This window comes from Variovorax paradoxus (assembly GCF_030815855.1).
Taxonomy (GTDB): domain Bacteria; phylum Pseudomonadota; class Gammaproteobacteria; order Burkholderiales; family Burkholderiaceae_C; genus Variovorax; species Variovorax paradoxus_M.
Genome location: NZ_JAUSXG010000001.1, coordinates 2,470,792 through 2,583,942, shown reverse-complemented (window position 1 = coordinate 2,583,942; position 113,151 = coordinate 2,470,792). Strand labels below are relative to the sequence as shown.

Annotated in this window: 101 protein-coding genes and 3 pseudogenes (2 of these 104 cut by a window edge); 58 read left to right on the top strand and 46 right to left on the bottom strand. The window is 67.2% G+C overall.

What is annotated here, in order from left to right:
- The 5 genes and pseudogenes from QFZ42_RS12060 to QFZ42_RS12040 form a co-directional block, all read right to left on the bottom strand.
- Positions 1-2,383, bottom strand: the 5' portion of a protein-coding gene (locus tag QFZ42_RS12060; protein ID WP_307704334.1) for an ATP-binding protein. The gene continues 89 nt to the left of window position 1, outside the view; only the first 2,383 of its 2,472 coding nucleotides appear in the window; its start codon is at positions 2,381-2,383; the stop codon falls past the left edge of the window.
- A 181-nt stretch (positions 2,384-2,564) separates the two neighbouring features.
- Positions 2,565-2,912 (bottom strand): annotated as a pseudogene (locus QFZ42_RS12055) (winged helix-turn-helix domain-containing protein); the annotation flags it as partial.
- Between the two features lie 371 nt (positions 2,913-3,283).
- The gene (locus QFZ42_RS12050) at positions 3,284-3,763 is read right to left on the bottom strand and encodes a carboxymuconolactone decarboxylase family protein (protein WP_307701176.1); all 480 of its coding nucleotides are present in this window, start codon (positions 3,761-3,763) and stop codon (positions 3,284-3,286) included.
- Positions 3,764-3,892: 129 nt separating this feature from the next.
- Positions 3,893-4,810 (bottom strand): MBL fold metallo-hydrolase, encoded by a 918-nt coding sequence (locus QFZ42_RS12045; protein WP_307701175.1) that lies wholly within the window; start codon positions 4,808-4,810, stop codon positions 3,893-3,895.
- A gap of 613 nt (positions 4,811-5,423) precedes the next feature.
- A complete protein-coding gene (locus QFZ42_RS12040) occupies positions 5,424-6,362 on the bottom strand; it encodes a LysR family transcriptional regulator (RefSeq protein WP_307701174.1) in 939 nt (312 codons plus the stop codon).
- A gap of 111 nt (positions 6,363-6,473) precedes the next feature.
- Here QFZ42_RS12040 and QFZ42_RS12035 point away from each other — a divergent pair, with 111 nt between their 5' ends.
- The 31 genes from QFZ42_RS12035 (at position 6,474) to QFZ42_RS11885 (ending at position 47,700) form a co-directional block, all read left to right on the top strand.
- Positions 6,474-7,427: an MBL fold metallo-hydrolase gene (locus QFZ42_RS12035; RefSeq protein WP_307701173.1), complete on the top strand. Its 954-nt coding sequence runs from the start codon at positions 6,474-6,476 to the stop codon at positions 7,425-7,427.
- A 70-nt stretch (positions 7,428-7,497) separates the two neighbouring features.
- Positions 7,498-8,286: an alpha/beta fold hydrolase gene (locus tag QFZ42_RS12030; protein WP_307701172.1), complete on the top strand. Its 789-nt coding sequence runs from the start codon at positions 7,498-7,500 to the stop codon at positions 8,284-8,286.
- Between the two features lie 227 nt (positions 8,287-8,513).
- On the top strand, positions 8,514-11,186 hold the full coding sequence (aceE, locus tag QFZ42_RS12025) for a pyruvate dehydrogenase (acetyl-transferring), homodimeric type (RefSeq protein ID WP_307701171.1): 2,673 nt from the start codon (positions 8,514-8,516) through the stop codon (positions 11,184-11,186).
- Between the two features lie 13 nt (positions 11,187-11,199).
- The gene (gene aceF / locus QFZ42_RS12020; protein WP_307701170.1) at positions 11,200-12,810 is read left to right on the top strand and encodes a dihydrolipoyllysine-residue acetyltransferase; all 1,611 of its coding nucleotides are present in this window, start codon (positions 11,200-11,202) and stop codon (positions 12,808-12,810) included.
- 13 nt (positions 12,811-12,823) lie between these two features.
- Positions 12,824-14,602, top strand: a complete 1,779-nt coding sequence (lpdA, locus tag QFZ42_RS12015) for a dihydrolipoyl dehydrogenase (RefSeq protein ID WP_307701169.1) — start codon at positions 12,824-12,826, stop codon at positions 14,600-14,602.
- A gap of 9 nt (positions 14,603-14,611) precedes the next feature.
- Entirely contained in the window at positions 14,612-15,406 is a 795-nt protein-coding gene (locus QFZ42_RS12010) for an alpha/beta fold hydrolase (protein WP_307701168.1), read from the top strand.
- A 19-nt stretch (positions 15,407-15,425) separates the two neighbouring features.
- Positions 15,426-17,711 carry an NADP-dependent malic enzyme gene (locus QFZ42_RS12005; protein ID WP_307701167.1) on the top strand — a complete coding sequence of 762 codons (2,286 nt, stop codon included), beginning with the start codon at positions 15,426-15,428 and terminating at the stop codon, positions 17,709-17,711.
- A 13-nt stretch (positions 17,712-17,724) separates the two neighbouring features.
- Positions 17,725-18,672: a lipoyl synthase gene (gene lipA, locus QFZ42_RS12000; RefSeq protein ID WP_307701166.1), complete on the top strand. Its 948-nt coding sequence runs from the start codon at positions 17,725-17,727 to the stop codon at positions 18,670-18,672.
- Between the two features lie 19 nt (positions 18,673-18,691).
- The gene (locus QFZ42_RS11995) at positions 18,692-20,038 is read left to right on the top strand and encodes a dicarboxylate/amino acid:cation symporter (protein WP_307701165.1); all 1,347 of its coding nucleotides are present in this window, start codon (positions 18,692-18,694) and stop codon (positions 20,036-20,038) included.
- Between the two features lie 32 nt (positions 20,039-20,070).
- The gene (locus QFZ42_RS11990) at positions 20,071-21,405 is read left to right on the top strand and encodes an NAD(P)/FAD-dependent oxidoreductase (RefSeq protein WP_307701164.1); all 1,335 of its coding nucleotides are present in this window, start codon (positions 20,071-20,073) and stop codon (positions 21,403-21,405) included.
- An 11-nt stretch (positions 21,406-21,416) separates the two neighbouring features.
- Positions 21,417-22,886 (top strand): PHA/PHB synthase family protein, encoded by a 1,470-nt coding sequence (locus QFZ42_RS11985; protein ID WP_307701163.1) that lies wholly within the window; start codon positions 21,417-21,419, stop codon positions 22,884-22,886.
- Between the two features lie 54 nt (positions 22,887-22,940).
- Entirely contained in the window at positions 22,941-24,125 is a 1,185-nt protein-coding gene (locus tag QFZ42_RS11980; RefSeq protein ID WP_307701162.1) for an acetyl-CoA C-acetyltransferase, read from the top strand.
- Between the two features lie 40 nt (positions 24,126-24,165).
- A complete protein-coding gene (phbB, locus tag QFZ42_RS11975) occupies positions 24,166-24,921 on the top strand; it encodes an acetoacetyl-CoA reductase (RefSeq protein WP_307701161.1) in 756 nt (251 codons plus the stop codon).
- A 10-nt stretch (positions 24,922-24,931) separates the two neighbouring features.
- Positions 24,932-25,585: a DUF6781 family protein gene (locus QFZ42_RS11970; RefSeq protein WP_307701160.1), complete on the top strand. Its 654-nt coding sequence runs from the start codon at positions 24,932-24,934 to the stop codon at positions 25,583-25,585.
- A 46-nt stretch (positions 25,586-25,631) separates the two neighbouring features.
- Positions 25,632-27,041 carry a cytochrome ubiquinol oxidase subunit I gene (locus tag QFZ42_RS11965; protein ID WP_307701159.1) on the top strand — a complete coding sequence of 470 codons (1,410 nt, stop codon included), beginning with the start codon at positions 25,632-25,634 and terminating at the stop codon, positions 27,039-27,041.
- 58 nt (positions 27,042-27,099) lie between these two features.
- On the top strand, positions 27,100-28,107 hold the full coding sequence (locus QFZ42_RS11960) for a cytochrome d ubiquinol oxidase subunit II (RefSeq protein WP_307701158.1): 1,008 nt from the start codon (positions 27,100-27,102) through the stop codon (positions 28,105-28,107).
- A 91-nt stretch (positions 28,108-28,198) separates the two neighbouring features.
- Positions 28,199-30,040 carry a sensor histidine kinase gene (locus QFZ42_RS11955; protein WP_307701157.1) on the top strand — a complete coding sequence of 614 codons (1,842 nt, stop codon included), beginning with the start codon at positions 28,199-28,201 and terminating at the stop codon, positions 30,038-30,040.
- Positions 30,037-31,401, top strand: coding sequence for a sigma-54-dependent transcriptional regulator (locus QFZ42_RS11950; protein ID WP_307701156.1), 1,365 nt, complete (start codon positions 30,037-30,039; stop codon positions 31,399-31,401). The genes QFZ42_RS11955 and QFZ42_RS11950 overlap by 4 nt, the downstream gene beginning before the upstream one ends.
- Before the next feature lie 124 nt (positions 31,402-31,525).
- Complete coding sequence (locus tag QFZ42_RS11945) at positions 31,526-34,546, top strand: PAS domain-containing protein (protein WP_307701155.1); 3,021 nt, start codon at positions 31,526-31,528, stop codon at positions 34,544-34,546.
- 105 nt (positions 34,547-34,651) lie between these two features.
- Positions 34,652-35,380: an RNA polymerase sigma factor gene (locus QFZ42_RS11940; protein WP_307701154.1), complete on the top strand. Its 729-nt coding sequence runs from the start codon at positions 34,652-34,654 to the stop codon at positions 35,378-35,380.
- A 24-nt stretch (positions 35,381-35,404) separates the two neighbouring features.
- Complete coding sequence (locus tag QFZ42_RS11935) at positions 35,405-35,974, top strand: ferritin-like domain-containing protein (RefSeq protein ID WP_307701153.1); 570 nt, start codon at positions 35,405-35,407, stop codon at positions 35,972-35,974.
- Positions 35,975-35,991: 17 nt separating this feature from the next.
- Positions 35,992-36,369 (top strand): c-type cytochrome, encoded by a 378-nt coding sequence (locus QFZ42_RS11930; RefSeq protein ID WP_307704221.1) that lies wholly within the window; start codon positions 35,992-35,994, stop codon positions 36,367-36,369.
- Positions 36,370-36,645: 276 nt separating this feature from the next.
- The gene (locus QFZ42_RS11925; protein WP_307701152.1) at positions 36,646-40,677 is read left to right on the top strand and encodes a TOMM system kinase/cyclase fusion protein; all 4,032 of its coding nucleotides are present in this window, start codon (positions 36,646-36,648) and stop codon (positions 40,675-40,677) included.
- A 17-nt stretch (positions 40,678-40,694) separates the two neighbouring features.
- Positions 40,695-41,483, top strand: a complete 789-nt coding sequence (locus tag QFZ42_RS11920) for a BMA_0021/BMA_0022 family TOMM bacteriocin (protein WP_307701151.1) — start codon at positions 40,695-40,697, stop codon at positions 41,481-41,483.
- A gap of 16 nt (positions 41,484-41,499) precedes the next feature.
- On the top strand, positions 41,500-42,318 hold the full coding sequence (locus QFZ42_RS11915; protein ID WP_307701150.1) for a class I SAM-dependent methyltransferase: 819 nt from the start codon (positions 41,500-41,502) through the stop codon (positions 42,316-42,318).
- Between the two features lie 10 nt (positions 42,319-42,328).
- On the top strand, positions 42,329-44,482 hold the full coding sequence (locus tag QFZ42_RS11910) for a TOMM precursor leader peptide-binding protein (RefSeq protein ID WP_307701149.1): 2,154 nt from the start codon (positions 42,329-42,331) through the stop codon (positions 44,480-44,482).
- A gap of 23 nt (positions 44,483-44,505) precedes the next feature.
- Positions 44,506-45,441 (top strand): FHA domain-containing protein, encoded by a 936-nt coding sequence (locus QFZ42_RS11905; RefSeq protein WP_307701148.1) that lies wholly within the window; start codon positions 44,506-44,508, stop codon positions 45,439-45,441.
- Positions 45,442-45,579: 138 nt separating this feature from the next.
- Positions 45,580-46,236, top strand: coding sequence for a hypothetical protein (locus QFZ42_RS11900; protein ID WP_307701147.1), 657 nt, complete (start codon positions 45,580-45,582; stop codon positions 46,234-46,236).
- Between the two features lie 99 nt (positions 46,237-46,335).
- Positions 46,336-46,914, top strand: coding sequence for a phage tail protein (locus QFZ42_RS11895; RefSeq protein ID WP_307701146.1), 579 nt, complete (start codon positions 46,336-46,338; stop codon positions 46,912-46,914).
- 11 nt (positions 46,915-46,925) lie between these two features.
- Positions 46,926-47,354, top strand: coding sequence for a hypothetical protein (locus tag QFZ42_RS11890; RefSeq protein ID WP_307701145.1), 429 nt, complete (start codon positions 46,926-46,928; stop codon positions 47,352-47,354).
- Between the two features lie 10 nt (positions 47,355-47,364).
- Positions 47,365-47,700, top strand: a complete 336-nt coding sequence (locus QFZ42_RS11885) for a hypothetical protein (protein ID WP_307701144.1) — start codon at positions 47,365-47,367, stop codon at positions 47,698-47,700.
- Positions 47,701-47,713: 13 nt separating this feature from the next.
- On the opposite strand, the gene QFZ42_RS11880 is transcribed toward QFZ42_RS11885, so the two are convergent.
- The 18 genes from QFZ42_RS11880 to QFZ42_RS11795 form a co-directional block, all read right to left on the bottom strand.
- Positions 47,714-47,920 carry a dodecin gene (locus QFZ42_RS11880; protein WP_307701143.1) on the bottom strand — a complete coding sequence of 69 codons (207 nt, stop codon included), beginning with the start codon at positions 47,918-47,920 and terminating at the stop codon, positions 47,714-47,716.
- Between the two features lie 37 nt (positions 47,921-47,957).
- Positions 47,958-48,362, bottom strand: a complete 405-nt coding sequence (locus QFZ42_RS11875) for a DUF971 domain-containing protein (RefSeq protein WP_307701142.1) — start codon at positions 48,360-48,362, stop codon at positions 47,958-47,960.
- A complete protein-coding gene (locus QFZ42_RS11870; protein ID WP_307701141.1) occupies positions 48,352-49,350 on the bottom strand; it encodes a HEAT repeat domain-containing protein in 999 nt (332 codons plus the stop codon). The genes QFZ42_RS11875 and QFZ42_RS11870 overlap by 11 nt, the downstream gene beginning before the upstream one ends.
- A 7-nt stretch (positions 49,351-49,357) precedes the next feature.
- On the bottom strand, positions 49,358-50,218 hold the full coding sequence (locus QFZ42_RS11865) for an ABC transporter ATP-binding protein (RefSeq protein ID WP_307701140.1): 861 nt from the start codon (positions 50,216-50,218) through the stop codon (positions 49,358-49,360).
- Positions 50,215-51,012 (bottom strand): ABC transporter permease, encoded by a 798-nt coding sequence (locus QFZ42_RS11860; protein WP_307701139.1) that lies wholly within the window; start codon positions 51,010-51,012, stop codon positions 50,215-50,217. The genes QFZ42_RS11865 and QFZ42_RS11860 overlap by 4 nt, the downstream gene beginning before the upstream one ends.
- Positions 51,013-51,051: 39 nt before the next feature.
- Positions 51,052-52,464: an ABC transporter substrate-binding protein gene (locus QFZ42_RS11855; protein WP_307701138.1), complete on the bottom strand. Its 1,413-nt coding sequence runs from the start codon at positions 52,462-52,464 to the stop codon at positions 51,052-51,054.
- 37 nt (positions 52,465-52,501) lie between these two features.
- Complete coding sequence (locus QFZ42_RS11850; protein WP_307701137.1) at positions 52,502-52,735, bottom strand: 4Fe-4S dicluster domain-containing protein; 234 nt, start codon at positions 52,733-52,735, stop codon at positions 52,502-52,504.
- Positions 52,736-52,767: 32 nt separating this feature from the next.
- Positions 52,768-54,504 (bottom strand): fumarate reductase/succinate dehydrogenase flavoprotein subunit, encoded by a 1,737-nt coding sequence (locus tag QFZ42_RS11845; RefSeq protein ID WP_307701136.1) that lies wholly within the window; start codon positions 54,502-54,504, stop codon positions 52,768-52,770.
- Entirely contained in the window at positions 54,501-55,271 is a 771-nt protein-coding gene (locus QFZ42_RS11840; RefSeq protein WP_307701135.1) for a GntR family transcriptional regulator, read from the bottom strand. Before QFZ42_RS11840 ends, QFZ42_RS11845 begins: the two co-directional genes overlap by 4 nt.
- A gap of 161 nt (positions 55,272-55,432) precedes the next feature.
- Positions 55,433-56,650, bottom strand: coding sequence for an acyl-CoA dehydrogenase family protein (locus QFZ42_RS11835; RefSeq protein ID WP_307701134.1), 1,218 nt, complete (start codon positions 56,648-56,650; stop codon positions 55,433-55,435).
- 52 nt (positions 56,651-56,702) lie between these two features.
- Positions 56,703-58,067, bottom strand: coding sequence for an LLM class flavin-dependent oxidoreductase (locus QFZ42_RS11830; protein ID WP_307701133.1), 1,365 nt, complete (start codon positions 58,065-58,067; stop codon positions 56,703-56,705).
- Positions 58,068-58,113: 46 nt separating this feature from the next.
- A complete protein-coding gene (locus QFZ42_RS11825; protein WP_307701132.1) occupies positions 58,114-58,974 on the bottom strand; it encodes an ABC transporter ATP-binding protein in 861 nt (286 codons plus the stop codon).
- Positions 58,975-59,000: 26 nt separating this feature from the next.
- The gene (locus tag QFZ42_RS11820) at positions 59,001-59,813 is read right to left on the bottom strand and encodes an ABC transporter permease (RefSeq protein WP_307701131.1); all 813 of its coding nucleotides are present in this window, start codon (positions 59,811-59,813) and stop codon (positions 59,001-59,003) included.
- Positions 59,810-60,661 carry an ABC transporter permease gene (locus QFZ42_RS11815; RefSeq protein WP_307701130.1) on the bottom strand — a complete coding sequence of 284 codons (852 nt, stop codon included), beginning with the start codon at positions 60,659-60,661 and terminating at the stop codon, positions 59,810-59,812. Before QFZ42_RS11815 ends, QFZ42_RS11820 begins: the two co-directional genes overlap by 4 nt.
- A 46-nt stretch (positions 60,662-60,707) precedes the next feature.
- Positions 60,708-61,748 (bottom strand): ABC transporter substrate-binding protein, encoded by a 1,041-nt coding sequence (locus QFZ42_RS11810; RefSeq protein ID WP_307704220.1) that lies wholly within the window; start codon positions 61,746-61,748, stop codon positions 60,708-60,710.
- A gap of 59 nt (positions 61,749-61,807) precedes the next feature.
- Complete coding sequence (locus tag QFZ42_RS11805; RefSeq protein ID WP_307701129.1) at positions 61,808-63,325, bottom strand: amidohydrolase family protein; 1,518 nt, start codon at positions 63,323-63,325, stop codon at positions 61,808-61,810.
- Positions 63,326-63,460: 135 nt separating this feature from the next.
- Positions 63,461-64,114, bottom strand: coding sequence for an alpha/beta fold hydrolase (locus tag QFZ42_RS11800; protein WP_307701128.1), 654 nt, complete (start codon positions 64,112-64,114; stop codon positions 63,461-63,463).
- A 23-nt stretch (positions 64,115-64,137) separates the two neighbouring features.
- Complete coding sequence (locus QFZ42_RS11795; protein WP_307701127.1) at positions 64,138-64,803, bottom strand: Crp/Fnr family transcriptional regulator; 666 nt, start codon at positions 64,801-64,803, stop codon at positions 64,138-64,140.
- Positions 64,804-64,996: 193 nt separating this feature from the next.
- Here QFZ42_RS11795 and QFZ42_RS11790 point away from each other — a divergent pair, with 193 nt between their 5' ends.
- Entirely contained in the window at positions 64,997-66,631 is a 1,635-nt protein-coding gene (locus tag QFZ42_RS11790; RefSeq protein WP_307701126.1) for a tannase/feruloyl esterase family alpha/beta hydrolase, read from the top strand.
- Between the two features lie 24 nt (positions 66,632-66,655).
- On the opposite strand, the gene QFZ42_RS11785 is transcribed toward QFZ42_RS11790, so the two are convergent.
- Together QFZ42_RS11785 and QFZ42_RS11780 are read right to left on the bottom strand one after the other, a co-directional pair.
- Positions 66,656-67,297: a dioxygenase family protein gene (locus tag QFZ42_RS11785; RefSeq protein WP_444875731.1), complete on the bottom strand. Its 642-nt coding sequence runs from the start codon at positions 67,295-67,297 to the stop codon at positions 66,656-66,658.
- A gap of 137 nt (positions 67,298-67,434) precedes the next feature.
- The gene (locus QFZ42_RS11780) at positions 67,435-68,055 is read right to left on the bottom strand and encodes a DNA-3-methyladenine glycosylase I (RefSeq protein ID WP_307704218.1); all 621 of its coding nucleotides are present in this window, start codon (positions 68,053-68,055) and stop codon (positions 67,435-67,437) included.
- Between the two features lie 170 nt (positions 68,056-68,225).
- Here QFZ42_RS11780 and QFZ42_RS11775 point away from each other — a divergent pair, with 170 nt between their 5' ends.
- On the top strand, positions 68,226-68,867 hold the full coding sequence (locus QFZ42_RS11775; RefSeq protein ID WP_307701125.1) for a 2'-5' RNA ligase family protein: 642 nt from the start codon (positions 68,226-68,228) through the stop codon (positions 68,865-68,867).
- A gap of 19 nt (positions 68,868-68,886) precedes the next feature.
- Here the strand turns inward: QFZ42_RS11775 and QFZ42_RS11770 are convergent, their stop codons facing one another.
- Positions 68,887-69,801 carry a LysR family transcriptional regulator gene (locus QFZ42_RS11770; RefSeq protein WP_307701124.1) on the bottom strand — a complete coding sequence of 305 codons (915 nt, stop codon included), beginning with the start codon at positions 69,799-69,801 and terminating at the stop codon, positions 68,887-68,889.
- Between the two features lie 127 nt (positions 69,802-69,928).
- Here QFZ42_RS11770 and QFZ42_RS11765 point away from each other — a divergent pair, with 127 nt between their 5' ends.
- From QFZ42_RS11765 to QFZ42_RS11745, 5 genes are all read left to right on the top strand, one after another.
- Positions 69,929-70,918 (top strand): 2Fe-2S iron-sulfur cluster-binding protein, encoded by a 990-nt coding sequence (locus tag QFZ42_RS11765; RefSeq protein ID WP_307701123.1) that lies wholly within the window; start codon positions 69,929-69,931, stop codon positions 70,916-70,918.
- A 33-nt stretch (positions 70,919-70,951) separates the two neighbouring features.
- Positions 70,952-72,211 carry an aromatic ring-hydroxylating dioxygenase subunit alpha gene (locus QFZ42_RS11760; protein ID WP_307701122.1) on the top strand — a complete coding sequence of 420 codons (1,260 nt, stop codon included), beginning with the start codon at positions 70,952-70,954 and terminating at the stop codon, positions 72,209-72,211.
- A complete protein-coding gene (locus QFZ42_RS11755) occupies positions 72,208-72,693 on the top strand; it encodes an aromatic-ring-hydroxylating dioxygenase subunit beta (RefSeq protein WP_307701121.1) in 486 nt (161 codons plus the stop codon). Before QFZ42_RS11760 ends, QFZ42_RS11755 begins: the two co-directional genes overlap by 4 nt.
- Positions 72,694-72,723: 30 nt before the next feature.
- Complete coding sequence (locus tag QFZ42_RS11750; protein WP_307701120.1) at positions 72,724-73,044, top strand: non-heme iron oxygenase ferredoxin subunit; 321 nt, start codon at positions 72,724-72,726, stop codon at positions 73,042-73,044.
- Between the two features lie 92 nt (positions 73,045-73,136).
- Positions 73,137-73,631 (top strand): RidA family protein, encoded by a 495-nt coding sequence (locus QFZ42_RS11745; protein ID WP_307701119.1) that lies wholly within the window; start codon positions 73,137-73,139, stop codon positions 73,629-73,631.
- Positions 73,632-73,636: 5 nt separating this feature from the next.
- On the opposite strand, the gene QFZ42_RS11740 is transcribed toward QFZ42_RS11745, so the two are convergent.
- Positions 73,637-74,713, bottom strand: coding sequence for a DUF72 domain-containing protein (locus QFZ42_RS11740; RefSeq protein WP_307701118.1), 1,077 nt, complete (start codon positions 74,711-74,713; stop codon positions 73,637-73,639).
- Positions 74,714-74,775: 62 nt separating this feature from the next.
- Between QFZ42_RS11740 and QFZ42_RS11735 the strand changes: the two genes are divergently transcribed.
- The 8 genes from QFZ42_RS11735 (at position 74,776) to QFZ42_RS11700 (ending at position 81,269) form a co-directional block, all read left to right on the top strand.
- A complete protein-coding gene (locus QFZ42_RS11735) occupies positions 74,776-76,275 on the top strand; it encodes a sensor histidine kinase (RefSeq protein WP_307701117.1) in 1,500 nt (499 codons plus the stop codon).
- Positions 76,272-76,928 carry a response regulator transcription factor gene (locus tag QFZ42_RS11730; RefSeq protein ID WP_307701116.1) on the top strand — a complete coding sequence of 219 codons (657 nt, stop codon included), beginning with the start codon at positions 76,272-76,274 and terminating at the stop codon, positions 76,926-76,928. The genes QFZ42_RS11735 and QFZ42_RS11730 overlap by 4 nt, the downstream gene beginning before the upstream one ends.
- Before the next feature lie 137 nt (positions 76,929-77,065).
- Positions 77,066-77,569 carry a GlcG/HbpS family heme-binding protein gene (locus QFZ42_RS11725; RefSeq protein ID WP_307701115.1) on the top strand — a complete coding sequence of 168 codons (504 nt, stop codon included), beginning with the start codon at positions 77,066-77,068 and terminating at the stop codon, positions 77,567-77,569.
- The gene (locus QFZ42_RS11720; RefSeq protein WP_307701114.1) at positions 77,569-78,267 is read left to right on the top strand and encodes an ankyrin repeat domain-containing protein; all 699 of its coding nucleotides are present in this window, start codon (positions 77,569-77,571) and stop codon (positions 78,265-78,267) included. The genes QFZ42_RS11725 and QFZ42_RS11720 overlap by 1 nt, the downstream gene beginning before the upstream one ends.
- Before the next feature lie 46 nt (positions 78,268-78,313).
- Entirely contained in the window at positions 78,314-78,958 is a 645-nt protein-coding gene (locus tag QFZ42_RS11715; protein WP_307701113.1) for an FMN-binding negative transcriptional regulator, read from the top strand.
- 1 nt (position 78,959) lies between these two features.
- A complete protein-coding gene (locus tag QFZ42_RS11710) occupies positions 78,960-79,202 on the top strand; it encodes a hypothetical protein (RefSeq protein WP_307701112.1) in 243 nt (80 codons plus the stop codon).
- Entirely contained in the window at positions 79,192-80,304 is a 1,113-nt protein-coding gene (gene tadA / locus QFZ42_RS11705; RefSeq protein ID WP_307701111.1) for a tRNA adenosine(34) deaminase TadA, read from the top strand. The genes QFZ42_RS11710 and tadA overlap by 11 nt, the downstream gene beginning before the upstream one ends.
- Complete coding sequence (locus QFZ42_RS11700; RefSeq protein WP_307701110.1) at positions 80,301-81,269, top strand: LD-carboxypeptidase; 969 nt, start codon at positions 80,301-80,303, stop codon at positions 81,267-81,269. Before tadA ends, QFZ42_RS11700 begins: the two co-directional genes overlap by 4 nt.
- A gap of 74 nt (positions 81,270-81,343) precedes the next feature.
- Here QFZ42_RS11700 and QFZ42_RS11695 read toward each other — a convergent pair whose 3' ends face one another.
- Complete coding sequence (locus QFZ42_RS11695; protein WP_307701109.1) at positions 81,344-81,706, bottom strand: hypothetical protein; 363 nt, start codon at positions 81,704-81,706, stop codon at positions 81,344-81,346.
- A 270-nt stretch (positions 81,707-81,976) separates the two neighbouring features.
- Here QFZ42_RS11695 and QFZ42_RS11690 point away from each other — a divergent pair, with 270 nt between their 5' ends.
- Positions 81,977-82,924 (top strand): adenylate/guanylate cyclase domain-containing protein, encoded by a 948-nt coding sequence (locus tag QFZ42_RS11690; protein WP_307701108.1) that lies wholly within the window; start codon positions 81,977-81,979, stop codon positions 82,922-82,924.
- A gap of 53 nt (positions 82,925-82,977) precedes the next feature.
- Here the strand turns inward: QFZ42_RS11690 and QFZ42_RS11685 are convergent, their stop codons facing one another.
- From QFZ42_RS11685 to QFZ42_RS11665, 5 genes are all read right to left on the bottom strand, one after another.
- A complete protein-coding gene (locus QFZ42_RS11685) occupies positions 82,978-83,340 on the bottom strand; it encodes a response regulator (RefSeq protein ID WP_307701107.1) in 363 nt (120 codons plus the stop codon).
- Positions 83,341-83,416: 76 nt separating this feature from the next.
- The gene (locus tag QFZ42_RS11680) at positions 83,417-84,637 is read right to left on the bottom strand and encodes a hybrid sensor histidine kinase/response regulator (RefSeq protein ID WP_307701106.1); all 1,221 of its coding nucleotides are present in this window, start codon (positions 84,635-84,637) and stop codon (positions 83,417-83,419) included.
- On the bottom strand, positions 84,627-85,232 hold the full coding sequence (locus QFZ42_RS11675; RefSeq protein ID WP_307701105.1) for a chemotaxis protein CheB: 606 nt from the start codon (positions 85,230-85,232) through the stop codon (positions 84,627-84,629). Before QFZ42_RS11675 ends, QFZ42_RS11680 begins: the two co-directional genes overlap by 11 nt.
- Positions 85,229-86,086: a CheR family methyltransferase gene (locus QFZ42_RS11670; protein ID WP_307701104.1), complete on the bottom strand. Its 858-nt coding sequence runs from the start codon at positions 86,084-86,086 to the stop codon at positions 85,229-85,231. The genes QFZ42_RS11675 and QFZ42_RS11670 overlap by 4 nt, the downstream gene beginning before the upstream one ends.
- The gene (locus tag QFZ42_RS11665) at positions 86,083-89,583 is read right to left on the bottom strand and encodes a response regulator (RefSeq protein ID WP_307701103.1); all 3,501 of its coding nucleotides are present in this window, start codon (positions 89,581-89,583) and stop codon (positions 86,083-86,085) included. The genes QFZ42_RS11670 and QFZ42_RS11665 overlap by 4 nt, the downstream gene beginning before the upstream one ends.
- Positions 89,584-89,817: 234 nt before the next feature.
- Between QFZ42_RS11665 and QFZ42_RS11660 the strand changes: the two are divergent.
- Positions 89,818-92,104, top strand: a pseudogene (locus QFZ42_RS11660) (helicase C-terminal domain-containing protein).
- Positions 92,091-92,699, top strand: coding sequence for an alpha-ketoglutarate-dependent dioxygenase AlkB (locus QFZ42_RS11655; protein WP_307701102.1), 609 nt, complete (start codon positions 92,091-92,093; stop codon positions 92,697-92,699). Before QFZ42_RS11660 ends, QFZ42_RS11655 begins: the two are co-directional and overlap by 14 nt.
- Before the next feature lie 15 nt (positions 92,700-92,714).
- Here QFZ42_RS11655 and QFZ42_RS11650 read toward each other — a convergent pair.
- Positions 92,715-93,458: pseudogene (locus QFZ42_RS11650) on the bottom strand (UdgX family uracil-DNA binding protein); the annotation flags it as partial.
- A 13-nt stretch (positions 93,459-93,471) separates the two neighbouring features.
- The gene (locus QFZ42_RS11645) at positions 93,472-93,663 is read right to left on the bottom strand and encodes a hypothetical protein (RefSeq protein ID WP_307701101.1); all 192 of its coding nucleotides are present in this window, start codon (positions 93,661-93,663) and stop codon (positions 93,472-93,474) included.
- A gap of 179 nt (positions 93,664-93,842) precedes the next feature.
- Here QFZ42_RS11645 and QFZ42_RS11640 point away from each other — a divergent pair, with 179 nt between their 5' ends.
- The 4 genes from QFZ42_RS11640 (at position 93,843) to bioD (ending at position 98,413) form a co-directional block, all read left to right on the top strand.
- Positions 93,843-94,703 carry an NmrA family NAD(P)-binding protein gene (locus QFZ42_RS11640; RefSeq protein ID WP_307701100.1) on the top strand — a complete coding sequence of 287 codons (861 nt, stop codon included), beginning with the start codon at positions 93,843-93,845 and terminating at the stop codon, positions 94,701-94,703.
- Positions 94,704-95,023: 320 nt separating this feature from the next.
- The gene (bioA, locus tag QFZ42_RS11635) at positions 95,024-96,418 is read left to right on the top strand and encodes an adenosylmethionine--8-amino-7-oxononanoate transaminase (RefSeq protein ID WP_307701099.1); all 1,395 of its coding nucleotides are present in this window, start codon (positions 95,024-95,026) and stop codon (positions 96,416-96,418) included.
- Complete coding sequence (gene bioF, locus QFZ42_RS11630) at positions 96,402-97,634, top strand: 8-amino-7-oxononanoate synthase (RefSeq protein WP_307701098.1); 1,233 nt, start codon at positions 96,402-96,404, stop codon at positions 97,632-97,634. The genes bioA and bioF overlap by 17 nt, the downstream gene beginning before the upstream one ends.
- Complete coding sequence (bioD, locus tag QFZ42_RS11625; protein ID WP_307701097.1) at positions 97,631-98,413, top strand: dethiobiotin synthase; 783 nt, start codon at positions 97,631-97,633, stop codon at positions 98,411-98,413. The genes bioF and bioD overlap by 4 nt, the downstream gene beginning before the upstream one ends.
- On the opposite strand, the gene QFZ42_RS11620 is transcribed toward bioD, so the two are convergent.
- Positions 98,396-99,454, bottom strand: a complete 1,059-nt coding sequence (locus QFZ42_RS11620; RefSeq protein WP_307701096.1) for an aldo/keto reductase — start codon at positions 99,452-99,454, stop codon at positions 98,396-98,398. The two genes, bioD and QFZ42_RS11620, sit on opposite strands and share 18 nt — an antisense overlap.
- 247 nt (positions 99,455-99,701) lie before the next feature.
- Here QFZ42_RS11620 and QFZ42_RS11615 point away from each other — a divergent pair, with 247 nt between their 5' ends.
- Positions 99,702-100,694 (top strand): AraC family transcriptional regulator, encoded by a 993-nt coding sequence (locus QFZ42_RS11615; RefSeq protein WP_307701095.1) that lies wholly within the window; start codon positions 99,702-99,704, stop codon positions 100,692-100,694.
- Between the two features lie 20 nt (positions 100,695-100,714).
- Here QFZ42_RS11615 and QFZ42_RS11610 read toward each other — a convergent pair whose 3' ends face one another.
- The 9 genes from QFZ42_RS11610 to QFZ42_RS11570 all read right to left on the bottom strand — a co-directional run bounded on the left by QFZ42_RS11610 (position 100,715) and on the right by QFZ42_RS11570 (position 109,948).
- Positions 100,715-100,945, bottom strand: a complete 231-nt coding sequence (locus QFZ42_RS11610; protein ID WP_307701094.1) for a BON domain-containing protein — start codon at positions 100,943-100,945, stop codon at positions 100,715-100,717.
- 238 nt (positions 100,946-101,183) lie between these two features.
- Complete coding sequence (locus tag QFZ42_RS11605; protein WP_307701093.1) at positions 101,184-102,599, bottom strand: DUF5666 domain-containing protein; 1,416 nt, start codon at positions 102,597-102,599, stop codon at positions 101,184-101,186.
- Positions 102,596-103,438 carry a DUF6502 family protein gene (locus tag QFZ42_RS11600; protein WP_307701092.1) on the bottom strand — a complete coding sequence of 281 codons (843 nt, stop codon included), beginning with the start codon at positions 103,436-103,438 and terminating at the stop codon, positions 102,596-102,598. The genes QFZ42_RS11605 and QFZ42_RS11600 overlap by 4 nt, the downstream gene beginning before the upstream one ends.
- Positions 103,439-103,559: 121 nt before the next feature.
- A complete protein-coding gene (locus tag QFZ42_RS11595) occupies positions 103,560-104,054 on the bottom strand; it encodes a GspH/FimT family pseudopilin (protein ID WP_307701091.1) in 495 nt (164 codons plus the stop codon).
- Between the two features lie 28 nt (positions 104,055-104,082).
- Positions 104,083-107,193: a pilus assembly protein gene (locus QFZ42_RS11590; RefSeq protein WP_307701090.1), complete on the bottom strand. Its 3,111-nt coding sequence runs from the start codon at positions 107,191-107,193 to the stop codon at positions 104,083-104,085.
- 46 nt (positions 107,194-107,239) lie between these two features.
- Positions 107,240-107,794 (bottom strand): pilus assembly PilX family protein, encoded by a 555-nt coding sequence (locus QFZ42_RS11585; RefSeq protein WP_307704217.1) that lies wholly within the window; start codon positions 107,792-107,794, stop codon positions 107,240-107,242.
- 2 nt (positions 107,795-107,796) lie between these two features.
- A complete protein-coding gene (locus QFZ42_RS11580) occupies positions 107,797-108,960 on the bottom strand; it encodes a PilW family protein (protein ID WP_307701089.1) in 1,164 nt (387 codons plus the stop codon).
- Positions 108,957-109,511 carry a pilus assembly protein gene (locus tag QFZ42_RS11575; protein ID WP_307701088.1) on the bottom strand — a complete coding sequence of 185 codons (555 nt, stop codon included), beginning with the start codon at positions 109,509-109,511 and terminating at the stop codon, positions 108,957-108,959. Before QFZ42_RS11575 ends, QFZ42_RS11580 begins: the two co-directional genes overlap by 4 nt.
- Positions 109,512-109,540: 29 nt before the next feature.
- On the bottom strand, positions 109,541-109,948 hold the full coding sequence (locus QFZ42_RS11570) for a type IV pilin protein (RefSeq protein WP_307701087.1): 408 nt from the start codon (positions 109,946-109,948) through the stop codon (positions 109,541-109,543).
- Between the two features lie 293 nt (positions 109,949-110,241).
- Here QFZ42_RS11570 and QFZ42_RS11565 point away from each other — a divergent pair, with 293 nt between their 5' ends.
- On the top strand, positions 110,242-110,502 hold the full coding sequence (locus QFZ42_RS11565) for a hypothetical protein (RefSeq protein WP_307701086.1): 261 nt from the start codon (positions 110,242-110,244) through the stop codon (positions 110,500-110,502).
- A 26-nt stretch (positions 110,503-110,528) separates the two neighbouring features.
- Complete coding sequence (locus tag QFZ42_RS11560; protein WP_307701085.1) at positions 110,529-110,774, top strand: hypothetical protein; 246 nt, start codon at positions 110,529-110,531, stop codon at positions 110,772-110,774.
- A gap of 151 nt (positions 110,775-110,925) precedes the next feature.
- On the opposite strand, the gene QFZ42_RS11555 is transcribed toward QFZ42_RS11560, so the two are convergent.
- Positions 110,926-111,882 carry an alpha/beta fold hydrolase gene (locus tag QFZ42_RS11555; protein WP_307701084.1) on the bottom strand — a complete coding sequence of 319 codons (957 nt, stop codon included), beginning with the start codon at positions 111,880-111,882 and terminating at the stop codon, positions 110,926-110,928.
- A 116-nt stretch (positions 111,883-111,998) separates the two neighbouring features.
- Here QFZ42_RS11555 and QFZ42_RS11550 point away from each other — a divergent pair, with 116 nt between their 5' ends.
- Positions 111,999-112,820: an AraC family transcriptional regulator gene (locus QFZ42_RS11550; RefSeq protein ID WP_307701083.1), complete on the top strand. Its 822-nt coding sequence runs from the start codon at positions 111,999-112,001 to the stop codon at positions 112,818-112,820.
- Positions 112,821-112,895: 75 nt separating this feature from the next.
- On the top strand, positions 112,896-113,151 hold the 5' portion of the coding sequence (locus QFZ42_RS11545) for a hypothetical protein (RefSeq protein ID WP_307701082.1). Its footprint extends 164 nt past the window's final position; the window shows 256 of its 420 coding nt (coding positions 1-256); it begins with the start codon at positions 112,896-112,898; its stop codon lies beyond the right edge, outside the window.

Here is a 113,151-nt window from a genome sequence, read left to right as displayed (position 1 = left end):
GCGCGCGCCCGGGCCCGTCATCGAGCTGCGAGCGCAGCAGATGAAGCTGCGCCAGGGCGGCGTTCCTGCCGTCGCGGGGCGCCCGGGCGCTGGTCTCGTCCAGCAGTCTGGCGGCTTGCGACGATTGCCCCAGCTTCACCCACATGCCTGCAAGGCTCAGCGCGGCGCGCAACTCCCATGCAATGGCGCCCTGTTGCCTCGCGAGCTCGATGGCATGAAGGTAGGCGTCGGTCGCCTCGTCGGTGGCTGCTCGCTGCTCGGCGCGCCAGCCTGCGGCGCGCCGGACTTCGGCTTCGACCCAAGGGCATTCGCCACGCGAGGCACGGGAGACGAGTCCGTCGTCGACCCAGTCGATGCAGAAGGTCGCGAGCATTTCCCTGTGAGGGGCGTCGTAGCTTGCAAGCCGGCCGGCCACTTCGCGGATGTAGGGTCCGCTGTCCTCGGCGGTGAGCAGCGGGAGGGTCTCGGAAAACCATTCGGCGTAGCGCTGCCACCCGACCAGGCCCTTGCGCTGCGCCTCGACCATCATGAGCTGCACCCATTCGGCGGCAAGCTCGGACTCTCCTGACCAGATGGCGACCGGGCAAGCGCCATAGAGCGCCGAGCACAGCGAGACCGACCTGCCGGCCGCTTGTGCACGCGCCACCGCATCGCTGGCTTCCTCCAGCGCCTTTTCTGTTTCGCCCTGGATCCAGAGGGTGCGGCAGAGCACGGCCTTCGCAGCGACGATGGCGTTCACGCCCACCATGTTGGCTCGGGCATGGCCCAGGCCGCCGCCGATGCGCACCGACGCTTCGCTGTGCTGCCGCGACACAGCGAAGAGACCGGAAAAATGGCTTGCCATGGCCATCACCCGGTGGGCGAGATTGAGCGCAGCGGGATCGGACCAGGACTGCGCCGCCGTCATGAGCGTGTGCGCCTGCGCCAACGCGGGCGAATACTCGCCCCGGAACATGTCGTGCGTGCATCGCCCCCAGCGGGCCTGCAGCTCCAGCACCGGAACCTTGACCGCGAGCGCTCCGGCAAGGGCCTGGTCCGCAGCGATGTTCAGCTCGGGGGTCGACCTGCCGGTGTGAAGCAGGGCGCTCACAAGGGCGGTGTTCAGCCAGGTCGCGGTTTCCGTGTCTGGCGTCGGTTGCCCGCGGACGAGATCGAGAGCCGCGGAGACGCGGTCGCGGTATTCGACGACATGGGCCAGATGGAACCACAACGGTGCGGACGCCGTCACCAGCGAGGCGGCCATCTTCGCGTCGGGCTGCTGCGTCAGGCAGATTTCGAGTGCGAAGCGCACGTCGTCCAGCCGGTGCGCGTAGCGGTCGGCCCATGCCTGCTCGGTCAGGTCGGAAAGCTCCGCGGCCGCTGCCTTCATGAGATCGCGCATGAGCACCGCATGACGCCTCAGCAGCGTTGCGCGTTCCTCGCTCTTCGCCAGCAGTGCGGCTGCATAGCTTCGCGTCGTGTCGAGCAGCCGATACGGCGCGACGGAGTCGCTGCTGTCGAAGAAGACCAGCGACTTGTTGACCAGCGAGATCAGCGCGTCGAAGGCGATGTCGGTGTTCATGCCGCCGGCGCTCACGCCGAGCGCGGATTCGACATCGAAGCGGCCACGGAACACCGACAGCCAGCGGAACAGCCGAAGCTCCGGCTCGCTCAGGAGTGCGATGCTCCAGTCCAGTGCCGCCGCGAGCGTCCTGTGCCGCGCGAGCGCGGCCCGGCTGAAGGCATAGAGACGCATGTGGTCGTCCAGCCTTCGCGCGAGATCGTCCACCGGCTGGACGCCCAGGCGGGCGGCCACCAGCTCGATGGCAAGAGGGATGCCGTCGACCTGCCGGGCGATCTGCGCCAGAAGCGGTGCGTGCGATTCATCGAACACGCCTGCTCCGGCGGCCTTGGCCCGCTCGACCAGGAGTTCGACCGAAGGGCAATGAAGTGCCTGCGCCAGCGAGATCTGCCCGAGCTCGGGGACCGCGAGCGCGGGTAGCCGGAGAATGCATTCACCGTTCTCGCGGAGCGCTTCACGGCTGGTTGCGAGAACGCGCAGGCCGGGCAGTGCGGAAAGCAACCGGTTGATCGGCAACGCGAGCGAATCCACGACGTGCTCGCAATTGTCGATCAGCAGGAGAACATCGCGCCCCGCCAGGCGCTCGGTGATGGCGCCGACCACGTCGGGCACATCGGCGGGTACGCCTACCGAACGCGCCAGCGTACCGAGCACGTGATCGGGAGAGATCAGCGGCGCCAGATCGACAAAGGCGGCCTCCACCGCATGCACGCGTTGCAGCCTCTCCGCGGCGTGGATTGCCAAGCGGGTCTTGCCGATACCGCCCGTGCCGACGATCGTGACCAGCCGGTGAGCCTGCAGTGATTCGAGCACGCGAAGCACGTCGGATTCTCGGCCGACGAGCTCGGTCAACCGAACCGGCAGCGGGCTGAAGCCGGTTGTCGGGCGACACGGCCACGAGCCTGGGCGCGGCCTCGATCACCTCGCGCCGGACCCGTCCGTTGAACCGGTACCCGCGCAGCGGCATGGTGGAGATCCACTCCTTGCAGTTGTCGGCCTGCCCCGGCGCACCGAGCGCCTTGCGAAGCGTCGACATGTGGACGCGCACGCTGGCTTCCTCGACCACGACCCCGACCCAAACCGCCGAGAGCAGATCGTCCTTGCTGACGAACTCGCCGGCCCGCTTGATCAGCTGCAGCAACAGGTCGAAGGAGCGTGGCCCCACCCGCACTGTGTCGCCGGCCCGTTCGAGCCGGCGTTGCGCTTCCCATAGGACGAAAGCCCCGAAGTGCCAGCGGATCTCGGCGGCTGCCGGGCCGCCCTGCGCCTCGGAATGCGCCGGCGAGACAGGGATGCCATCGGCAACGGCGGTCGTACGGGTGCGGCGCTGCGGGGGCGCGACGTCTTTCATCTCTGTCTTTCTGTTTGGGTCCGCACTCTCGGGATTATTGATGGCCGGGCATCCGCGAGCTCCTTCGGCCGGACGGATTGGACGATCGTATTTTGAATACGAAACGAAGCGGATCGTCAATTTCGCCGAAAGACCCCGCATGCGCGCCCGTGGATTGGTCCGGTTCTAAACGCCATGCAGCGGCGCCGCGCGAGGCGCATTGAGGAATGGGGGGAGGGCGCGCGGCCCTGCGTGACGCGGCCGGTGCACAGAATGGCCGGGCGGCGGCCGGCCGGCCTGCGATCCGCGCCGCGGTGCAGCGCGAAGAAGACGATCGAGAGGAAGCGCAGCGAAGGAGCGCCGCCCGAAGAGGCGGCGCTCCCGCGGAGACATCAGGAGAGATTCGCCTTGTCGAGGCCGAATGCCTTGTCGGACGAGCCAGGAACCGTCTGGAACGCGACGTTGACGCGGTTCCATGCGTTGATGGCCATCACGGCGAACGTCAGGTCCGAGAGTTCCTTCTCCGACAGCTGCGTGCGCACGCGCTCGTAGATGTCGTCGGGCACGCCGTGCTCCGGCAACTTCGTCAGCACTTCGGTCCACGCCAGCGCGGCGCGTTCGCGCGGGACGAACAGCGTCGACTCGCGCCACGCGGCGAGATGGTGCACGCGCAGTTCGCGCTCGCCGTGGATCCTGGCTTCCTTGATGTGCATGTCGAGGCAGAACGCGCAGCCGTTGAGCTGTGATGCGCGGATCGCGACCAAGTCGCGGATCGACTGCTCGATGGCACCGCCGTCGACGAGGTTGCCGAATTCGATCAGCTTTTTGAAGAGCTCGGGCGATTGCTTGATGTAGTTGAGGCGATGAGTCATGGGATCTCCGACCTCAGTGCGGCTGAGGTACCCGTTCGCGATTTTGCGAAGAGGGGAAAGGAATCGAAGGCATGGGCGACCGGCGCAGCGCGCCGGCACGCTTCGGTCGCCCGGCGCGTCGGCGAGCGATCAGTAGTCCCAGATGATCGGCACCCAGCGGAAGGCCTCGCCGTCGACGGCCACCCGGCCGATGGAGGGAAACGGAAGGTGCGCGGCCACCAGCAACCCGCGGGTCTTCGCCAGTTCCTGGAAAAGGCCGATGCGCACGCGGGTCGATTCCTCGGGATCGTGCTCGAAGCCGTTTTGCCAATCGGGGTGATCGAATCCGACCGGGAATATGGCGTCGCCCGCGAACATCAGCCGCTCGCCGCCCGACACAAGGTCGACGACGCTGTGGCCAGGGGTGTGGCCGCCGGTGAGACGGACGACCACGCCGGGCGCGACCTCGCGCCTGTCCTGGAAGGTGTGCAGGCGGTCGCGGTATTGCTCGTGAAAGCTTTTGGCGGTCGAGCGGAGTACGTCGGGGACCGGCTTCGGCATGACCGTGTGGGAGAAATCCGGCGAAGTCCAGAAATCGACTTCGGCCGCGGCGACGTGAATGCGGACGTCGGGGCGCAGCCGTTCCTTGATCCCCGGTACGAGCAGTCCGCCCACGTGGTCCATGTGCATGTGGGTGATGATCACGTCGGTGACGGACTCGAGTTCGATGCCGGCCGCAGCCAATCGCTGAGGGAATTGCCCGGCCCTCGGGAAGCCCGAGAACTGGCCGCCCAGGCCGGCGTCGATGAGGATGGTCTGGTCGCCGCTGCGGGCCACCATCACGTTCAGCGGCCAGTCGTACTTGTCGGGCGGCATGAACATCTGGTCCAGCCAGCTCGCCAGGTCGGCCGGATCGACGTTGGTGGCCATCGTCGAAGTCGGCAACGGAAGCACGCCATCGCTGACCACCAGCGCCTCGATGTCGCCGATGCGCAGCGCGTATCTGGACGGGACGGGGTCAATGGGTTTCTGGCTGGGCGGGCGCAAAGTTTCATCTGCGTAAAGCATGGCGGAATCTCCAAGAGTGCGGCCCGGTTTGCGCGGGCCAAAGCCAGCCGGGGCGACTGGCAGCATTTGCCCTTCAACACCGAAGTCGTCGGGCACCGATCACGGCGTAAGGCCGTATGCAGTCGATCGTAGGGAGGGAGAAGCGGAGTCGGTAGGCCCGTGGACGGACTCACGGTGGTGCCTGATACGCACCAAAGACCCGCGCCGCGCCGCAAGGTCGCCGAACCCTGGCACGCGACGGATTACGAAGGGGCTGCTGCTGCCCATTCTGAAGAGGAGGATGTCGCCGACGCCGTGTGCGGGGCCGGCTTTGGTTGAAACGGTGTCGCCGGTCTTGCTGGCGAGCAGTGCCTTGAAGGCCGTGGGCAGCCTCTTCTGTTCGGGCGCTTGTTTTTTGCCGTTTCGGCGGAGGTGTCCTGACGACCCGCCGCTCGCCGACGAAATTCTGGATGTCTGCCGTGCGGCAATCCTGTCGAGGCTGTCGGCTTCGGTTGATGCGTAGCTGACGTACTTCGTGCAGCCGCCGCTTCCCGCTGTGCATAGGCGCAATCTCGCCGTTCGATAGCCATCCATGCCGCGACGGCATGTCCGTCACCGTGCCGTCGACCAGGTGTCACGGCACAGGCGCCGGATCACCCCGCCGCCTTACCGAGGGAGTCGCGGCGAACAGGGCCACCATCCAATCGACGAACACCCGCACGCGCCGGCTCTGGTAGCGGGTGGGCGGATACACGATCTGGATCGGCAGCGGCTCGATGAACCAGTCGCTCAGCAACGGCGTCAAGCGGCCGTCGTCGAGCGCCTGCTGGACAAGGTAGAGCGGGGCCCGCATCGCGCCGAGCCCGGTCAGGCATGCGGCCAGGGCGACGTTCGCGTCGTTGGCGGCCAGCTGTGAATGTCCATGGATGTCGAGGCGCTGGCCCTCCTGGCGGAAACTGAAGGTCGGGGTGCCGGTCGCGCGGGCGTTGAAGTACGAGATCACCGAATGGCCAGAGCGGTCCAGGTCCGACGGGTGCGCCGGCGTGCCGCGGCGCGCCAGGTAGGCGGGCGACGCGCAGCAGACATAGTGCAGCTCGCCGATCTGCCGCGCCACCAGCGACGGGTCGGTGATGCGTCCAGTGCGTACCGCGCAGTCCACATGTTCGGCCACGAGGTCGACCAGCCGGTCGCTGCCGCCCAGGTCGATGCTGATGTCCGGATAGCGAGCGACGAAGTCCGGCAGCGCGGGCACGATGACGAGGCGCGCGAGTGCGGAGCCGATGTCCACGCGGATGCGCCCGCGCGGCGACGCCCCGGCATCGGCCATCTCGCCTTCGATCTCGTCCAGATCGTTCAGCAGCTGTCGCGCACGCTGCGCATAGTCCGTCCCGGCGGGCGTGAGCGATACGCGCCTTGTGGTGCGCGTCAGCAGCTGGGTCTTCAGTTCGGTCTCCAGCGCCTGCACGAGCCGTGTCACGGTCGGCACGGGCACGTCGAGCAGCGCCGCCGCCCTGGTGAACGTGCCGGCATCCACCACGCGGAGAAAAGCGCGCATCGCAACGAGTTTGTCCATGGCCGGATTATTATTGCGAATATGACAAAACCGATTTGGCGAGAGGCCGATTGAACGCTTGATGCGTCCTCCGTATCGTTGGGACATTCCAACTTTCGACGGATTGCAACAATGAAGCTCAAGCCTCTACTCGCCGCATCGCTTCTGGCCGCTGCACTCGCCCATGCCGCTCCGCCCCAGGCCAACACCCAGGTGCCAGGCGTCTATCGCATGCCGCTCGGCGGGTTCCAGGTCACTGCCTTGTCCGACGGTACGGTGACGATTCCCCTCGATGAGCTGCTGACCCACACCACGCCCGGCCATGTCCGCCAGGTCCTGGCTCGCGATTTCCTGAAGCCCAAGACCGAAACCTCGATCAACGCCTTCCTCGTGCATACCGGCTCGAACCTCGTGCTGATCGACACCGGGGCCGGCGGGCTGTTCGGCCCGACCGGCGGCGATCTCGCCGCGAGCCTGAAGCTGGCCGGGTACACGCCCGAGGACATCGATACGGTGCTGTTGACCCACATCCACCGCGATCACTCCGGAGGGCTGACGGTCGGCGGAAAACCGGCGTTTCCGAACGCGACGATCTGGGTCGACCAGCACGAGGCCGCCCACTGGCTCGATGCGGCAGCACGCGACCGCGCGGCCGCAGCCGATCACGGCAGCTTCGACGAAGCGGCCGCCAGCCTCAAGCCCTATCTGGACCGCGGACGCGTGAAGACCTTCGACGCGCCGGCGCAACTGGTGCCAGGTATCCGCGCCGAGGCGGCGCGTGGCCACACGCCGGGCCACAGCCTCTTCGTGGCGGAGAGCCGCGGCCAGCGCATGGTGTTCTGGGGCGACTTGCTCCATGCGGCCAACGTGCAGATGGCCGAGCCGCAGGTCACGATCAAGTTCGATCTGGATTCGCCTGCTGCAGCGAAGCAGCGCTGGGCATGGTTTGCCGACGCCGCGCGGCGCGGCGACCTGGTCGCCGCGGCCCATATCTCGTTCCCCGGCATCGGGCGCCTGCGAGCGGCCGCGCACGGCTACCGCTGGGTGCCGGTGAACTACGGCACGGCGGTCCAGCAGCAGCCATGAAACACCCACGCGCGGTGCGGCCGATCCGGCGAAATTCCCCTGACTCATCACCACCCACAGAAAGACTCACATGAACGCAAAGCAAGTGATCGCAGCCGGCGCCGCCGCCGTTTCACTCGGCCTCGGTGCCGGTGCGGCGCAAGCGGCGAGCGCATCCAAACCCACCGTCGTGCTGGTGCACGGCGCATTCGCCGGCTCCGACAGCTGGAACGGAGTTGCGGCTGAACTGAACGCGAAGGGCTACACCGTCATCGCGGCGGCCAACCCGCTGCGCAGCGTGCGGGGAGACGCGGCCTATGTCCGTTCCCTCACATCGAGCATCGCCGGCCCGGTGGTGCTGGTCGGGCACTCCTATGGCGGCACCGTCATCGCCAATGCGGCAACAGGCCAACAGAACGTCAAGGCCCTGGTCTTCGTCGGCGCTTTTGCACCCGACAAGGGCGAGACGGTGATCGAACTGTCGGGGCGCTATCCCGGCGGCACGCTCGGCGCAGCCCTGGCTCCCCCCGTGCGGCTGGCCGATGGAGGAAAGGACCTGTACATCGATCAGTCCAGGTTTCATGCGCAGTTCGCGGCCGATGTCCCGGCGCAGAGCGCGCGCCTGATGGCGGCGACGCAGCGTCCGGTCGCCGAAGCGGCGCTGACCGAAGCGTCCGGCGAACCGGCATGGAAGTCGATTCCGTCCTGGTTCATCTACGGCACGGCCGACAAGAACATTCCCCCGGAAGCACTGAAGTTCATGGCCGTGCGCGCGGGTGCCCGCAAGACCGTGGAGCTGGCGAACGCGTCTCATGTTCCGAACGTCAGCCATCCGGCCGAGATCGCAAATCTCATCGACGAAGCAGCGACCGCCCGGTAGCGCCAAGGGTTTCCCCCAATCATCGAGTCCGGCGATTCGGACGGGCTCATCGCCCCGCATCCGGATCGTCGGCGCAGCGCCCGGCGGGTTCTCATCTCCTCCCTCATGAAATCAACGACTTAGCGTGGTTTGCGGGCCGCGCGCCGCGTGGCATATCGATTGCTCTGTAGCAAAGGCCGGCCGCGTCGCCCGACGCAGGTCCAGGCCATGACACAGGAGACAAACCGATGAGCACCATGGGTGACCTTGACCCCACGGAAACTGGCGAGTGGGTCGACGCGCTCGGCGCGGTTCAACAACACCGCGGCAGCGAACGTACGAATTTTCTGTTGAACCGCCTGGTCGACGAGGGCCGCCGCGACGGCGTGTACGTGCCCCGTTCGCTGAACACGGCCTACAAGAACACCATCCCGCCGGAGAAAGAAGAAAAATCCACCGGCAACCGCGAGATCGAGCACCGCCTGCGCTCGATCATCCGCTGGAACGCGATGGCGATCATCCTGCGGGCCAACAAGGACTCGTCGGAGCTTGGCGGCCACATCGCGAGCTTCCAGTCGGCGGCCACGCTCTACGACATCGGCTTCGGCCATTTCTGGCACGCGGCCACCGACACGCACGGCGGCGACCTGCTGTTCATCCAGGGCCACAGTTCGCCCGGCATCTACGCGCGCGCTTTTCTCGAAGGCCGTCTGAGCGAGCAGCAGCTGCTCAACTACCGCCAGGAGTCCGAGGGCAACGGCATCCCGTCGTACCCGCATCCGTGGCTCATGCCCGACTTCTGGCAGTTCCCCACCGTCTCGATGGGCCTGGGCCCTCTGATGGCGATCTACCAGGCGCGCTTTCTCAAGTATCTGCATGGCCGCGGCTTGGCCGACACGGCGCCGCGCAAGGTCTGGGCCTTCATGGGCGACGGCGAAATGGACGAACCCGAATCGCTCGGCGCCATCTCGCTCGCGGGCCGCGAGAGCCTGGACAACCTCGTGTTCGTCATCAACTGCAACCTGCAGCGCCTCGACGGCCCGGTGCGCGGCAACGGCAAGATCGTGCAGGAGCTCGAGAGCGTGTTCCGCGGGGCAGGATGGAACGTCATCAAGGTGCTCTGGGGCAGCGGCTGGGACAAGCTGCTCGCCAAGGACAAGAGCGGCAAGCTGCTGCAGCGCATGGAAGAGTGCGTGGACGGTGAATATCAGGACTTCAAGAGCAAGAGCGGCGCCTACGTGCGCGAGCATTTCTTCGGCAAGTACGACGAGACCAAAGCCCTGGTCGCCGACATGAGCGACGACGAGATCTGGGGCCTCACACGCGGCGGCCACGACCCCGAGAAGGTCTTCGCCGCCTACGCTGCCGCGGTCAAGCACAAGGGTCAGCCCACGCTGATCCTGCCCAAGACGGTGAAGGGCTACGGCATGGGCGAATCGGGCGAGGGCCAGATGATCGCGCACCAGGCCAAGAAGATGACGCAGGACGCGCTGCGCGGTTTCCGCGACCGCTTCCAGATCCCGGTGTCCGATGAAGAGCTGCCCAATGTTCCCTTCATCCAACTGGCCGAGGACAGCCCCGAGATGAAGTACCTGCGCGAGCGCCGCGCGGCACTCGGCGGCTACCTGCCGCAGCGCCGGCGCAAGTCGACCGCGCTCGAGATTCCGCCGCTGGCCACCTTCGAGCGCCTGCTGAAAGACACCGGCGAGCGCGAGATCTCCACCACCATGGCCTTCGTGCAGATGCTCGGCACGCTGGTGCGCGACAAGCAGATCGGCAAGCACGTGGTGCCCATCGTGCCCGACGAGTCGCGCACCTTCGGCATGGAGGGCATGTTCCGCCAGCTCGGCATCTGGTCGTCGCTCGGCCAGCTCTACAAGCCGCAGGATGCCGACCAGCTCATGTACTACCGCGAGTCGAAAGACGGGCAGGTACTGCAGGAAGGCATCAACGAGGGCGGCGCGATGTCCAGCTGGATCGTCGCGGCCACCTCGTACAGCACGAACAACGTGCCGATGATTCCGTTCTACATCTACTACTCGATGTTCGGCCTGCAGCGCGTGGGCGACCTGGCCTGGCTGGCCGGCGACATGCGTGCGCGCGGTTTCCTGCTCGGCGGCACCGCGGGGCGCACCACGCTCAACGGCGAAGGCCTGCAGCACGAAGACGGCCACAGCCATATCCTGGCCGGCACCATCCCCAATTGCGTTTCGTACGACCCGACCTTCGCCTATGAGGTGGTGGCCATCGTGCGCGACGGCATGCGCCGCATGTACGCCGAGCAGGAGGACGTGTATTACTACATCACCCTCATGAACGAGAACTACGCCCACCCCGGCATGCCCGAAGGCAGCGAGGCGGGGATTCTCAAGGGGCTCTACCAGCTCAGCGACGGCGGCAAGACACCCAAGAAGGGCCTGCGCGTGCAGCTCATGGGCAGCGGCACCATCCTGCGCGAAGTGATGTTCGCGGCCGAGCTGCTCAAGAGCGACTTCGGCATCGCATCGGACGTGTGGAGCGCCACCAGCTACAACGAACTGCGCCGCGACGGCATGGCGGCCGAGCGCTGGAGCCGGCTGCACCCGACCGAGCCCGCGCGCAAGAGCCATGTCGAGCAATGCCTCGAAGGACACGAAGGCCCGGTCATCGCGGCCACCGACTACATGCGCAACTACGCCGACCAGGTGCGCGAATACGTGCAGGCCGCGGGCCGGCGCTACACGGTGCTGGGCACCGACGGGTTCGGGCGCAGCGACTACCGCCGCAAGCTGCGCCGCTTCTTCGAGGTCGACCGCTGGCACGTGGCGGTGGCCGCGCTCAAGGCGCTGGCCGACGACGGCGCGATCAAGCACACGGTGGTGGCCGAGGCCATCGCGAAGTATGGGCTCGACGCCGAGCGCGCCGCTCCCTGGACCGTCTGAGGCAGTACCGACCATGAGCAATGCAATCGACATCAAGGTTCCGGACATCGGCGATTTCAGCGATGTGCCGGTCATCGAAATCTTCGTGAAGCCCGGCGACACGGTGAAAGCCGAAGACCCGCTGGTTTCGCTCGAATCCGACAAGGCCACGATGGACGTGCCCGCGCCGCGCGGCGGCGTGGTCGAGTCCATCCTGGTGAAGCTGGGCGACAAGGTCGGCGAAGGCAGCGTCATCATGACGTTCAAGGGGGAGGGTGGTGCTGCCGCCGCTCCCGCGCCCGCCGAAGCCGCCAAGCCCAGCGTGAGCGCCGCGCCTTCCGCCACCAGCGCGCCGGCCGGCATCGCCGAAGTGCGCGTGCCCGACATCGGCGACTTCAAGGACGTGCCCGTCATCGAGATCTTCGTGAAGGTCGGCGACACGGTGAAGGCCGAAGACCCGATCGTCTCGCTCGAATCCGACAAGGCCACGATGGACGTGCCTGCGCCGCTCTCGGGGGTTGTGACGGCAATCGGCATCAAGATCGGGGACAAGGTCAGCGAAGGGTCGGTGATTCTTTCGCTGGCTACGGGGGATGCGCCTGTGGTGGGGGCAGCACCCTCACCCCAACCCTCTCCCGCGGGCGGGAGAGGGAGTGATACGGCAGCGGTGGTGGCGCTGCCTGCGGGCAACGCGGAGATCGAAGCGGGCTTCGCACTCGCCTACGCCGGCCCGGCGGTGCGCAAGCTCGCACGCGAACTCGGTGTGGACCTCGGCAAGGTCAAGGGCACCGGTGACCATGGCCGCATCGTGCGTACCGACGTCGAGGCCTTCGCGAAGGGCGGCGGCGCATCTGCCGCACCGGCCATGTCCAAGGCCGCGTCAGCCCCCGCAGGCGGTGGCGTCGGCGGCATCGACCTCTTGCCCTGGCCCAAGGTCGATTTCGCCAAGTTCGGCCCGACCGAGCGAAAAGAACTGTCACGCATCAAGAAGATCAGTGCCGCGAACCTGCACCGCAACTGGGTCGTCATTCCGCATGTGACGACGCACGACGAGGCCGACATCACCGACCTCGAGCCCTTCCGCGTGCAGATGAACAAGGAGCTGGAGAAGTCGGGCGTCAAGATCAGCATGCTGCCCTTCATGATGAAGGCGGCCGTGGCCGCGCTGAAGAAGTTCCCGGAGTTCAACGCGAGCCTCGACGGCGACGCCCTGGTGCTCAAGAACTACTGGCACATCGGCTTCGCGGCCGACACGCCCAACGGGCTCATGGTGCCGGTGATCCGCGATGTTGACAAAAAGAGCGTGCCCGACATCGCCAAGGAGATGGGCGAGCTCGCCAAGCTCGCACGCGACGGCAAGCTCAAGCCCGACCAGATGTCGGGCGGCACCTTCACCATCAGCTCGCTGGGCGGCATTGGCGGCATCTATTTCACCCCCATCATCAATGCGCCGGAGGTCGCCATCATGGGCGTGTGCAAGAGCTACTGGAAGCAGCACTCAGCCGACGGCAAGACCTACACCTCGCGGCTCACGCTGCCGCTGTCGCTGTCGTGGGACCACCGCGTGATCGACGGCGCCGCCGCCGCGCGCTTCAACGTCTATTTCGCCAACGTGCTCGCCGACCTGCGGCGCGTGCTGTTCTGAAGGAAGCTCTCAAATGGCACACACGGTGGAAGTCAAGGTTCCCGACATCGGTGAGTTCAAGGATGTCGCGATCATCGAACTGCTGGTCAAGCCCGGGGAGGTCATTGCCGTCGATACCGGGTTGATCATGGTGGAGTCGGACAAGGCGTCGATGGAGATTCCGTCGAGCCATGCGGGGACGGTGAAGGAGCTGAAGGTTGCGCTCGGCGACAAAGTGAGTGAAGGCTCGGTGATCCTGGTGATCGAGGCCGTCTCTGCCTCCCCTCTACCGCCTGCGGGAGAGGGGCCGGGGGTGAGGGCGACGGCCGCCGCACCCTCACCCCAGCCCTCTCCCGCAAGCGGGAGAGGGAGTGAAGCGGCCGGCTACGCCGGCAAAGCAGATCTGGAGTGCGAAGTGCTCGTGCTCGGCGCCGGCCCCGGCGGCTACTCGGCCGCCTTCCGCAGCGCCGACCTCGGCGTGAAAACCGTGCTGGTCGAACGCTACGCCACGCTCGGGGGGGTGTGCCTCAACGTGGGCTGCATCCCGTCGAAGGCGCTGCTGCACACGGTCGGCGTGATGGACGAGGTGAAGCTGCTCGCCAAGCACGGCATCAGGTACACCGCGCCCGAAGTCGACATCGACGCGCTGCGCGGCTTCAAGGACGGCGTGATCAAGAAGCTCACCGGCGGCCTCGCCGGCATGGCGAAGGCGCGCAAGGTCGAGGTTGTCACCGGCGTCGGCAGCTTCCTCGACGCGCACCACGTCGAGGTGGTGGGCGAGGGCGGTGCGAAGAAGGTCGTGAAGTTCGCCAAGGCCATCATCGCCGCGGGCTCGCAGGCCGTGAAGCTGCCGTTCATGCCCGAGGACGACCGCGTGGTCGACTCCACCGGCGCGCTGCTGCTCAAGGGCATTCCCAAACGCATGCTGGTGATCGGCGGCGGCATCATCGGCCTGGAGATGGCCACCGTGTACTCCACGCTGGGCACGCGCATCGACGTGGTCGAAATGCTCGACGGCCTGATGCAGGGCGCCGACCGCGACTTGGTGAAGGTGTGGGAGAAGGTCAACGCGCCGCGCTTCGACAACGTGATGCTCAAGACCAAGACGGTTGGTGCGAAGGCCACCCAGGCCGGCATCGAGGTCAGCTTCGAAGGCGAGAAGGCGCCGAAGGAACCGCAGGTCTACGACCTGGTGCTCGTCGCCGTGGGCCGCAGCCCCAACGGCAAGAAGCTCGCCGCCGACAAGGCCGGCGTTGCCGTCACCGACCGCGGCTTCATCGAGGTCGACAAGCAGATGCGCACCAACGTGCCGCACATCTTCGCCATCGGCGACATCGTGGGCCAGCCCATGCTCGCGCACAAGGCGGTGCACGAGGCGCATGTGGCGGCCGAGGTGGCGCACGGCGAGGCCTCGTACTTCGACGCGCGGCAGATTCCCTCGGTGGCCTACACGGACCCTGAGGTGGCCTGGGCCGGCAAGACCGAGGAGCAGTGCAAGGCCGAGGGCCTGAAGATCGGCAAGGCGGTGTTCCCGTGGGCCGCATCGGGCCGCGCCATCGCCAATGGGCGCGACGAAGGCTTCACCAAGCTGCTGTTCGACGAGGCCACGCACCGCATCGTCGGTGGCGGCATCGTCGGCACGCATGCGGGCGACCTGATCAGCGAGGTGTGCCTGGCCATCGAGATGGGCTGCGAGCCCTCGGACATCGGCAAGACCATCCATCCGCATCCGACGCTCGGCGAATCCATCGGCATGGCGGCCGAAGTGTTCGAGGGGCATTGCACCGACCTGCCCCCGGTGAAGAAGAAGTAGGCCACTGCCATGCCGCTCGCACTGGCTTTCGAGGCGCTGGGATCGGGGCCTCCGGTGGTGATCCTGCACGGCCTGTTCGGCGCGGGACGCAACTGGACGCACATCGCCGGGGCGCTGGCCCGGGACCACCGCGTCTACCTGCCCGACGCCCGCAACCATGGTGCCTCGCCCTGGGCCGAGTCCATGTCGTACGCCGAAATGGCGGACGACGTGCTGGCGCTGCTCGAGCGCGAGCAGTTGCAGCGGCCCTTCGTGATCGGCCACAGCATGGGCGGCAAGACCGCAATGGCGCTCGCGCTGTCGCACCCGCAGACCGTCGGCGGCGTGGCGGTGATCGACATCGCGCCCCAGAGCTACGCCGACCAGTTCTCGTCCTACGTGTCGACCATGCGCAGCTTCGACGCAGCCCACGCGGCCGGGCAGCACGAAATCAGCCAGGCGCTGGCCGAGGGTCTCGGCGCGAAGGCTCCGGCCGACTTCGTGATGCAGAACCTGCGCCGGCAGTACGACCGCTTCGACTGGCGGCTCAACCTGCTCGCCACCGGGCTGTGCATGCACGATCTCTGCGGCTTTCCGGATGCGCTGCGCAACGCGCGCTACGAAGGCCCGGCGCTCTTCGTCCACGGCGCGGAGTCCGGTTACGTGCCGCCTTCGTCGCTCGCCGGCATCCGCGCGCTGTTCCCGCACGCCGAGACCGAGCGCATCGCCGCCGCCGGCCACTGGGTGCATGCCGACCAGCCCGCGGCGCTGCTGTGCGGCCTGCGCGACTGGCTGGCCGATGCGGCCGCGGCCGCCCCTCATTGACATCCCTCACGGAGACACCATGTCCGACGAAAAACTGCGCGAAGCCGCCCTCGACTACCACCGCCATCCCACGCCCGGCAAGATCTCGGTGAACCCGACCAAGCCGATGGCCACGCAGCGCGACCTCGCGCTCGCGTACTCGCCCGGCGTGGCCGAGGCCTGCATGGAGATCGCGCGCGACCCGGCCGAGGCCATGAACCTGACCTCGCGCGCCAACCTCGTGGCGGTCATCACCAACGGCACGGCCGTGCTGGGCCTGGGCAACATCGGCGCGCTGGCCGGCAAGCCGGTGATGGAAGGCAAGGCCTGCCTGTTCAAGAAATTCGCGGGCATCGACGTGTTCGACATCGAGCTCGACGAGAGCGACCCCGATGCGCTCATCGACACCATCGCGCGCATGGAGCCCACCTTCGGCGGCATCAACCTCGAGGACATCAAGGCGCCCGAGTGCTTCTACATCGAGAAGAAGCTGCGCGAGCGCATGAAGATTCCGGTGTTCCACGACGACCAGCACGGCACCGCGATCGTCGCGGCCGCTGCCATTCTCAACGCGCTGAGGCATGTGAAGAAGGACATCCGCGAAGTGAAGCTGGTGGCTTCGGGCGCCGGCGCGGCGGCGCTGGCCTGCCTCGATCTGATCGTGAGCCTGGGGCTGCCGCAGCAGAACATCTTCGTGTCCGACAGCGCGGGCGTGGTCTACACCGGCCGCAAGGAGCAGATGGACCCGAACAAGGCCCGCTATGCGCAGGAGACCCCGGCGCGCAAGCTGGCCGACATCATCGGCGGCGCCGACATCTTCCTGGGCCTTTCGGCGGGTGGCGTGCTCAAGCCCGAGATGGTCAAGGAGATGGCGCGCGATCCGATCATCCTGGCCATGGCCAACCCGACGCCCGAGATCCTGCCGGAAGACGCGCTGGCCGTGCGCCCCGACGCGATCCTCGGCACCGGCCGCTCGGACTATCCGAACCAGGTCAACAACGTGCTGTGTTTCCCGTTCATCTTCCGCGGCGCGCTCGACGTGGGTGCGACCACGATCAACGAGGAGATGAAACTCGCCGCCGTGCGCGCCATCGCCGAGCTCGCGCATGCCGAGATTCCCGAGGTGGTGGCGCAGGCCTATGGCGCGGTCGGCCTGCGCTTCGGCCGCGACTACCTGATTCCCAAGCCCTTCGACCCGCGCCTGATCGAGTTCGTCGCGCCCGCGGTGGCGCAGGCCGCGGTCGACAGCGGCGTCGCGACGCGGCCCATCGCCGACATGAAGGCCTACCGCCAGCGCCTGTCGCAATTCGTCTACCAGTCGGGCAGCAGCATGCAGCCGCTGTTCGCCGCCGCCAAGCAGTCGCCCAAGCGCGTGGTCTACGCCGAGGGCGAGGACGAGCGTGTATTGCGCGCTGCGCAGGTGGTGGTCGACGAAGGCCTGGCGCGTCCGCTGCTGCTGGGCCGTCCCGAGGTGATCGCCGAGCGCATCGCGCAGTACGGCCTGCGCCTCGTGCTGGGCACCGACTGCGAGGTCGTCGACCTGCTCGAAGCGGCCGTGTACGGCGACGCGGCCGAGGCCTACTACCAGCTCAAGCGCCGCGACGGCGTCTCGCGCCTGGTGGCACAGACCGAGATGCGCAGCCGCGGCACGCTGCTCGCGGCCATGCTGGTGCGCCAGGGCAAGGCGGACGCCATGCTGTGCGGCACGCTCGGCGGCTACGGCGACCACTTGCGCCATGTGCGCGATGTGATCGGCCTGCGCCCCGGCGCGAAGACCATGGCCGCCATGCAGATGCTGATGCTGCCGGGGCGCCAGCTCTTCATCTGCGACACCCACGTCAACCGCGACCCCGACGCTGCGCAGATCGCCGAGATCGCGCTACTCGCGGCCGAAGAGGTGCGCCGCTTCGGCGTGACGCCGGCCGTGGCGCTGCTGTCGCACTCCAACTTCGGCGGATCGGACGCGGCCTCGGCTGTGAAGATGCGCGAGGCGCTCGCGCTCATCAAGAAGGCCGATCCGCAACTGGCAGTCGAAGGCGAGATGCGCGGTGACGCGGCACTGTCGAAGACCATCCTCGACCACGAGTTTCCGGACTCGGCGCTGGAGACCGAGGCCAATGTGCTCGTCATGCCCAACGTCGATGCGGCCAACATCTCGTACAACCTGCTGCGCATGGCGGCCGGCAGCGGCATCACGGTGGGCGGCATCCTGCTGGGCGCGGCGCGCTCGGTGCACATCCTCACGCCGTCGTCCACGGTGCGCCGCATCGTCAACATGACGGCGCTCGCGGTGGTCGATGCCAACTCGCATCGCAACGTGGCCTGACAGCGGCACGGCCATGAACGACACCGCGACGCTCCACGGCCCGCAGCGCGGCGTCGACAAGACCCGCCGGATTCCGATCCGCGTCGTCGAAGCGAGGCCGGCGCTGCCAAAGCCCGACTGGATCCGCGTGCGCGTCTCGCAGAGCGAGAGCTTCCGCGAAGTGAAGCGCACGCTGCGCGAGGCCAGCCTGCACACCGTGTGCGAGGAGGCCTCGTGCCCCAACATCGGTGAGTGCTTCAGCAAGGGCACGGCCACCTTCATGGTGCTGGGCGACCTGTGCACGCGCCGCTGTCCGTTCTGCGACGTGGCGCATGGCCGGCCGCAGCCGCCCGATCCCGACGAGGCTCGGCACCTGGCGGAAACGGTCGCGCGGCTGAAGCTGAAGTACGTGGTGATCACGAGCGTCGACCGCGACGACCTGCGCGACGGCGGGGCGGCGCACTTTGCCGCGTGCATCCGCGCGGTGCGGGCGCAGTCGCCCGGCACGCAGATCGAAGTGCTCGTGCCCGACTTCAGGGGACGCGCCGAAGTGGCGCTGGACATCCTTGCGGCCGATCCGCCGGACGTGATGAACCACAACCTGGAGACCGTGCCGCGCTTGTACCGCCAGGCGCGCCCCGGCGCCGACTACCTGCACTCGCTGCAACTGCTGCAATCGTTCCACGCGCGCTGCCCCCAGGTGCCCACCAAGTCCGGCCTGATGCTGGGCCTGGGCGAAACCGACGACGAAGTGCTGGCCGTGATGCGTGACATGCGCAGCCACGGCGTGAGCATGCTCACCGTCGGCCAGTACCTGCAGCCGCGCCCCGGCAACCTGCCCGTGGCGCGCTACGTCGCTCCCGCTCAGTTCGAAACCCTTGCGCAGCAGGCCCAAGCCATGGGCTTCGCCCATGCCGCCTGCGGACCGCTCGTGCGGTCCAGCTACCACGCCGACCGGCAGGCCCATGCCGCCGGTGTCTGAAATTTTCTAGGAGACCCCCGTGGACCAACCATCCGTAGCCCCCAAGGCGTTCTACAAATCCCTCTATTTCCAGGTCATTACCGCCATCGTGCTCGGAGTGCTGCTGGGGCACTTCTGGCCCGACACCGGCGCGTCGATGAAGCCGCTGGGCGATGGTTTCATCAAGCTCATCAAGATGATCATCGCGCCGATCATCTTCTGCACGGTGGTGGTGGGCATCGCCGGCATGGAAGACATGAAGAAGGTCGGGAAGACCGGCGGCCTGGCGCTCCTGTACTTCGAGATCGTGAGCTCGATCGCGCTGGTGGTGGGCCTCGTCATCATCAACATCGTGCGGCCCGGCGCCGGCATGAACGTGGACGTGAGCCAGCTCGACGCCAAGAGCGTGGCGGCCTACACCGGCCCCGGCAAGATGCAGAGCACCACCGACTTCCTGCTCAACGTGATCCCGAGCACGGTGGTCGATGCCTTCGCCAAGGGCGAGATCCTGCAGGTGCTGCTGATTGCCGTGATGTTCGGCTTTGCGCTGCACAAGTTCGGCGGCCGCGGCACGCTGGTGTTCGATGTGATCGAGAAGGGCTCGCACGTGCTCTTCGTGATCGTGGGCTACATCATGAAGGTCGCGCCCATCGGTGCCTTCGGCGCCATGGCTTTCACCATCGGCAAGTATGGCGTGAGCTCGCTGCTGCAGCTCGGCCAGCTGATGGCCACCTTCTACCTGACCTGCCTGCTGTTCATCTTCGTGGTGCTGGGGGGAATCGCGCGCTTCCACGGCTTCAGCATCTGGAAGTTCATCAAGTACATCAAGGAAGAGCTGCTGATCGTGCTGGGCACGTCCTCCAGCGAATCGGTGCTGCCGCGCATGATGGCCAAGCTGGAAAACCTGGGCGCCAAGAAGTCGGTGGTCGGCCTGGTGGTGCCCACGGGCTATTCGTTCAATCTCGACGGCACCTCGATCTACCTGACGATGGCGGCCGTGTTCATCGCGCAGGCGACCAACACCGACATGACGCTCACCCAGCAATTCACGCTGCTGGCGGTGCTGCTGCTCACCTCGAAGGGCGCGGCCGGTGTCACGGGCAGCGGCTTCATCGTGCTGGCGGCGACGCTCTCGGCCGTGGGCCATGTGCCGGTGGCCGGATTGGCGCTCATCCTGGGCATCGACCGCTTCATGTCGGAAGCCCGCGCGCTGACCAATCTGATCGGCAACGGCGTCGCGACGGTTGTCGTTGCCAAGTGGACCGACGACCTGGATACGGTGCGGATGAACCGCATCCTGAACCAGGAAACCGCCATCGAGTCCGACGAGCCCGAGCGCGTACTCGACGCGACCGAGGCACACATGCCGGCCAGCCCGGCGCGCTGAGCCGCCGACCTTCCTCAGCCACACGCCGCACCATGAGCACCCCTGATTCGAAGCACCGCATCGTGATCGTCGGTGGCGGGGCGGGCGGGCTGGAGCTGGCCACGCGCCTGGGCGATTCGCTGGGCAAGCGCGGCGTGGCGGACATCACGCTCGTCGACAAGCACCGCACCCACGTGTGGAAGCCCAAGCTGCACGAGATCGCCTCGGGCAGCATGGACATGAGCGCGCACGAGGTCGACTACCTCGCCCAGGCGCATTGGCACAGGTTCCGCTTCCGGCTCGGCGAGCTGACCGGCATCGACCGCGAGCGGCGCGAGGTGCGGGTCGCGCCCTACCTGGACGATGAAGGCCGCCTGGTGACCCCCGCGCGCAGTTTCGGTTACGACACGCTGGTGGTCGCCATCGGCAGCCTCAGCAACGACTTCGGCACGCCCGGCGTGCGCGAGCATGCGCTGCGGCTCGAATCGAAGGCCGATGCCCAGCGCTTTCACCAGCGCATGGTCAACGCCTGCATCCGCGCGCATGCGCAAACCACGCCGCTGCGCCCCGAGCAGCTGCATGTGGCGATCATCGGTGCGGGCGCCACCGGTGTGGAGCTGGCGGCCGAGCTGCACCGCACCACGCGCGAAGTGGTGGCGTACGGGCTGGACCGCGTGGATGCCGAGAAAGACATCCAGGTCAGCGTGATCGAAGCCGCCGACCGCGTGCTGCCTGCGCTGCCGGTGCGCATGTCGGCCGCCACCGAGGCGTTGTTGCGCAAGCTCGGTGTCGATGTGCACACCTCGGCCAAGGTGGCCGAGGTGCTGCCCGAAGGGGTGCGCCTGGCTGACGGCCGCGTGCTGCCGGCCGAGCTGGTCGTGTGGGCGGCGGGCGTGAAGGCCGCCGATTTCATGAAGGACATTGCGGGCCTGGAGACCAACCGCAGCAACCAGCTCGCGGTGCTGCCCACGCTGCAGACCACGCGCGATGCGGACATCTTCGCCATCGGGGACTGCGCGGCCTGCGACTGGCCCGAGGCCAACGAGGGGAAGGGCGGGCTGGTGCCGCCGCGCGCGCAGGCGGCGCACCAGCAGGCCTCGCACGTCGCGGCGCAGATCCGCCGGCGCCTCGGCGGACAGGCGCTCAAGCCATACCGCTACCGCGACTTCGGCTCGCTGGTGTCGCTCGGAGAATTCAGCACCGTCGGCAACATGATGGGCGGCCCGGTGGGCGGCAGCCTGATGATCGAAGGCCGCTTCGCGCGGCTCATGTACGTGTCGCTCTACAAGATGCACGAGCTGGCGCTGCACGGCATCGTCAAGGTCTCGCTCGACACGCTCGCCCGCCTCATCACGCGGCGCACCGAACCCCACGTCAAGCTGCACTGAGCAGCCAGGCCATGACCACACCTTCATCCCCCTTCGACGCGGCCTCCTGGTTACAGGCCTGGCAGCAAGGGCTGTCGCAAAGCCACGCGCAGTTCGGCGCGCTGATGCGCAATGCGCTGGAGGCGGCGCCGGTCGATGCGCGGGGCAAAGCGCAGATCGACTTCGCATTGCGCCAGGTGATCGACGCGATGAACCCGGCCAACAGCTTCGCGACCAACCCCGAAGCGATGCAAGCTGCGCTCGACTCGGGCGGCGGCAGCCTGCTCGAAGGCGCGCGGCTCTTTCTCGCGGACGTGGCCAAGGGCCGCATCTCGATGTCGGACGACGAGGCCTTCGAGGTCGGCCGCGACGTCGCGACCAGCCCGGGCAGCGTGGTGTTCGAGAACGAGCTGATGCAGCTCGTGCAGTACACGCCGTCCACGGCCAAGGTGCACATGCGGCCGCTGTTGATCGTGCCGCCCTGCATCAACAAGTTCTACATCCTCGACCTGCAGCCCGCGAACTCGCTGGTGGCGTATGCGGTGGCAGAGGGACACACGGTGTTCCTGGTGTCGTGGCGCAATGTGTCCGAAGAACAGGGTCACCTGGGCTGGGACGATTACGTGGAGAACGGCGTGTTGCAGGCGCTCGATGTTGCACGCAGCATCGCCCGCTTCGACAAGGTCAACACGCTGGGCTTCTGTATCGGCGGCACGCTGCTCGGCAGCGCGCTGGCGGTAGCCGCCGCGCGCGGCGAGAAGCCTGCCGCCAGCGTCACGCTGCTGACCGCGATGCTCGACTTCTCCGACACCGGCGAACTGGGCCTGATGGTCGACGAGAACATGGTCGCCACGCGCGAGGCCGGCATCGGCCGCGGCGGGCTCATGAAAGGCCGCGAGCTTGCGACCGTGTTCGCCGCGCTGCGCGCCAACGACCTGATCTGGCCCTACGTGGTCAACGGCTATCTCAAGGGCAAGGCGCCCGCAGCCTTCGACCTTTTGTTCTGGAATGGTGACGACACCAACCTGCCGGGGCCGATGTACTGCTGGTACCTGCGCAACACCTACCTCGAGAACAAGCTGCGCGAGCCCGGAGGCACGGTGCAGTGCGGCGTGCCGGTGGATCTGTCGCGCATCGATGCGCCGGCTTTCGTCTACGCCTCGCGCGACGACCACATCGTGCCGTGGAAGACAGCCTATGCGGGTACGCAGCTGCTCGGCGGCGAGACGCGCTTCGTGCTCGGCGCCAGCGGTCACATCGCGGGTGTGATCAATCCGCCTGCGAAGAAAAAGCGCAACCACTGGGTCGGCGACCTCGCGGCCGATGCGGGTGCCTGGCTCGACGGCGCTCAGAGCATCGACGGCAGCTGGTGGCCCGCGTGGAGCGAGTGGCTCGCCACGCATGCCGGCGCGAAGGTCGCCGCGCGCCGCGTGCTGGGCAGCGCCGAGTTTTCCGTCATCGAGCCCGCCCCCGGGCGCTATGTCAAAGCCAAGGCGGCCTGAGTCCGGGCCGCTGCCATTCCTTCTTTCCCTCGCATCAACCTCAAGGAGACTCTCATGTCAGACGATATCGTGATCGTGGCCGCGCAACGCACGGCGGTCGGCAAGTTCGGCGGCGCGCTCGCCGGCACGGCGGCGCCCGACCTGGGCGCGCATGTGGTGAAGGGCCTGCTCGCCAAGGCCGGTGTACCGGGCGATGCGGTGTCCGAGGTGATCATGGGCCAGGTGCTCGCGGCCGGCGCGGGGCAGAACCCCGCGCGGCAGACGGTCATCAAGGCGGGCCTGCCGATCGGCGTGCCGGGCCTCACCATCAACAAGGTCTGCGGTTCGGGCCTGAAGGCCGTGATGCTGGCGGCGCAGGCCGTGAAGTGCGGCGATGCCGAGATCGTGGTGGCCGGCGGCCAGGAGAACATGAGCGCTGCGCCGCATGTGCTGCCCAATTCGCGCAACGGCCAGCGCATGGGCGACTGGAAATTGGTCGACACCATGATCACGGACGGCCTGTGGGACGTCTTCAACCAATACCACATGGGCACCACGGCCGAGAACGTGGCCAAGAAGTACGGCATCACGCGCGAAATGCAGGACGCGCTCGCGCTGGCCTCGCAGCAGAAGGCCGCCGCCGCGCAGGATGCCGGTCGCTTCGACGACGAGATCCTTCCGTTCAGCATCGCGCAGAAGAAGGGCGACCCCGTCGTCTTCTCGGCCGACGAGTTCGTGAACCGCAAGACCAACGCCGACGCGCTCGCGGGCCTGCGCCCCGCGTTCGACAAGGCCGGCTCGGTGACGGCCGGCAACGCCTCGGGCCTCAACGATGGCGCGGCCGCGGTGCTGGTGATGTCGGCTTCGCGCGCAGCCGCACTCGGCCTCCAGCCGCTGGCCGTGATCCGTGCCTATGCGAGCGCGGGCCTCGACCCCTCGCTCATGGGCATGGGCCCGGTGCCGGCCTCGCAGCTCGCGCTCAAGAAGGCCGGCTGGAAGGCGCAGGACCTCGACCTGATGGAGATCAACGAAGCCTTCGCGGCGCAGGCCTGCGCGGTCAACCAGCAGATGGAATGGGACACGAGCCGCATCAACGTGAACGGCGGCGCCATTGCCATCGGCCACCCCATCGGCGCCTCGGGCTGCCGCGTGCTGGTGACGCTGCTGCACGAGATGCGCCGCCGCGGCGCCAACAAGGGCCTCGCGTCGCTGTGCATCGGCGGCGGCATGGGCGTGGCGCTCGCGGTCGAACGCGCCTGACCGGATTTCTTTGTCACACAACGCACCAAGGAGAAAGCAGATGAGCGAAAGCAAGCAGCAACACGTGGTCCTGGTCACAGGCGGCATGGGCGGCCTGGGCGAGACGATCTCCACCAAGATGGTCGATGCGGGCTACAAGCTCGCGGTGACCTATTCGCCCGGCAACAAGTCGCACGCCGAGTGGGTGGCGCAGATGGCGTCGCGCGGCTACCAGATCCTGGCCGTGCCCTGCGACGTGGCCGACTACGACTCCTGCGCGCAGGCGGTAAGCCAGGTGCAGGAGGCGCTGGGCCCGGTCGACGTGCTGGTCAACAACGCCGGCATCACGCGCGACATGACCTTCAAGAAGATGGACCAGATCAACTGGAACGCCGTGCTGCGCACCAACCTCGACAGCCTGTTCAACATGAGCAAGCAGGTGGCCGACGGCATGGTCGAACGGGGCTGGGGCCGCATCATCAACGTGTCGTCGGTGAACGGCTCCAAGGGTGCGTTCGGCCAGACCAACTACTCGGCCGCCAAGGCCGGCGTGCACGGCTTCACGAAGGCGCTGGCGCTCGAAGTGGCGAAGAAGGGCGTGACGGTGAACACCATCTCGCCCGGCTACATCGGCACCAAGATGGTCACGGCCATTCCGAAGGAAGTGCTCGACAGCAAGATCCTGCCGCACATTCCCGTGGGCCGCCTGGGCAAACCCGAAGAAGTCGCGGGCCTGATCATCTATCTCGCCTCGGAGGAGGCGGCCTTCGTGACTGGCGCCAACATCGCCATCAACGGCGGCCAGCACATGCAATGAACGCACGACCATGATCCTCAAAAACGGCATCGATCAGGCCGCGCTGATCAACAAGTTCACCGACGCCTCGGCCAAGCAGGGCGAGACCATCCGCAAGGCCGTGCACGAGGCCACGCTCAAGGCGCTGCAGGGCCGCGAGCTCACGCTCGCCAACATCAAGCAGGTGCTGGGCACGGTCACCAAGGCGGCCTCGGCCGGCGCGGCTGGCAGCAAGCTTCCCGCGCCTGACGTGGAGGCGCTGCTGGGGAAGGCCTTTTCGGGCATGGACGGTGCGCTGGAGCAGGCGGTGCTGGCCAACCAGCGCGCGCTGCAGCAGCTGGTCGACCAGGGCGTGAGCCTGCGCGAGACGCAGCTCAAGAAGGCACTGGCCGACATCGAGAAGATGGAAGACACGCTGTTCGCCAGCGTGCGCAAGGCGGCACCGATGGACGGTCCGTGGAGCGGCGTCTTCCAGGCGATGCAGGGCAAGAAGACCGACACCGGCGCGCGCGCCACGGTGGCGCTCGAGCAGCTCATGGAAGACACGCACAAGACCCTGCGCGACGGCCGCGCGCTGAGCCTGCGCGCCTCGCAGGCAATGCTCGACAGCTACGCCACGCTCGTGAGCGGCGTGCTGATCGGCATGTCCGAAGCCCTGAAGCAGGGCGGCACGGCGAAGCGATGACCCTCGCCGGTGGCGGCCACACCGCCGCCGGCGCCAAAGGAACCCGATGGACGCCCTGATTCTCGCCCGCATGCAGTTCGCGGCCAACATCACCTTTCACATCCTGTTTCCCACCATCAGCATCGCGCTGGGCTGGTTGCTGCTGTTCTTCCGCTGGCGCTGGCTGCGCACGCGCGGCGGCGGCGAGGCGATGCAGGCGCAGGGCTGGCTCGATGCCTACCGCTTCTGGACCAAGGTGTTCGCGCTGACCTTCGCGCTGGGCGTGGTGAGCGGTATCACCATGAGCTTCCAGTTCGGCACCAACTGGCCGGGCTTCATGGAGCGCGTGGGCAATGTGGCGGGGCCGTTGCTGGGCTACGAGGTGCTCACCGCGTTCTTCCTGGAGGCGGGCTTTCTCGGCGTGATGCTGTTCGGGCACGGCAAGGTCAGCGAGCGCGTGCACCTGATGTCGACCTTCATGGTGGCCTTCGGCACCACGCTCTCGGCGTTCTGGATATTGGCGCTCAACTCGTGGATGCAGACGCCCGCTGGCCACGAGATCGTGAACGGCGAATTCCATGTCGCAAGCTGGCTGGCCGTCATCTTCAATCCGTCGTTTCCTTACCGCTTCACCCACATGTTGCTGGCCTCGGCGCTGACCTGCGCGTTCCTCCTGATCGGGCTGTCGGCCTGGCAGGTGCTGCGCGGCGTGGGGCAGCGCAGCGCGGCGCGCGTGATGCGCGTGGGGCTAACGCTGGCGGCGGTGCTGATTCCGGTGCAGATCGTGGTGGGCGACATGCACGGCCTCAACACGCTCGAGCACCAGCCCGCCAAGATCGCGGCGATGGAAGGCGTGTGGGAGACCGGGCGCGGCGTGCCGCTGCTGCTGTTCGCCATTCCCGATGCCGACGCGCGCGGCAACCGCTTCGAGATCGCGGTGCCGAACGCCGCGAGCCTGATCCTCACGCACAAGGCCGACGGCGAGATCCGCGGGCTCAACGACTTTCCCGGCGCGCACCCGCCGCCGCTGCCGATGTTCTTCGCGTTCCGTGTCATGGTCGGCATGGGCATGCTGATGCTCGCCACGAGCTGGTTCGGATGGTGGCTGTACCGCCGCGCGAAGTGGCAGCCGGCGCTGCTGCCGCGCGCGCTGCTGTGGCTGTTCGCGGGCATGACCTTCTCGGGCTGGGTGGCCACGGTGGCGGGCTGGTATGTGACCGAGATCGGCCGCCAGCCTTTCATCGTCTACGGGCTGGTGCGCACGGCCGACGTGGTGTCGAAGGTGCCTTCCGCGATGATCGGTCTCACGCTGGCGCTCTACGTCGCGCTGTACCTCGCGCTCATCGTGGCGTACGTGACGGTGCTGAAGTACATGGCCGAGAAGCCCGACGAGGTGCTGGCCACCGAATCCGCCGAGCGCGCCGCCACGCCGCCGGGCGCGATCACTTCGCCGATCGCCGAGGGAGGCCGAGCATGAGACGCCGGGCCGCTCCCAAGTCGAATGGCACCGCAGCGCGCAGCGCGGAGGTTGCCTGATGAATCCAACGATGAGCTTCGACGCCGCGCTGCCGGTGATCTTCATGGTGCTGATGGGCGTGTCGATGCTGATCTATGTGGTCAGCGACGGCTACGACCTCGGCGTGGGCATGCTCATGCACCGCGCCACCGATGCCGAGAAAGACGTGATGGTCGCCTCCATCGGCCCGTTCTGGGACGCCAACGAAACCTGGCTGGTGCTGGGCGTGGGCGTCCTGCTGATCGCCTTTCCGAAGGCGCACGGCTTGGTGCTGGGCGAGCTCTACCTGCCGGTAGCGCTGATGCTCGTCGGCCTCACGCTGCGCGGCGTGGCCTTCGACTTCCGCGTGAAGGCGCGCGATAGTCACAAGCGCACCTGGGACCGGCTCTTCTTCGCGGGCTCCACGTTGGCCTCGGTGGCGCAGGGCTGGATGCTGGGCCGCTACATCAGCGGCTTCGGCACCGGCTGGAACTACCCGGTTTTCGCGGCCGCCATCGCGGTGGCGCTGCCCATGGCCTACGTGCTGATGGGGGCGGCCTGGCTCATCATGAAGACCGAAGGCGAGTTGCAGGAGCGTGCCGTGCAGTGGGCGCGCACCGCCTGGGCGCCGATGGTCGGCGGCATGGTGCTGATCTCGATGGCCACGCCCTGGATCAGCCCCGAGGTGCGCGCGCGCTGGTTCGCGCTGCCCGAAATCCTGGCGCTGGCCGCCATTCCGCTCATGACCGGCGTGGCGCTGCTTGCGGTGCGGGGCCTCTTGAACACGCGCATGGTGCGTGGGCCGGTGTGCTGGCTGCCGTTCGTTCTGCTGATCATGGTGTTCGTGCTCGGCTTTCTCGGGCTGGCCTACAGCATCTACCCCTATGTGGTGATCGGCCAGCTGACGATCTGGCAGGCCGCGAGCAGCGCGCCGGCGCTCAAGGTCATTCTGGTCGGCGTCTGTATTTCGGTGCCGGCCATCGTGGGCTACACAGTGTTCTCCTACCGGGTCTTCCGGGGCAAGACCGGCGAACTGCGCTATGCCTGAGCGAATGCCGAGCTTCGAAGAAATGTTGCAGGATGCGCGCCATCGGGCTGCCACTGATGCGGCCTTCGGGGCCTTGTGCAATAACGGGTTCATGACTTCACGGCAGCCGGTAGCGCACTTCGATTTACCTTCTCGCACCCCCAAACGCTGGCGCGGCCTGCCGCGCTGGCTCGGCGCATTGGCGCTGGTGGCCATGGCCGCCTTTGCCGGCCATCACCTGGCCATGCAGAACGGCTTGGCGCGGCTGCGCGACGCGGCCGACCACCGGCTCGACATGCTTGCGACCGGGCTCGATGCCGACCTGGCCCGCTTCGAATACCTGCCCGCACTGCTGGAAATGACGCCCATCGTGCCTGCGCTGCTCGGCACGCCCTCGGACATGCCGCTGCGCGATGCGGTCAACCGCTATCTCGACGGCGTCAACGCCACGGCAGGCGCCGAGATGCTCTACGTGCTGGACGCCGCCGGCACCTCGCTGGCGGCCTCCGACTGGGACCGGCCCGGCACCACTGTCGGCCAGGACCTGTCGTTCCGGCCCTACGTGATCGACGCACTGGGGAGCGGCCGGGGCCGCTTCTACGGCGTGGGCATCACCAGCCGCAAGCCGGGCTACTACCTCTCGTACGCGCTGCGCCGCGACCAGCCCACGCGCGGCGTGGTGGCTGTCAAGGTCAACCTCGAGGAGGCCGAGCGCGCCTGGCGCAAGCTGCCGGGCGACGTGGTGCTGATCGACCAGCGCGGCGTGGTGATCCTGGCCACCCGCGAAGACCTCAAGTTCCGGCCGATGCTGCCGCTCGACGGCCTGCAGCGTGCCGAGGTGCAACGCTCGCGGCCCTACGGCGAGGCCGGCCTGCGGCCGTTGCAGTGGGCGCAGAAGGAGGTGCTGGCGCGCGACGTGCAGGTCATCGCGCTCGACGGCGTGGACCAGCTCGCCTCCACGCGCAAGCTGCGCGGCGCGCCTTGGCAGCTGGTGGTGCTCGACGACCTGGCGCCGCTGCGCGTGGACGCGCGCAACGCGGCCATCACGGCGAGCCTCGCGATGGCGGTGCTGTTGCTGATGGCCGTCACGCTGTGGCAGCGCCGCCGCGCCGTGCGGCAGAAGCTGGCCAACCAGGCCGCGCTGCAGCTGGCGCACGACACCCTCGAATCGACCGTGGTGGCCCGCACCGCGCAGCTGCACGCCGCCCAGGGCGAACTGGTGCACGCCGGCAAGATGGCGGCGCTGGGCCAGATGTCGGCCGGCGTGGTGCACGAACTCAACCAGCCGCTCACCGCGATGCGCACGCTCTCGGAGAGCGCCGCCATCCTGCTCGACAAGAACCGCCTGGACGACGTGCGCGGCAACCTGCAGCGCATCCGCGGCATGGTCGACCGGCTGGCGCGCCTGACCTCGCAGCTCAAGACCTTCGCGCACAAGAGCGAACTGCCGCTCGCGGCGGTGCCGGTGGCACGGGCCGTGGCCGACGCGCAGGTCATCGTCGCCGAGGCCACGAAGAAGAACGGCGTCGCCATCGAGGTCGACGTGCAGCCCGCCACCCTGAGCGTCATGGCCGAGGAGGCTGCGCTGGGCAGCGTGCTCGTCAACCTGGTGCGCAACGCCATCGACGCCATGCAGGACTCGCCGTCGCCGCACCGTACGCTGCGGCTCGAGGCGCGGCCGCAGGAGGGGCGGGTGATCCTGCGCGTGAGCGACACCGGGCCGGGCATTCCGCCCCATATCCTGCCGCGCCTGTTCGAGCCCTTTGTCAGCAGCAAGCCGGCGGGCACGGGCCTCGGTCTCGGGCTCGCGATCTCGGCACAATTGGCGCGGGCCATGGACGGCACGCTGCGTGCCGCCAACCTGCCCGACGGCGGTGCCTGTTTTGTCGTCGACCTGCCGGCCGCCGTCGAGGCCATTCTTATTCCCACCCCCACAGGAGTGATCAACAAGTGAGCGAAGCCCCTGCCATCCGGGTGATGCTGGTCGAGGACGACGAAGACGTCCGCATCAGCACGGCCCAGGTGCTGACCCTGGCCGGATTCGAGGTCGAAGCCTTCGCGAGCGCCGAACGCGCGCGCGCCCACATCAGCTTCGGCATGCCGGCCATCGTGATCAGCGACGTGCGCCTGCCCGGCCTGAGCGGCACCGAATGGCTGCTCGAACTGCGCAACGCCGACGCCGAGCTGCCCGTCATCCTGATCACCGGCCACGGCCACATCGCCATGGCGGTGCAGGCCATGCGAGAGGGGGCCTACGACTTCATAGAGAAGCCTTTCAGCTCCGAGCGGCTGGTCGCAATCGTGCGCCACGCCGTCGAGCGCCGGCAGCTGTCGCTGCAGGTGCGCGCGCTGCGCGATGCGCTGGAGAACTGGCATGGCATCCAGGCGGTGCTGATCGGTCACTCGGCGCAGATGCAGCAGGTGCGGCGCACCGTGATGACCTTGGCTGAAACTTCGGCCGATGTGCTGGTCTATGGCGAGACCGGCACCGGCAAGGAGCTGGTCGCGCGCTGCCTGCACGAACACAGCGAACGCCGGCGCCAGCATTTCGTGCCGCTCAACTGCGGCGGGCTGCCCGAGGCGCTGGCCGAAAGCGAACTCTTCGGCCACGAAGCCGGTGCCTTCACCAGCGCCAACCGCGTGCGCGTGGGCAAGTTCGAGTACGCCAACGGCGGCACGCTCTTTCTCGACGAGATCGAGAGCATGCCGATGGCGGTGCAAATCAAGCTGCTGCGCGCGCTGCAGGAGCGCAGCATCGAGCGCATCGGCTCCAACAAGGCCATTCCCTTCGACTGCCGCGTGGTGGCCGCGAGCAAGGACGACCTCAAGGAGATGAGCGACCAGCACAAGTTCAGGGCCGACCTGTACTACCGCCTCGGCGTTGCCTTCATCGAGCTGCCGCCGCTGCGCGAGCGGCGCGAGGACATCCCGCTGCTGTTCGAGCACTTCACGCTGCTCGCGGCTGCGCGCTATGAGCGCGTCGCGCCGATCCTGAGCGGCGCGCAGGTGGCCGACCTGATGGCCTACGCCTGGCCCGGCAACGTGCGCGAGCTGCGCAATGTGGCCGACCGCTTCGTGCTCGGCCTGCTGGGCGAGCGCCTGACGCAGGTGCGCGGCAACGCCGAAGGCACGCCCGCGTTGCCGCGGGGGTTGCCGCAGCAGGTCGAATCTTTCGAGCGGGCCGTGATCGTCGAGGCGCTGCGCAAGCACCAGGGTGACCAGCCGGCCACCGCCACCGCGCTGGCGATCGCGCGGCAGACGCTGCACGACAAGCTGCGCAAGCTCGGCATCACGGCGGAAGAGTTCAAGTCGTAGCTGCTCGCGCGCGCCGCCGACCGGTACCCGGTACAGGTTGGCTGCTGCAATCGAAGCCGTTGCTATCATCGAAAAGTGCAGCCGGGAACCACTGTACAACCGACCTACTAGCGAAAGACACCACGTGCGGCTCAAGCTGAGAACGAAGACAGCGCTGCTGATCACCTCGCTCGTGCTCGCGCTGGTGGGGGCAACCGGCTGGTGGCAGTACCGAAGTCTTTCCAGCGAGTACGTCGACCTGATGCGCGAGCAGCAGCAGGCGCTGACCGAGAGCGCCGCGGCGGATCTCGACTACAAGCTCGGTGTTCATCTGGCCGCCCTGGCGCGTGCCGCCCGGGAACTCGGCGTGCGCGGCTTCGAAGATCCGCAGGCGCAACAGCGCTTCCTTGCGGACGAGGACCTGCGCGCGATGTTCGACAACGCGGCGCTGGCGAAGCTGGACGGCGCCATCATCGCCATCACTCCGCCCGCGAGCCGGCCGCCGAATGTGGCCGACCGCGACTACTTCCGCCGCGTGCGCGACGAGGGACAGCCCGCCATCTCGGCCCCCTTGCTGACCAAGGGCACGGGTCAGCCCGCCGTGGTCATGGCCGTTCCGGTCGAGGGACCGGATGGCCGGCTGGTCGGCGTGCTGGGTGCGGCGCTGAACCTGCAGCGCGCCAACGTGCTCGGCGATCTGAGTCGCGCCACCCCGGGGCGGGGCGGCTATTACGTGGTCGTCACACGGGGGCAGTCCCCGCAGGTCGTGATGCACCCCGATGCGAAATTGCTGCTCAAGCCCGCCGATGCCACTGCCGCCACGTTCAACGGCGGCACCGAGAACGACCTGGCGACGCGCGCCCCTGTGCGCACGGCCGACTGGGAACTCCGTCTCATCGTGCCGGCCCACATCGCGTACGCGCCGCTGGAGCAGGCGAGGCGCAACCTGCTGCTGCAGCTGCTCTGGCTGGGCTTGGGCTGCGCGCTCCTGGTCTGGCTGGGAACCGCCTGGGCCATGCGGCCGCTGGAGGCACTGAGCAACACGATCCGTACCCTGCGCCATTCGCCCGACAGCCAGGTCAGGCTCGACGTCGTCGCCAACGACGAGCGCGGCGACCTGGCGCGTGAGTTCGGCGCCTTGATGGCCGATCTGCGCGAGCAGCGGCTCGAGATGGCGGCGGTCACCGATGCGTCGCCCGTGGGATTGTTCCGCTGCGACAACGACGGCCGCGCGACCTACGTGAACGACGAATACCTGGCGATTCACGGGCTCGAGCGCAAGGACGCCGCGGAGGGCTGGCTCACCCTCGTGCGCGACGAAATCCGGGAGAAGGTTCGCCAGGAATGGATCCGTCTCGTCAACTCGCCCGCGCCGTTCAACGCCACGCGCCGGCTCCACCGCAAGGACGGGACCCAGGTGCTGGTGGCATTGAGAAGCCGGCCCGTGCTCGCCGAAGGCCGAATCCTCGGCCATGTCGGAACGGTGACCGACATCACCGAGCGCACCCGGTCCGAACAGGCCTTTCGCACGCTCACGGCCGTCTTCGACCTGACGACCGACTACGTCATCCAGAACGATGCGGCGGGGCGGCTCATCTACATGAACCCGGCCGCGCGCCGCCGTACGGGCATCGCCCTCGATGCTCCGATCGAAACGCTGAAGGTCTCCGACTTGAATCCGCCGCAGACACTGGAGAGATTCAGGTCGGAGGCGGTGCCGACCGCGGTCGCCACCGGCGTCTGGGTGGGCGAATCGCTGGTGTGGGATCTCGAGCGCCGCGAGTTTCCGGTCAGCCACATGGTGATTGCGCACCGAGACAAGCAGGGCAAGGTCGAGTATTTCTCGGGCCTGATGCGCGACATCTCCGAGGCCAAGGGCGCGGAGCGGGCACTGCGCGAGAGCGAGCATCGCTTGCGCATGGTGACGGACCATCTGCCGGCGCTGATCTCCTATCTCGACAAGGATCTGCGCTTCCGGTTCGTCAACAAGGCCTACCAGGACTGGTTCGGTGTCGAATCCGAACAGTTGCTCGGCCGGAGCCTGCAAGAGTTCTACGGCGACGAGGCGTGGGCGCAGATGGAACCGTACCTGCGCGCGGCCCTGGCCGGGCGCCAGGTCACCTACGAGCGCAGGCTGGTGACGCCCGGCGGGCACCGCGATGTCCAGGCCACGCTGGTGCCGGAACGGGACGAACAGGGCGGGGTGATCGGCCTCTATACGCTGGACAACGACATCACGGCGCACCACGAGGCGGAGGAGGCCCTGCAGGAAAGCGAGGCCCGCCTGCGCACGGTGGCCGACGCGCTGCCGATGAGCGTGGCCTACATCGATGCGGACGAGCGCTATCGGTTCAACAACCTGGCCTACGAGCGCGAGTTCGGGCTCTCGCGGGACCAGATCGAGGGGCATACCGTACAAGAGCTCCTGGGCGAACCTGCCTACCAGACCTTGAAGCCGCACATACGCGCCGCATTGGCCGGCGAAGTCGTCACCTTCCAGAGCGAGGACAACCAGAGCGACAGCTACAACTGCTACGAGGCCCAGTACATTCCGCAGCCCGCGGCAAATGCCGAAACCATCATCGGCTTCCACGCCGTGATCACCGACATCACGCGCCAGAAGCTCGAGGAGAAGCGGTTGGTGAACCTGGCGCAGATCGACCCGCTGACCGGTCTTGCCAATCGCGCGGGTTTCGAGCTGCGACTGGGGGAGGCGATGGATCGCAGCCGGAGCGCCAATGCGCTGATGGCGCTGATGTACCTGGACATCGACGGCTTCAAGCAAATCAACGACCGCTTCGGGCACCAGGCGGGAGACGAACTGCTGCGGGGGTTCTCGACCAGGTTGACGCAGGGCCTGCGCTCCAGCGATGTCCGCGCGCGGCTCGGCGGCGACGAATTCACGGTGATCATGGAAGGCCTGCCCAACGCCGATATTGCGGTCTCCGCGGCCGCCAAGCTCATCATGAGCATGCACATGCCGTTCGCCATCGAGCAGCGGACGATCAACGTCACCGCGAGCATCGGCCTCGCGTTCTACCAGGGCGGGGCCGCAACCGCCGCCGCGCTGGTCAAGCAGGCCGACGAGATGCTCTACCAGGCCAAGAGGTCCGGCCGCAACAACGTCCAGGCGGCGGCTCTGCCGATCGACGGCGAACGGAGCTGATCCGGGCCGGGTGGAAGGCGCGGCGGGCGAAGGTTCCAGCCCGCCGCGGAAAAATAGTTGAAACGCGGCATGGGGCTGCTCCATCCAATGGGAAAGAGAAGTCACATGCCCCAGCAGACCACCCCCTTCACACTTGCCGCGTCCTTGCTTTCGGAACAAGCGTCCGACCGCGAGCTTGCGGAGCGCGCCGCGCAAGGCGACACGCTCGCCTTCGAGCGCATCATGCGGCGCCACAACCAGCTGCTTTTCCGTACCGCGCGCAGCATTCTCAAGAGCGATGAAGAGACCGAGGACGCGTTGCAGGAAAGCTATCTGCGCGCCTGGCGTGCGATCGATGGTTTTCGGGACGATGCGCAGCTTTCGACCTGGCTGGTTCGCATCGTGATCAACGAAGCCCTCGGGCGGCTGCGCCGCCGGAGTGCGCAGGTGATTCCTCTGGACACTGGCGTCGCGCCCGATGTCGATGAAGAGTCACCCGAATCGACAACGGCCGACGATCCCGACCGACAACCGGAGCGCCTCGCCATGCGGGAAGAACTTCGCCGGCTGATGGAGCGCCGCATCGATCGGCTGCCCGATGCCTACCGGACCGTTTTCATGCTGCGGGCGGTCGAGGAGATGAGTGTCGCGGAAACGGCCGCTGCGCTCGCATTGCCCGAGGCTACCGTGCGCATCCGCTTCTTTCGCGCCCGCAGCCTGCTGCGCGAAAGCCTGTCCCGCGACATGGATGTGGCGGTGGGCGACGCCTTCTCATTCGACGGCGCACGCTGCGATCGCATCGTGGCGGGCGTATTGGCGAACTTGGTCGACGAGCGGGAATCACCCCGCCCATGACATTCACCCACGAGGAAAATAACCATGTCTTTCTTTCAAATGGCTTCTCCCGCCGCTGCGCGGCGCCTGTTCCTCGGCCGCTCGGGGCGGGTCCTGTCCGGTGCCGCGGTCGCGCTGCTGGCGGGCCAGGACGCACTGGCGGCCAAGACCGGCGGCGCGACCGGCAATGACGTGCAAATCCTCAACACCGCGCTGGCCGCGGAATTCGAAGCCATCGCGGCCTACCAGGCCGGCGCCGAGAGCAAGCTGCTCGAGAAGCCCGTGCTCGATCTGGCCCTGAGCTTCCAGGGCCACCACAAGGAGCATGCCGAGCTGCTTGCCAAGACGGTCTCCAAGCTCGGAGGCAAGGCCGTGTCGGCCAAGACCAGCTACGGCTTTCCGCTGGAACAGCTCAAGTCGCAGGCGGACGTTCTGCGGTTCGCCGCCAGGCTCGAGCAGGGCGCCGTGAGCGCGTACCTCGGAGCCGTGCCTCTGTTCGGCAACCGCGATCTGTCGAAGGCGGCGGCGAGCATCCTCGGCGACGAGGCCATGCACTGGGCCGTGCTGCGCCAGGCGCTCGGCGAGGCCCCCGTTCCTTCGGCCTTCATGTCGTGAGCTTTGTCCGATGGCTCATGGCGGCCGGTACCCTGGCCGCCAGCGCACACGCGTGGGCTTTGGCCGACGCGGTGCGCGGCGAGCAGGTCTATGCGCGTTGCCTTGCGTGCCACGCGCTGGCGGTGGACCGCGTCGGACCGAAGCACTGCGGGGTGTTCGGCCGGCTGGCCGGCAGCGTGCCCGGCTTCAGCTATTCGCAGGCCATGAAGAAGTCGAAGATCGTCTGGAACGACAAGACGCTCGACAGGTTCCTCGCCAATCCGTTGGCCCTGGTGCCCGGCACCGCGATGACCTACGACGGAGTGCCCGATCCTTCCGATCGGGCGGACCTGATCGCCTACCTCAAGCAAGCCAACCAAACACCGGCGTGTGCCGTGCCGAAAAGTACGCAGTGAAAACGCGGCGATAAGCGCTCCTGAAAGGCATTGAATGGTTCGCTTGAACTCGGTGATCGAAAGCGCGAGTTCTTTCAGCCTACAGCGACGGGCGAACGTACCAGAAAGACCGCCATAGCCCTTGCAGATCGGCTTCCTTTTAAAGATTTCTTGACGGAAAAAATTCCTCTGTCAGCTACAGTAACAAATCGTGTTCCGATCGATTTGGCTGCATAGCGAATCGTTGTTGCAACGCACGCCGAATTGCGTTGGCCGATCAACCAGAGGAGGGCTGATATGCAGGATGCCGTCGTTGGCCGCACCGATGCGACGCAGCAGGTTGCTCCATCGAATCCGTTGCGCATTCCTGGCTACGACCTGCTGGAGGAGTTGGGCGCGGGCGGCTACGGCACCGTCTATCGCGCCGTGCAGCGACATACCGGAACCATCGTCGCAGTCAAGGTCGTGAAGCTGCAGGACGGCAAGCAGCGCGTGGCCCGCTTCCATCGCGAGACGAAGCTCTGCGCAGCGCTGCATCACCCGCACATCGTCCAGCTGCTCGACAAGGGCGAACAGGGCGGCTGCGTCTATGGCGTTTTCGAATACGTGCCTGGAGAAACGCTCGGCAGCCTCATTCGACACAGAGGCTCGCTGACTGCAACCGAGACCCGCCATCTCATGGCGGAGGTGCTCGACGCGCTGGATTGCGCGCACAGGGCCGGCATCGTGCATCGCGACCTGAAGCCCGACAACGTGATGGTCACGTTCACCGGCGCCGTACCGCATGCGAAGGTGCTGGACTTCGGCATCAGCACCGTGGTCTCGCTGCACCGAGACATCCAGTTTTCAGCGCTCACGATGGCCGAGGAATGCCTCGGCACGCCAGCGTACAGCGCGCCGGAGCAGCTTCGCGGCGAGCTGCCGAGCGTCAAGTCCGATCTCTACGCGTGGGGGCTGATATTCCTCGAATGCCTGATGGGCGTGCCTGCGATCCGCGGAAATTCGGCCGCCGAGATTTTTCACCAGCAGCTGAGTCCTTCGGAAGTGCCGCTTCCGGCGGAGATTGCCGTGCACCCCGTCGCAGCCCTGTTGCGGCATGCGCTGAAGAAGAGGGTCGACGAGCGCTGCGGTTCGGCTGCTGCGTTGCTCGCCGAACTCGAGGATCTCAGGCTCGATGACCTCGTGGGTGTCCTCAAGTCGGCGCAGCAGCAAAGAGGGGATCCGCTGACGCGCACCGTGGCCACGGCGAGAGGCTTTTCCGAGAAGCGGCAACTGACGGTGCTGTGCTGCAGCGTCGCGGTATGGCCCGACGCGGACGAAGGCAACGAGAGCGAGGGCGAAGCGCTGCCGCCGGACATCGAGAACCTGGAACTGCTGCAGCGCGAAGAGCTTGGCCGGTTTTCAGAAGCGGCCACGCGGCGCGGAGGCCTGCTGGCGGGCATCCTGGGAGATCGAATGATCGTCCTGTTCGGCTATCCCCACGCCAGCGACACCGATGCGCGGCAGGCGGGCATGACGGCGCTCGAGTTGACCACCCTGGGGCACACCCGATCGGAAGTCCTCAGGGAGACGCGCGGTGCACACCTGGGCATTCGCATGGGCATGCACACCGGCATGGCGGTCGTCGCAGGCGGGGAGATTCCATCGGGCCACGCCGTGAGCATTGCGATGCGCCTCGAAGGCGTGGCCGACCTGGGAACGCTGCTGGCCAGCGAAAGCAGCTATCGCCTTTTGTCGCGTCACGCCAAGTTCGAGGCTGCCGGCAGCGTGAGCCTGCCGGGGCAATCCGCCGGGATTCAGACCTATCGTCTCGATGCGCACCAGTCATCTGCGTCGTCCCTTGCATCTGCCCCGGGTGTCTTGGGCCGGATGTGCGTCGGGCGTGACCGCGAGCGGGATCTGCTGGAGGCCGAATGGGTGCACGCCGCCCAGGGTCGGGGCCGTGCGGTGTGGGTCCGCGGCGAACCGGGCATCGGCAAATCCTGTCTCGTCGAGGTGCTGCGCGAGCATGTGGCGCAGGAGGGCCTGGCATCCGTCGGCGCCCTGTGTCAACCCGAACACCAGAACAACGCGCTGACCCCTTTTCTTGCAGTGTTGCAACAGCAGCTCGAAGCGGCGCCGGGCGCCTCACCGGACAGGCGCCGCGATCGGCTGCACGAGATCCTGCAGGCCGCCGGCTGCGATGCACAGGCGGTGCTCCCGATCTTCTGTTCGTGGCTGTCGCTTCCGCTCGGGCCTTGTCGGGCGAGTCAAGTCTCGCCGGCGATGCAGAAGGCGCTGTTGCTGCAATCGATCGGGCAGTGGCTGTTGCACATGGCCGCTTCGGCGCCGCTTCTGCTGGTGATCGAGGACGTGCATTGGGCCGATCCGACGAGCATCGAATTTCTCGAAGGGCTGGTCGCGCAGCTCGCGGACCGGCGCATCCTGCTCGTGCTGACGGCGCGGCCGGAATGGGTCAAGCCGGAAGGGCTGGAGGCCGGATGCATCGACGTGCGGAGGCTCGACGACCTGCAGGCCGATCAACTGGCCCGCCAGGTGCTCGCGCCACGAACCGTCGACGCGGCGGTGATCCGGAATATCGTCTCCCGCACCGATGGCGTGCCGCTCTTCGTGCAGGAGATGGCGCGCATGCTGCTCGATACCTACCTGGTCGAGCTCGACGGTGCCTGGGTCTTCAAGGACACGGCGCAGCCGGCCGCCATTCCCGTCACGCTGCGCGACTCGCTGGTCAGCCGCTTCGATCGCCTGGGGCCCGCCAAGAGCCTGCTGCAGCTGGCCGCCACCATCGGTCGGCAGTTCGATGCGGAACTGCTGTGCGCCTGCTCGGGAAAGAGCCGCGAGACGGTGAACGAGGAGCTGGACGCATTGAGCGACGCAGGGCTCGTGATGCCCGCCGAGCCGTCCGGCGCCTTTCTCTTCCGGCATGCGCTGATCCGCGACACCGCCTATGAATGCATGCTCGTCGCGCAGCGCCGGCAGCAGCACCTGACGGTGGCGCAGACCCTGGTGCGTGCTTATCCCCAACGCGTCGCCAACGAGCCGGGCAGCGTTGCGCAGCATTGGGCGGACGCCGGCGACCACGCGCAGGCGGTCATGCATGCGGTACGGCAACTGCGCCTTACCCAGCATCGTTCGCTCAACGACGAAACCATCGCCTATGCGGGGCGCATCGACGGTTGGGTCGGCCATCTGGACGGCATCGCCCGGCGCGAAGCCCGGCTGGACGTGAACAGCTATGTCACGCAGGCCATGATGAACAAGCACGGCTGGGCCCACGCCCAGGTGGTGGATCGCATTGCGCTGTCGCAGGAACTGCTGAGCGACACGGTGGCCAAGGAGAAGCAGGTGCAGCACCTGTGGACCCTGATCACTTTCCACCATGTCGCGAGCAATCGCGGCGAAGTCCGGCGGCTGAGCCACAGGCTGCTGGACTTCGCCAGGCACCAGCAGGACCAGGGAGTGTTCGTCGCCGCGCAAACCTACCTCGGTCTCGCACACTATTCGGACGGCCGCTTCGCGATGGCGGAGCGGGCGTTGACGGATGCCATCGAGCGCTACAGGCCCGAGGCGCATGCGCACCATGCGGCCGACTTCGGTTTCGATACGCGTGTGTGGGCGACTACGGGGCGCTCCCTGGTCCGCTGGTTTTCCGGCCACGACGAGGCCGCGCGCGCCGATGCCGACCATGCGGTGCAGTGGGCCAGGGAGCTGTCCCACGTCCCTTCGTTGAGCATGGCTCTGCTGTACCAGAGCCTGGGCCACCAGGCCCGCGGCGACAAGGCGGCGGCGCTGGCGAGCACGACCGAGCTGCTCGACATCACCGCGCGCTACGGCCTGCCGGCGTTCCAGGGTTATGCGGACATCATCCGCTGCTGGTCGACCGGAACCCTGGAGGACATCGCCCAGGCCGACGGCACCGTGCAGGCCCTGTGGGGCATGGGCTGCCGCTACTGCCAGACCTACTACCGGGCCTTCGCCGCCGAGACCCTGGCTGACCATCAGCGATGGGCCGAGGCGATCGAGCGGATCGACGAATGCCTGCAGCTGGTGGCGCAACTCGACGAAGCGCTGTACAGCGCCGAACTCCACCTGAAGAAGGCCCGCTACCTGCTGGGAGCCGGGGGCAAGCACGCCGCGGCCATGCGGAGCTTCTCCCGCGCCGCGGCGCTGGCGCGCGAGGGTGGAAAACACAGAACGGAATTCGATGCGCTGGCCGCCTTGCAGGCCTCTGCGCCCACTCGCCACGAGGTCTCCGAACGCTTGAAGAATCTGGCCACGATGCGGCCGGAGTTGTCCCCGCGCAGGGCCATGCCTGCGCATTTTTCTTAACCAAGAAAGAAGTCATCATGACCCAGCGCCAAAGTGCCGACCCCTTGCTCGAATTCCGCCTCGCCTACCTCCGGGCCGTTGCCCGATCGTGGCAGGACGATGCGTACCGGCGAGAACTGCTCGACCAGGAAGACATCCAGCCGTTGCTGCACCGCGACTTCGGCCTGCCCACGTTGTGGCCGCTGCTCGACATCAGCCTGCACCTCGACGGCGACCCGGCGATGCAGACCGAGTGGAAGCCGATGCTGACGGCCGGCTGGATCGGGCTGGACGATGTCTTCGTCATCGTGCTGCCGCAGGCGCCATCGTCCCATGCGCCCGAAGCCCTGGCCGCGTACTACCAGCTGTTCCCGAATTTCATGGGCGCCTCTGCCGGCTTCGACAAGCCGGACAAGCCTGCCGGACCGCCGCAAGGTGCGTTGCCGACCGGCCTCGGAATTCCGGGTGGGGGGCCGGATTCCCTGCTGGCATTCGGCGGCGTGGTGTTGCGCGCCATTGCGCTGGCATGGCGATCGCCGGAGTTCCTGGCCGACCTGACGCGCGCACCCGGCACCGACAAGGCGGCAGTGCTGAGCCAATGGCTGGGCTACAACAACCCGTTCAATTTCCAGATCCACTTCGAAGCCAACTCGCAGCTCACCTGGGATGCGGCGCGCGGCGAGTGGAACCTGAAGAACCCGAACGGTTCGACGATCAAGAACGCGATCCGGCTGAACTATCCGCTCGCGCCGGTGGAAGAGGGCATGCGGGCAATTGCGCTCACCTCGTACAACAACACGGGCAGCGCCTATCCCTTCACCTGCTGAACCTGCAACCGAAGCGGTGTCGCCGGCCGCGCTGCAAGGCGCGACGGCCACGCTGCTGCTGACGCTGGCCGCGCGCGCCGAGGCCGGCCGCGTCGTTGCGGCGTCGGAGTTCTCCGATCCCGAGGCGCGCCGTATCGCGGCGGCGCTGCCATTCGACCTGTCGGCCTGTGCGCGCGATGAGGCATTCGTCCGCGGTGTGGTCCTGCGAGCCGCGCTGATCGATCGTTTCGCGGCCGATTTCTTCGCGGCGCATCCGCTCGGCATGGGCATCACGTTGGGTGCCGGGCTGTGCACCCGCCGCAGCCGCCTGGGTCTGCGCGGTGTCGATTGGCTCAACATCGATCTGCCCGATGCCATCCGCCTGCGCGAGCAGCATGTGACGCGCGACGAAGGCGAGCGCCATCTTGCGTGCTCGATCCTCGACCTCGCATGGCTGGACGCGGCCGGCCTTCCCGGTGACCGGCCGGTGCTCGTGATGCTGGAGGGCGTGTGTCCCTATCTGCCGCAGGCGCCCCTGGAAGCCATGCTGCTTTGTCTGGCCCAACGTTTCGAACGGGGCCGAGCCGCATGTGTCGTCGTGCTGGACTACGTCCACCCGATCCTCGCGGGCATGCCGGTGCAGGTGGGAGGCGTGCATTTGCCGGTGGCTTCGGGCTTCGAAGATTCGGCCTGCATCGCCGGCATCCATTCATCGATTCGCGTGCTCTCCGAAGACCACCTCTATGCGCGGTTCTCGGATCAGCACCGGCTCTTCGAGGCCGCATTCCAGGCGACGACCGGCCGCTGGCCCTACACCGTCGCCCGCTTCGCGCTGGGCTCGCCGCATGACGCGTAGCCCGCCATCGATGGACTTCTTCACCGAAGCCTTTCAGTGGCACGACAAATACCTGCCGCCGCTCGTTCAGCCCAACGGCCTGCTGCTGATGAGCGAGAGCGACCTGTTCCTGCTCGGATCGCCGGGCGTATTGGCGGTTGAACGCGTGCTGCGCGAGCGCGTGAGCCTGGCAGCGCACTGCGGGAGCGGAGGCGTTCCGGCCCTGCTGGCGGAGATGCTGCATGCGCTCGAAGCCTTGGTGCGACAGGGCTTCGCAGCGCCTGTGCGGATGGGCGAGGCCACGCGCTATGTCGTTCCGGATTTCTCGTTGCCGATCGAGCGCACCCCTGTGGATGCGCATGTCGACGCCATCGTGCTGTCGCAAGCGTTGGACCATGAAGCGGCGTGGCGCTGGGCGCGGACGGCGGGCGGAGGCGAGGGGTGCACCATCGTCTTTTGCGACGACTACCTCGATCCCAGGCTCGGCCTGATCGACGCGCAGCAGCGGGCGGGTGGGCGTGCATGGCTGCCGGTCAAGCCGACGGGCGAGCAGGCCATGGTGGGGCCATTGTTCACGCCACACGAAGTGGCCGCATGCTGGCACTGCCTGGCGCATCGCCTGATCCGCAACCAGCCCGCAAGGGCCTGGTGGCAGCACAGGCACGGTGGCCGAACTGCCGGCTTGCCGGTATGGGCCGACACCAAGCTCGCACGCGATCGGCTGGTGCGCCTGCTTCCGCTGGCGCGGGACATCGTGGCTCGGGCCGGCCGGCAACTGTGGACCCTCGAGACCACGCAACCGCACGCCGTCGCGCTGCGGCCCCAATGTCCGCAGTGCGGAGATGCGGGGCTCATGGCGCATCTGCAGCGTCGACCGGTGGTGCCGGAGCCTTGTCTCTCGGGCGCGCGGCCCGATGGCGGCTGGCGCACGATGCCCGCGTCGGCCACGGTCGAGCGTCTGGCCCCGCACGCCGATCCGCTGTGTGGCGTCATCGCGCGGGTCGCGCCGTTGGGCATGGAAGCGGAAGACGGGCTGACGGTCTACCGCAGCGACATCTTCCGAACGCCGGCCGTACACGGCGATCCTTCCGCGAGCGCCCTGGTCCAGGTGTGCCTCGGCAAGGGCATGTCCATGGACCAGTCACGCGCCAGCGCCATGTGCGAGGCGGTCGAGCGATACGCGGCCTTCTTCCAGGGCGACGAGGCCGCGGTGTTCGCGGCGGCATCGGCGCTGGATGCGCGCTCCATGCCGCCGCAGGAACTCGCGCTCTTCAGCGCAACACAGCGCGCGTATTTCTCGACGCACAGCCCGCCGCATGCGGTGGCGGCCCCCGCGCTGCCGGCGCAAGATCCGGCCTGGTGGGCGCCGGCCTGGTCGCTGACGTTCAACACGCGTTGCTACCTCCCGTTGGCCTTCTGCTATGCCAACGCCCCGGCGGAGAGCCAGCGGCACTCGGTGTGGACGTCGAACGGCTGCGCCGCCGGGAACACGCTGGAGGAGGCCATCCTTCAAGGCTTTCTCGAACTGGTGGAGCGCGATGCCGCGGCCATCTGGTGGTACGGCGAAATCCGTAGGCCCGCCATCGACCTGGGCAGCCTGACCGCAGAAAGCCTTTCGCGCATCGAGCGCGCCCTGGGTTCGCCATGGCAGCGCTGGGTGCTGGACATCACCCACGACTTCGGCATTCCGGTCATGGCGGCCATCGGCCGGCATCGCGCGACGGGCGACTGGGCCATCGGATTCGGCTGCAGTCCGAACCCCGTGCTGGCCTGCGAGCGCGCGCTCACGGAAATGAGCCAGTTGATCGCGGCCGGAAAGAAATTTTCCGTTCCGCCTTCGGCGGGCGACCCAGAAGGCATGCCGCGCTTCCTCATGCCGGCGGAAGACGGCGATGCGGCACCGAAGCGCCGGCCTGCTCTTGCGGCCACGGCCGGCAGTGCGGACATTGCCGAAGAGATCGACCGGTGCGTGCGCATCGCCGCGTCCCTCGGCATGGAGACGGTGGTTCTCGACTACACACGGCCGGACATCTCGCTGCGCACCGTGAAGGTGGTCGTGCCCGGGCTGTGCCACATCTGGCCCGAACTGGGCAATCCGCGCCTCTACCGCGTGCCCGTTGCCATGGGATGGCGCAACGCCCCCTTGCAGGAAAGCGACCTGAATCCCCAGGCGCTGTATGTCTGAACACGACAAAGGAAAAGCAACCGATGGCCATCTTCCGGAACAAGGTCGACGACCGCGGCACCGTGCTGCGTCCCATGCATGCCTTCGGCCGGCGCCCCTCGGCCTGCCAGACGGTGCTGCAGGCGCCCGACGTGTCGCAGATTCACGCGCTGGTCCGGTGGAACCGGCAGGCCTGGGAGATCGTCGATCAAAGCCGCAATGGAACCACGCTGAACGGCGAGCGCCTGCCGAGCGGCCGGTGGACCGTCGTGCCGCCGGGCGCGGAAGTCCGCCTGGGCCTGGGCGAGGAGTCGGCCTGGATCGCCGAGGACCTGGCGCCTCCGGTGACCTGTCTTTTCCCGTGCGAGGGGCGCGGACCGGCGCTGGCATTGAGCCTGCGCGAAAACCTCCTGCCGGACGCGCAGCAGCCCGAGGTGAACGTCTATTTTCACGAAGGCAAATGGGTGCTCGAGCACATCGACGGTGTCGATCACCTGAGCGATGGCGCCATGGTGCGGACCTCCGGCAACACGTGGGAGTTCGTGCTGTGCGACGACCTGGAATCGACGGCGGAAAACCAGATTGCAGCGTTGTCGCCGCCGCCCGTGGAGATTGCCCTTCATTTCAACGTGAGCCAGAACGAAGAGCACACGAGCCTCAGCCTTGTGACGGAGGGCAAGTCGGTTTCGCTTGGCGAGCGCATTCACCACTACACCCTCGTAACCCTCGCCAGAGTGCGCTCGCAAGATGCGCAAAGGGGCCTCGCACCGCAGAGCCAGGGCTGGATCGCGCTCGACGAACTGTCGCGCATGCTCGGCGTGGAACCGTCCTACGTGAACATCCAGATCTTCCGCGCGAAGCACCAGATATTGAATGCGCTGCCCACGCACTCGGCCGATGCGCCGCTGGTCGAACGCCGGCGCGGCGACGTGCGTTTCGGCAGCTACCCGTTCCTCATCCACGGCGGCGCTGGGCGTTGAACCGCGGCCAGATCGAAGGCTCCGCTTCGGTGTAATCGCCTGTAATTCCGTTGAAGGCAACGGCTCCCTAGAGTTGGTTCCAGTTCGGTCCCGCAGTGGTCCGGACTGTTCATTCAACCACTTCATCTGGAGAGCGTCATGGGCAATATCTATTCCGTCAGCGTCAACAACCATGCGAGCCATTCGGCCTATTTCATGGTGTTCCAAAGCGATCCGACCAACTGGGCACCCAACGCCATGGCACTCGCATGGTTCGCCAAATTTTCCAATCCGGGTCCGACCACGCGCATCAAGTTCCAGTGGAGCGTCGATACCGGTTTCTCCTGGGCCGATACGGGCGATCTGAAGCCCGGCATCGAGTACTCGACCGCCGAAACCTACGATCCCACCGGCGGCAACAACATGATCACGCTGGACTACAACGGGGCCTACCAGTTCATCAACCCGACCAAGGGCCCCGACTCGTCGCGGTTCTACCTGAGCGAATCGCCGAGCATTCCGATCAAGTCGAGCGCCTCGGTCGGCGTGACCATGTCGGGCAGCACGGTGTACGCGGTGCAGGCGCGTCCGAACCAGAGCCTGACCTTCTCGCCGCACCCCAAGTACTTCATCGCCTACGGTGACTACCAGGAAGGCGACGTGATCGATGTCAACTCGATCAACAATCCGCTCGAACTGCCGTATCCCACCGGCATCTTCGCGCTCACCACGACGCTGAACGCCGACGGCAGTTGGGATGCGCCGCAGTCGACGGCCAAGTCCAACGAGCAGCGCCTGCGCCTGCTCTCCCGCTGATCGCCGGCCTGCCAGACAGCCCGTGGCCCGTTGCGCCACGGCGGCGTCGATGACCCGACGCCGCCATCCGCAACGGGCCCGACCGAAAAGGAATCCAACATGTTCGATGCATGCGTCATAGGCAGCGTCAGCGGTTTTGCCGGACAGGTGAACCCCGTTTCGGGCGACGCCAACAACATCTGGAAGAACACCGCCTGCGCGAGCCAGAACTCGGTGACGGCGCCCAGGCGCGACGACATTCCGATCAGCTACCTCGAGGCGCAGGGCTGGATGCTGTGCGACGGACGCAAGCTCAAGGTCAGCGCGTACCCGGAGCTGTTTGCGGCGCTGGGCTACCTGTACGGCGGGGCCAGCGACGACTTCTGCATTCCCGACTACCGCGGCCTTTTCCTGCGCGGCAACGATGCGGGCTCGGGCATGGACCCGGATGCCGCATCGCGCGTCGGGCCCACCGGCAGCGGCGCCGTCAATGGCGTGGGCTCCTACCAGTGCGACGCCATGCAGACGCACACCCATAGCTACAAGGCGGTGACGCTGGCGGCGGTGTCGCAAAGCGGCAATGCGGCCGGGCAGGCCTCGGGCGACCTGGAGACCAGCGCGCCCATCAAACCCGCGCGTCTCACCTCGGAGACGCGGCCGAAGAACCTCTCCATCAACTACATCATCAAATTTCGCTGAGGAAAAAGACCATGAAAAACACGAGCCAGCTTGCTATTCTTTGCGCGCTCTCGATGGCCGTCTTGAGCGGTTGCCAGAACGTCGGGTCGAAGGTGGGGGAAGCCCAGGTGGGCGTGGACGCTCAATGCGTCGTCACTCCGGCCGGCTTCCAGCACATCTTCGATCGCCATTGCACGGCAACATCCGGCGCCAGCCAGTTGCTGCCGCAGTACTGCACCAATGCCGCCGCGGCCCAGACTTTCTGCCGCATGGTCCAGAATGCCCCGAACCAGGCCCGCGTCGTGCAGCCCGACAATCGGATTCGCTACGACTCGAATCTCAACCAGGTGGTCGGCACGGCGGGCGAAAAGTGCGGACGCCTCATCATCGAAAGCGCAGCCAATGGCACGGTCGTCACCGAGTTTCCCGAATTTTCCGGCGCGCCGGGCAATTGCCGCTAGCGGCTGAAAAATGCGGCGAATCATCCAGGTGCCCGAAGGAGTCCGGCCCGAAACCCCGGACCTCCCCAGCCTTTCGATGGACGAATCCGTCTGGGAGGATGGCTACTCGCTTGTCATCGACGAGTTGGCCCACGGAGCGCTGCAGACGTTCTGGAAGCACTACTACGGCGCGTCGGCCGAAATGGTGATTTCAGGGCAGCAGTTGGCAGAGTTCCGCAAGGAGATCATGGCCGCCGCACCGAACTGCGCGAGCAAGCCGGCCGTGCTCGAATTCCTCATGCAGCTGGCAAGAATATGCGCCCGCGCGCGCCGCCAGAAGCACAGCCTGCACGTTGTAGCAGACTAGGGCGCTGCCGGCCTTACTCCAGCGTGAACCCGATCTTCACGGTCACCTGCCAGTGCGCGATCTTGCCTTCCACCACATGGCCGCGCGTCTCGGTGACGGTGAACCACTGGATGTTGCGGACGGTTTCGTGCGCCTTGGCAATGGCCGTCTGCACGGCATCCTCGATGCCGATGGGCGACGAGCCGGTCAGCTCGAGCGTCTTGTAGACGTGGTTCGACATGTCTCTGCTCCTTGAGGTTGGTACGAAGACATCGTAGTCAGTGCGCGCCGTCGCGGGTTGGATTTTCTGCATCGGAGCACCTGCCCATGGGCGCTTCTTCCGAAACGAATTCCGGCGATGCCCCACAGGGATGCTGGACGCGACGCCTGTCCAGCAGTTCCCTCAGGAAGGTCCAGGGAAAAATCCCGCGGTCGTGGCCGTCGCTGAACACGAACTGCACGCCGTAGGCGCCCACCGGCTGGATGTCGGTCAGGTGTACGGCGGCGGCCGGCGGCAACTCGCCGGCGCTGTCGCCGCTCTGGGCCGCGCGCAGCGCCTTGCAGTCGGCACAGGGGCAGCTCGACCGCAGCCACCGGTACTCGGCAAGATGCCGCGCACCGTCGGCCCAGCAGAACTCGAGCGCGGCGCGCGCGCGATGGTCGACGATGGATTCAGGCGCCATGCGCCGTGCCTATCTGGACGATGGCGAGCCGCGCCGACTTGCGCACTTCGGGGTCGGGATCGTCGGCGGCGAGTTCGAGCGCGGGCAGTGCGGTGGCATCGCCGATTTCGCCCAACGCCAATGCCGCCTCCTTGCGCAGATTGCTGATGCTGTGGCCCAACGCGGCGAGCAGGGGCGTGACGCTTTCGGTGCTGCGCAGCCGGCCGAGGCTGCGTGCCGCGCGAAGGCGCACTTGCCAGTAGGCGTCGTCCAGCGCCACCAGCAGCGCCGTGGCCGCCGCGGGCTGCTGCAGCTTGCCGAGCGCGGTGGCCGCTTCTTCGCGGACCTGCCAGCTCGCGTCGCGCAGCGCGGTTTCCAGTGCAGCGCGGGCGCCGGTGTCGCGGGCCGAGAAGGCCAGCGCGCCCACGGCCGCGCGGCGCACGTCGTCCACCGGGTCGGAGACCGCCAAGCCGGCCAGCGCAGGCAGCGCTGGCGTGTGTTTCAGGTAGCCGAGCACGCCGATGGCTTCGCGGCGCAGCGCGACGGCATCGGCGGTGTCCTCTGCGGCGCGCGGCTCCTGCAGCACCGCCAGCGCGGGGCCGGCGCTGGCAGGCACGCGCAGTTCGCGCAGCGCGCGCAGCACCGCGGCGCGCACCCGTGCCGGCCCGGCGCCCGCGTGCGGCAGCAGCCAGGCGGCCGATGCAGGCTCCTTCAGTTCGGCCAGGCTGTGGGCGGCGGCCTCGCGCACCTGCGCATCGGGATCGTCCAGTGCCTGTGCCAGCCCTTCGACGGCAGCCTGGTTCTCCATGGTTTCGAGCGCCAAGGCGGCGGCCGCGCGCACGGCGGGTATGTCGTCGCGCAGCGCCTCGACCAGCAGCGGCGTGTTCGCTTCGTCGGCCAGGTCGCCGAGGTCCATCACGGCGATGCGGCGCACTTCAGCGTCGGTCGAGGCAAGGCGCGCGGCAATGGCCTGCAGTTCGGGATCGTCGAGGATCGAGGAAGAGTTCATTTTTTTTCTAGATGGCGAAGCGCAGTTGCGCAGCGGTGGGCGCGCCGAGCGGCGTGAGGCGTTCCAGCGGTGCGCTGGTGGCGGCGTGCGGATGCAGCAGCTGCAGGCAGTGCCGCTTGAGCGCGGTGAATTCAGGGGAGGTGACAAGCGACGCGTCGCGCGGCCGCTGAAAGTCGAGTGCGAACTCGGCGACGATGCGGCCCGGCCTCGGTCCCATCACGAGCACGCGGTCGCCGAGGAACAGCGCCTCGTCGATGTCGTGCGTGATGAAGACGATGGTGGTGCGCACGCGCGCCCAGGCGTCGAGCAGCTGGCGCTGCATCATCATGCGGGTCTGTGCGTCGAGCGCGCCGAAGGGCTCGTCCATCAGCATCACGCGCGGGTTGTTGATGAGCACCCGCGCAATCTCGGCACGTTGCTGCATGCCGCCCGAGAGCTGCGAAGGGTAGAAGTCCGCGAAGTCGTCCAGGCCCACGAGCCGCAGCATCTCGTGTGCCCGGGCGTGGCGCTCGCGGCGGCCGATGCCCTGCATCTTGAGGCCGAAGGCGACGTTGTCCAGCACCTTCTTCCAGGGAAAGAGCGTGTGGTGCTGAAAGACCAGGCCGCGGTCCGGATGCGGACCGCGAACCGGCTCGCCGTCCACGCGGATGGCGCCGCCCGCGGGCGACAGGTGGCCGGCGAGCGCGCCGAGCAGCGTCGACTTGCCGCAGCCCGAGGGCCCGAGCAGGCAGACGAATTCGCCGGGCTCCACATGCAGCGTGATGTCCTGCACCGCGTCGAAGGCCTGCGCGCCCTGGCCGAGGCGTACGCGCAGGTCGTCGATGGCGATGCGGCCGATCTGCACTTCGGCTTGCGTGGCGGCCTTCATGCGCGTTTCTCCTGCACCCTGCGCCAGGGCATCAAGGCCTGGCCGAGCCGCCGCACCAGTGCGCTGCTGCCCATGCCCAGCACGCCGATGATGAGCATGCCGACCACGATGTCGGCGTAGTTCTGGATCGTGTACGACATCCATGTGTAGTACCCGATGCCGAACTGGCCCGAGATCATCTCGGCCGTGACCAGGCAGAACCATGCCGTGCCCATGCCGATGGCCAGGCCGGTGACGACGCTCGGCAATGCACCGGGCAAGACCACCTCGCGGAACACCGCGAGACGGCCCGCGCCCAGGCTGCGCGCCGAGGCGACGAGGCGCGGGTCCACCGCCTCCACGCTGTGCACGGTGTTGAGCAGCACGGGAAACAGCGCGCCCACGAAGGTGATGAACACCATCGATGCTTCCGACGATGGAAACATGAGGATGGCCAGCGGAATCCATGCCACCGCGGGAATCGGCCGCAGCACTTCGAGCGGCGGCAGCAGCGTGTCTTCGGCCCAGCGGGCGCGGCCGATCGCAAGGCCCAGCGCCACGCCCGCCACCGCGGCGAGGCCGAAGCCGATGAACACCCGGCGCAGGCTCGCCGACAGGTGCTGCAGCACCAGCGGCGACTGCACCAGCGACCATGCCGACTCGGCCACCTCGCGCGGCGGCGGCACGTTCTGGAAAGTGATGAAGCCCAGGTTCATGCGCCCGCGCGTCGCAAGGTGCCATGCGAGCACGCAGACGAGCAGCGCGGCGATGCGCCAGGAGGCGCGGAGCAGGTTGCCGTTGAAGAGGCTGGCCATGGTGAGGTTCTATGAAAGATCGAGAGCGCGGGTTGCGGGTCAGCCGGCCAGCGCGGCACGCACGCCCGCAAAGTCTGCCACCTTGCCGCCGTGCTTCGCGGCCCAGCCCTCGGCCTGGTCCTTGAGCAGGAAGGCATCGACCTCGCCCTTGGCGCCGAGCACGAACCACGCATCGGCCGCCAGCAGCTTGTTGCCGCTGTTGCGGTCCTGCGCATAGACCACGCGCGCCTTCTTGCCGGCCTTCTCGAGCTTCTGCAGATCGCCGAAGGCGTTCTCGGGCGAAGCGTAGTGCCGCACCAGCGGTTCGCCGGCCACCCAGATCTGGGCCACGCGGCTCACGTCGGCGATCGGCTTGCCCGTGGCGGCGTCCTTCGCCACCAGCGGCGAGCGGGCGTAGTTCTTCAGCTGCTTCTCATAGTCGAGGCCCGCGTCCTTGAAGGCGGTGCGGATGTAGCCGTCCTGCACGAAGGCATCGGCATCGATGTCGTTGTCGGTGCGCTTCAAGAGACGCAGGGTGTCGAGCGATGTCTTCACGGCCTGGCGGTACTCGGGCTTCCAGCTCAGGTCGCGCGTCTGCAGGCCGAGCGGGCCGTGGAACAGGTAGTTGACCTCCGCCTCGATGCCCGTGACCTTGGCGATCAGCTCGCTGTACTTCTCGGGCTCGGCCGCCACGAGGCGGTCGGCCTCCAGTGCGGCGCGCAGGTAGGCGGCGACCACCTCGGGGTACTTCTTCGCATAGTCCTCGTCGACCAGGCTGCCGTGGAAGGTGGGCGCGTTGGCCTGCGAGCCGTCGTAGATCTTGCGGGCGAAGCCGCGGTACGGAAAGAGCTCGGCGAAGGGCACGAAGTCCGCATGCGCCTCGACCTTGCCGGCCTGCAGCGCGGGGCCCGCCACCTCGGGCGCCTGGGTCGTGATGTTCACGTCCTTCAGCGGGTCCCAGCCCTGCGCCTGGACGGCGCGCAACAGCATGCCGTGCGAAGTGGACGCGAACGGCACGGAGATGGTCTTGCCCTTGAGCTCGGCGAGCGACTGCACCTTCGAATCCTTCGGTACGACGATGCCATTGCCGCTGCCCGTGGTGCTGCCCGAGAGCACGGTGATGAAGATGCTCTTGCGCCCCGCCTTCTGGAAGGCCGCGCCGTTGAAGCTGCCCGGAAAGTCGGCCATCGAGCCGAGATCGAGCTTGCCCGCGACCATTTCGTTGGTCAGCGGCGCGCCGGAGGTGAAGTTCTTCCACTCGATCTGGTACTGCGCGTCCTTGTACTTGCCGGTGCGCGGCAGGTACTTGTCGAGCAGTTTCAGCTCGCGGATCAGGAGGCCGCCGGTGGCGCAGTTGATGGTGGTGTCCTGCGTGCCGATGGCGATGCGGATGGTCTCGGCCTGCGCGGCCGACAGTGCCAGCATCACGCCGAGGGTCGCGCCCCACAGGGACAGGATTCTCTGGGTCTTCATCGTGGTTGCTCCGGGTTGAAATGCGAGGGGCTGGGGCTCAGCGCAGCAGGTAGGGGATGTCGACGGTGACCGCGCCGGTGGGGCAGTCCTTCTCGCAAGGCATGCAGTACCAGCACTCGTCGAACTTCATGTAGGCCTTGCCCTTGCTGAGGTCGATGGCAAGCACGTCGAGCGGGCAGACGTCCACGCAGACGGTGCAGCCCTTGTGGGCGATGCACTTGTCCTCGTCCACGCGCACGGGCACGCTGGTGGGAGTGAAGGCGAGAGGCATGTGGGTTTCTCTTGTTTTTGCGGGGGAGGGTGTCAGGCCGCAACCGGCTCCCGCACGGCGGCGGGCACGCGAAGGTGCTGGTAGGCGGACATTTCATGGGCATCGAGCGGCACGATGTAGGCGTCGACCGGGCGCTTGAAGCTCACCATCGCGTCGCCTTGCTTCTGCAACTGCGTGTGGCAGAACCAGTCGCGGTCGTTGCGATCGGGAAAGTCCACGCGGTGGTGGTACAGGCCCCAGCGGCTCTCGGTACGGTAGAGCGAGGCGCGCGCGGCCATCTCGGCGCAATCGCGGATCGCATGCACTTCCATCGCGCGCATCAGTTCGTGCGGGCCGGGGGCGGCGAGCTGTTCGAGGTCCTCGTGGATCTGCTCGAAGCGCGAGAGGCCGATCTCCATCTTGCGCGTCACCTTGGGCGGCTGCAGGTAGTCGTTGACCATGCGGCGCAGCTTGTATTCGACCTGGGCCGGCGGCAGGCCACCCTCGCGAAGCAGCGGTGCGCTGACGCGGGCGTGCTCTCGCGCCACCTGTTCTTCGTCGAGCGCGGGCAGCTCGGTCTCGGCGCAATGCCGCGCGGCGCTTTCGCCGGCAAGCCGGCCGTAGACGAAGGCGCCGAGCATGTAGTTGTGCGGCACGCAGGCCAGGTCGCCCGCGGCGTGCAGGCCCGGCACGGTCGTGCGCGCGTGCTCGTCCACCCAGACGCCCGAGGCCGAATGGCCGCTGCACAGGCCGATCTCGGAGATGTGCATCTCCACCATCTGCGCGCGGTAGTCGGTGCCGCGCCCGGCATGGAAGCGGCCCCGGCTCGGGCGCTCGTTGGTGTGCAGGATCTGCTCGATGGTGGCGATGGTTTCCTCGGCCAGGTGGCTCAGCTTGAGGAACACCGGGCCGTTGCCGCCCTGGAGCTCGTTGTAGAACTCCATCATCATCTGGCCGCTCCAGTAGTCGCACTCGATGAAGCGCTCGCCCTTGTTGTTGGTGGTGTGGCCGCCGAATGGGCCCGTCACGTAGGCGCAGGCGGGGCCGTTGTAGTCCTTGATGAGCGGGTTGATCTGGAAGCACTCGATGCCCGAGAGCTCGGCGCCCGCGTGGTAGGCCATGCTGTAGCCGTCGCCCGCATTGGTCGGGTTCTCGTAGGTGCCGAAGAGGTAGCCCGATGCGGGCAGGCCCAGCCGACCGGCCGCGCCGGTGGCAAGCACCACCGATTTCGCGCGGATCACATGGAACTCGGCCGTGCGGCAGTCGAAGGCCATCGCGCCCGCGATGCTGCCGTCGGCCGCGGTGAGCAGGCGTGTGACCACCAGGCGCTGCGACATCTCCACGCGCGTGCGCTTCAGGCGCCGGTACAGCACGTTCTTGATGTTGTGCCCCTCGGGCATCGGCAGCACGTAGGTGCCCATGTGGTGCACCTTGCGCATCGCGTAGTCGCCGGTCTCGTCCTTCTCGAACTTGACGCCCCAGCGGTCGAGCTCCTCGATCATCGAATAGCTGTTGCGCGCATAGGCCATTACCGTCTTCTGGTTGACGATACCGTCGTTGGCGGTGGTGATCTCCTTCACGTACTGCTCAGGCGTGGCGAAGCCCGGCACCACCGCGTTGTTCAGGCCGTCCATCCCCATCGAGATGGCGCCGCTGCGCTTGACGTTGGCTTTCTCGAGCAGCAAGACCTCCAGCTTCGGGTTGGCTTCCTTCGCCTTGACGGCCGCCATCGGGCCGGCCGTGCCGCCGCCGATGACCAGCACGTCGACGGTGCGGGTGATGATGTTCATGGGTTGTCCTTGGTCGGGTGGCTGCGGGCGATGCGAAGCCGGTGCTGGAACGCATCGCCGCGGAAATAGAGGTCTTCGAAATCGAGCGGCGCGCCATCGGCGGTGTGGGTGAGGCGCTCCACGCGCAGCACCGCGGTGCCTTCGGGCACGCTCAGCGAACGCGCAAGCAACTCGTCGGCAAGCGTCGCGTCGATCTGCAGGTCGGCGTGGCCGAGCGCGATGCCATAGTCGTTCTCGAGGATCAGGAAGATGTCGCGCCCCGCGAGATCCGCCTGCCGCAGCCGCTCGCCGATGGCATGGGGCAGGTAGGTCACTTCGTAGGACACCGGGGCGCGGTTGAGATGGCGCACGCGCTTGATCTGCGCGACCGGCGAGCCCTCGGCCAGGCCCAGATGCTCTGCCACCCGCGGCGAGGCCGGCACGGTCTTGTGGCTGGTCACCTGGTTGCGGATCTCGTAGCCCATGCGGACCATCGATTCGGCAAAGCCTTCGAGCTGGCCCAGGTGCTGGAACGCCTTGGGCTTGGCGACGAAGGTGCCCTTGCCCGGAATCTTGAAGATCAGGTTTTCGCGCTGCAGGTCGCTGAGAGCCTGGCGCACCGTGATGCGGCTGACCTTGAACAGCGCGACCATTTCGCTTTCAGAGGGAAGCTGCGCATGCGGTGCGTAGCTGCCGTCCAGAATGCGCTCGCGCAGCGTCTCCCGCACCTGCGTGTAGAGCGGCACGGGCGAAAAAGCAATCGGCTCGAGAGCCTTGGGGCTGGACATGCGGCTGACCTGTTATGACCGGTTGAACGAGGTCGAATGCTAGTCAGCGATGCATGTGCCGTTAAATAACAAAAACGTGCTTGCATATGCAGAAACGGCGCTTGCCGCGGCTGCGAGAAGGGTGAGCGGGCAACGAGTCGCTGTTCCGCATGCCCCAGGGCTCAGGCCGTGCTGGTCCCGACCGACCAATAGAAGGTCGGCCGCGTTCCATTGAGCGCGTGGTCGCCGACGACCCGCGCCTTGTAGATGGTCGGGTTGTGCGAAGCCAGCGTCCGCGCGTTTCGCCAATGGCGGTCGAGCCGGCGATCTTCCTGCAGGGCCGACGCGCCGCCCACATCGAACAAGCGCGTTGCAGCGTTCAGCACGGCATCGACGATTCCGACCTGTGCCTTGGCCGTGCGCAGTTCCACGTCGACGATCAGGCTTTCGGGAACGGCCTCGCCGCGCTGGCGCAGGCGGTCGATGTCGCCGAGCCCGCGGGCCACGGCTGCCACCGCGGAAGCGGCCGTGAAGGCCGTGCTGGCCAGTTGCCCCACCACCTGCTGAACCAGCGGATCCTCCCTGGGCGTGGCGCCGCTGCCGTGGCTGTACACCCGCTTGCGCGGCTGCACGAAGGCCACCGCGTCGCGCTCGATGGCGCGTGCAATGCCGGCCAGCGTGGCCAGATGCGTGAGCTGGAAGTAGGCCGTCAGCGGCGTGGGCCGCTCGCGGTCATAGGACAGCACGTCGGCGGCCTCGACCGCGACACGCCGGAAGCGCGTGGTGCCCGACCCCGTCAGGCGCTGGCCGAAGCCACGCCAGTCGTCGACGCACTCCACGCCCTCCGCGTGCGCGGGCACGAGCACCAGAACCCGCCCCTCCTTGCTCGGGTCGTCCGCGCGCTGCGCGCTCACCGGAATCCAGTCGGCATAGAGCGTGCCGGTGCTGTAGAACTTGTCCCCGTCGAGCCGCCAGCCCTTGCCGTCGCGCGTCAGCTTGGTCTGGAGCGTGCCCAGCTCGCCCTCGCCGATTTCGGTCGTGGCGTTGCCGAAGATCGCGCCTGCGGCCGCGCGCCGCAGCCAGGGCGCGTGCAGCTCGGGATCGATCTCCGCATAGAGCCGTTCGATGAAGCCGAAGTGCGCGCGCAGGATCTGAGGCAGGTTGGAGTCGGCTGCGCCAAGTTCGATGAGCAGGTCGAACAGCTGCTCGACCGAGGCGCCCAGGCCGCCATGGTCGAGCGGAACACGCAGCGCACCGAACTTGGCTTCGCGAAGCCAGTTGACCGCGTCATGGGCCAGCTCGCGCTCGTTCTCGCGCCGGGCGGCGTGTTCGGCGATGCGGACGAAAACGGGGCGAAAGCGCTCGGCGAGCTGCTCGTAGGAAGGAGGCTGTTGGGGCATGAAGAATGGCGAAAATGAGAGGAAGTGAGAGGGTGCTCGGCGGGTAGGCGGTTCACGCGGTCGCGGCCGTGCGCGCCTGGGGCACGGAATGCGCCGGGTGCACGGGCCTGCGCAGCCCCAGGTGCTCGCGCAGCGTGCGGCCCTCGTACTCGGTGCGGAACAGGCCGCGGCGCCGGAGTTCGGGCAGCACGAGTTCGATGAAGTCGTCCAGCCCGCCCGGGAACCACGGCGCCATGATGTTGAAGCCGTCGGCGCCGCCTTCCTCGAACCACTGCTGCAGCTGGTCGGCGATGCTGGAGGGTGTGCCCACCACCTGCTGGTGCCCGCGCGCGCCGGCGATGCGCAGGTACAGGTCGCGGATGCTGAGGTTCTCGCGCCGCGCCAGGTCCAGCAGCAGGCGCTGGCGGCTCTTGGGGCCGTTGGTCTCCGGCAGTTCAGGCACCGGTCCGTCGACCGGCAGGCCGGAGAAGTCGAAGCCGCCGATCACGTTCGACAGCAGCGACACGCCGACCACCGGATGCACCAGCGCCTGCAGCTGTTCGAACTTGTCCTCGGCCTCTGCCTGCGTGCGGCCGACCACCGGGAAGATGCCGGGCATGATCTTCACGTCTTCCGGGTGCCGGCCGTGGCGGACGACACGGCTTTTGATGTCGGCGTAGAAGCTCTTCGCCTCGTCGAAGGTCTGGTGCGCGACGAAGATCACCTCGGCCGTGCGCGCCGCGAGATCGCGACCAGCTTCGGAGGCGCCGGCCTGCACCACCACCGGTCTTCCCTGCGGCGAGCGCGCCACGTTGAGCGGGCCGCGCACCGAGAAATGCGTGCCCTTGTGGCCCAGCACGTGCAGCTTGTTCTCGTCGAAGTAGCGGCCGTCCTGCTTGTCGCGCACGAAGCTGTCGTCCTCCCAGCTGTCCCACAGGCCGGTGACCACGTCGTGGAACTCGGCTGCGCGTTCGTAGCGCAGCGCATGCTCGAAATGCTCGTCGCGGTTGAAGTTCTGCGCTTCGCCGGTTCCGCTGGACGTCACCAGGTTCCAGCCCGAGCGCCCGCCGCTGATCTGATCCAGCGAGGCGAACTTGCGCGCCACGTTGAAGGGCTCGTTGAAGCTCGTCGATACGGTGGCGATGAGGCCGATGCACTCGGTCAGCGCCGCGATGGCGGCGAGCAGCGTGAGCGGCTCGAAGTGGTCGCTGCGCGCCGTGCGCGAAAGCGAAGGCAGGTTGCTGTTGCGCACGCCGACCGAATCGGCGAGGAAGATGGCGTCGAACTTGGCCGCTTCGGCCTTCTGCGCAAGTTCGACATAGTGGCGAAAGTTGCTGCCGGCATCGGCCTGCGCGCCCGGGTGGCGCCAGGCCGCGATGTGGTGGCCGGTCTGCATGAGGAAGGCGCCGAGCTTGAACTGGCGCGGGGATGAAGCCATGGGTCGAATACCTGAGTAAGAAGAAGAGGAGGAGGGATGGCGGCGTTCACCACGCCAGTTGCAGCTTCTGCGGAAAGCCGGCACCGGCTGGCCCGGGCTGCGGCGTGGTGATCGGCGCGCGGTCCACGCCGACGTCGAGGAAGTCGCTGAGCACGTCGTCGCGCAGCCGGATGAAGGCCGGGTCGCTGCGGTTGCGCGGATGCGGCAGGTCGATCTCGACCGTGCGGCGGATGCGCCCCGGCGAAGGCTGCATCACCACCACGCGGTCACCGAGGAACACCGCTTCCTCCACGTCGTGGGTGACCAGCAGCATCGTGATGCGCTCTTTCTGCCAGATGCGCTGCAGTTCGTTCTGCAGCCGCGAGCGCGTCAGCGCATCGAGCGCACCGAAGGGTTCGTCGAGCAGCAGCACGCGCGGCCGGTTCACCAGGCCGCGCGCAATTGCCACGCGCTGGGCCATGCCGCCGGAGATCTGGTGCGGCCACGATTTCTCGAATCCCTCCAGACCGACCAGTGCGACGTGCTCGGCCACGAGTTCACGCTTCTCCTTCGCGCTGAAGGGGGCGTTGCGCAGGCCAACGGCGATGTTCTGCTCCACCGTGAGCCATGGGAAGAGCCGGTGATCCTGGAACACGATGCCGCGCTCGCGGCCGGTGCCCGAGATCGGTTCGCCGTCCAGCAAGATCTGGCCTTCGTACTGCGCATCGAGTCCGAGGATCAGCCGCAGCAGCGTGGACTTGCCGCAGCCGCTGGCGCCGACGATGCTCACGAAGCGGCCGGCCGGCACGTGCAGGTCGATGCCTTCGAGCACCTGCAGTTCGCCGGCGCTGGCCTGCGTGTTCGCATAGCGCTTGCCAAGGCCGCGGATGTCGAGTTCGTTGGAGGGGTTTGCAAGGGTGGATGTCATGGGAAGAGAGCTCTTTCGTGAGTCGTTCATGCGTGCCCGGTCCAGCGCGCCAGCCGGCGCTCCAGTGCGCGGGCCGATGCGTTCATGAGCCAGCCGACCCCGCCGATCACGAACATGCCGAAGATCACCAGGTCCATCTGGAAATGCTCGCTGCCCTCGATCAGCGTGTTGCCGATGCCCCGGCCGGCCACCAGCAGGTACTCCGCGCCGATGGTCGCGAGCCAGGAATAGATGAGCGCCAGGTACACGCCCGTGAAGATCGAGGGCAGGGCGGCCGGCAGCACCACCTGCATGACGGTCTGCCAGCGCGTGTAGCCGTAGACGTGCGCCACTTCGAGCAGGCCGGCCGGCGCGGTGCGGATGCCGTCGCAGGTGTTGACCACCACCGGCACCAGCGCGGCCAACGACAGGAACACCACCTTCGCCACGTCGCCGAGGCCGAACCACACCGAGATCAGCGGAATCCATGCGAACAGCGAGATCTGCTTGAAGGTGTTGAAGCTCGGCCCGACGATGCGGTTGAAGAGCGGCGACAGGCCCAGCAGCGCGCCGAGCACGAGTCCCGCCGTGCTGCCGATCAAGAAGCCCGTGGCCTCGCGTGCGAGGCTGGCGCTCAGGGCGCGCCAGAGACGTCCGCTCGCCACCTGCTCGGCCGCGGTGTCGAATACCTTGGCCGGCGACACCAGCAGCGCCGAGTTGACGAGGTCGAGCGACGACAGCAGCCACCACAGCGCGACGGCCGCTGCGGGCAGCACGAAGCCGCGCCAGCGGCTGCGCTCGGCCGGCCGCAGTGGCTGCACCGTGGCCAGCTCGGCCGCATCCCGCGTGGCGCTGCTCATGGCACCGCTCCACCGGGCTGGCGCCGGTGCACCGCCGTCTCGAGCCGGTCGAGCAGGCGGTCGATGGCATAGCCGATGGCACCCACGACGATCACGGCTGCCATCACCAGGTCGAGCTGGAACAGCTGGCGGCCGTAGACGATGAGGTAGCCCAGCCCCTCGCTCGACGCCACGAGCTCCACCACCACCAGCGAGAGCCAGGCCTTGGTGAAACCCAGCCGCACGCCGGTGAAGAGCGTGGGCACGGCGTGCGGCAGCACGATCTCCAGCACCTGCTGGCGGCGGTCGTAGCCATACACGTCGCCCACCTCGCGCAGCGCGGCGGGTGTCTGGCGGAAACCCTGCAGCGTGTTCAGCGCCACGGGCACCAGCGCCGCCTTGGCGATGAGAATGTATTTCAGCGGCTCGCCGATGCCCGCGATCAGGAGCACGAAGGGCAGCCAGGCGAGCACAGGAATCTGCACCAGCGCATTGAAGGTGGGCAGCACGTAGGCCTCGAAGCTGCGCGACAGGCCCATGGCCGAACCCAGCACGAGACCGAGCAGGGTACCGGCCGCGAAGCCGACGCCCACGCGCGTGAAACTGGTGCCCACGTGCAGCCAGAGATCGCCGCTCTTGGCCAGGTCGCGCAGGGTTTCCCAGACGAACTGCGGCGGCGGCAGCACCTGCGGCGAGATCCAGCCCTGCGCGGCGCCTGTGTACCAGAGCGCGAGCAGCGCGATGGGGAGGAGCCAGGGGAGGGCGCGGTCGCCTGCGTCGGCGGCAATGCGGCGCCAGGGCAGCGGGGACCTTGCCGGCGCGTTGCCTTCGCGTGGCAAGACCGCCGACAGTTCAGCTTCGGCGCTCATCGGTATTGCTCCCTCTCCCAGAGGGAGAGGGGATAAGACGGGGCGCTCATCGGGCCGCGACCGATTGGCCGGCCTTCGCCTGCCCCTTGGCATCGAAGGCGGTCCAGTAGTTCTCCAGCCCTTGCTTCTTCAGCGCGTTCTTCAGATACCGCGTGTCGAACCAGTCGTCGACCGACACCTCGCGGCGGATCAGCTTGAGCTTCAGTGCATCGGTGACCACGGCCTTGTAGCGCCCGATGATGAAATCGTCGACCAGCGGCGAGTTGCGCACGGCGAGTTGCTGCTGGTCGAACTCCGCCGCCCAGGATGCGACCGGCGTGCCGCTGCGGGCCCAGATGCGAAAGAGCTCATCGCGGTTCTTCTCGTCCGACGACCAGCGGGCCGCGCGCACGAACACGTCGACCACGCGCTGCACCTCGGCCGGGTTGGCCTGCTCGAAATCCGAGCGCACCAGCAGCGACGCCTGGCGCGTGAAGCTCGGGTCCTGCCCCTGCGTGGAGTACACCACCTTGGCCAGCCCCTGGTCGCGCACCTTGAACCACTCGTAGCCGCCGAAGGCCGCGTCCACGCCGTTCGACACCAGCGCGGCCTGCGCGCTGCCGGTGTCCAGGTTCACGCCCTCGATGTCGCGCTCCGCGAGGCCATTGGCCGCCAGCACGTTGATGGCCACGAGGTGGCCGTTCGTGCCGCGAAAGAGCGAGACGTTGCGGTCCTTCAGGTCCTTGATCGAGCGGATGTCCGACTTCGGCGCCGCCACGAGGTACAGGTTGTTGCGCGCGCCGCTCACCACCAGCAGCTTGGTCTTCAAGCCATTGGAGCGCCCGACGATCGACGGCAGGTCGCCCTGGTAGGCGAAGTCGATCTGCTTGTTCGACAAGGCTTCGTTCACCGCCGGCCCGGCGCCCTTGAAGAACAGCCATTCGACCTTGACGCCCGTGGCCTTGAACTCGTCCTCCAGCCAGTTGTTGACGCGCGCCACCCCGCCCGGCGAGCCGCCCCAGGTGACGGGCTCGCCGCCGCCCGCGGTGGCGACGCCGATGCGGATGGTGTCGGGCGCCGCCTGTGCGGGCAACACGGCGGCCGCCATCAACGCCAGCGTGCCGAGCGGTACAGCCCAGCGGCGCAGGAGAGTAAGCGCGGTGCCTTTCACTTCGCGCCTTTCAGGCCCAGCTTGCGGCCGACCTCGGTGCCTTCGAAGAAGCGCGGATTGGCCTCGGTGTAGAAGCGATGCGGGTTTTCGAACACGAAAGCCTTGAAGTCGGCCGCGGAGATCACGCCTTGCTGCACCAGGTCCCAGGTTTCGGCCAGCGGCTCGGTGAACTCCGGCACGTCCCAGTGCCCCACGTCGGACGACCAGATCGCATTGATCTTCGTGCCCAGCGGGTTTACCTTGGTGTTGAAGGCCGCCGCCACCGTGCGGTCGTCGGCTTCCGAACCGAAATAGAAGTTGTTCACCCAGCGGTCGCGGATGTCCTCGACCTTCTCGATGCCGGCGAGCGCGAAGTCGTCGATCTCCGATTCGTTGGGCTCGCGGCTGTGCGGCAGTGCCGAAATGCCCAGGCTGTCGCGCAGCAGCGTCGACTTGTCGATGGTGCGGCCCTTGAGCAGGTCGCCGCCATAGCGTTCGAACAGCGAGGCGAGCAACTCGATGTCGGCTTCGGCCGGGTCGTAGTTGCGCACCGCGTTCTTGTTGCGCTTTTCCCAGCGGTCCACAAGGTGCGTGTAGACATGCGAACCCCAGTCGGCGCCGCCTTCGAGCAGGCCCACGCGCAAGCCTGGAAAGCGTCGCGTCACGCCGCCGAAGAACAGCGCCTTGGCAAAGGCTTGCGAGCCGTCGGCGAAGTGGCCGACGTGGTTGTTCATGTAGTTGCTGATCGACTGCCGGCCGGTCCAGCCCTGGCTGCCGTAGTGCGTGGTCACCGGCACGCCGAGCTCGACCACCTTGGCCCAGAACGGGTCGTAGTCGTGCTCGCTGTCGATGCCGTAGAAGTCGATGTAGCCGATCTGCTTGGCGATCTCCGGGTGTTCCTTCGCCGGATATTTTTCGGCGATGGCACGGATCGGCCGACGCACCCCGCCGGCGATGTTGATCACCTTCAGCCCGAGCGTCTTGACCGCGAATTCCAGTTCCTCGATGCCTTCCTGCGGCGTGTGCAGCGGGATGCCCGCCACGGGCGTTAGGCGGTCGGCGTACGGCCGGTATTGGTCGGCATGAAAGTGGTTGATGGCGCGATGCAGCGGCTGGCGGTATTCGGTGCCGGCCGCGGCCGGCGAGAGCACGTCATTGGGGAACAGGATCGAGTAGTCCGAGCCTTGCTCACCCAGGCGCTCGTAGAGAAGCGCAGGCAGCGTGTAGGTGGCGAGGTCGTAGGTGTTGCGCGTCACGCGCGCCCACCAGGGCGCTCGCAGCGTGCGGTGAAACTGGCGTTCCTCGGGTGTCTGCTGGTACCAGTCCTTTCCGCCGCTGTTGCGCGTGACGAAGCGTCCGCCCAGGGCCTTCCGCAGCGCATCGACGAGCTTGCTGCCACCGTAGTGCTGCACATAGTCCTCGAGCACGGGCGCGTAGTCGTTGACGTGGACATCCGTGTCGATCACCGGATGGTCGAGGCCTGCCTTGACGGCGGCGGAGCGCGATGCGTGCACGCGGTTCAAACGATCGTTCATCTGCGAGTTCCTCGGAGGGGGGAAAGGAACGCCGCAGGCTACGCGTGGGCTGCGCGCTTGCCAAAGAAGGCTTTTGGAATTGCTTAGCCGGCGCGCGCATATAGAAAGAGAAAGCACGGCCGCGGCCGGCTTTTCCTACGCGTACGTCAACAGTATCTTCGTGAGGGCTTCGGGAGCGAGCCGCGGAATATCGTGTGCGCAGGCCAGGGGATGCGTGGCCCATTCAGGGTCTCGCCGCAGGCGTTCGTAGAGCTCGACGAACGGGCTTCCTTCCCAGCCGCACGCGGCAACGAAGGCTTTGCTGCGGACGTTGCGCCAATTGCCCGTCAATTGAATCGCCTGCAGGAAGGTGGCGATAGGATGCGGGCGGCATCGCCTGTCGAGATGGCCCGGCGGCGTGCAGGTCAAACCATCCGCGGCCGCACCCGCGATGAAACGCTCCCGATAGGCCGGGGTGGTGAGCGACCAGACCGATGCCCCGTGGTCCGGGACATAGGCATCGGCGTAGACGATTGCTTCGACGCGCGACGGCTCCTTGTCCGCCGCGCCGGTGATGGGTATTCCGCCATACGAATGACCGACAAGAACGGCGGGCGTGTCGCGCTCGCGAAGCGCCTGCACCACCTCGTCGATATGGCGCTCGAGATTGACGCCATTCGCGGGCTCGTCACCCAGCCCCGCGAGAGTGAGCGCCTGGACTTCGTGGCCTTCGCTCGATAGCGCACGGGCGACGGCTTCGAACGCCCAGCCTCCGTGCCAGCCACCCGGCACCAAAACGAATCTTGCCATCTGATGTGTCCTCTCGAGTGCAGCTAGCCTTCTTGCTCCTGGTAGTTGCGAAGGCCCGTCAGGTCCGTGACCACGAGGCTGCCGTACTCGGCGCGAACGAATCCCATGGCCTCCAGGCGCTTGACGGAGGTATTCGCGCGCTGGCGCTGCAGGCCCGCGAGTTCGCCGAGTTCTTCCTGGGAGATCGGCAGCTTCTCCTGCATGTTCGGATACAGCACAGGATTGAACATTCCGCTGATCGCGCGGGCGAGCCGCGCCACCGGGTCGGTCAGCCGATCGGCCTCCACCGTGCCGAGATACTGCGCCAGCCGCTCGTTCAGCTGATCGATGATGAAGTGGTTGAACTCGAAACTGGTGTCGAGCAGCCAGCGAAACGTCGCTCTCGGAATGTGAATGACGCGCGTCGGGCGCATCGCGATCACGTCATAGCGGCGCAGTTCGGTCTTGATGATCGATCCCTCGCCGATCCAACTCCCGGTTGGCACCCCTGTGAACATGACGACCTTGCCGCTGCGAAAAGCATTGGTGATCTTGATCAGTCCGTCGGCGACGCCGATCCAGGAGTGAACCGGATCTCCCGCGCGAACCACGAAGTCGTTTCTCTGGTGAATCGTGTCATACGCATCGCGGGCCACACGCTCGCGGACCGGCTCCGGTAGCATGCGCGTTCCGGGCATTTCGTCGAGCAATGCCCTCAGCGTCTTGTCTGCTCTTTTCATGCGTCGACGGGGTCGTTCAAGGGGTCAAAGATAAATAGGGACTCGCCTCGAACAGCACTCGGGTTTGTGCTGCCTCACATTGTCTCGCTGCGTACAAACTGCCAAGCGAAGCCGGCGAAGAATACGCGGCGTCGAGAGTAGCAGTCAAACAGGAGACAAGTTCATGCGTAACAGAAAAACGCTCGTGTGCCGTGCAGCCGGCGTCACGGTGGCCCTGCTTTCAATCGCCGGATGCGGTGGCGGCAGCGGCGGCGGTGGCGGGTTCGTTCCACTGCCCATCGCCCAGCCGGCCGGCGGCACGCCCCCTGCGCCGCCTCCACCCGCACCGCCAGTCACCGCGCAACAAGCTTGTACAAATCTTCAAGGCAAGACTGTCGGTGGGGCGACAGTTGTCTCGGCATCGGTGGTGCCGGCCAGCGACGGCGTGCCTGTCTATTGCAAGGTCAGTGCACGGATCGATCCCAAGCTCAATTTCGAGTTGCGCCTTCCGGACGCATGGAACAGCAAGCTCCAATATTTCGGTGGCGGCGGTTACAACGGGTCGATTTCACCGTTGGTCGCGGGAGACACGCTGAGCCTGCCCGCCATCAAGAAGGGCTACGCCACCGTCGGCAGCGACTCGGGACATCAGGGCTCTCCGCTCGATGCCTCATGGGCGCTGAACGATCCGACGGCCGCGCAGCTGTTCGGCAGCCTCTCCGTTCCCACGGTCATGTCGTCCGTCGTGGAAATGCTCAAGATGGCGTATGGCGCCACGCCGTCGAAGTCGTACTTCGAGGGCTGCTCGAACGGGGGCCGCGAGGCGTTGATGACTGCGCAGCGCTATCCGAACCTGTTCGACGGCATCATTGCGCGGGCACCGGCCTACAACTGGGTCGGATTCATGGGCGGCTTCAATCGCACCGCGAAAGCGATGGCCGCACCGGGGGGGGCGCTCAGCGTTGCGAAGGTCGCGACATTGGCCAAAGCCGTCAGGGACGCCTGCGACGGCAGCGACGGGATCGTCGACGGTGTCGTGTCGAATCCGACTGCTTGCACCTTCGATCCGCAGGTACTCAGGTGTTCGGGCGGCGCGGATACAGGCGACAGCTGCTTGTCCGATGCGCAGTTGGCGACGGTGGCTTCCACGACCTCGCCGGCTGTCTTCGCGGGCAGTCCGACCTACCGCGATCCGGGCCGGCTGCTGGTCGGCAACGAAGACGATCCGGGCGCGTTTGCCGTATGGACGACCGGCGCGGGCAACCCTCAAGCGGCGCTGCAGTATCTGTTTCAGGACACGACCGTCAAGACCTTCCTGGCGCGCGACCTCGCCGCAGATTCCCTGGCCTACACCTGGGACCAGGATGCGGGGGCCCTCTATGGATTGGCCGCGCTCAACGATGCGACCAACGTCGATCTCCGCCCGTTCCAGAACAGCGGCGGCAAGCTGATCCTGTGGCACGGCGAGAACGACGCCGCGCTCAACTTCAGCGCCACCACCGAGTACTACACAAACATGGTGGCGGCCGTGGGCGGGCAGGGCACCGCGGATTCATTCGCCCGCTACTACCTTGCTCCGGGCGTCAACCACTGCGCCGGTGGACCGGGCGCCGACACGTCGGACCTTCTCGGCGCGTTGGATGCGTGGGTCGACCAGGGCACGGCACCCGGAACGCTGGGCGCCGACAAGATCGTCGGCGGAGCCACGGCGTTCAGCCGGCCGCTCTGCCAGTATCCCAAGTACCCTCGGTATACCGGCCCGGCCAACAACGCAGAGGCCGCCGCGCTCGCGTCCAACTACGCCTGCACGTCGCCGTAGCCGCCGATCAGGGCCCGCGGGCCCTCAGGCCGCCACGACGATCGGGAAGCGGGCCCGCAGCCCGTCCGCTCCGCGCTCGAAAGGCACGGTAACCGCGTCTCTCGCGGCCTGGGGGAGATTGCGCCAGAGGTAGTCGCGCGCGTTGCCCGGGTCGCCCGATACGTAGAGCTGGGTGGTCAGCAGTTCGCGCGTGCCGAGCTTCACCTTGACGTGGATGTGCGGCGTACGGCCGCTGTAGGGCACGGGCCGGATGGTGCGAAAGCGGTAGCTGCCGTCCTCGCCCACCGCGACGCGGCCGAAACCCTGGAAAGCGGCGTCGGCGCGGCCGCCGTCGCCGGGATGGTGGTAGTGGCCGTTGTCATCGCATTGCCAGATCTCGACCTGCGCGCCGCGCAGCGGCTTGCCGTCCAGGTCGGTCACCGAGCCATCGACCCACGCCGGCTGGCCGCCGCGGTAGCTCAGCGTGCCGTTGCGCAGGAGATCGTTGTCCGAATCCTGCGGCAGGCTGACCGGGTAGAACGGTCCCTCGGTTTGCGAAGGGGTGGCAAGCCGGCGCGCCGCCGGCTGGGCGCGGGCGCCGAACCAGAACGCGGGGAGGGCGACCATGGCCGCGGCGAAGGTGCGCCGCGGAAGGCCGGCTGCCGCGGCAACCGGGAGGCGCCGCATCCGGGCCGTCCTGAACTCGACCCGGGCAGATGCTGGTTCTGGCGTAGCGTTCATGGTTTGTCAGAGCCGTGGCGCTCGCGCGAGTTCCGCGCCTGGGCTTCCGAGTCGGGGCCGTCGGCGTCGCCGCCGCCGCAGGTTCAGCCTGGTGCGGCGTGCGGCCTTTTGAATGCGCTTCGCGCGTGTTGCGCCTTCACCCGGACCACGCAGCCTTGCGCATGGTCGTTGATGAGGCCCATGGCCTGCATGAAAGCGTACACAGTGGTCGGCCCGACGAACTTCCAGCCGAGCTTCTTCAGTGTCTTGGAAAGCGCAATGGAAGCCTCGGAGGTCGAAGCGCTCTGCGGTTCCGCCAGCGAGCCGGCATCGGGCTCATGGCCCCAGAAAAAGGCCGCCAGCGAGCCGTGGCTTGCGACCAGTTCCTGCGCCCGGGCGGCGTTGTGGATCACCGCCTCGATCTTGCCCCGGTGCCGGACGATGCCCGCGTCTTGCAGCAGGCGCTCGACGTCTTCTGCGGTGAAGCGAGCCATCTTGTTGAAGTCGAATCCGTGGAACGCCGCGCGAAAGTTCTCCCGCTTGGCAAGGATGGTGCGCCAGCTCAACCCGGACTGGAAGCCTTCCAGGCAGAGCTTTTCGAACAGGCGGCGGTCGTCCGCCACCGGAAAGCCCCATTCGGTGTCGTGGTAGGCAAGGAATTCCGGCGCGCTTGCGCACCAGCGGCAGCGTGGTTGGCCGTCTGGGCCGTTGATCAATGGTTGCAGGATCGGGTCCTCGGTCTTAATGAAGTCGTGATGAAGGACGGCGTGGTCCTGAACGGCGCGGAGAATAGGGCGGCCTTCCCGGTGCGTCAAGGATGCGCCTTGGCACATCGATGCGGCAGGCGCTTTCGGTAAGCTTCGGGGTCGGCAGCGGTTCCAGGTCTCCGGAGGAGATGCCACTGCTCCTTGCCATGCCCGAACAGCTTCTTCTCCCAGGTATCGATCCTCCGCCGCCGCCCCTGCGCCGTGCCCGCGGCACCGCGCCGCGCAACGAGCGCCTGCCTCGCTCGCTCTTCCTGGCGATCTTTCCGCACCCTGAAGACGCCGCTTCGATTGCCGCGCTGGCCGCGCGCCTCAAGGACCGGCATGCGCTGAAGGGAAAGCTGACCGAGGCGCCTCGCCTGCATGTCACGTTGCATCACCTCGGAAGCTATCCGGCCGCAGTGCCGCGCAAGCAGGTGCACGCCGCCGTGGACGCGGCGGCCAGCGTGGCGCCGCCGTCTTTCGATGTGGTGTTCGACGAGGTCATGCGGTTCGACAAGAGCAAGGCGTTTGTGCTGTGCGGCGCTGAAAGCGGGACATCGGCGCTCGCGGCATTCCGGCAGCGTCTTGGCGAAGCGCTGGCCGATGCGGGCTTCAGGCCCGAGCACGGCTTCACGCCTCACATGACCCTGGCCTACACGCCGGGCAAGGTCGAGCGGCACGCCATCGAGCCGGTCCGGTGGACGGCCGATTCGTTTTCGCTCATCGAAAGCCATGTGGGCGAAAGCATCCATGAGGTGCTGGGGCAATGGCCTCCGGGCCGGCCTGCCTGAGGCTGTTGGTCGTCGCCTTCTATTCGCTGTCCGCAAAATTGTCGAACAGCAATCCGCGCAGCCACTGGTTGCCCGGATCGCGATGCACCTTCGCGTGCCAGAACAGATTGATCGCGATCCGGGGCAGCGGCACCGGGTGAGGGCGCCATACCAGCCCGAAGGGCTCGGCGATGCTCTGTGCCAGGCGTTCGGGCACGGTGGCGATCATCTCGCTCGAACGCAGGATGTGGCCGATGGCCACGAAGTGCGGCACCCTGAGCCGGATGCGCCGGTGAATGCCCTGCGCGGCCATCACGTCGTCGGCCTTGCCATGGCCCGTGCCGGCAGCCTGCACCAGCACGTGGTCGGCCGCGCTGAAGTCCTTGAGCGACACGCTGCGCTTGCTCGCGAGCGGGTGGGTCCCGGAGAAGAGGCACACATAGCGCTGCAGGAACAGGCGGCGCTGGAACACGCCGGCCTTGAGCTGCGGCAGCAGCCCGATGGCAATGTCGACGTGGCCGGCTTCGAGTTCGTCGCGCAGGCTGCCCGCGGCGTTGTTGCGCACCGTGCTGATCGTCACGCCGGGCGCTGCGCCGGACAGCGTTTCCATCAGCTTGGGCGTGAAGTAGATCTCGCCGATGTCGGTCATTGCGAGCGTGAAGCCGCGCGTGCTCGTGGCCGGCTCGAACACCACCTGCTGATTGAGCGCAGAGTGCAAGGCGCCCATCGCGTAGGCCACCGGCTCGGCCAGCTGCAGAGCGAACGGCGTCGGCTCCATGCCGCGCGCCGTGCGCAGGAACAGTTCGTCGCCCAGCAATTTGCGCAGCCGCGCGAGCGCATTGCTGATGGCCGGTTGAGACAGGCCGAGCGATTCGGCCACCGCCGAGACGCGCTTCTCGGCCAGCATGCGGTCGAACACCAGCAGCAGGTTGAGGTCGATGTCCTTGAGTTGCATGGCAGACCTTTATTCACAGCAGTGATGAAGCTGATTCACCGGATTCTATTGGTCAATCGGCGCATGCCGCGCATCATCCGCTCCAGAGACAAGCCGGCCCGGAGGCCAGCGCAAAGAAAAGCCCACGATGGACCTGCACATTCAACCCCTTGCCCGCACCCTCGAGGTTCGCCCCGGCGCCAACCTGCTCGAGGTGCTGCGCGAACACCACGTGCCGGTGTCGTACAGCTGCATGTCGGGCCGCTGCGGCACCTGCCGCTGCAAGGTGGTGGCCGGCCAGGTGCTCGACGGCGGCCAGGACGCGATCCGGCCCGACGGTCAGGGCGAGTGCTACGTGCTGGCCTGCCAGAGCACGCTGACCGAAAGCTGCACCATCGAGATCCCGGAGCCCGACGAAGTGGTGGTGCATCCGGCGCGCATCCTCAAGGCCACGGTCACGGGCATCGACGTGCTCACGCACGACATCCGCCGCCTTCGCCTCAAACCGAACAAGCCGCTGGAGTTTTCGCCGGGGCAGTACGCGCAGCTGCAGTTCGCACCCGACCTGGCGCGGCCCTATTCGATGGCGGGCCTGAGCCGCGATGCGGAACTCGAATTTCATGTACGCAAGGTGCCCGGCGGGCGCGTGACTGCGCACATCTTCGAACAGTTGCGCATCGGCGATTCGGTGCGTGTGAGCGGGCCACTCGGCACGGCTTACCTGCGCACGAAGCACCGTGGGCCGATGCTCTGCGCAGCTGGCGGCACAGGGCTCGCGCCCATTCTCTCGATCGTGCGCGGCGCCATTGCGGCCGGCCTGATGCAGCCGATTCATCTTTATCTCGGCGTGCGCTCCGATGCGGACGTGTACGGACTGGCCGAACTGCGTGAACTGCAGGCGCAGCACCCTGGCCTGACGGTCCACGTGGTGGTGGTCACCGGCCCTGCTTCCGAGAAACGGCGCCAGGGACTCATTACCGACGCCATCCGCGCCGACTGGACAGGCGGCCTCGAGGGATGGCGCGCCTACCTCTGCGGCTCGCCGCCGATGGTCGAGGCCGTGACGCAGCTGGTGCATGCGCGCGGCCTCGCGCCGGAACAGACCCATGCCGATGCCTTCTACCTGCAAGGCACCTGAAGAACAGAGACAGACAAGAAAAGGAGACCCGCGATGAGCACGCAAGCCGTATTCCCCATCGAACTGCGATGGGAAACCGAGAAGACCAGCCGCATTCCCTTCATGGCCTACACCGACGAGGCGCTGCACAAGAAGGAGCTGCAGCGCTTCTTCTACGAAAAGCACTGGTGTTACGTCGGCCTCGAAGCCGAGATTCCGAACCCGGGCGACTTCAAGCGCACGGCCATCGGCGAGCGCTCGGTGATCATGTCGCGCGACGAAGAAGGCGCCATCCACGTGTTCGAGAACGTCTGCGCCCACCGCGGCATGCAGTTCTGCCGCGAGCGCCATGGCAACAAGAAGGAATTCGTCTGCCCGTACCACCAGTGGAACTACACGCTCAAGGGCGACCTGCAGGGCGTGCCGTTCCGCCGCGGCGTGAAGCAGGACGGCAAGGTGCATGGCGGCATGCCTTCGGACTTCAAGACCGAGGACAACGGGCTCAACAAGCTCAAGGTGGCGTCACGCGGCGGCGTGGTGTTCGCGTCGTTCGACCACGACATCGAGTCGTTCGAGGAATTCCTCGGGGCCGACATCCTTCGCTACTTCGACCGTCTGTTCGACGGCCGCAAGCTCACGATTCTCGGCTACAGCCGGCAGCGCATTCCCGGCAACTGGAAGCTCATGCAGGAGAACATCAAGGATCCGTACCATCCGGGCCTGCTGCACACCTGGTTCGTCACCTTCGGGCTCTGGCGCGCGGACAACAAGTCGGAGCTCAAGATGGACGCGCGCGGCCGCCACGCCGCGATGATTTCCACCCGCGGCAGTGCCGGCAAGGCGGCGCAGGTCACGCAGGTGTCGAGCTTCAAGGAAAGCATGCAGCTCAAGGACCCGCGCTTTCTGGACATCGTGCCCGAGCCCTGGTGGGACGGGCCGACCGCGGTCATGATGACGCTGTTCCCGAGCCTGATCCTGCAGCAGCAGGTCAACAGCGTCTCGACGCGGCACATCCAGCCCGTGGGTCACGACGCCTTCGATTTCGTCTGGACGCACTTCGGCTTCGAGGACGACACCGAAGAGATGACCGAGCGGCGCCTGCGCCAGGCCAACCTGTTCGGGCCGGCTGGTTTCGTGTCGGCCGACGACGGCGAAGTGATCGAGTTCTCGCAGGAAGGCTTCGAGCAGAAGCCCTACCACCGCACCCTGGCCGAGCTGGGCGGGCGCGAGGTCGAGAACACCGATCACATGGTCACCGAAACGCTGATCCGCGGCATGTACCGCTACTGGCGCGAAGTGATGGAGGCGGCATGACGAAGAAGCTCGACGCCAACGCCTACCTCGAACTGGCCGGGCTCTATGCGGCCTATGCGCATGCGGTCGACTCGGGCAAGTGGGACCTGTGGCCCGCGTTCTTCATCGAACAGTGCAGCTACCGCCTGCAGCCGCGCGAGAACCATGAGCAGGGGCTGCCACTGGCCACGCTCTCGTTCGAGAGCAGGGGCATGCTCGAAGACCGGGTCTACGGTATCAAGGAAACGCTGTTCCATGACCCGTACTACCAGCGCCACGTCGTCGGCTTGCCGGTGGTGCACAAGGTCGGTGACGACGGCACTATCCACAGCGAAGCCAACTACGCGGTGTTCCGCACCAAGCTCGACGGACCCTCGACCGTGTTCAACGTCGGCCGCTACATCGACAAGGTCGTGCCCACGCCCGAAGGCCTGAAGTTCGCCTCGCGCCTGTGCGTGTTCGACAGCGAAATGATCCCGAATTCCATCATCTATCCGATCTGAGCCACGCAAGAACGATTCGAAGGCACCTGTATGAGCACAATCACATGGATCGACGCCGCGGCGGTCGATGACGTTCCCGCCGACGACGTGGTCGGCATCGAGGTGCAGGGCCGGGACATTGCCCTGTACGGTACCGAGGACGGCATTCACGCGACCGATAACATCTGCACCCACGGCCACGCGCGGCTGTGCGACGGCTTTCTCGAAGGCCACGAGATCGAATGCCCGCTGCACCAGGGGCGCTTCGACGTGCGCACCGGCAAGGCCATGTGCGCGCCGCTGACGGAAGACCTGCGCAGCTATCCGGTGAAGATCGAAGGCGGGCGCGTGTTCCTGGCGTTCGAGGCGTAGCGGCCATCTGTTCCGCATCCGGCGCGCCTGATCTGTATCTGTTTCCTCGGCGCACCGTTGGCGACAATGGCCTCCCGTTTCATGGAAGCCATATGACGACAGCGCAAAGCCGGGACCAGATTGCCGACCAGATTGCCGCCGAGCTGGGCCACAGCTTCGCCGGCGAGATGCTTGCCGGCGGGCACTACGTGCCCATCGTGCGCGACGGCCGCACGCTCTACACCAGCGGGCAGGTGCCGCGCGTGGGCACCGTGGTGGCCGTGACCGGCCGCGTGGGCGATGCGGTGTCGCTCGAGAAGGCGTGCGAGGGTGTGCAGATCTGTGCGCTGCGCTGCCTGACCCTGCTGCGGCGCGAGCTCGGCTCGCTCGACGGCATCGAGAAGCTGCTGCGGGTCGGCGTCTTCGTGCAATGCACGTCCGATTTCACGCAGCAGAGCGAGGTGGCCGATGCGGCCTCCGACCTGCTGCACCGCGTCTTCGGCGATGCCGGCGTGCATGTGCGCACGGCCGTCGGCGTGTATCAGCTGCCGAAGAATGCGAGCGTCGAACTGGAGATGTCGGCAGTCGCCAGGCATCCCGCAGGCTGAAGCCGCTAGGGCTTCGGCAGGTTCAGGATGTCCCGCGCAAGCGAGGCGATCGTCAGCGGCGCGCAGCCTTCGGCGTTGTTGCTCACGGTGACGAAGGCGTTCTGGCCCGCGCGCGTGGTGCCCGCAATCACCTTGGCCAGGGCCGCGCGCGTTTCGGGATCGGGATCCACGATCCTGTCGAACGGGCCGTAGAGTTTTTCCGCGTCTTCATAGCCGAAGCGGCCGTGGCGGCGGTGCAGGTTCCAGCGGCACACGAGCGGCCCAGGCCACAGTGCACGCAGCATCGGCAGCTGGTCTTCGATCGGCGGCATCTTCGCGTGCAGGCCCATGCAGAAGGTCGCGCCTACGCTGCGCAACATGTCGGCGAAGGCGGGGCACAGCAGTTGCGGGTCGCGCACCTCGACGGCGACGACGGCGTCGGGCGCAGTCTGCTTCAGCCCGGGCAGCGCTTCGAGCATTTCGCCGATGCGTGCGAGCAGGGCGGGCTGGTCGGCCAGCAGCTGCGAGGGAATCGGGCTCAGCTGGAACACCAGCGCGCCGATGCGGTGGCCCAGGCCTTCGAGCGCGGGCTGCACGAATTCCTGGGTGGCGATCTCGCTGTTCAGGAACACGGGGTTGGCCTGCGTGCCGCGGCCGCTTTCGTCGCGCACGGTGGCATCGGTCACCAGGCTCGGTGCTTTCACCACGAAGCGGAAATCGTCGGGCACCATGGCCGCATAGCGCGCGTATTGGCTGGCAGTGAGCGCGCGGTAGAAATTGCGGTCGAGGCTCACGGTGCGAAAGAGCGGATGCTGCGCCAGCGCGGCGAGCCCGTTTTTCGAAAGCACCGATTCGGCGTATTCGCCATCCCAGACGAGGTTGGCCCAACCCGGATAGCTCCACGAGGAGGTGCCGAGCCGAAGCTCGGGCGGGAGCGCTGCCGCCAACTCGGCCAATGCCGGATCGGCGGGTGCAGGCGCCACGGTGCCGCCGCGCGATTTCTTCCTGGCGGGCGGCTCGGCCTCGGCCTCTTGCGGCACGGTGGGCGGCGCCTCGGGCGAGCGCGGAAGATCGGGGAAAAGGGAGTCCTGCACGTCAGCCATGTCTGGGGCCGCATTCTCGGCCAACATCGGGCGGCCTTGCCGCGGCGGGCACAATCCGCGCCATGAAACAGTGGTTGCGTACGCAGGTGGGCTGGTGGCTGGCATGGCTGGCCCTCTCGGCCGTGGGCGCGGTGTGGCTCGCGCGCGCAGAGCTGGCCCAGCTGCAGCAGGATTTCGAGGCCGACGTGCGCATTGCGCACCGGCTCATGAGCCAGCAGATGGTGCAGTACGACGCGGTGCTGGCCACGCTGGCGCTGCTTGAAACCGGCCGTGGCGCAGAGCGTCCGGAGCAGCGGCTGTCGTCGGTCTATCCATCGATCCTTCGCGTGCAGCGGCGTGAAGGCGACGACCCCTGGCCCGACGAAAAGCACGCGGGCGCATTGGCCGCCGCGGAAGCGAATTCGCGCAGCCAGCACCGCGCCGAAGTGGCCGCGGTGGATCTTGCGCAGGGCCGTTACCAGCTCGTGATCGGCGCCGCGCCCACCAGTTACTCCCTCGAAATCGACCTGGCAGGCTCCGTGCCGTGGCGCGACTGGCCCATGGACCCGAAGCAAAGCCCGGTGCGCGTGAGCCTGCAGCGCGATGCGCAGGCGTTCGTTCTGCAACCCGGGCGGCCGGCGCAAGCGGGGACGGGCGGCTGGCGCTTCGGCCTCACCAAGGCGCTGGCTTCGCCAAGCCAGCGTTTCGATCTGGTAGCCGAACGCCAGGTGGGCTGGACCGAACTGCCGTGGCGAGGCATAGCCGCCTGGGCCGTGGCGGTGGCGCTGCTGCTGGCCGGCCTGTGGACCGCTCAGCGCCAGCGCATCGCGCGGCGCCGGGCCGAAGAGCTGCTGCGGCTCGGCCAGGTCGCTCGGCTCAATGCGTTGGGCGAGCTCTCGGCTGGGCTCGCGCACGAACTGAATCAGCCGCTCACGGCCGTCTTGGCCAATGCCCAGGCCGCGCGCCGGCTGCTCGACGACGACCCGCCCGACCTGGCCACGGCGCGCGATGCGATGGGCCAGGCCGTGGAGCAGGCGCGCCGCGCTGCCGGCGTGGTCGGCCGGCTGCGCCGCGTGATCGAGCGGCCCGAAGCCGGCGGCGACGTGAAGCCGCTGGTGCTGCAGGAGGTGGTGCGCAGCGCCATGCATCTGCTGGCGCCCGAGTTCGCACAACGCGGCGTCGCCGCACAGTTCGACGCCACGGCCCAGGCGCCTGTGCGCGTGCAGGCCGAGGCCGTGGCGCTCGAGCAGATCGTGCACAACCTGCTGATGAATGCGTTGCAGGCGCTCGACCTGGTGCCAGTGTCCGAACGCCGGCTCGCGGTTTCGGTGGGGCGCAACGGCCAGGACGGCGTGCTCACCGTGACCGACAACGGGCGCGGCATTTCGCCCGAGGCCATGCCGCGCCTTTTCGAGCCTTTCTTCAGCACGCGCGAAGGCGGCCTGGGCCTTGGCCTGAGCCTCAGCGAAACGCTGGCGAGCGGCATGGGCGGCAGCCTGAGCGCCGCCAATTCGGCGCCGCGCGGCGCGCGCTTCACGCTGCTGCTGCCGCTGGTGGCGCCGCCTATGGAGCGCACGGCATGAACAGCCCGGCGCCACCTTCGCCGTCCGCACGGCAATTGCCGCTATCGCCGCTGATTCATCTCATCGACGACGACCAGGCGGTGCGCGACAGCCTGTCGCTCCTGATCGGCACGGTCGGCCTGCGGGTGCAGGGCTGGGCCGATCCTCAGGCCTTCATCGACGGCTTCGACCGCGCGAGCGTCGGCGCCATCGTGCTCGACGTGCGCATGCCCGGCATCAGCGGGCTCACGGTGCTCGACCGGCTGATGGCACAAGGCGTCGACCAGCCGGTGATCATGCTGACCGGCCATGGCACCGTCGAGATGTGCCGCCGCGCGTTCAAGGCCGGCGCGGCGGAGTTTCTCGAGAAACCGGTGGACGACGAGCAGCTGCTCGAAGCGCTGCAGCAAGCCGTGCGCCAGCATGTGCGCTCGCGCGAACGCTCGCAGGCCGACAACGCCGCGCGCGAGCGGGTCGGGCAGCTGTCGGAGCGCGAGCGCGAGGTGCTCGCCTTCATCGTGCAGGGCCTGACCAACAAGGAGATCGCGCGCATGCTGGCGCTGTCGCCGCGCACCGTCGAGACGCACCGCGCCAACCTGTTCGCCAAGCTCGACTGCGACTCGCTCGCGCAGCTGATCCGGCGCTACGCCGTGCTGGCGGCCGGGGACGCATGAACGCCCGCGCTCCGTAGTTCTACGGAGCGCCGGGCGTAGCCGTACGAATGGCCCCGGCGGCCGGCGTTTTCTACAGTGGCGCAGCCGTCGGCAACGCGACGGCGCAATCACCCCGCATCCACTGGAGAAATCGAAAAATGCGTTCCATCCTTCGCCTTGGCGGCCTCGCCATCCTGCTTGCCGCATCCGCCGCACAGGCCCAGACGCCCGCACCCTCGGTGCGCACCGAAAAGAACATCTCGCTCGCGCTGGCCAACCAGATCGCGGCCGAAGCCGTGGCCGCCTGCGCTGCCAACGGCTACAACGTGGCCGCGACCGTGGTCGACCGCGCCGGCACCGTGCGCGCCGTGCAGCGCGCCGACAACGCCGGCCCGCACACGCTGGCGTCGAGCGAGCGCAAGGCCTGGACCTCGGCATCGGCCAAGAGCGCGACGCAGGCCATGATGGAAGGCTCGCAGAAGAACCCGGGCGGCGCCAATCTGGTCTACCTGCCGGGCGTGCTGCTGCTGGGCGGCGGCGTGCCGGTGAAGTCGGGCAACGACGTGATCGGTGCCGTGGGCGTGGGCGGTGCGCCCGGCGGCCATCTCGACGAACAGTGCGCCAATGCCGCGCTGGAAAAGGTCAAGGGCCTGCTGGGTTGATGATGAAGCGCGGCATCTGGCCCGTGGTGCTGGCGGTTGTGCTCGGCGCGGGCGCATCGGTCGGCGCCTTGGCCCAGGTGCCGCCGCAAGCGGCCGAGGTGCAGGCCTATGAAGGGCTGCACCGGGCCGCCTGGCATGGCGATCTGCCGAAGCTCAAGAACCTGATCGCCGCCGGCGCCAACCTCGAGGCGCGCGACGCGCGGGGCCGCACGCCCTTGCACGTGGCCACCCATGCACGGCAGCGCGAAGCGGTGAAGCTGCTCGCCAAGGCCGGCGCGGACCTCGATGCGCTCGAAGACGACCGCTACGACGCGGTCACCATCGCGTCGGTGGCCGACGATGCCGCGACGCTCGCGCTGCTGCTTTCGCTCGGCGCCAACGCGGGGCAGGTGACGAGCCGCTACGACGGCACCGCGCTGATCGCCGCCGCGCACCTGGGCCATGACAACGTGGTACGCCAGCTGATCGCGGCCGGCGCGCCGCTCGACCATGTCAACAACCTGCACTGGACGGCCGTGATCGAAGCCGTCGTGCTCGGCGACGGCGGGCCGCGCCATCAGCGCACGCTGGCTGCGCTGGTCGATGCCGGCGCCAACCTGAAGCTCACCGACCGCCAGGGCAACACGCCGCTGCAGCTGGCCAACGCCCGCGGCTACACGGCCATGGTGAAGCTGCTGGAAGCGCCACGCCCAAGATAGCGGCGGGTCGGGGACAATCGGGCCACCCCCACGAGGAAACCGCCCCATGTACATGCCCCCGCAGTTCAATGCCAAGGACCAGGCCATCGCGCTCGAGCTGATGCGCGCGCACCCGTTCGCCAGCCTGATCTCCAACGATGACGAAGGGCTGCCGTTTGTCACGCACCTGCCCATCGTGGCCGAGCAGCGCGAAGGCGACGAGCTCGTGTTGCTGGGCCACTGCGCCAAGCCGAACCCGCACTGGCGCTACCTGCAGGCGCGGCCACGAGCAGTCGTCACTTTCATGGGACCGCATTCGTATCTGTCGCCTTCGGTCTACCCCGACCTGGCACGCGTGCCGACCTGGAACTACCTTGCGGTGCATTGCACCGTCGAGGCCCGGCTGATCGAAGAACCCGCGGCCAAGGACGCGCTGCTCAAGAAGCTCATCGGCGACCATGAGCCTGGCTATGCGCAACAGTGGCGCGACCTGGGCGAAGAATTCCAGCTGAAGATGCTCGCGGGCATCGTCGGCTTCGAGATGCGCGTGACCGCGCTGCAGTGCAAGCTCAAGCTCAACCAGCATCGCCGGGAATCGCATGCCGCCATGCACGCCGTCTATAGCGCGGGCACGCCCGACGAGAAGGCACTCGCGGTGTGGATGGAGCGCCTCGGCATGAGCGCCGAAGCCACCGCGGCGGAAGGAAGCTGAGATGCGCATGTTCGGATTGCTGGGCCTGGTGCTGGCACTCGCGATCGTCGGGCTGATCGCGAAGAAGCAGTTGACCACCGCCGTGGTCCCCGCATTGCCGTCGGTGCCCGGCGCTGCCTCGCCCGGGCCTGCGGCCGGCGAAGCGCCCGCCGATGTGCGGACGCAAGCCCAGCAGGTGCAGACGCAGGTCAAGGAAGCGCTCGACGCCGCGGCGCAGGCGCGCAAGATGCCGGATGACAACTGAGCCCGCACAGCCTTCGCAGACCGGCGACGCGCGCTGGATGGCGCTGGCTCTGGCCGAGGCGCGCCGGGCGGGCGAAGCCGGCGAGGTGCCCGTTGGCGCTGTGCTGGTGAAAGACGGGCAGGTCGTCGCCACCGGCCGCAACACGCCCGTGGCGCAGCACGATCCGAGCGCACATGCCGAAATCAACGCCTTGCGCGCCGCCGCCGCCGCATTCGGCAACTACCGGCTCGACGGCTGCGAATTGTTCGTCACGCTCGAGCCGTGCGCCATGTGCGCGGGCGCCATGTTGCATGCGCGGCTCGCGCGCGTGGTGTTCGGTGCGGCCGACCCCAAGACTGGCGCGGCCGGATCGGTGCTCGATCTCTTTGCCGAGCCTCGCCTGAACCACCGCACCCAGGTGCAGGGCGGTGTGCGGGCCGCGGAATGCAGCGCCGTGCTGCAGGAATTTTTCCGGCAGCGGCGCGATGCGGCGCGCGAGCACGCCGAGCCCCTGCGCGACGATGCGCTGCGCACGCCGGCCGGGCGCTTCGATGCGCTCGGCGGCTACGCATTCGAGCCGCGCTACGTTCAGGACCTGCCCAGCCTGCAAGGCTGGCGCATGCACTATCTCGACGAAGGTCCGCGGGACGAACCGGCCACCTGCTGCCTCTGTCTTCATGGCCCCGGCGAATGGGGCTACTTCTTTCGCCATCTCGTCGGCACGCCGGGGCTGCGCACGCTGGTGCCCGACCTCGTCGGTTTCGGCAAGAGCGACAAGCCCAAGCGCGAAGCGGTGCATACGCTCGAATGGCATTGCCAGGTCCTGAGCGAATGGCTCGACCGCATGCAACCGGGTTCGATGGTGCTGGTGCACAGCGCCGCGGGCGCCGCGCTCGCTGCGCTGCTGCGGGCCGCGAGGCCCGGCCGTTTTGCGGCCATGCTCCTCGCTCCCGACGGCGACGAGCAGGCCGGCGATGCGTGGCGCGCGCCATTCCCCGACCGCGGCTACCAGGCCGCGCTGCGCGCGCTCGGCCCCATGGCGTCATCCTCGGGCCCGGGCGCGCAGCAGGCCGCGTCGCTCGCGCAGGAGGCTCGCGACGCAATGGGATACTCGGCGCCGTGACCAAACACATCTACATCTATTCCCCCTCCAGTGCGATTCGCGACAAGGCCGCCTTCCGGCGCGGCGTGGCAAGACTCAAGGCGCTGGGCTACGAAGTCGAAGTCGACGAAGCGGCGTTGGCCGTGCACCAGCGCTTTGCGGGCGACGACGCGACACGGCTCGCATCGGTCACCCGTGCCGCCGCCAGCGGTGCCGACATCGCCTTGATTGCGCGCGGCGGCTACGGCCTCACGCGCATCCTCGACGCCATTCCCTACAAGGCCGTGGCCAAGGCGATCGAGCGCGGAACCGAATTCGTCGGCCTGAGCGACTTCACGGCTTTGCAGAATGCACTGCTTGTCAAGACCGGCGCCGTGACCTGGGCGGGCCCGGCGGTCGGCGAAGACTTCGGCGCCGAGGGCGGCGCCGACGACATCATGGAAGCCTGCTTCGACGATCTGGTGAGCGGGCAGGGCGAAGGCACCGGCTGGCGCATGCCGGTGCGCGATGCCGAGCTGAAAGTCAAACCCGTGCACGACGCCACGCTGTGGGGCGGCAACCTGTGCGTGCTCACGAGCCTGCTTGGAACACCTTATTTCCCGCAGGTGGAAAAGGGCGTGCTTTTCATCGAGGACACCAACGAGCATCCGTACCGCATCGAGCGCATGCTCGACCAGCTGCGCATGGCCGGCGTGCTGGCGAAGCAGCGCGCCATCGTGTTCGGCCAGTTCACGGGCATGCGCAAGGTGGCGGGCTACGACCGCGGATTCGGATTCGACACCGTGGTCGACCGCCTGCGCGCCTCGCTCAAGGTGCCGGTGCTCACCGGCTTGCCTTTCGGGCATGTGCCGACCAAGGTGCTGCTCCCCGTGGGCGCGAAGGTGGAACTGGCCGCCGAGGGCCGCGACGTCTTCATGGTGTGGGGCCACCGGCATACCCACGTACACGACCACGCCGACCATCACGCGCACGACCACGCGCACTGAACACGGCGATCGTCAGCAGGCAAGAAAACGGAAACGGGAAAAGCAGCAGCCGACGGGCCGCTGCGGCTTCAGCGTCAGTGAGTAAAGCGCTGGTGGGCGCGCGGACCCATCGAGCCCGGCAGGCCGCCCTTGAACATGCTGTTGATGGTTTTCATCTGGCGGCGCGCGGCGGCTTCGCCGTCGATGGCGCTCAGCGCAACCATCACGTCCTGGCGCAAATACCAGAGTGCCTCCACATCGGTCGCAAACCGCACGCGCTGGGCGATGCGCTGCACCGAATGGCCGCCATGCGTCTGCAGCACCGACAGCATGGCCGAACGGATTCTTCCCAACTGGTTTTCTCCCATCCGGCGAGACCCGAGGCCGGGAATTCCGAAGAAGCGAAAAAAGCTACGAAAAAGCAGCATGAGGACTAAAAGCGTATTGCCGGAAACCAAGACGGTTGCTACCTTAAGCCTCAGTCCCAGGATTAACAAGTTCTGGAACAGTGTTTCTTGTTTGTAAACAACACACTTTACGTTTCACTTAAAGTGTTCGTTGGCCGTTGACTACAAAAGTTGTAAAAATAAATATCAGTCCGCGGCTGGTCACGCAAGCTCAGTACACAGGAATGGCGACCGGCAGGTTCGTCGGCGGAACCGTCGATTCTGTCGGCGGCTCTGGATGTGTGGGGCGTCAGCAACTTGCCATCGATTTCTCCCAACAGCATGGATGTCAATTCCACAGTCGTTTTCGCTGACCTGACGGGAAGCTCCAGGGTTTTTGAAGCCATGGGAAACGCGCGCGCCACGGAAACCGTGACGCGGCTCACCCAGTGGATCGGCAGCATCTGCCAGGCGCACGGCGGCAGGGTGGTCAAGTCGCTGGGCGACGGCGTTTTTGCGATCTTCTCGCACGGCGCTGAGGCCACGCATGCGGTCATCGAACTGCAGCGCTACCACCAGAAGCGCCTGGTGGCGTGGCCGGCACCTTTGCGCATGGCGCTGCAGATCGGCGTGGCGAGCGGCGAGGTCGTCGAGGTCGAAGGCGACTGTTTCGGCGATGCGGTCAACCTGGCCTCGCGCCTGAGCGACCTGGCGGGGCCGGGCCAGATCTGGGCCACCGACAGCGTCATTGCGCAATTGCGCGAGGTCGGCGTGCGGCATCGCGATCTGGGCCTCATCACCATTCGCGGGCGCAGCGAAATGTCGGCCGTTCACCGCATCGACTGGCAGGAGGAACTGACTTCGTTCCTGACCGTGCCGGCCGCGCTGATGCCGCTGCGGCTGCCCGATTCTTCGTTCGGGCAGATCGAACTGGCCTGGCTCGACGTGCGCTCCATGTTCCGCACCGAAGAGCTGCCGATCCATCTCGGGCGCGTGAACGACGCGCAGTTCGTGGTGTCCGATCCCCGCGTTTCGCGGCTGCATGCGCGCATCGAACTGCGGCACGGCAGCTGCGTGCTGACCGATCTCAGCACCTACGGCACCTGGGTCCGGTTTCACGGCAACGGCGGACCGAGCAACGAAATCGCGCTGCGGCGCGAAGAATGCGTGCTGCATGGCAGCGGCGAGATCGGCCTGGGCGCATCGCTGAGCGATTTCACTGCGCCGACCATCGCCTTCAAGACGGCGGGCAACGAAATGCTGCTCTCGCCGCGCCGGATTGCACGCTGAACGCCGCGCAGCCCCGGTCTCGGAACCGGGGCCGGGGCCGGGGCCGCGCGCGCTCAGCGGGGGGGCGCGGACAGAATCGCGGTGAGCTCGCCGAAGTCGATCGGCTTCTGAAGATGGTGGTCGAACAAATCTCGCGCCGCTGCGCCGGCTGCGTCTTCCGCCGAGAAGCCCGTCACAGCCACCAGGAGCCGCGGGCCTGCGTGCGAGGCCAGCGAGCGCAGCCGTCGCGCCACCTCGGTACCGGGAAAGTCGGGCAGCGTCAGGTCGATGAGCGCCGCATCGAAGGCCTCCTCGGCGGCGGCGTCAACGGCCTTCTGTGCCGTATAGGTGCAGCGGGCGGTATGGCCCTGCAGCTCCAGGAGCTCGCGCAGCAGGTCTGCCGCGGCTTCGTTGTCGTCGACGATCAGCACATTCACTGGGGCACGCTTTCAATCGGGTAAGGCGAACCATGCAGTATCCCGGCCAATCGTTCCGCGCGCGGTAGGAAGGCGCCTACGCCCGTGCATGCGGCGCCGTTTCAGCGACGGCCTGCAGAGGCAGCTCGACGCGGAACAGGGCCCCTTGGCCGGGCGTGCTCTCGACCTCGATGCGTCCCTCGTGCAGGCACACGATCTTGCGGGTGATGTAAAGCCCGAGGCCCAGGCCCGGTGCGTGCTTGCGGCTGTCGTCGGTGCGCTCGAACTGCTCGAAGATGCGCTCCTGGTCCTCGGGCGCAATGCCGATGCCCTGGTCGCGCACGGTGATGCGGGCGCTGCCGTCGCGCTGGCTGAGCACCATTTCGACGGGCTTGCCGCGGCCGTAGCGCAGCGCATTGGTCAGCAGGTTGGTCAATACCTGCTCGATGCGGAATTCGTCCCACACGCCCCGGAGTTCGCGCGGCGCTTCGAGCTCGATCACCGAGCCCGCAGCCTCGGCCTGCTGCCGCAGGCCTTCCACCACGGCCCGTGCCAGGGCGGAAAGATCGACCGGCTGGGGCTGTATCGAGAGCGCGTCCCTTCGCATGCGCGTGACGTCGAGCATGTCGTCGATCAGCCGCACCATGTTGCGGATCTGCCGCTGATCGCGCTCGATCATCGTGGGCAGGCGGTCCGCGGCAAAGGACTCCAGCTTGCCCTTCGACACGTGCAGCTGCCGCAGCTGCGTTTCGAGGTAGAGCGTGTTGAGCGGCGTGCGCAGCTCGTGGGAAACCATCGACATGAAGTCGTCGCGCATTTGCACCGCGCGCTCGAGTTCGCGCTGCGCATGGCGCAGCTGCTGCACCAGTTCTTCCTGCTTGTGGTTGGCGGCCGCGAGTTTTTCCATCTCCCGGCCCAGCGCCTTGCGGTGCCGATGCAGGTCGACGAACACGCTGACCTTGCTCGTGACCGCATGCGGGTCGAGCGGCTTGTGCAGAAAGTCGACCGCACCGCTTTCATAGCCCTGGAAGGCATAGTTCGACTCGCGGCCGGCCGCACTCACGAAGATGATGGGAATGTGCCGCGTGCGCTCGGTGCCGCGCATCAGCTCGGCCAGTTCGAAGCCGTTCATGCCGGGCATCTGCACATCGAGAATGGCCAGCGCAAATTCGTGGTCGAGCAGCAGCGCAAGTGCCTCTTCGGCCGAGCTCGCGCGGTACACCGCGCGGCCCGGGCCGCGAATCAGGGCCTCGAGCGCAAGAAGGTTTTCGGGCAGGTCATCGACGAGCAGCAGTTTGCTTTCGACGTCAATGGGCATGGGCAGACTCCAGTTGCAAGAGCAAGGCGCGAAGCTCGCGCAAGGGAAGCACGTGATCGGGGGAGCGGAGGGCCATGGCCGCTTCGGGCATGGTGGAAACCTGGGCTTCGTTCGGGTCCTGAACGGCGGTGAGGCCGCCGGCCAGGTGAATGCGCTGGAGGCCTTCGGCACCGTCGTCGTTCGCGCCCGTCAGCAGCATGCCCGCCAATGCGGGACCGTAGGCATCGGCGGCGGACGCCATCAGCACGTCGATCGACGGCCGGGAAAAATGCACGGGCGGCTCGCAGCTGAGCGAAAAACGCCTGTCGCGTTCGATCGACAGGTGATAACCGGGCGGCGCGAAATACACGTGGCCGGCGGCGAGCGGCATCTTGTCCGCGGCTTCGCGCACGGGGAGGTGCAGGCGCTCGCCAAAGATCTCGGCCAGGTGGCTTTCGTGCGTTTCGGGCAGGTGCAGCACGATCACGACCGGAAGGCGCCATGGCGACGGAAGCTCGTGCAGCAGCGCCAGCAGCGCTTCGATGCCGCCGGCGGACGCGCCGAGCACGACGGCCTCGACGCGCCTGCCGGGAGATTGCGGGGCATTCGGTTTCATGTGGCCTTGCGATAGATGCGCTCAGGCTGCGAATGCGCATCGAAGCGCTGCGAGTAGCTGGAAAAGTCGATGCTCTCCTTGGCACCCAGCCCCAGAAAGCCGCGGTGGCACAGCGATTCGTGGAACAGGCCCAGCGCCCGGTCCTGCAGCTCGCGGTTGAAGTAGATGAGCACGTTGCGGCAGGACACCAGCTGCGTTTCGGCGAACACGCTGTCCGTCGCCAGGCTGTGGTCGGCAAAGATGACGCCGGCGCACAGCGAGGGGTCGAAGCGTGCGGCCTCGTAGGCGGCCGTGTAGTAGTCGGAGAAAGAACTCCGGCCGCCGGCGCGCTGGTAGTTGGCGGTGTATCCGCGAATCGCCTCGATCGGAAAAATGCCTTGCCGCGCCTTATCGAGCGAAGCCGGGTTGATGTCGGTGGCGTAGATCTGCGTGCGCGAGAGCAGGCCTTCTTCCCGCAGCAGGATGGCGAGCGAAAACACTTCTTCGCCGGTGCTGCAGCCGGCAACCCACACCTTCACCGACGGGTAGGTGTGCAGCACGGGCACCACGTGGTGGCGCAGCGCCAGAAAGTAGGCCGGGTCGCGGAACATCTCGCTCACCGGAATCGTCAGGTACTGCAGCAGGCGGCCGAACAGAACCGAGTCGCGCAGCACTTTCTCCTGCAGCGCCGGGATGCTCGGAAGCCCGAGCTGCGCCAAGGCATGCAGCACGCGGCGCTTCTGCGAGGCGACGGTGTAGTCGCGGAAGTCGTAGCTGTACTTGAGGTAGATCGCCTCCATCAACAGCCGCAGCTCGATCTCCGTGTTGCTCAACGGGGACGGCAGGGGCGAAGAGGCGGCGGTGGTGAGGGTCACAGCCGCTCCATTTTGGGCAACCACACGCGCAGAAGCGAGAACAGGCGCTCCAAATCCACGGGCTTGGCGAGGTAGTCGTTGGCACCGGCGGCAAGGCACTGCTCGCGGTCGTCCTTCATGGCCTTGGCGGTGATGGCGATCACGGGCAGCTTTTCGAAGCGCGGATCGGCGCGCAGGCGGCGCGTGGCTTCGAGGCCGTCCATCTCCGGCATCATCACGTCCATCAGCACCAGGTCGATTTCGGGCGCCTGGTCGAGCTTCTCGAGCGCCTCGCGGCCGTTGCGGCCGATTTCGACCACCGCGCCGCGCTGCTCCAGCGCGCTCGTGAGCGCGAAGAGGTTGCGCACGTCGTCGTCCACGAGCAGGATGGTGCGGCCTTCGAAGATGCGGTCGCGCCCGCGCGCGGCCTTGAGCATGCCCTGGCGCTCGCTGGAGAGCTCGGCCTCCACCTTGTGCAGGAACAGCGTTACCTCGTCGAGCAGGCGCTCCGGCGAGCGCGCGCCCTTGATGATGATCGAGCGCGAATAGCGCTGCAGCTCGGCTTCCTCGTCGCGCGTGAGGTTGCGCCCGGTGTAGACGATGACAGGCGGGAAGGAGACGATTTCTTCCGCCGCCATCTGCTTGAGCAACTCGCCGCCCTGCATGTCGGGCAGGTGCAGGTCGGTGATCATGCAGTCGAACACGCGCTTGCGCAGCAGTTCCAATGCCTCTTCGCCGGAGCCGACGGCCACGATCTCGATGTCTTCATCGCCAATCAGATGGATCACGCTTTCGCGCTGCCGTGCGTCGTCCTCGACCAGCAGTACGGTCTTCACTTTCTGCGTGAGCTTTTCCTCGAGCCGTGCGAACACCTGCATCAGCTCGGTGCGTGTGACGGGCTTCTGCGCGTAGCCGACGGCGCCCATGTGCAGGGCCGCGGCCTGCGCGTTGTCGGCGGCCGAGACCACGTGGATCGGAATATGGCGCGTCTGCGGCGAATCCTTCAGGCGCTGCAGCACGTCCAGGCCGGTGCTGTCGGGCAGCCGCATGTCGAGCAGGATGGCGTCCGGCAAGAAGCGGTGAGCCAGTTCGAAGCCGTCGGCGCCGCCATGCGCCACCAGGCAACGGTAGCCGAGCTCGTGCGCCAGGTCGTAGAGGATGTGCGCGAACTGCGGCTCGTCTTCGATCACGAGCACCTGTCGCACCTGACCCGCTCCCGCTTGGCCGGGCGGCACCGCGCGGTCGTCGGCAAAACGCAGCGGCGGCACGGCGGCCGGTGTTGCCGGCGCCGCCGAAGCGGCCTGCGCCGCAGGGGAGGGCGCGCGCACCGCGGTGGCTTTCGCGGGTGCCTGTACCGGCGCCTGCGGCACGGCCTGGGGCGCCGCGGCCGGCAACTGCAAGGCGAAGGTGCTGCCTCGGCCGGGCTGGCTCTCCACCGTAAGCTTGCCGCCCAGCAGCCGCGTGAGATCGCGCGAGATCGACAGGCCGAGGCCGGTGCCGCCATACCGGCGGCTGGTGGTGCCGTCGGCCTGATGGAAGGCCTCGAAGATCAACGCCTGCTGCGCGGGCTCGATGCCGATGCCCGAGTCGGACACCGCGAAGATGGCGCCGCCCTCCGGCGCGGGGGACACCGCCAGTGCCACCTCGCCGCTGTCGGTGAACTTGAGCGCGTTGGAGAGCAGGTTCTTCAGGATCTGCTCGACCCGATGGCGGTCGGTCGCCAGCGAGGCCGGCACGCCGGGCTGCAGCGCCAACCGGAAGGACAGCCGCTTCTCGGCCGCGAGCGGCTTGAAGGTGTTTTCCAGGCTGCGCGCCAGCTCGACCAGCGCGACGTCTTCGATCACCACGTCGAGCTTGCCCGCCTCGACCTTGGAGATGTCGAGGATGTCGTTGATGAGCACCAGCAGGTCGTTGCCCGACGAATAGATGGCCTTGGCGAACCTCACCTGCTCGGGGCTCAGGTTGCCCTCGGGGTTGTCGCCGAGCAGCTTGGCCAGGATGAGTGCGCTGTTGAGCGGCGTGCGCAACTCGTGCGACATGTTCGCAAGGAACTCCGACTTGTAGCGGCTGGCACGCTGCAGCTCGTCGGCGCGGTCTTCGAGGTCGCGCTGCACGCGCCGAAGCGCGGCATTGCGCTGGTCCAGCGCTTCGGTGCGCTCGGAGAGCTGGCTGTTGGTCTGCTCGAGCTCGGCCTGCTGGTTCTCCAGCATGGCCTGCGAAGTCCGCAAGGCGCGCGATTGTTCTTCGAGCTCTTCATTGGCGGTGCGCAGCTCTTCCTGCTGCACCTGCAGTTCCTCGTTGAGCTGCTGCGTTTCGGTCAGCGCGTCCTGCAGCTGCTCGCGGTAGCGGGCCGCCGCCAGGGAGGCGCCGATGTCTTCGGCCACGAGGTCGAGCAGTTCGTTCGCGCGCGAATCGGGTGCTGCCGGAAGGCCGAGTTCGACCACGGCGTTCACGATGCCGTCGCTCGACACCGGCACCAGCAGCACGGCCGAGGGCGCCATGTCGCCCAGTCCCGAATTGACCTTCAGGTAGTCCGCGTGAATCGGCTCGACCAGCATGCGGCGCTTTTCGGCGGCGGCCTGGCCGATCAGGCTCTGGGTCGGCGAGAACACCTGCGGCGAAGCCTCGGCCTCCATGGAAAAGCCGTAACTCGCGGCGCGGCGCAGCGTGCCATGCCGCTCGCGCACATACAGCGCGCCGACCGCGCTTTCCAGGTACCGGGAGAAGAAGGCGAGCACCTTGCGGCCCAGGTCGTTGGCGCTGAGTTCCCCGACCAGTTCGCCCACCAGCTCGGTCTGCGCGCTGCGCAGCCAGGCCTGCTGCGCCAGCCGCTCGGCATGCCGGGCTTGCTCCTGCAGCACCACGTCGTAGCTGTTCGAAAGCCGCATGAGCTGCCGCCGGCCGTAGTACGCCACGAGGCCGGTGAACAACAGCGTGAAGAGCAGGAACAGGCCCACGACGAGCCAGCTCGTGCGGTTGGCTTGTTCGTTGCGCTGAAAACGCAAGCCCTGCTCGGTGTCGATGAAGGCGCCGAACTCGGCGCGCATGGCGTCGCTCAGCCGCTTGCCGCGGCCTTGCCGTACCGCCTGCTGGTAGTCGGCCCCGGCGCGGCGCGAATCGATCATGTCGCGCGCGAACTCGTTCCAGGCCACCTGCAGCGTGGCAATGCGCTCGAGCCGTTCCACCTGCTGCCTGTTGCTGGAGACCAGTTGGCGAAGCGCGTCGATGTCGGTCTTGATCCGCGGCAGCGCGCTCTGGTAGGGCTCGAGAAAGCTTTCGTCGCCGGTGATGAGAAAGCCGCGCAAGCCCGTTTCCATGTCGATGCTGCGTCGCTGCAGCTCGCTGGCGCTGCGCGTGACGCGGTCGGAGCGCTCGACCCCGCCGATGGTCCACAGCAGGAACACGATCAAGCCGACGAACACCAACGCGCCGATCAGCCCGCCAAGCAGCGGCAGCTTCAGATTGCGGCTCAGCAGGCGGTCGAAATCATCGGGGTCGATCGCGGTCGGGGTCTTCATTCAGGACGATTTGTAAGCAAAACTTTTCTAGTTTTGCCGAAGTCCGAGGTCCTTTGTGTCGGAGAAGGCCCCGAGACGTTTCCTGTGCGCCGATGCGGCGCTGCAGTCGGCGCTATACTGTTGTTTCATACAGTGCGCCAAGTGACCGCGAACCTTTCGACAAAGCTGCAGAACGACGTGGCCGATGCGTTGCCGGATGCGCTGCCGGATGCGCGCACGGTCTCCGTCAAGGCTCTGTGCGCCTTCGGTGCCAAGGCAGGCGACCTCGATCTGCGTTTCGTGCCCGCGCCCAGCGCGCTCGAGGGCATGGCCGGCCACGCGCTCGTGCAGGGCCGGCGGGGCGACACCTACCAGAGCGAGGTGGCCCTCGTTTCCCACTACGGCGCGCTCAAGGTGCGCGGCCGTGCCGACGGCCACGATCCGCGCGAACCCCGCGTCGAGGAAATCAAGACCTTCCGCGGCGACTTCGATGCCATCCGCGGCAACCACCGGGCGCTGCACTGGGCCCAGGCCCGCACCTATGGCTGGATGCTGTGCGAGTTGCACGGGTACGAGCGCATCACGGTGGCGCTGGTGTACCTCGACCTCGCCACCGGCGAGGAAACCGTGCTGGAAGAGCCGCACGACCGGGCTGCGCTGCAAGACCACTTCGAAGGCCTGTGCGCCCGCTACAGCGCCTGGGCGCAAAGCGAAGCCGAGCACCACGCCATGCTCGGCGACGCGCTTGGCCGGCTCCAGTTTCCCCATGGCGCGTTTCGGGCCGGCCAGCGGGAACTTGCCGAGGCCGTCTACCGCGCGGGCGTGAACGGACGCTGCCTGATGGCGCAGGCGCCCACCGGCATCGGCAAGACGCTGGCCACCATCTTTCCGCTGCTGAAGGCGCGCGCCGCGCAAAAGATCGACAAGATCTTCTTCTTGACCGCCAAGACTTCCGGCCGCACTGTGGCGCTGGATGCGCTGCGCGTGCTCGGCAAGGAATGCGCAGAGGCACGCGTGCTCGAACTCACGGCGCGCGAGAAGGTTTGCGAATACCCCGACCGGGCCTGCAACGGCGATTCGTGCCCGCTCGCAAAAGGTTTCTACGACCGGCTGCCCGCGGCGCGGGAAGAGGCCGCCAGGGCGGTGCGGCTCGACCGGCCGGCGCTCCGGCACATCGCGCTGGCGCACACCGTGTGCCCTTATTTCCTGGCGCAGGAGATGGCGCGCTGGTCCGACGTGATCGTGGGCGACTACAACTACTACTTCGACGGCAGCGCCTTTCTCTTCGCCACCATGAAGGACGCCGATTGGCGCGCGGCCGTGCTGGTCGACGAGGCGCACAACCTGCTGGAGCGCGCGCGCGGCATGTACACCGCCCGCGCTCGACGGCCTGGCGCTCGAGGAAGCCCACCGGGTGGCGCCCGCCGCAGTGCGCGGCGCCCTGGGGCGGCTGTACCGCGAATGGGATACGGTGCAGCAGGCGCAAACCGAGCCCTACGACACCGCCGACGAAATTCCCGAGCGCTTCGCGCGCACCCTGCAGGCCGCCAACATGGCCATGGGCGAGTACTTCGCGGCCACGCCCGATGCCGTGCAGGGGCCGCTGCAGCGCTTCTTCTTCGATGCGCTGCAATTCGCCCGGCTGGCCGATTCGTTCGGCGACCATTCCGTTTTCGAACGCACGCTGGGTCCCGCGCAAGACCAGCAGCAGCGCAGCCTGGCCATCCGCAACCTGGTGCCGGCGCCGTTTCTCGAAGCGCGCTTCGCGGACGCCGCGTGCGCCACCTGTTTTTCCGGCACCTTGTCGCCGTTCGAGTTCTACCGCGATGCGCTCGGCCTGCCGCCCCAGACGATGCTGCTCGACGTGGCTTCGCCGTTTCGCAGCCAGCAGTTGCGCGTCGAGGTGGCCATGAACGTGTCGACCCGGTTCCGCGACCGCGCGGGTTCGTTGCGCAACGTGGCCGAGATCATCGGCGCCCAGTTCGAGCGCCTGCCGGGCAACTACCTCGCGTTCTTCAGCAGCTTCGACTACCTTGAAAAAGCCTGTGCGGCGTTCCTGGCGAAGCATCCGGGTGTGCCCGTGTGGGCGCAGACGCGCGGCATGGCCGAGGCCGAGCGCCACGGCTTTCTCGCGCGCTTCGAGGAAGGTGGCCGCGGCATCGGCTTTGCCGTGCTCGGCGGTGCCTTCGGCGAAGGCATCGACCTGCCCGGAAGCCGCCTCATCGGTGCTTTTGTCGCAAGCCTGGGACTGCCGCAATACAACGCGCTGAACGAGATCACGCGCGAGCGCATGCAGGCGCGCTTCGGCAAGGGCTACGAGTACACCTACCTGTATCCGGGCCTGCAGAAGGTGGTGCAGGCGGCCGGCCGCGTCATTCGCACCGAGCAGGACCGGGGCGTGCTGCACCTGCTGGACGATCGTTTTGCGCGCGCCGAAATCCGCCAGCTGCTGCCGCCCTGGTGGGACTTGCGGCTGGGCGGCGCGGAGCACCCGAAAGAGCAGGCGGAAGAAAAAATGGACGGCCTCGATGCGGTCCGCTAGCCGCATCCAGCTGGCCGACGAACCCGATCTGTTCGGCGAAGTGCCCGCGGCCGCGATCGAAGGCCTGCGCTACGCGCACGAATTTCTCACGCGTTCAGAGGAAGAGGAACTGCTGCGCATCGTGCAGGGCTTCGAGCTCAGGGAAATGCGCTACAAGGAATACACCGCCCGCCGCCGCGGCATCAATTTTGGCGGCAGATACGACTTCGACAACCATCGCCTGCGGCCCGGTGCCGCGCTGCCGGAGGCGCTCCATCCGCTGCGGGCCAAGGTGGCCGCGTGGATGGGCATGGCGCCCGAAGACTTCACCCATGTGCTGGTGGCCGAGTACCGGCCCGGCACGCCGCTCGGCTGGCACCGCGACGTGCCCGATTTCGAGGACATTGTCGGCGTTTCGCTGCTCGGCGACGCCGTGATGCAACTGCGGCCGTATCCGCCGGCCAGTGCCACCGCGCCCGCCAGCCTTCAGCTGTTGATGGAGCCGCGCTCGATCTACATGCTGCGCGGCGAAGCGCGCTGGGCGTGGCAGCACAGCATTGCGCCGACCGAGGCGCTGCGCTATTCGATCACCATGCGCACGCGGCGGCGCGGTTGACCGGTGCCGCCGGTGCTAGGCCGGGGCCATCGACCGCGTCTTGCGCGCGGCGCGTATTGGCCGGGAGGTGGGCCTTGAGGCGGGTTGCGAGGCCGGCCGTGACGCCGGCTTTTTTGCAGCCGCCGGCTTTTTCATCAGTTCCGACGCCACCGCCAGATCCTTGAGCCAGGCCTCCCACGCGGCCTCCCTTTGTTCGGGATCGCCGCGCAGCAACGCGGAAGGATGCAGCGTCACCAGCACGCGCTGGCCGGCCGCGTTCTCGTGCCACTGGCCGCGCTCCTTCATGACAGCGACATGGCGCCCGAGCAGCGAACGCGCCGCGGTGGCGCCGAGCGCCACGAAGGCACGCGGTTGCACGAGCTCGATCTCGCTTTCGAGCCAGTGCCGGCAGGCTTCGGCCTCGCGCTGGCCAGGGGTCTTGTGGATGCGGCGCTTGCCGCGCAGCTCGTATTTGAAGTGCTTCACCGCATTGGTCACGTAGAGCTTCTCGCGCACCCATCCAAGCTCGGCCACGGCGCGGTCGAACAGCTTGCCGGCAGGGCCGACGAAAGGGCGGCCCACCAGGTCTTCCTTGTCGCCGGGCTGCTCGCCCACCACCATCAGCACGGCGCCGACCGGACCCTCGCCGAAGACCGACTGCGTGGCGGGCTCCCCCAGCGGGCACTCGCGGCAGGCGTCGGTGGCGATGCTCAGCGCCTTCAGCGCGGCAGTGGCTTCGTTGCGGTGAGACACGGTCGAGGCGGCTCTGTTGTTCGTGTGAAGCCGGCCGGCGTCAGTGCCCGGCGCCGCCGCCTCTACGCGACTGAGTCTGGTTGCTGCTGCCGACGTGGCTTTCGCGGTCGTGGCGGCTTTCGGCGGTGCGGCGTGGCTCGTTGCGCGGCGTGGGGCTCTGGTTGCCTGCCTTGTTGTGATCGGGCGGGAGCGAACCGCGTTCATCGGGCGTGTTGGGGTTCGTCTTCGTCATGAAGGGCTCCTTGAGAAAAATGCATGGATATGCATTTCTCCGCGCGGTGCGAGGGAGCCGGTGTGGGAATAGACCCACGACGGGCGTCGTCCAAGCCGGGCGCCTCGGGCGGTGGCGGGCCGCTAGCGTCGAACCATGTCGATTCCTGTTGGTGGCCAACAGAAAGAGAAGGAGCACGCATGACGCACGTCGTCCTGGGCGCGACCGGGCATGTCGGCTCGGCGCTGGTTTCCGCACTGCTTGCGCAAGGCGAGCAGGTGGCCGCGGTCACGCGCAACGCCGCGCATGCCGAAGCCCTGCGCCGGCAGGGCGCCAACATTGCGGAGGCCGACCTGTTCGATGTGCCTTCACTGCGGCGCGCGGTGGCGGGCGGCAAGCGGCTGTTCCTGCTCAACCCGCCGGCGCCGCCTTCCACCGACACCGCCGCCGAAGAGCAAAGGAGCTTGAATTGCATCCTCGAGGCGATAGCAGGCCTGCCGCTGGAGAAGATAGTGGCCGAGTCCACCTACGGCGCGCAGCCCGGCGACCGCATCGGCGACCTCGGCGTGCTCTACCAGATGGAGCAGGCGCTTGCGGCCGGGCCCGTGCCCGTGAGCGCGATCCGTGCGGCCTACTACATGAGCAACTGGGACGCCTCGCTGGAGGCCGCGCAAAGCGAAGGCAAGCTGCACAGCATGTACCCGCCCGACTTCAAGCTGCCGATGGTGGCGCCGCGCGACCTCGGCGAATTTGCGGCGCGGCTCATGCTTGGCGAGGCCCGGTCCTCCGGCCCGCACTATGTCGAGGGGCCGGAGCGCTACTCGCCTGGCGATGTCGCCGAGGCTTTCGCGCAGGCGCTCAGTCGGCCGGTGGAAGTGGTGGTGACGCCGCCCGACCAATGGGAGCAGGCGTTCCGCTCGATGGGGTTCTCGGAGGCGGGCGCGAGGTCTTATGCCGCCATGACGCGTGTCACTCTCGAGAAAAAGGAAGAGCCTGAAAACTCCGAACGAGGCGCGACTTCATTGGGCGAATACATCTCGGCGCTGGTGAAGAAGAGATAGAGACAGGCTGTGCTTTCCAGGCTGGGATTGCCGATCCTGAAAATCAGCCAACAACCTGTCCGATACCAAGAACCATCCCGTCGGACCGGCGGACGCTCGACACTCCGCAACTATCTTTATCGTCAGCAAGACAACTTGCATCCATGACCCGGCACGCTCTCTGAACGCGATGCCGGCCTGTTGCGCGAGCCTGGTTTGAACCGGCAGGCTTCAACGGCGAACGTCGTCCAAACCAGGGGCATCTCGCATCCGCGCCGGCGGTTTGCCGCGGCGGGTTGCCGTCGATACGATCCCGCGCCTTGCCCCACAGGATTACGCGGATGCCGCCAACGATTGCTTCCCACCCGACACCTGCGCCGTCGAAAAACGCCGACTGGCAGCAGCGCAGCCGGCGCCACGTATGGCATCCGTGCACCCAGAGCATCCGGCTCGAAGCGGTGCCGCCGTTGCCGATCGCACGGGGCGAGGGCGTCTGGCTGTTCGACCACGACGGGCGCCGCTATCTGGACGCAACGAGTTCGTGGTGGGTCAACCTCTTCGGCCATGCCCATCCGGCCATCAACGCCGCGCTGAAGGACCAGCTCGACACGCTCTCGCATGTGATGCTCGCCGGCTGCACGCATGCGCCGGCCGTCGAGCTGGCCGAGCGGCTTGCCGCTTTGACCGACCATGCGCTGGGCCATTGCTTCTACGCCTCCGATGGCGCTTCGGCGGTGGAGATCGCGCTGAAGATGAGCTTTCACGCATGGCGCAATGCGGGCCGCAGCGGCAAGCAGAACTTCGTCGCGCTGCGGCATGGCTACCACGGCGAAACGCTGGGGGCGTTGCATGTGACCGACGTGCCGGTGTTCCGCGACGCCTACGCGCCGCTGCTTGCGAATGCGCACCTCGTTGCGTCGCCCGATGCACGGGCCGCGCTGCCGGGCGAGGACGCGGTGGACGTGGCGCGGCGCGCCGCCGGCGAACTCGAAGCACTGCTGGCCGAACGGCATGCATCGATTGCGGCCGTGATCGTCGAGCCGCTGGTGCAATGCGCCACCGGCATGGCGATGCACGACCCCGAATACCTGCGCCTCGTGCGCGCGCTGTGCGACCGCTACGGCGTGCACCTCATCGCCGACGAAATTGCAGTGGGATGCGGGCGCACCGGCAGTTTCTTCGCGTGCGAGCAGGCCGAGATTTGGCCCGATTTCCTTTGCCTGTCCAAAGGCATCAGCGGCGGCTACCTGCCGCTGGCGCTGGTGATGACGCGCGATGCCATCTACGAAGGCTTCGTGGACGACGACGTGGCGCGCAGCTTTCTGCATTCCCATTCCTACACCGGCAACGCGCTCGCCTGCCGTGCGGCGCTCGCAACGCTCGACCTGTTCGAGCGCGAGGACGCGCTGCGGCGCAACCGCGCCCGCGCCGAACGGTTGATCGGCCGGCTGCGCGAAGGGCTCCGCGGCCTGCCCGTCGATCATTTGCGCCAGCGCGGAATGATCACGGCCTTCGACGTGCGCGAGCCCGGTGCCCGCTTCGCGGAGCGCTTTCACCTGGCCGCACGGGCGAACGGACTGCTGATGCGCCCGATCGGTGCGACGGTCTACCTCATGCCGCCCTATGCGATAAGCGACGGCGACATCGACCGGCTGGTCGACGGCACGCTGGGCACGCTGGAGGCCGTCACCGCTTCCAGCCATGCAGAAGGAGGCCGCGATGCTGCGCTTGCTTGAACGCCTGCAGGACGAAATCACGGCGCTCGATGCCCAGTCGCTGCGCCGCCGCCGGCAGATCGCCGAGACGGCCTGCGCACCCCGGCAATCCCTGACGCTGGCGGGTGCGGCCGAGCAGCGCACCATGCTCGGCTTCAGCAGCAACGACTACCTGGGCCTCGCCGCGCATCCGGCGCTGGCGGCCGCACTGGCCGAAGGCGCGGCGCGCTACGGCACGGGCAGCGGCGGGTCGCACCTGATCCTCGGCCATTCGCGTGCGCACGCGGAGCTCGAGGAGCGGCTGGCCGGATGGATGGCACCGTTCGTCCCCGAGGCGCGGAGCCTGTTCTTCTGCACGGGCTACATGGCCAACCTGGCGGTGCTGTCGGCGCTCGGCGGTGCGGAGGCGGTGATCTTTTCCGAGTCGCTCAACCACGCGTCGCTGATCGACGGTGCGCGGCTGGCCAAGGCGCGCGTCGAGCGCTATCCGCACTGCGACGTGGCGGCGCTCGATGCGCAGCTCGCGGCCTGCGATGCGCCGGTCAAGCTGATCGTGAGCGACGCGGTCTTCAGCATGGACGGCAACATTGCGCCCGTGGGCGAACTGCTCGCCCTGGCCGAGCGCCACGACGCCTGGCTCGTGCTGGACGACGCGCATGGCTTCGGCGTGCTCGGCGACACCGGCCGGGGCGTGCTGCAGGCCATGGCGCTGCGCTCGGAGCGGTTGGTGCTCGTCGGCACACTGGGCAAGGCGGCGGGCGTGTCGGGCGCGTTCGTGGCGGCGCACCGCACCGTCGTCGACTACCTCGTGCAGCGGGCGCGGCCCTACATCTTCACCACCGCGGCGCCGCCGGCCATCGCGCACGCGCTGCTCGCGAGCCTCGCGCTGATCGAAGGCGAGGAAGGCGACGCGCGCCGTGCGCAATTGAAGATGCGCATCGCCCAATTGCGCCGGGGCCTGAAAGCGATCCTCCCGCCGGACGGCAGCGCCTGGCTGCCCGATTCACCCACCGCGATCCAGCCGCTGATCGTCGGCGACAACGCGCGTGCGATGCAGACGATGGCGCAGCTCGACGTTCATGGCTTGCGTGTCGGCGCGATCCGCCCGCCGACGGTGCCCGCAGGCACCGCGCGGCTGCGGATCACGCTGTCGGCCAGCCACAGCGAGGCCGATGTCGCGCGGCTGGTCGATGCGTTGGGCGAAGCATTGGCACAGCCCTGGAAGGAGGCTGCATGAGCGCGCGCAGCGCCCAGGGTGCACCCATGGCGCCCCGCCGCTGGTTCGTCACGGGTACCGACACGGGCGTCGGCAAGACGCTGGTCAGCAGCGCGATGCTGAGCCTGCTGGCCGGATCGGGCCAGCGGGCGGTCGGCATGAAGCCGGTGGCTGCGGGCCTGGAATGGGTCGACGGCGAGTGGCGCAACGATGACGTCGAGCAGCTGCGCGCGGCGGGCAATGTCGATGCGCCTTTGGCCTTGCGCTGCCCCTACCTGCTGCGTGCGCCGATGTCGCCGCACCTGGCGGCGAGGGAAGAGGGCGTGCGCATCGAGTTGCCGCCGCTGCTGTCGGCCTTCGCGGCGTTGTCGCAGCGCGCCGACGCGGTGGTCGTCGAAGGTGTGGGCGGGTTCTGCGTGCCGTTCGGCGACGACCTGGACAGCGCCGACCTCGCCGTCGCACTGGGCCTGCCGGTGATCCTCGTGGTCGGGCTGCGGCTCGGTTGCCTGAACCACGCGCTGCTCACGGCGGAAGCCATTCGCGCGCGCGGTCTCGTGCTGGCGGGATGGATCGCGAGCGTCATTGAGCCTGGCATGCTGGGACCCGAGGCCAATCTGCAGACGCTGCGCGGCCGTCTCGGGGCGCCCTTGCTCGGCGTGGTGCCGCACCTGGCCGAGCCTTGTGCGGCAAGCGCGGCGCGGCACCTCGACCTGCGCGCGTTGCGTGCCACCGCGGCCCACGCTGCGCATCACCGGTCGGCCGCGCTGGCCCGATTCGACTCCTCAGCCGTGCTGGCCTGATTCGGCGAGGCGCTTCGCCCGTGCGCCGCCCTGGCGTTCGAGCATCCAGCCCGGGTATTCGGAGGGCAGCGCGCTTACCTTGTCGAGCAGGGCCAATTCCTCGGCGGAGAGCCGGATCGCGGTGGCGGCGATGTTGTCGTCCAGTTGCTCGACGCGCTTGGCGCCGATGATCACGCTGGTCACCACCGGCTGGTGCAACAGCCACGCCAGGGCGATCTGCGCCACCGACACCTTGCGCGCCTCGGCCAACTGGCGCATCGCGTCGATGCAGTCATAGGCGCGATCGACGTTCACGGGCGGAAAGTCGAAGCTGGTGCGGCGGCTGCCTTTTTCGGCCTCCCCCACGTCGATATGACGTCCGTACTTGCCACTCAGCAGGCCGCCCGCCAGCGGGCTCCAGACCATCAGGCCGAGGCTTTCGCTCTGCAGCATCGGCGCCAGCTCGCGCTCCAGGTCGCGGCCCGCGACGGTGTAGTAGGCCTGCAGCGATTCGAAACGCGCAAGGCCCTGGCGCTCGGCAATGCCCAGTGCCTTCATGATCTGCCAGGCCGCCCAGTTCGACACACCCACATAGCGCACGTGGCCTTGCTGCACCAGGTTGTCCAGCGCGCGCACCGTTTCCTCGATGGGCGTGACCGGGTCGAAGCCGTGGATCTGGTACAGGTCGATGTGGTCCAGCTGCAGGCGCTTGAGGCTGGCCTTCACGCCGTCCATGACGTGATAGCGCGAGGCGCCGGCGGCGTTCGGGCTCTTGCCGGTTTCGCCGAACACCTTGGTGGCGACCACGACGTTTTCGCGCGGCACCTTGAGGTTCTTCAGTGCCTGGCCGGTCATGTTTTCCGAAAGGCCTTCGGAGTACACGTCGGCGGTATCGATGAAGTTGATGCCGGCGTCCAGCGCCCGGCCGACCAGGCTTTCGGCCTCGGCCTGCTGGAGATTGCCGATCTGGCCCCAGATGCCGCTGGAGCCGCCGAAAGTCATGGTGCCGAGGCAGAGCTCGGAAACGAACAGGCCGGTGCGGCCGAATCTGCGGTATTGCATGGAAAAGGTCCTTTGCGTGGATGGCGCCTGAAGCGGGCTGTAGCCCGTGGCGGCTTCAAAAGTATCCGGCCGCGGCGCCGGGCATGGCGAGCGCGTTTCTGCAAAGTCTTTGCCTATTTCTCCAGAACTCCCGTCCGGCCCGTGCAGATTCGTTGGTGCGGCGCTAAGCTTTGAACCACCCGATCCTCCAGGCTCCCCGCCGCTGCGGTGCAGCCCGGCGAACCCAACCCCTGACAAGGCCCAGAACATGTCCGAAGAAGCACCCGAAATCGCTGCCGCCATTGCCCAGCCGATGCCGCTGGACCCCGAACTCGACGACGCCAGGAAGGAGCTGGTGGCGCTGATCAACCGCATCACGCGCGGCCGGGACGGCACCGTGGAAACGCCGGTGGCCGGCCTGCAGGTGTTCTGCATCAGCAAGCCCGACGGTCCCAAGCACGCCTTCGCGACCCCGGCGCTCGGGCTGATCGCGCAGGGTTCCAAGCGGATCATCGTGGGTGACGACATCTATGTGTACGACCCGATGCACTACCTGGTGACCTCGGTCGACCTGCCGGTGTGCGGCCAGGTGCGCCTGACGAGCGACAACGAGCCCTACCTCGGCGTGCGGCTGGAACTGGCGCTCGACGAAATCGGCGAACTCATCGGCGACGAGAAGCTGCCCGCGAAAGCCAATGCGCCCGCGTCGCGCGGCATGTATGTCAACCGCATCGCCATGCCGGTGCTGGAGCCGGTGCTGCGGCTGCTGCGGCTGGTCGAAATGCCGGAGGACGTGCCGATCATGGCGCCGCTCATCAAGCGCGAGATCATGTACCGCCTGCTGGTGAACGGCGAGGGCGCGCGGCTGCGGCAGATTGCGCTGCAGGACAGCCACACGCAGCGCATCGCCAAGGCCATCAGCGCGCTGCGCGTCAACTATGCGCAGTCGCTGCGCATCGAAGACATGGCCCGCGCGGTGCACATGAGCGTGTCGTCGTTCCACCACCATTTCAAGGCCGTCACCGCCATGAGCCCGCTGCAGTACCAGAAGCAGCTGCGCCTGCAGGAGGCGCGCCGCCAGATGCTGATGGCCGGTGCCGACGTGGCGAGCGCGGCGCACAGCGTGGGCTACGAAAGCCCGTCGCAATTCGCCCGCGAGTACGGCCGCATGTTCGGCGCACCGCCCATGCGCGACAAGCGGCGCTGGCTCAGCGACGCGGAGAACGACGCCCTCGGCGCGGGGTCGATGCAGGCTGCCTGAGGCTCCGTTCCTTCGCGGGCTCAGCGGTCGTTCGAGCGATCCACCGTGGTCAGCCGGTTGACGATCAGCGTGACGCCTTCGGCGCGGCGCACGACACGCTCGACGGCGGTCTTCAATCCTTCGCTGGCGAGCCTGCCATGCAAGGTGACCACGCCGTCCGTCACGCGCACGTCGATGTCGCAGCTGCACACCGCCGGGTCCCAGTTCAGTTGGGCAAAGACCTCGTGCCTGAGTTGAATGTCAGGGTTCATCTCGATCCTTTCGCAAATGGATGTTCCAGAACGGCCATGCCGGACGGGAACACGCATTCACAGAATGCCGTGATTGCGAGAGGGATGCGGGCTCGGGCAACGGACCGACGCTGTAGTTACACAAACTTCCATCTGCGCGGAGGGCGGATACCGCGGAACAGTGGTCTGCGCTCGTTGCCTTGGCAGGCGAGAAAGCGCGGACCGGTGGGCTATAGACGAGGTGGCCCGCAGACGGTTCTCAGGGCGCGAAGGTGACGCGCTTCGCGATCAGCACGCCGTTCTCGACCGTGTCACCGACCACGGTCACGCGGCGGCCGTTGGCCAGATCGACAGCGGTGCCGTTCTCGAAGACTGTTCCGGGGCGCCCGGCGTTCACCTGACGGCCTTGCACCTTGAAGTCCGAGGGCGACTGATAACCGCCGATGGCGCCTATCAGCGTGAAGTCGACCGGCCCGCCGACGCCCGGGACGTTGCGGATGCGCAGCTTTTTCACGACCAGAATGCCGTTGCTCATGAAGCCGTCGACTTCCACCTTGACGCCGTTGCCGATCGACGTCGGAAGACCGCCGGTGACGCGTGCATTGGATGCATCGACTGTCGTCCCCAGAATCTTGAACGGGGCGGCGAGCCCGCTGTAGTCGGTGATGACACCCGCCAGCTGCACCGCGGCGGCGTTCTGCTTGGGCACCGCATACCAGCCCTGGACCTTGGTCGCGTTGAACACTCCCGCGACCGGCGCCACGCTGCCGCGCAAGCGAACGAGGGCGCCCGCCAGTGTGGATTCATCGATGCCGCCCGAGAACGCGGCGTTGTCATAGTGAACCGTGAGTTGGCCGAGCGTGAAGCTCTTGCTCAGCGTATCGAGGTTCTGCGCGAATCCGGTCACCAGCGGCTCGGAGGAGGTGGGCTTCAGTTCGACGCGCGTGGCACGCAAGGTGCCCGGTGCGGAGGGCAGGCCCCAGACCTGCACCACGCTGCCGGCCACGATGTCCGTCAGGCCGGTCGCGCCACTCCACACGGTCGCGTTGTCGGTAGAGACGGTGGTGCCCATCACCACGAAGCTGCCGGCCCCGACATTGATGGTCGACACCGCACCGCGCAATTCGGCAGCCGAAACGACCTGCTGCGCCGTCGCGGCGGTGAACTCGCTGTCGATCTTGCCGGCAATGCGCACGCTCATGCCGATCTGCAGCTCGCTGGTGTCTTCGAGACTGAAATTGGCGGGGGCGATGCCATCAGGGGCTTCCGGGTAGGTCTTGTACCGCACGCCGTTCAAGATGATGCTGCCCAGCCCACCCACGGAGCCGACGCCGGTCGCGTCGGCCGTGCTCACGCCGGTGCCGCCCGATCCCACGCCGTCGCCGCTGCCATTGCCGGCCGTGCTCGTGCCGTCGGTGCCACCGCTCGTGCCGCCCGCGCTGCCAGTGCTGCCGGTGCCACCCGAACCATCGGCTCCGCCCGCGGTGCCTGTGCCGCTACCACCACCCGTGCCCGTACCGGCCGAGTTGTCGCCCGAACTGCCCGCGGCGGTGCCGCTGCCAACGCCCACGCTGCTTGCGGAACCTCCACCACCGCCCCCGCCCCCGCACGAGAGCAGCAAGGCGATGGCTCCTGCAAAGAGGATGCCGCGCATCCATCGGCAGTGATTTTTCATGGTGTCTTCTCTTCCCGCTGGGGGGCGACGCCTGGCACCAGCGGCGCCGCGTCGTCTTCATAATACGTGTAGATGCCAACCCGGATGCGCCCTTTGGCGCCGCTCGGAGCCCGGTCGACGGCGCGCGTCATCTCGCCCGCCAGTTCATGGTGCAGTGCGGACCAGCGTTCGCGCACCAGTTGATGGATATTTTCGCAATCTTCCAGCTCCAGGCCGCGCGCAAACACCGCGCGCTCGAGCATGCGGGGCTGCTCGCCGAGGGTGTTGGACACCGCGGCCAGCAGGTGGTCGCGGCCGTTGTCGCCCAGAAACGCCAGCATCGACTGCAGGTCGCCCTCGGGCACGAAGCCGTCGACCTTGAGCTCGGCGCAGCCGTTCTGCTCGGCCGCCATGTTCAGGCGCACCAGCTCGTCGAGGATGGTGCGGTGGTGCACATTGCCGCGGCTGCCGAGCCTGGCCACGGTTTCGAACGAGGGCATGTCCTCGCCGTCGGCGGTGATCGGCAGCCGCTGGTAGGCATGGTTTTCCGACACCATCTGCAACCACAGCGTGAAGGTCTTCGCCGCGGCTGATATTTCGGTGTGGGGCAGGGCGTCGACGGTTTCGCGAACCTTGGCCGTCACGGCCTTGCGGTTCAGCCCGGTCGTGACCGACAGCTGGCTGATGTTCGGCTTTGACACGCCCTGCTTGCGCCAGGAGCGCTTGGCTTCTTCCAGCAGCAGGTCGCGCAGCAAGACTTCCAGGTGCGGATGCTTCACCCCCATGGCCAGGGCGAGCCTCACCACCGGCCGCAGGATGCGGGCGCAGGCGGCAAGTGCCCAGTCCAACTGGTGTTCCATGAAATGAAGCGTATTTACTGATGCGACGGCCGAAAAGCGGCGTGAACTGGCAGTCCTGAAGGCTGCATTAGTGCACTATTGTCCGCGTCGCCGAGGATCGCACAAAAAAGACCTCACTCACTCACGCACCGCAGCTGCCTGCGTTGGTTCGCGTGATCGAGGAGCGTCCCGTGGCACTGATCTTGACCACCCGCTCCTGGTTACCCAGGGGAGTGGCCCGGCAGATCGTGATGTTGGCCGCGGTACCGCCCACCCCGGTGGCCTCGAAGGAGAGGGCGCTGAGGCCGCCGCTGTCGCGCATCTGGTAGCCGCTGGCGGTGGCGGGCTGCTTCTGGATGACTTGCCCGCCGTTGCTGATGACGATCCAGCCGGCTTCCCACTGGCCGTTGGTGGCGCAGGCCGTGCCGTTGGACGAGGCGCACAGCGTCACCGCCGCATTGCGCTTGATGGCTTCGCTCCGGGCCAGCTGGCTGCCGGCCACGAGATCGGTCGAGTAGGAGGTCAAGCGGCTCGAAAGCCGGATGTTGTCGAAGGAGGGCACGGCCACCGACACCAGCACCACCAGCACTACGATGGTGACCATCAGCTCGACGAGCGTGAAGCCGCGTGCGCGCATGCCCTTCGTTATCCGCACCTTGCGCACCTTACTTCTGGATGAACCAGTAGACGCGGCCCTTGGGCTGCGTGAAGGCGGTCTTGACCGCCGCGCCCTTCGGGCTCAGGAACGAATCGGGGTTGGCGCCGATCACCACGTCGCGGAAGGTGTCGCCCACCATGACCCGGCCGACCACGGGCGAGGGCGCAAGGCCGCCGCCGACCACGTTCTGGAAGCGGGCGCCGTTCTGCCCCGTGGCGTTGAGGTACGACAGGTTGTAGACGTTGGCGGTCCCCAGGTCGGCTCGGCACGACTGGCTCACGGCCGGGTTGGTGGGCGTGTGGGTATTGAAGGTCGTGTTGCCGTAGGCCGTGACCGACGAAGTCACCACCTGTTCGCCGGCCGCGAGCACCAGGTACCAGCCTTTCTTGGCCGCCAGTGCGGTGGGCGTAGGCGCATCGGTGCCGGTGATGGCCAGCAGGGATCCGTGGCACAGCAGCGAGTTGCCGTCGCAGTTGCTGGATTCGCTGGTGAGCCAAGTGGCGTCGGCGGGCTTGTCCACCATCATGTAGAAGCGGTTGGAGACGCCAAGCGCAGCGGCATAGGACCGCAGCGGCTTTTCGCGGTCGCCAGAGCCCAGCAGCAGCACGTAGAGGCCGTTGTCTTCGACCACATCGGGGCCGAACATGAACTTGCGGTTGGGCGTGCAGGTGGCGGTCGTCGTGGCGCAGCCGAGCGAGGCGATCTTGGTCATCGTCCAACTGCCCGGTGCGGCAGCGCCTATGGCAATGCGGTAGACGTTGCCGCCCAGGTCGGCCGCATAGGCGATCTTGGCCAGGCCCGCGCTGTCGTTCACGATGGTCACTTCGCCGGTCACCGCACGGTCGGTGGTGAAGGTCTTCAGGACGTCGCCGGTGCTGGCGTCGAGCACGTAGACCTTGTTGCCCTTGGCGGCCGTGCCGCATGCCTTGGTCGGGTCGGTGGTGTCGACGTCTTCGCACTTGTCGTAGCCGCCGCCGAACATCACCATGGGCGTGCTGCCGGCGCCATAGCCGGCCGATTTCACGATCTTGGGAGCCGACCAGGTCTGGCCGATGCCGCTCATGTCGTTCGCGCCGGTATCGCAACCGACATCGTTGTCCTGGTTCGGGCAGCCCCTGCGCCATTTCAGAATGGGCGCCGTGGGGTTCGACACATCGAAGGCATACACCAGGCGGCCGCCGCGGCGCATGCTCGCGTAGAGCCACGCCGACGTACCCTGGCGGTAGGCCGCCATGGCGCCGTCCATGCCATAGGGCTTGGGAGCTGTAGCGCCCACGCTCACTGGCACACCGGGAAAACTGATGCGCGTGGTGTTGGCGTACAGCCGCTTGATGCTGCCGTAGAACTCCGGCGGCACGAAAGCCCACAACTCGCTGCCGGGCGCCGCCGAGCCGATGGCCGCGCTCTGGTTGCCGTTGACGGCGCGCAGCACGCCGTCGTTGGCACCGTAGAACACCACCACCTGCGGGGCGGCATCGGTGCCGTAGTTGATGGCCACGGGGCGCGAATGCACCACGTCGCCGTGCACCGAAGGCCGCATGGCGGTCGTGGAGGTCAGGGGCTTGCCGGTCGAATCGGTCCGCTCGTCGCCCTTGTTGTCCAGGCCGCGCAGCCATTCGATCAGCGTGGCACGTTCGGCGTCGCTTTGTGCGCCCAGGGCTGCCGCGGTGATGCCGGCCGTATTGCCGGTGCTGAAGCTTGTCAGGATCGAGCAGTTGCCCGGTGCACAGGTCTGGACGTTGCGGTCGGCCGTGAGCACCTGCCGCAGCATGTAGCCCTGCGCGCCTTTTTCGACCACGTTGCCGTCCGGGCTTTCGGCCGCCTCCTTGCCAAGGCAGTCGCCCGCGGGCCGGAAGCTCCAGTACGCATCGGTGTCGCTCGGCGCGGGTGTCCAGAAACTTCGTGCGCAGGGCGCAATGAAGCCGGTCTGGTTGTTGATGGCGTTGGCGCCGGCCGCGTCCTGCAGGATCAGCTGGTTGCTGCTGTCGAGCCCGAGCTTGTATTGCTTGAGGTTGCCGTTCCAGCGCGGATAGGCGGAATCGTCGGGGCGGAACATGCCCACGAACACCTGGTTCAGGTAGGTGCCCTGCGTGTTCACGCTCACGGGCAGGCTCACCGACGAGAACACGCTGTTGACCGACTGGATCTTGCTGAAGATGTCGTCGAGCGCCTCCTTGAGCGCCAGGCCCAGGTCGACCTTGGCGCTGAGGTCATAGTACTCACCCTTGCTCTGGCCCGCCATGCTCTTGAGCAGCGCGCTCCAGCCGGGACCCTGGCCGCCGGAGGCCGTCGCTGTTTCGACCGTGTAGACCTTCACGCCCATGCTGCTCTGCAGGAACTTGGCCCATTCGTCGGCCACGTTGTCCTGCGAGCCGCTCGGGCTCAGCGGAATGGTGGTGGTGGTGCCTCCGGCCGTACGCAGCGCATTGGTGGACGTCGTGGTGTCGCTGCTGTTGTCCTGCGCGGCGCCGTTGCTGATGTAGATGACGTAGGTGCCGATGCAGTTCGCGGTGTTGGGCGCGTTGTAGGTGGTGCCGCCGAATGCATTCAGCGGATTGCCGGGAAGCGCCCAGATCGCCCGGGAAGCCACCGAACCGGCGGACTCGTTCTTGCCGCTGCCGTAGGTGGAGACATTGCCCGTGTAGTCGGCCTTCAGCTTGTTGTTGCCGGCCATTGGCGCCTGGCCGGCCAGGTAGCGGTACACCTCCGCCATCATCTTGCCGGCCTTGCCGCCGTTGGACTTGTCGGCGCTGACGTCGAGGTTGCGGATCATCGTGCCGTACTTGGCCTTGGTGGCGTCGTCCATCAGGCGCACGCCGGCGCGCAGGTAGGCGCCGTCGACGTTCGAGTTGCCTCCGCCCGTTTCGCTGAACATCATCACGCCGACCTTGAACTTGCCCGTGGGCAGGCTCTCGAACGCGCTGGCCAGCGCGTTCATCTCGGCGGCGAACATCGGAGTCCAGTTGGCGGTGTTGTCCACCACGAACAGCACGTTCGGTGCGTCCGCCACGGTCTGGTTGTAGCCGACGAACAGATCGATGTCTTCCGCCTGAGCCGCGGACAGGCTGAGCATCAGCAGCGCGGCGGCCCAGAGCGGCCGGAAGAAGTTCTTTTTCATGATGTCGATCCGTTCGTCGTCGTGATCATTCGGAGGATGGCGCGTGCTACGAGCACAGCGCTTCGAACTGCGCTTTGTTCAGCAGCGCTCGCACGCCCTGGCGCACCGCGGTGGACGCACCGGTTTTGGCATCGGTCACCGTGGTGCTGATGTCCCACACCGAGTTGTATTGGTCGGGCAGGGCATTGAGGCCCGAGCCACTGCTGGAAGAGTTTCCGCCGATGCCGCCGGGGCCGGCGGTGCCGCCGCCGCCGGTGTCGGTGGACTTCGTGGCGCGCACGCAGGTGGGCGCGGCGATCTCTACCGTGTAGTCGATGGTGCCGTCGTTGTTGATGTCGACCCGGCTCTCGGTGCGTTGCGGCATGGCCAGCGAAGGCGAGCCGTCGACGCCCGGCAGCAGCAGCGAGGCCGCCACTTCCTCGATGGCGCGGTTGGCTGCGGCCACGGCCTCGTTCCGGTTCTGCATGTTGCCGACCGACTTGAGGTTGGTGTTGCTGAGGGTGAACCCCGCCGTGACGGCCAGCGTGATGAGCACCAGCATGATCAACCCGACGATCAACGCCGCGCCGCCTTGCCGGCGCAAGGGGTGTGTGGATGTCATCTTCACGGCGTTTCCCTGCGGCCGGTCACGTTGGTCAGGCGCACCGCGGTGGTGAACGCATGCCGCTTGTAGTGGTCGTTGAAGGGGCCGAGCGTCGTGCTCCCCAGGTTGTAGGTGCGCGCATCGGTATGGCCCGGAGAAATTTCCAGGCTGCGTGCGACCACATAGAGCTTGAGCGAGGCGACGTTGATCAGCTGGTCGGCGGTGCAGGGCGACGCCGTGCTGCAATGAACGAAGTTGCCGTCGGGGCTTCCGTCGCCGCGGTTGGTGGGTGTCGATCGGTTGGTCGCATCGGCCCAGGAGATCGCCTGGGTGTAGTTCACGGCTGCTCCGGTCTTGCTCAGCGTGTCCAGGCCCAGCTCCACGCGGAAGCCTTCGACACCTTCGATGAGCGGCACCGGCGGCTGCTGACCCAGCCCGGTGGCCGAGAGGTCGAAGCGCGACCGCGCCAGCGTCGGTATGCCGTCGCCGACCGTTTCCGCGTAGTCGCGCACATAGTAGATGTCGGAAATGAACTTGCGCTTGGGCGACGGCGCCGTGCAGTTCTTGGCCAGCATGGTGGCGAAGCCGGCCGTGCTGAGGTCGAAATCAGACGGCTTCTGAGTACCGCAGAACGACGACTGGAAATACAGCTTGCCCAGCGCGTCGGCTTCGCAGTTCGGCATGCCCGCCACGCAGGTTTCGGCATGGCGCACCACCAGCACGTCGGTGTTGGCTTTCTTGTTGGTCAGCAGCGCGGCGCAGCTGGCCGGCACGGCGTCGTAGGCCTGTACGGGCACGTCGAGCAGGCTGCGCTTGTAGTCTTCGGTCCATGTGGCCGCCGAATAGGGAAGGCATGGATCGGGCGCGGCGCCGGTAGGCACCTTGGCGGGTACGGCCGACACCGTGAGGTCGTCGAACTCGGGCATGTAGTTTTCCCAGAAGCCCGCGTGCGAAACCTCGTTTTCCAGCACGAAGACGCTGAGCCGGCCGCTCTCGATCTGGCGGTTGACCTTGACCATTTCGCGCTGGGTACTGTTCACATTCAGGAACAGCGCAATCAGCGCCGCCAGCACGATCAGCATGATGGTGACCGACACCATCAGCTCGATCAGCGTCAGGCCGCGCTGGCGCAGCGATGCACGAGCAGACCGGCAAACTCCGGGCGCGGGGCGCGCCCGCCTCATGAAAGCACCCCGATGCGCACCAGCGTCGTCACGGTCCGGCGGCACCTGTCGGCGGTGCACTGCGGGCTTGGCGTTGTTGCGGTGGGGGCCACGTCGTACGCGTCTTTGCCGCAGGCCACGCCTTCCGGGGGTGCGGCGATGGGCACGAGGCCCTGCCAGGCGACGGTGATCAGGTATTCGTTGTTGCCCAGGTCTTCCACGCAACCCCGCCCACCGATCATGGCGCCGAGCTTGGTGGTGCCCGAGGTTTCGGCCGCGCCCTGCAGCGCGTTGCACCATTCGCCGGCGTCCACCTGCTGGCGCGACCCGGTGCTGGCGGGGCAGGTGGCCCCGGCGCCCAGCGGCGCGGTGGTGACGTAGCTCGAAGCCACGCGGCGATTGATCGCGATGCGGCTCGCCATGTCGTTAAGCAGGATCAGCGCCTGCGAACGCTGATAGGACTCCATTTCGGACGACTGCAGGCGGGCCTGCAGGCCCACGAGGCCGAACAGTCCGAAGGAGACGATCAGCAGCGTGACCAGCACTTCGAGCAGCGTGGCGCCGCGTTGCATGCGGCCGCGTCCGGCTGGGGGGCGGGACGTCACCATTTGTCCGCCGGCGTTTTCGCGCCTGTGTGGTCGAGCGTCAGGTCCCCGTCCGCCTGCTGGTTTCCCGTGGGGCTGAAGGTCAGCAGAAATGCGGGAGGAGCAGTCGGGTCCGAGAGGGTGATCGTGTAGCCATAGTTGGCTGCAACCTCGGCAGGCAGGGAGTAGCCGCTGGCGGTCAGGGTTGTCTTGTCCGCGTAAATGCGGTTGGCCAGCAGAAACTGCTGCTGCCGGTTGGCGATGTCCATCATTTGCGCCTGGGCCGCGGAGCGCTTGGCTCGAATGATGTAGCGCCCGTAGCTGGGGTACGCGATGGAAGCCAGGATCGCAACGATCGCGACCGTGATCATCACCTCGATCAATGTGAAGCCATTGCGTTTGCGCGAAAACGAGTGCTTTGTCATTCAGATTGGCCGGTCAATGAATGTGTCATATTGTTATAAATGTGAATTTATCACACTCGAATGTCAATAGGGGCATCGGATGCCGATCTATTCAGACGCGACGGGCGAGGTGTTGCGCGTCGGCAAAACCGGATTCCGGGACACATTCAACAATGTAAAAAGCCCCCGGAGGCGAGGATGCTTCCGACTAAGGGACGCTGGCGCCGTCCTACGTCGATGTTCCGGAGCGCTCTCAGAATCGATTCCTTCTTCTACCTTTGCTCTCGAGCGAACAGGAAACAGGAGGCAGACCTATGAGCAGGACACCCGGAAGCCTGGGTTCAGGCGACGGAACCCGGCCAACGACCGACGGCGGGGTGGACAACATCGGCGCGGGAGAAAAGTTCACCGGCAGTTCCTCCGCCGCCGGAGAGCAAGACTCGGCACCGGCGCCCACCGAACGCATGGCGGGCAAGCGCAAGAACGCGGAGGCATCGCGCCACGACGGTTCCGCGGCCTACGGGTTGCGGGAAAACTTCCGCTCGGAAACCAACAAGGAGCCGCGCAAGCCCTAGCGGCTTGCCTGGCCGAGGAGCCCCCTATGACTTCGGAAAAAGCTTTCCCCTTTCCCACCTCCAAGAACCACGGAAAACCGCCGGTCGAAACGGCAAAGCCAGTGGAGCAGGCGCCCAGCGAAGAGGCCCTGGACAGCGGCGTCGAGGAGTCCTTCCCCGCCAGCGACCCGGTGTCCGTGACCGTGACCAAGGTCAAGCTGCCGAAGGCGCAGCAGGACAAGGACAAGGAAAAAAGCCGAGAGGCCGCACCGGCCGGCAACACGCAGAAGTAGGCGCCTGGGTCCGGCGCCCCACCGGGCGCCCGGACATTGGGCTAGGTTTTTGCGCATTGGGGCTTGCCGCTCGGGCAGCTCCCATGGCAGGACCCGGCATCCCTGCTTTGATTGGTTCGGCGCGTGAATTTGATTTCTGCGCCGCGCCTGCTTATTCCTTGATGAAGTTCAGCAGGTCGTTGTTGAGCCGGTCCTTGTGCGTGTCGGCGAGCCCGTGCGGTGCGCCCGCATAGACGATCAGCTTGGCGTTCTTGATCAGCTTGGCGGAAGCCCGGCCAGAGGCATCGATCGGCACGATCTGGTCGTCGTCGCCATGCACGACCAGGGTCGGCACGTCGAAGCGCTTCAGGTCTTCGGTGAAGTCGGTGGCCGAGAACGCCGCGATCGAGTCGTACGTGTTCTTGTGGCCGGCCTGCATGCCCTGCGCCCAGAACGACTGGATGGAGCCCTGCGACACCTTCGCGCCCGGCCGGTTGAAGCCGAAGAACGGGCCCGAGGCAATGTCGAGATACAGCTGCGAGCGGTTCTCCAACTCGCCCTTGCGGATGCCGTCGAACACCTCGATGGGGAGGCCGCCCGGGTTCTTGTCGGTCTTCAGCATCTGCGGCGGAACCGCGCTCACCAGCGCCGCCTTCTTGACGCGGCCGGTGCCGTAGCGGCCGATGTAGCGCGCCACCTCACCGCCGCCGGTGGAGAAGCCGACCAGCGTCACGTCCTTCACACCCAGCGTGTTGATCACCGTCGCCAGGTCGTCGGCGTAGTGGTCCATGTCGTTGCCTTCCCAGGGCTGGCTCGAGCGGCCATGGCCGCGGCGGTCATGCGCAATCACGCGGTAGCCCTTCGAGGCGAGGAAAATCATCTGCGATTCCCAGCTGTCCGAATTCAGCGGCCAGCCGTGGCTGAAGGTCACGACCTGGCCGTTCCTAGGCCCCCAGTCCTTGTAGTAGAGCTGCACGCCGTCCTTGGTGGTGATGTAGCTGGCGGTCTTGGCAACCGCGGGCGCCGGCTGGCGAACGGCCGATTTGTCGGCGGCGAACACGGTATTGGCCGCAACAGCCAGCGCGGCCACGGCGAAGATGCGGCTCAGGCGGGGAAGGTACGCGTTCATGTTTCTTTCCTTTGATTCGGGTTGAGGTTTCAGGTCGGAATCGACAGAACGAACTTTAGCTGCGTGGTGAAACGATTGGTGATAAAAAGTCCTGATAACTTGACTTGGAGTATTTCATGCCTGATCGGCTCGAAGCCCTGCTGACGCACTTTTCCGTGAGCGCGCGGGTGTTCCATACCGGCGCGCTGTGCGGAATCAACGACCTCGACGGGGAGGGCGCCACCGGCCAGCTGCACCTGGTGCGCCGCGGAGAGGTGGGCGTGAGCCACGGCGGCGCGGAGGTGCTGCGCATCGAGCGGCCCAGCCTTCTGATGTACCCGCGGCCGATGGCGCACAGGTTCATCACCAACGACGTGCACGGCGCGGACTTTGCCTGTGCGCACCTGCAGTTCGAAGGTGGCGCCGCGAACCCGATCCTGGCTGCGTTGCCCGCGTTCGTCTGCCTGCCGCTGGAAGAAATCGACGGCACCGAGGGCGTGCTGGAGCTGCTGTTCGAAGAAGCCTTCGAGCAGCGCTGCGGCAAGCAGGTGCTGCTGAACCGCCTGTTCGACGTGGTGCTCATCCAGGTGCTCAGGCACCTGATGGAAAAGGGGCAAACCCGCTCCGGCCTGCTCGCGGGACTCTCGCATCCGCGGTTGCGCAACGCCGTGGTGGCCATGCATGAGAAGCCGGCGCTCGAATGGACGCTCGACGCGCTGGCCGCCGAAGCAGGCATGTCGCGCAGCGTGTTCGCCATCCAGTTCCGCGACACCGTGGGATGCACGCCGGGGGTGTACCTGCAACGCTGGCGCGTCGGCCTCGCGCAGCAGGCATTGCGTCAGGGGCGTCCGCTCAAGCTCATTGCGCAAGAGGTCGGCTACGGGAGCGAAGCCGCGTTGTCGCGCGCTTTCAAGGCGCAAAGCGGCCTGTCGCCGCGGGAGTGGAAGCAGGCCGCATGAGGGCCCGAGACCTGTGCCTGCTCAGTCGAATCAGCGACTTGGCTCCGGGTATGCTTCGAGACGCGGAGGGTTCAGATGCTTTCCATTGTCATTGCGCTCATCGCGACGGTCCTCTTGCTCGTCTGGATGGGGTTTTTCATGATGGGCTCGCTGCCCCTGCTGGTGCTCAAGCATGACACTCCGCTGGATTCGCACTTCATCCGGAGCCTGTTCAACGTCTATTACCTTGCTGTGGTACTGACGGCGGGCGCTGCAGCTCTCAGCTTCGCCTGGTCCGGCAAGCCTGCATTCGCCCTTGGCATGGCTGTCATCGCAACCTTGGCGTACGCGC

What these genes read in the sequence shown, in the direction of transcription:
- QFZ42_RS11815 (WP_307701130.1), bottom strand. Translation starts at nt 60,661, where the DNA reads ATGAGCGCCGAAGCTGAACTGTCGGCGGTCTTGCCACGCGAAGGCAAC.
- QFZ42_RS11735 (WP_307701117.1), top strand. Translation starts at nt 74,776, where the DNA reads ATGAAACAGTGGTTGCGTACGCAGGTGGGCTGGTGGCTGGCATGGCTG.
- QFZ42_RS11615 (WP_307701095.1), top strand. Translation starts at nt 99,702, where the DNA reads ATGTCCGAAGAAGCACCCGAAATCGCTGCCGCCATTGCCCAGCCGATG.
- QFZ42_RS11870 (WP_307701141.1), bottom strand. Translation starts at nt 49,350, where the DNA reads ATGAACTCTTCCTCGATCCTCGACGATCCCGAACTGCAGGCCATTGCC.
- QFZ42_RS11935 (WP_307701153.1), top strand. Translation starts at nt 35,405, where the DNA reads ATGTCTTTCTTTCAAATGGCTTCTCCCGCCGCTGCGCGGCGCCTGTTC.
- QFZ42_RS11845 (WP_307701136.1), bottom strand. Translation starts at nt 54,504, where the DNA reads ATGAACATCATCACCCGCACCGTCGACGTGCTGGTCATCGGCGGCGGC.
- QFZ42_RS11900 (WP_307701147.1), top strand. Translation starts at nt 45,580, where the DNA reads ATGGGCAATATCTATTCCGTCAGCGTCAACAACCATGCGAGCCATTCG.
- QFZ42_RS11690 (WP_307701108.1), top strand. Translation starts at nt 81,977, where the DNA reads ATGGATGTCAATTCCACAGTCGTTTTCGCTGACCTGACGGGAAGCTCC.
- QFZ42_RS11840 (WP_307701135.1), bottom strand. Translation starts at nt 55,271, where the DNA reads ATGTCCAGCCCCAAGGCTCTCGAGCCGATTGCTTTTTCGCCCGTGCCG.
- QFZ42_RS11570 (WP_307701087.1), bottom strand. Translation starts at nt 109,948, where the DNA reads ATGACAAAGCACTCGTTTTCGCGCAAACGCAATGGCTTCACATTGATC.
- bioF (WP_307701098.1), top strand. Translation starts at nt 96,402, where the DNA reads ATGCTGCGCTTGCTTGAACGCCTGCAGGACGAAATCACGGCGCTCGAT.
- QFZ42_RS11875 (WP_307701142.1), bottom strand. Translation starts at nt 48,362, where the DNA reads ATGGCGCCTGAATCCATCGTCGACCATCGCGCGCGCGCCGCGCTCGAG.
- QFZ42_RS11835 (WP_307701134.1), bottom strand. Translation starts at nt 56,650, where the DNA reads ATGCCCCAACAGCCTCCTTCCTACGAGCAGCTCGCCGAGCGCTTTCGC.
- QFZ42_RS11790 (WP_307701126.1), top strand. Translation starts at nt 64,997, where the DNA reads ATGCGTAACAGAAAAACGCTCGTGTGCCGTGCAGCCGGCGTCACGGTG.
- QFZ42_RS11905 (WP_307701148.1), top strand. Translation starts at nt 44,506, where the DNA reads ATGGCCATCTTCCGGAACAAGGTCGACGACCGCGGCACCGTGCTGCGT.
- QFZ42_RS11925 (WP_307701152.1), top strand. Translation starts at nt 36,646, where the DNA reads ATGCAGGATGCCGTCGTTGGCCGCACCGATGCGACGCAGCAGGTTGCT.
- QFZ42_RS11730 (WP_307701116.1), top strand. Translation starts at nt 76,272, where the DNA reads ATGAACAGCCCGGCGCCACCTTCGCCGTCCGCACGGCAATTGCCGCTA.
- QFZ42_RS11820 (WP_307701131.1), bottom strand. Translation starts at nt 59,813, where the DNA reads ATGAGCAGCGCCACGCGGGATGCGGCCGAGCTGGCCACGGTGCAGCCA.
- QFZ42_RS11750 (WP_307701120.1), top strand. Translation starts at nt 72,724, where the DNA reads ATGAGCACAATCACATGGATCGACGCCGCGGCGGTCGATGACGTTCCC.
- QFZ42_RS11865 (WP_307701140.1), bottom strand. Translation starts at nt 50,218, where the DNA reads ATGAAGGCCGCCACGCAAGCCGAAGTGCAGATCGGCCGCATCGCCATC.
- QFZ42_RS11620 (WP_307701096.1), bottom strand. Translation starts at nt 99,454, where the DNA reads ATGCAATACCGCAGATTCGGCCGCACCGGCCTGTTCGTTTCCGAGCTC.
- QFZ42_RS12010 (WP_307701168.1), top strand. Translation starts at nt 14,612, where the DNA reads ATGCCGCTCGCACTGGCTTTCGAGGCGCTGGGATCGGGGCCTCCGGTG.
- QFZ42_RS11895 (WP_307701146.1), top strand. Translation starts at nt 46,336, where the DNA reads ATGTTCGATGCATGCGTCATAGGCAGCGTCAGCGGTTTTGCCGGACAG.
- QFZ42_RS11765 (WP_307701123.1), top strand. Translation starts at nt 69,929, where the DNA reads ATGGACCTGCACATTCAACCCCTTGCCCGCACCCTCGAGGTTCGCCCC.
- QFZ42_RS11990 (WP_307701164.1), top strand. Translation starts at nt 20,071, where the DNA reads ATGAGCACCCCTGATTCGAAGCACCGCATCGTGATCGTCGGTGGCGGG.
- QFZ42_RS12050 (WP_307701176.1), bottom strand. Translation starts at nt 3,763, where the DNA reads ATGACTCATCGCCTCAACTACATCAAGCAATCGCCCGAGCTCTTCAAA.
- QFZ42_RS11930 (WP_307704221.1), top strand. Translation starts at nt 35,992, where the DNA reads ATGGCGGCCGGTACCCTGGCCGCCAGCGCACACGCGTGGGCTTTGGCC.
- QFZ42_RS11585 (WP_307704217.1), bottom strand. Translation starts at nt 107,794, where the DNA reads ATGACATCCACACACCCCTTGCGCCGGCAAGGCGGCGCGGCGTTGATC.
- QFZ42_RS11960 (WP_307701158.1), top strand. Translation starts at nt 27,100, where the DNA reads ATGAATCCAACGATGAGCTTCGACGCCGCGCTGCCGGTGATCTTCATG.
- QFZ42_RS11710 (WP_307701112.1), top strand. Translation starts at nt 78,960, where the DNA reads ATGCGCATGTTCGGATTGCTGGGCCTGGTGCTGGCACTCGCGATCGTC.
- QFZ42_RS11850 (WP_307701137.1), bottom strand. Translation starts at nt 52,735, where the DNA reads ATGCCTCTCGCCTTCACTCCCACCAGCGTGCCCGTGCGCGTGGACGAG.
- QFZ42_RS11955 (WP_307701157.1), top strand. Translation starts at nt 28,199, where the DNA reads ATGACTTCACGGCAGCCGGTAGCGCACTTCGATTTACCTTCTCGCACC.
- QFZ42_RS11640 (WP_307701100.1), top strand. Translation starts at nt 93,843, where the DNA reads ATGACGCACGTCGTCCTGGGCGCGACCGGGCATGTCGGCTCGGCGCTG.
- QFZ42_RS11560 (WP_307701085.1), top strand. Translation starts at nt 110,529, where the DNA reads ATGACTTCGGAAAAAGCTTTCCCCTTTCCCACCTCCAAGAACCACGGA.
- QFZ42_RS12030 (WP_307701172.1), top strand. Translation starts at nt 7,498, where the DNA reads ATGAACGCAAAGCAAGTGATCGCAGCCGGCGCCGCCGCCGTTTCACTC.
- QFZ42_RS11830 (WP_307701133.1), bottom strand. Translation starts at nt 58,067, where the DNA reads ATGGCTTCATCCCCGCGCCAGTTCAAGCTCGGCGCCTTCCTCATGCAG.
- QFZ42_RS11880 (WP_307701143.1), bottom strand. Translation starts at nt 47,920, where the DNA reads ATGTCGAACCACGTCTACAAGACGCTCGAGCTGACCGGCTCGTCGCCC.
- QFZ42_RS11805 (WP_307701129.1), bottom strand. Translation starts at nt 63,325, where the DNA reads ATGAACGATCGTTTGAACCGCGTGCACGCATCGCGCTCCGCCGCCGTC.
- QFZ42_RS11725 (WP_307701115.1), top strand. Translation starts at nt 77,066, where the DNA reads ATGCGTTCCATCCTTCGCCTTGGCGGCCTCGCCATCCTGCTTGCCGCA.
- QFZ42_RS11595 (WP_307701091.1), bottom strand. Translation starts at nt 104,054, where the DNA reads ATGCGCGCACGCGGCTTCACGCTCGTCGAGCTGATGGTCACCATCGTA.
- QFZ42_RS11970 (WP_307701160.1), top strand. Translation starts at nt 24,932, where the DNA reads ATGATCCTCAAAAACGGCATCGATCAGGCCGCGCTGATCAACAAGTTC.
- aceF (WP_307701170.1), top strand. Translation starts at nt 11,200, where the DNA reads ATGAGCAATGCAATCGACATCAAGGTTCCGGACATCGGCGATTTCAGC.
- QFZ42_RS11760 (WP_307701122.1), top strand. Translation starts at nt 70,952, where the DNA reads ATGAGCACGCAAGCCGTATTCCCCATCGAACTGCGATGGGAAACCGAG.
- QFZ42_RS11825 (WP_307701132.1), bottom strand. Translation starts at nt 58,974, where the DNA reads ATGACATCCACCCTTGCAAACCCCTCCAACGAACTCGACATCCGCGGC.
- QFZ42_RS12005 (WP_307701167.1), top strand. Translation starts at nt 15,426, where the DNA reads ATGTCCGACGAAAAACTGCGCGAAGCCGCCCTCGACTACCACCGCCAT.
- QFZ42_RS11800 (WP_307701128.1), bottom strand. Translation starts at nt 64,114, where the DNA reads ATGGCAAGATTCGTTTTGGTGCCGGGTGGCTGGCACGGAGGCTGGGCG.
- tadA (WP_307701111.1), top strand. Translation starts at nt 79,192, where the DNA reads ATGACAACTGAGCCCGCACAGCCTTCGCAGACCGGCGACGCGCGCTGG.
- QFZ42_RS11860 (WP_307701139.1), bottom strand. Translation starts at nt 51,012, where the DNA reads ATGGCCAGCCTCTTCAACGGCAACCTGCTCCGCGCCTCCTGGCGCATC.
- aceE (WP_307701171.1), top strand. Translation starts at nt 8,514, where the DNA reads ATGAGCACCATGGGTGACCTTGACCCCACGGAAACTGGCGAGTGGGTC.
- QFZ42_RS11580 (WP_307701089.1), bottom strand. Translation starts at nt 108,960, where the DNA reads ATGAGGCGGGCGCGCCCCGCGCCCGGAGTTTGCCGGTCTGCTCGTGCA.
- QFZ42_RS11920 (WP_307701151.1), top strand. Translation starts at nt 40,695, where the DNA reads ATGACCCAGCGCCAAAGTGCCGACCCCTTGCTCGAATTCCGCCTCGCC.
- QFZ42_RS11855 (WP_307701138.1), bottom strand. Translation starts at nt 52,464, where the DNA reads ATGAAGACCCAGAGAATCCTGTCCCTGTGGGGCGCGACCCTCGGCGTG.
- QFZ42_RS11980 (WP_307701162.1), top strand. Translation starts at nt 22,941, where the DNA reads ATGTCAGACGATATCGTGATCGTGGCCGCGCAACGCACGGCGGTCGGC.
- QFZ42_RS11675 (WP_307701105.1), bottom strand. Translation starts at nt 85,232, where the DNA reads ATGAAACCGAATGCCCCGCAATCTCCCGGCAGGCGCGTCGAGGCCGTC.
- QFZ42_RS11985 (WP_307701163.1), top strand. Translation starts at nt 21,417, where the DNA reads ATGACCACACCTTCATCCCCCTTCGACGCGGCCTCCTGGTTACAGGCC.
- QFZ42_RS11715 (WP_307701113.1), top strand. Translation starts at nt 78,314, where the DNA reads ATGTACATGCCCCCGCAGTTCAATGCCAAGGACCAGGCCATCGCGCTC.
- QFZ42_RS11680 (WP_307701106.1), bottom strand. Translation starts at nt 84,637, where the DNA reads ATGCCCATTGACGTCGAAAGCAAACTGCTGCTCGTCGATGACCTGCCC.
- QFZ42_RS11785 (WP_444875731.1), bottom strand. Translation starts at nt 67,297, where the DNA reads ATGCGGCGCCTCCCGGTTGCCGCGGCAGCCGGCCTTCCGCGGCGCACC.
- QFZ42_RS11770 (WP_307701124.1), bottom strand. Translation starts at nt 69,801, where the DNA reads ATGCAACTCAAGGACATCGACCTCAACCTGCTGCTGGTGTTCGACCGC.
- QFZ42_RS11910 (WP_307701149.1), top strand. Translation starts at nt 42,329, where the DNA reads ATGGACTTCTTCACCGAAGCCTTTCAGTGGCACGACAAATACCTGCCG.
- QFZ42_RS12045 (WP_307701175.1), bottom strand. Translation starts at nt 4,810, where the DNA reads ATGCTTTACGCAGATGAAACTTTGCGCCCGCCCAGCCAGAAACCCATT.
- QFZ42_RS11890 (WP_307701145.1), top strand. Translation starts at nt 46,926, where the DNA reads ATGAAAAACACGAGCCAGCTTGCTATTCTTTGCGCGCTCTCGATGGCC.
- QFZ42_RS11885 (WP_307701144.1), top strand. Translation starts at nt 47,365, where the DNA reads ATGCGGCGAATCATCCAGGTGCCCGAAGGAGTCCGGCCCGAAACCCCG.
- QFZ42_RS11610 (WP_307701094.1), bottom strand. Translation starts at nt 100,945, where the DNA reads ATGAACCCTGACATTCAACTCAGGCACGAGGTCTTTGCCCAACTGAAC.
- QFZ42_RS11565 (WP_307701086.1), top strand. Translation starts at nt 110,242, where the DNA reads ATGAGCAGGACACCCGGAAGCCTGGGTTCAGGCGACGGAACCCGGCCA.
- QFZ42_RS11550 (WP_307701083.1), top strand. Translation starts at nt 111,999, where the DNA reads ATGCCTGATCGGCTCGAAGCCCTGCTGACGCACTTTTCCGTGAGCGCG.
- QFZ42_RS12035 (WP_307701173.1), top strand. Translation starts at nt 6,474, where the DNA reads ATGAAGCTCAAGCCTCTACTCGCCGCATCGCTTCTGGCCGCTGCACTC.
- phbB (WP_307701161.1), top strand. Translation starts at nt 24,166, where the DNA reads ATGAGCGAAAGCAAGCAGCAACACGTGGTCCTGGTCACAGGCGGCATG.
- QFZ42_RS11590 (WP_307701090.1), bottom strand. Translation starts at nt 107,193, where the DNA reads ATGAAAAAGAACTTCTTCCGGCCGCTCTGGGCCGCCGCGCTGCTGATG.
- QFZ42_RS11810 (WP_307704220.1), bottom strand. Translation starts at nt 61,748, where the DNA reads ATGGCGGCCGCCGTGTTGCCCGCACAGGCGGCGCCCGACACCATCCGC.
- QFZ42_RS11655 (WP_307701102.1), top strand. Translation starts at nt 92,091, where the DNA reads ATGCGGTCCGCTAGCCGCATCCAGCTGGCCGACGAACCCGATCTGTTC.
- QFZ42_RS11555 (WP_307701084.1), bottom strand. Translation starts at nt 111,882, where the DNA reads ATGAACGCGTACCTTCCCCGCCTGAGCCGCATCTTCGCCGTGGCCGCG.
- QFZ42_RS11775 (WP_307701125.1), top strand. Translation starts at nt 68,226, where the DNA reads ATGCCACTGCTCCTTGCCATGCCCGAACAGCTTCTTCTCCCAGGTATC.
- bioD (WP_307701097.1), top strand. Translation starts at nt 97,631, where the DNA reads ATGAGCGCGCGCAGCGCCCAGGGTGCACCCATGGCGCCCCGCCGCTGG.
- bioA (WP_307701099.1), top strand. Translation starts at nt 95,024, where the DNA reads ATGCCGCCAACGATTGCTTCCCACCCGACACCTGCGCCGTCGAAAAAC.
- QFZ42_RS11720 (WP_307701114.1), top strand. Translation starts at nt 77,569, where the DNA reads ATGATGAAGCGCGGCATCTGGCCCGTGGTGCTGGCGGTTGTGCTCGGC.
- QFZ42_RS11965 (WP_307701159.1), top strand. Translation starts at nt 25,632, where the DNA reads ATGGACGCCCTGATTCTCGCCCGCATGCAGTTCGCGGCCAACATCACC.
- QFZ42_RS12040 (WP_307701174.1), bottom strand. Translation starts at nt 6,362, where the DNA reads ATGGACAAACTCGTTGCGATGCGCGCTTTTCTCCGCGTGGTGGATGCC.
- QFZ42_RS11755 (WP_307701121.1), top strand. Translation starts at nt 72,208, where the DNA reads ATGACGAAGAAGCTCGACGCCAACGCCTACCTCGAACTGGCCGGGCTC.
- QFZ42_RS11745 (WP_307701119.1), top strand. Translation starts at nt 73,137, where the DNA reads ATGACGACAGCGCAAAGCCGGGACCAGATTGCCGACCAGATTGCCGCC.
- QFZ42_RS11740 (WP_307701118.1), bottom strand. Translation starts at nt 74,713, where the DNA reads ATGGCTGACGTGCAGGACTCCCTTTTCCCCGATCTTCCGCGCTCGCCC.
- lpdA (WP_307701169.1), top strand. Translation starts at nt 12,824, where the DNA reads ATGGCACACACGGTGGAAGTCAAGGTTCCCGACATCGGTGAGTTCAAG.
- QFZ42_RS11665 (WP_307701103.1), bottom strand. Translation starts at nt 89,583, where the DNA reads ATGAAGACCCCGACCGCGATCGACCCCGATGATTTCGACCGCCTGCTG.
- QFZ42_RS11940 (WP_307701154.1), top strand. Translation starts at nt 34,652, where the DNA reads ATGCCCCAGCAGACCACCCCCTTCACACTTGCCGCGTCCTTGCTTTCG.
- QFZ42_RS11605 (WP_307701093.1), bottom strand. Translation starts at nt 102,599, where the DNA reads ATGAAAAATCACTGCCGATGGATGCGCGGCATCCTCTTTGCAGGAGCC.
- lipA (WP_307701166.1), top strand. Translation starts at nt 17,725, where the DNA reads ATGAACGACACCGCGACGCTCCACGGCCCGCAGCGCGGCGTCGACAAG.
- QFZ42_RS11575 (WP_307701088.1), bottom strand. Translation starts at nt 109,511, where the DNA reads ATGCAACGCGGCGCCACGCTGCTCGAAGTGCTGGTCACGCTGCTGATC.
- QFZ42_RS11600 (WP_307701092.1), bottom strand. Translation starts at nt 103,438, where the DNA reads ATGGAACACCAGTTGGACTGGGCACTTGCCGCCTGCGCCCGCATCCTG.
- QFZ42_RS11645 (WP_307701101.1), bottom strand. Translation starts at nt 93,663, where the DNA reads ATGACGAAGACGAACCCCAACACGCCCGATGAACGCGGTTCGCTCCCG.